105 protein-coding genes and 2 tRNA genes (2 of these 107 only partly in view) are annotated in these 112,690 nt (G+C 69.9%); 52 read left to right on the top strand and 55 right to left on the bottom strand.

Annotated features, from left to right (window positions below):
• From RGD00_RS03380 to RGD00_RS03340, 9 genes are all read left to right on the top strand, one after another.
• A protein-coding gene (locus tag RGD00_RS03380) for an amidohydrolase family protein (RefSeq protein WP_310455870.1) crosses the window boundary here: on the top strand, positions 1-446 show its 3' portion. It extends 424 nt beyond the left edge of the window; only the last 446 of its 870 coding nucleotides appear in the window; its start codon lies off the left edge, out of view; it ends in the stop codon at positions 444-446.
• Between the two features lie 18 nt (positions 447-464).
• Positions 465-905, top strand: a complete 441-nt coding sequence (locus RGD00_RS03375; protein ID WP_310455868.1) for a DMT family transporter — start codon at positions 465-467, stop codon at positions 903-905.
• Positions 906-1,318: 413 nt separating this feature from the next.
• Positions 1,319-1,870 (top strand): FMN reductase, encoded by a 552-nt coding sequence (gene msuE, locus RGD00_RS03370; protein ID WP_310455867.1) that lies wholly within the window; start codon positions 1,319-1,321, stop codon positions 1,868-1,870.
• 87 nt (positions 1,871-1,957) lie between these two features.
• A complete protein-coding gene (locus RGD00_RS03365; protein ID WP_310455866.1) occupies positions 1,958-3,157 on the top strand; it encodes an NtaA/DmoA family FMN-dependent monooxygenase in 1,200 nt (399 codons plus the stop codon).
• Between the two features lie 17 nt (positions 3,158-3,174).
• Positions 3,175-3,309, top strand: a complete 135-nt coding sequence (locus RGD00_RS03360; protein ID WP_310455864.1) for a hypothetical protein — start codon at positions 3,175-3,177, stop codon at positions 3,307-3,309.
• Between the two features lie 5 nt (positions 3,310-3,314).
• The gene (locus tag RGD00_RS03355) at positions 3,315-4,148 is read left to right on the top strand and encodes an ABC transporter permease (protein ID WP_310455863.1); all 834 of its coding nucleotides are present in this window, start codon (positions 3,315-3,317) and stop codon (positions 4,146-4,148) included.
• Between the two features lie 31 nt (positions 4,149-4,179).
• The gene (locus RGD00_RS03350) at positions 4,180-4,977 is read left to right on the top strand and encodes an ABC transporter substrate-binding protein (RefSeq protein WP_310455861.1); all 798 of its coding nucleotides are present in this window, start codon (positions 4,180-4,182) and stop codon (positions 4,975-4,977) included.
• Between the two features lie 14 nt (positions 4,978-4,991).
• Positions 4,992-5,738, top strand: coding sequence for an ABC transporter ATP-binding protein (locus tag RGD00_RS03345; RefSeq protein ID WP_310455859.1), 747 nt, complete (start codon positions 4,992-4,994; stop codon positions 5,736-5,738).
• A gap of 268 nt (positions 5,739-6,006) precedes the next feature.
• Positions 6,007-6,312 (top strand): DUF6455 family protein, encoded by a 306-nt coding sequence (locus RGD00_RS03340; RefSeq protein WP_310455857.1) that lies wholly within the window; start codon positions 6,007-6,009, stop codon positions 6,310-6,312.
• Positions 6,313-6,572: 260 nt separating this feature from the next.
• Here RGD00_RS03340 and RGD00_RS03335 read toward each other — a convergent pair whose 3' ends face one another.
• From RGD00_RS03335 to pcaD, 7 genes are all read right to left on the bottom strand, one after another.
• Positions 6,573-6,980 (bottom strand): GlcG/HbpS family heme-binding protein, encoded by a 408-nt coding sequence (locus tag RGD00_RS03335; protein WP_310455856.1) that lies wholly within the window; start codon positions 6,978-6,980, stop codon positions 6,573-6,575.
• A gap of 16 nt (positions 6,981-6,996) precedes the next feature.
• Entirely contained in the window at positions 6,997-8,499 is a 1,503-nt protein-coding gene (locus tag RGD00_RS03330) for a sugar ABC transporter ATP-binding protein (protein WP_310455855.1), read from the bottom strand.
• Between the two features lie 10 nt (positions 8,500-8,509).
• On the bottom strand, positions 8,510-9,541 hold the full coding sequence (locus tag RGD00_RS03325) for an ABC transporter permease (RefSeq protein WP_310455854.1): 1,032 nt from the start codon (positions 9,539-9,541) through the stop codon (positions 8,510-8,512).
• A gap of 58 nt (positions 9,542-9,599) precedes the next feature.
• Positions 9,600-10,358 (bottom strand): SDR family NAD(P)-dependent oxidoreductase, encoded by a 759-nt coding sequence (locus tag RGD00_RS03320; protein WP_310455851.1) that lies wholly within the window; start codon positions 10,356-10,358, stop codon positions 9,600-9,602.
• 10 nt (positions 10,359-10,368) lie between these two features.
• On the bottom strand, positions 10,369-10,557 hold the full coding sequence (locus tag RGD00_RS03315; RefSeq protein WP_310455850.1) for a tautomerase family protein: 189 nt from the start codon (positions 10,555-10,557) through the stop codon (positions 10,369-10,371).
• Between the two features lie 52 nt (positions 10,558-10,609).
• Positions 10,610-11,668 (bottom strand): sugar ABC transporter substrate-binding protein, encoded by a 1,059-nt coding sequence (locus tag RGD00_RS03310; protein WP_310455848.1) that lies wholly within the window; start codon positions 11,666-11,668, stop codon positions 10,610-10,612.
• Positions 11,669-11,766: 98 nt separating this feature from the next.
• Positions 11,767-12,567: a 3-oxoadipate enol-lactonase gene (gene pcaD, locus RGD00_RS03305; RefSeq protein ID WP_310455846.1), complete on the bottom strand. Its 801-nt coding sequence runs from the start codon at positions 12,565-12,567 to the stop codon at positions 11,767-11,769.
• Positions 12,568-12,707: 140 nt separating this feature from the next.
• On the opposite strand from pcaD, the gene RGD00_RS03300 reads away from it, so the two are divergent.
• From RGD00_RS03300 to RGD00_RS03275, 6 genes are all read left to right on the top strand, one after another.
• Positions 12,708-13,823 (top strand): NAD(P)/FAD-dependent oxidoreductase, encoded by a 1,116-nt coding sequence (locus tag RGD00_RS03300; protein ID WP_310455845.1) that lies wholly within the window; start codon positions 12,708-12,710, stop codon positions 13,821-13,823.
• A complete protein-coding gene (locus tag RGD00_RS03295; protein ID WP_310455843.1) occupies positions 13,820-14,506 on the top strand; it encodes a GntR family transcriptional regulator in 687 nt (228 codons plus the stop codon). The genes RGD00_RS03300 and RGD00_RS03295 overlap by 4 nt, the downstream gene beginning before the upstream one ends.
• Positions 14,503-15,207, top strand: a complete 705-nt coding sequence (locus RGD00_RS03290) for an MBL fold metallo-hydrolase (protein WP_310455842.1) — start codon at positions 14,503-14,505, stop codon at positions 15,205-15,207. The genes RGD00_RS03295 and RGD00_RS03290 overlap by 4 nt, the downstream gene beginning before the upstream one ends.
• A gap of 337 nt (positions 15,208-15,544) precedes the next feature.
• A complete protein-coding gene (locus tag RGD00_RS03285) occupies positions 15,545-16,135 on the top strand; it encodes an FMN-dependent NADH-azoreductase (protein WP_310455840.1) in 591 nt (196 codons plus the stop codon).
• 93 nt (positions 16,136-16,228) lie between these two features.
• Positions 16,229-17,185, top strand: coding sequence for a pirin family protein (locus tag RGD00_RS03280; protein WP_310455838.1), 957 nt, complete (start codon positions 16,229-16,231; stop codon positions 17,183-17,185).
• Between the two features lie 355 nt (positions 17,186-17,540).
• Complete coding sequence (locus tag RGD00_RS03275; protein ID WP_310455837.1) at positions 17,541-18,617, top strand: lysine-2,3-aminomutase-like protein; 1,077 nt, start codon at positions 17,541-17,543, stop codon at positions 18,615-18,617.
• On the opposite strand, the gene modC is transcribed toward RGD00_RS03275, so the two are convergent.
• The 6 genes from modC to RGD00_RS03245 form a co-directional block, all read right to left on the bottom strand.
• Positions 18,599-19,693: a molybdenum ABC transporter ATP-binding protein gene (modC, locus tag RGD00_RS03270; RefSeq protein WP_310455835.1), complete on the bottom strand. Its 1,095-nt coding sequence runs from the start codon at positions 19,691-19,693 to the stop codon at positions 18,599-18,601. The genes RGD00_RS03275 and modC overlap by 19 nt on opposite strands.
• Positions 19,690-20,388: a molybdate ABC transporter permease subunit gene (gene modB / locus RGD00_RS03265; protein ID WP_310455833.1), complete on the bottom strand. Its 699-nt coding sequence runs from the start codon at positions 20,386-20,388 to the stop codon at positions 19,690-19,692. Before modB ends, modC begins: the two co-directional genes overlap by 4 nt.
• A 167-nt stretch (positions 20,389-20,555) precedes the next feature.
• Positions 20,556-20,945, bottom strand: coding sequence for a winged helix-turn-helix domain-containing protein (locus tag RGD00_RS03260; RefSeq protein WP_310455831.1), 390 nt, complete (start codon positions 20,943-20,945; stop codon positions 20,556-20,558).
• 258 nt (positions 20,946-21,203) lie between these two features.
• Positions 21,204-23,063, bottom strand: coding sequence for an MORN repeat-containing protein (locus tag RGD00_RS03255; RefSeq protein WP_310455829.1), 1,860 nt, complete (start codon positions 23,061-23,063; stop codon positions 21,204-21,206).
• Between the two features lie 124 nt (positions 23,064-23,187).
• A complete protein-coding gene (amrB, locus tag RGD00_RS03250) occupies positions 23,188-24,915 on the bottom strand; it encodes an AmmeMemoRadiSam system protein B (protein WP_310455828.1) in 1,728 nt (575 codons plus the stop codon).
• Positions 24,916-25,397: 482 nt separating this feature from the next.
• Positions 25,398-28,316: a caspase family protein gene (locus RGD00_RS03245; protein WP_310455827.1), complete on the bottom strand. Its 2,919-nt coding sequence runs from the start codon at positions 28,314-28,316 to the stop codon at positions 25,398-25,400.
• A gap of 341 nt (positions 28,317-28,657) precedes the next feature.
• Between RGD00_RS03245 and RGD00_RS03240 the strand changes: the two genes are divergently transcribed.
• The 9 genes from RGD00_RS03240 to RGD00_RS03200 all read left to right on the top strand — a co-directional run bounded on the left by RGD00_RS03240 (position 28,658) and on the right by RGD00_RS03200 (position 38,811).
• The gene (locus RGD00_RS03240) at positions 28,658-29,962 is read left to right on the top strand and encodes a D-amino acid dehydrogenase (RefSeq protein WP_310455825.1); all 1,305 of its coding nucleotides are present in this window, start codon (positions 28,658-28,660) and stop codon (positions 29,960-29,962) included.
• Between the two features lie 256 nt (positions 29,963-30,218).
• Positions 30,219-31,127 (top strand): LysR family transcriptional regulator, encoded by a 909-nt coding sequence (locus RGD00_RS03235; RefSeq protein WP_310455823.1) that lies wholly within the window; start codon positions 30,219-30,221, stop codon positions 31,125-31,127.
• A 179-nt stretch (positions 31,128-31,306) separates the two neighbouring features.
• Positions 31,307-32,464, top strand: a complete 1,158-nt coding sequence (locus RGD00_RS03230; RefSeq protein ID WP_310455821.1) for an ABC transporter substrate-binding protein — start codon at positions 31,307-31,309, stop codon at positions 32,462-32,464.
• Positions 32,465-32,531: 67 nt separating this feature from the next.
• A complete protein-coding gene (locus RGD00_RS03225) occupies positions 32,532-33,527 on the top strand; it encodes an ABC transporter ATP-binding protein (RefSeq protein WP_310455820.1) in 996 nt (331 codons plus the stop codon).
• Positions 33,524-34,510: an ABC transporter permease gene (locus RGD00_RS03220; RefSeq protein WP_310455819.1), complete on the top strand. Its 987-nt coding sequence runs from the start codon at positions 33,524-33,526 to the stop codon at positions 34,508-34,510. Before RGD00_RS03225 ends, RGD00_RS03220 begins: the two co-directional genes overlap by 4 nt.
• The gene (locus RGD00_RS03215; RefSeq protein ID WP_310455817.1) at positions 34,500-35,306 is read left to right on the top strand and encodes an ABC transporter permease; all 807 of its coding nucleotides are present in this window, start codon (positions 34,500-34,502) and stop codon (positions 35,304-35,306) included. The genes RGD00_RS03220 and RGD00_RS03215 overlap by 11 nt, the downstream gene beginning before the upstream one ends.
• Positions 35,307-35,329: 23 nt before the next feature.
• Entirely contained in the window at positions 35,330-36,754 is a 1,425-nt protein-coding gene (locus RGD00_RS03210; protein WP_310455905.1) for a gamma-aminobutyraldehyde dehydrogenase, read from the top strand.
• 90 nt (positions 36,755-36,844) lie between these two features.
• Positions 36,845-37,780: an ACP S-malonyltransferase gene (gene fabD, locus RGD00_RS03205; RefSeq protein WP_310455815.1), complete on the top strand. Its 936-nt coding sequence runs from the start codon at positions 36,845-36,847 to the stop codon at positions 37,778-37,780.
• 110 nt (positions 37,781-37,890) lie between these two features.
• Complete coding sequence (locus tag RGD00_RS03200) at positions 37,891-38,811, top strand: calcium-binding protein (protein WP_310455813.1); 921 nt, start codon at positions 37,891-37,893, stop codon at positions 38,809-38,811.
• Positions 38,812-38,867: 56 nt separating this feature from the next.
• On the opposite strand, the gene tig is transcribed toward RGD00_RS03200, so the two are convergent.
• A complete protein-coding gene (tig, locus tag RGD00_RS03195; protein ID WP_310455812.1) occupies positions 38,868-40,202 on the bottom strand; it encodes a trigger factor in 1,335 nt (444 codons plus the stop codon).
• 25 nt (positions 40,203-40,227) lie between these two features.
• Positions 40,228-40,312 (bottom strand) — tRNA-Leu (locus tag RGD00_RS03190).
• Positions 40,313-40,557: 245 nt separating this feature from the next.
• On the opposite strand from RGD00_RS03190, the gene RGD00_RS03185 reads away from it, so the two are divergent.
• Entirely contained in the window at positions 40,558-40,974 is a 417-nt protein-coding gene (locus RGD00_RS03185; RefSeq protein WP_310455811.1) for a Hint domain-containing protein, read from the top strand.
• A 114-nt stretch (positions 40,975-41,088) separates the two neighbouring features.
• Complete coding sequence (locus RGD00_RS03180) at positions 41,089-42,018, top strand: class I fructose-bisphosphate aldolase (protein ID WP_310455810.1); 930 nt, start codon at positions 41,089-41,091, stop codon at positions 42,016-42,018.
• A gap of 30 nt (positions 42,019-42,048) precedes the next feature.
• Here the strand turns inward: RGD00_RS03180 and RGD00_RS03175 are convergent, their stop codons facing one another.
• The 4 genes from RGD00_RS03175 to recA all read right to left on the bottom strand — a co-directional run bounded on the left by RGD00_RS03175 (position 42,049) and on the right by recA (position 47,143).
• Complete coding sequence (locus tag RGD00_RS03175; protein WP_310455809.1) at positions 42,049-42,948, bottom strand: DMT family transporter; 900 nt, start codon at positions 42,946-42,948, stop codon at positions 42,049-42,051.
• Positions 42,949-43,024: 76 nt separating this feature from the next.
• Positions 43,025-43,318 carry a DUF1330 domain-containing protein gene (locus RGD00_RS03170; protein WP_310455808.1) on the bottom strand — a complete coding sequence of 98 codons (294 nt, stop codon included), beginning with the start codon at positions 43,316-43,318 and terminating at the stop codon, positions 43,025-43,027.
• Positions 43,319-43,322: 4 nt separating this feature from the next.
• A complete protein-coding gene (alaS, locus tag RGD00_RS03165; RefSeq protein WP_310455807.1) occupies positions 43,323-45,980 on the bottom strand; it encodes an alanine--tRNA ligase in 2,658 nt (885 codons plus the stop codon).
• Between the two features lie 92 nt (positions 45,981-46,072).
• Entirely contained in the window at positions 46,073-47,143 is a 1,071-nt protein-coding gene (gene recA, locus RGD00_RS03160; RefSeq protein WP_310455806.1) for a recombinase RecA, read from the bottom strand.
• Between the two features lie 204 nt (positions 47,144-47,347).
• On the opposite strand from recA, the gene RGD00_RS03155 reads away from it, so the two are divergent.
• Positions 47,348-47,938: a sulfotransferase family protein gene (locus RGD00_RS03155; RefSeq protein WP_310455805.1), complete on the top strand. Its 591-nt coding sequence runs from the start codon at positions 47,348-47,350 to the stop codon at positions 47,936-47,938.
• A 540-nt stretch (positions 47,939-48,478) separates the two neighbouring features.
• Here RGD00_RS03155 and RGD00_RS03150 read toward each other — a convergent pair.
• Positions 48,479-50,722 (bottom strand): ATP-binding response regulator, encoded by a 2,244-nt coding sequence (locus tag RGD00_RS03150; RefSeq protein ID WP_310455904.1) that lies wholly within the window; start codon positions 50,720-50,722, stop codon positions 48,479-48,481.
• 169 nt (positions 50,723-50,891) lie between these two features.
• Entirely contained in the window at positions 50,892-52,037 is a 1,146-nt protein-coding gene (locus RGD00_RS03145) for an RsmB/NOP family class I SAM-dependent RNA methyltransferase (RefSeq protein ID WP_310455804.1), read from the bottom strand.
• 113 nt (positions 52,038-52,150) lie between these two features.
• On the opposite strand from RGD00_RS03145, the gene RGD00_RS03140 reads away from it, so the two are divergent.
• Positions 52,151-53,179, top strand: coding sequence for an N-acetylneuraminate synthase family protein (locus RGD00_RS03140; RefSeq protein WP_310455803.1), 1,029 nt, complete (start codon positions 52,151-52,153; stop codon positions 53,177-53,179).
• Positions 53,176-54,087, top strand: a complete 912-nt coding sequence (locus RGD00_RS03135) for a glycosyltransferase (protein WP_310455802.1) — start codon at positions 53,176-53,178, stop codon at positions 54,085-54,087. The genes RGD00_RS03140 and RGD00_RS03135 overlap by 4 nt, the downstream gene beginning before the upstream one ends.
• A gap of 3 nt (positions 54,088-54,090) precedes the next feature.
• Here the strand turns inward: RGD00_RS03135 and RGD00_RS03130 are convergent, their stop codons facing one another.
• The gene (locus tag RGD00_RS03130) at positions 54,091-55,122 is read right to left on the bottom strand and encodes a polysaccharide pyruvyl transferase family protein (RefSeq protein ID WP_310455801.1); all 1,032 of its coding nucleotides are present in this window, start codon (positions 55,120-55,122) and stop codon (positions 54,091-54,093) included.
• Between the two features lie 123 nt (positions 55,123-55,245).
• Here RGD00_RS03130 and neuC point away from each other — a divergent pair, with 123 nt between their 5' ends.
• From neuC to RGD00_RS03115, 3 genes are all read left to right on the top strand, one after another.
• The gene (neuC, locus tag RGD00_RS03125; RefSeq protein ID WP_310455799.1) at positions 55,246-56,367 is read left to right on the top strand and encodes a UDP-N-acetylglucosamine 2-epimerase; all 1,122 of its coding nucleotides are present in this window, start codon (positions 55,246-55,248) and stop codon (positions 56,365-56,367) included.
• A 132-nt stretch (positions 56,368-56,499) separates the two neighbouring features.
• The gene (locus RGD00_RS03120) at positions 56,500-57,828 is read left to right on the top strand and encodes a 3-deoxy-D-manno-octulosonic acid transferase (protein WP_310455797.1); all 1,329 of its coding nucleotides are present in this window, start codon (positions 56,500-56,502) and stop codon (positions 57,826-57,828) included.
• Positions 57,825-58,499 carry an acylneuraminate cytidylyltransferase family protein gene (locus tag RGD00_RS03115; RefSeq protein WP_310455796.1) on the top strand — a complete coding sequence of 225 codons (675 nt, stop codon included), beginning with the start codon at positions 57,825-57,827 and terminating at the stop codon, positions 58,497-58,499. Before RGD00_RS03120 ends, RGD00_RS03115 begins: the two co-directional genes overlap by 4 nt.
• A 79-nt stretch (positions 58,500-58,578) precedes the next feature.
• On the opposite strand, the gene RGD00_RS03110 is transcribed toward RGD00_RS03115, so the two are convergent.
• Positions 58,579-59,418 (bottom strand): AAA family ATPase, encoded by an 840-nt coding sequence (locus RGD00_RS03110; protein ID WP_310455903.1) that lies wholly within the window; start codon positions 59,416-59,418, stop codon positions 58,579-58,581.
• 223 nt (positions 59,419-59,641) lie between these two features.
• On the opposite strand from RGD00_RS03110, the gene dksA reads away from it, so the two are divergent.
• The gene (dksA, locus tag RGD00_RS03105) at positions 59,642-60,064 is read left to right on the top strand and encodes an RNA polymerase-binding protein DksA (RefSeq protein WP_310455794.1); all 423 of its coding nucleotides are present in this window, start codon (positions 59,642-59,644) and stop codon (positions 60,062-60,064) included.
• Positions 60,065-60,147: 83 nt separating this feature from the next.
• The gene (locus RGD00_RS03100; RefSeq protein WP_425603352.1) at positions 60,148-61,353 is read left to right on the top strand and encodes an FAD-dependent monooxygenase; all 1,206 of its coding nucleotides are present in this window, start codon (positions 60,148-60,150) and stop codon (positions 61,351-61,353) included.
• Between the two features lie 24 nt (positions 61,354-61,377).
• Here the strand turns inward: RGD00_RS03100 and xth are convergent, their stop codons facing one another.
• The 3 genes from xth to RGD00_RS03085 all read right to left on the bottom strand — a co-directional run bounded on the left by xth (position 61,378) and on the right by RGD00_RS03085 (position 65,797).
• Positions 61,378-62,157 carry an exodeoxyribonuclease III gene (gene xth, locus RGD00_RS03095; protein ID WP_310455792.1) on the bottom strand — a complete coding sequence of 260 codons (780 nt, stop codon included), beginning with the start codon at positions 62,155-62,157 and terminating at the stop codon, positions 61,378-61,380.
• 282 nt (positions 62,158-62,439) lie between these two features.
• A complete protein-coding gene (locus RGD00_RS03090; protein ID WP_310455791.1) occupies positions 62,440-64,974 on the bottom strand; it encodes an ABC transporter permease in 2,535 nt (844 codons plus the stop codon).
• 112 nt (positions 64,975-65,086) lie between these two features.
• Complete coding sequence (locus RGD00_RS03085) at positions 65,087-65,797, bottom strand: ABC transporter ATP-binding protein (protein ID WP_310455790.1); 711 nt, start codon at positions 65,795-65,797, stop codon at positions 65,087-65,089.
• A gap of 40 nt (positions 65,798-65,837) precedes the next feature.
• On the opposite strand from RGD00_RS03085, the gene RGD00_RS03080 reads away from it, so the two are divergent.
• Complete coding sequence (locus tag RGD00_RS03080; protein WP_310455789.1) at positions 65,838-66,503, top strand: arylesterase; 666 nt, start codon at positions 65,838-65,840, stop codon at positions 66,501-66,503.
• A gap of 235 nt (positions 66,504-66,738) precedes the next feature.
• Here the strand turns inward: RGD00_RS03080 and hemC are convergent, their stop codons facing one another.
• Complete coding sequence (gene hemC, locus RGD00_RS03075) at positions 66,739-67,686, bottom strand: hydroxymethylbilane synthase (RefSeq protein WP_310455787.1); 948 nt, start codon at positions 67,684-67,686, stop codon at positions 66,739-66,741.
• A 127-nt stretch (positions 67,687-67,813) separates the two neighbouring features.
• Here hemC and hemE point away from each other — a divergent pair, with 127 nt between their 5' ends.
• Positions 67,814-68,848 (top strand): uroporphyrinogen decarboxylase, encoded by a 1,035-nt coding sequence (gene hemE, locus RGD00_RS03070; RefSeq protein WP_310455785.1) that lies wholly within the window; start codon positions 67,814-67,816, stop codon positions 68,846-68,848.
• A gap of 274 nt (positions 68,849-69,122) precedes the next feature.
• On the opposite strand, the gene RGD00_RS03065 is transcribed toward hemE, so the two are convergent.
• Entirely contained in the window at positions 69,123-69,869 is a 747-nt protein-coding gene (locus tag RGD00_RS03065) for a hypothetical protein (protein WP_310455783.1), read from the bottom strand.
• A gap of 109 nt (positions 69,870-69,978) precedes the next feature.
• Between RGD00_RS03065 and RGD00_RS03060 the strand changes: the two genes are divergently transcribed.
• Complete coding sequence (locus tag RGD00_RS03060) at positions 69,979-70,494, top strand: hypothetical protein (RefSeq protein WP_310455782.1); 516 nt, start codon at positions 69,979-69,981, stop codon at positions 70,492-70,494.
• A gap of 52 nt (positions 70,495-70,546) precedes the next feature.
• On the opposite strand, the gene hemF is transcribed toward RGD00_RS03060, so the two are convergent.
• A complete protein-coding gene (hemF, locus tag RGD00_RS03055) occupies positions 70,547-71,428 on the bottom strand; it encodes an oxygen-dependent coproporphyrinogen oxidase (protein WP_310455780.1) in 882 nt (293 codons plus the stop codon).
• Positions 71,429-71,775: 347 nt separating this feature from the next.
• Between hemF and RGD00_RS03050 the strand changes: the two genes are divergently transcribed.
• Positions 71,776-72,240: a hypothetical protein gene (locus tag RGD00_RS03050; RefSeq protein WP_310455779.1), complete on the top strand. Its 465-nt coding sequence runs from the start codon at positions 71,776-71,778 to the stop codon at positions 72,238-72,240.
• A 196-nt stretch (positions 72,241-72,436) separates the two neighbouring features.
• Here RGD00_RS03050 and RGD00_RS03045 read toward each other — a convergent pair whose 3' ends face one another.
• Together RGD00_RS03045 and RGD00_RS03040 are read right to left on the bottom strand one after the other, a co-directional pair.
• Positions 72,437-73,258 carry an SDR family NAD(P)-dependent oxidoreductase gene (locus RGD00_RS03045; RefSeq protein ID WP_310455778.1) on the bottom strand — a complete coding sequence of 274 codons (822 nt, stop codon included), beginning with the start codon at positions 73,256-73,258 and terminating at the stop codon, positions 72,437-72,439.
• Between the two features lie 16 nt (positions 73,259-73,274).
• Positions 73,275-74,285: a class I SAM-dependent methyltransferase gene (locus RGD00_RS03040; RefSeq protein WP_310455777.1), complete on the bottom strand. Its 1,011-nt coding sequence runs from the start codon at positions 74,283-74,285 to the stop codon at positions 73,275-73,277.
• 406 nt (positions 74,286-74,691) lie between these two features.
• On the opposite strand from RGD00_RS03040, the gene RGD00_RS03035 reads away from it, so the two are divergent.
• From RGD00_RS03035 to RGD00_RS03025, 3 genes are read left to right on the top strand one after another with little or no spacing between them, the layout of a single operon-like run.
• On the top strand, positions 74,692-76,101 hold the full coding sequence (locus tag RGD00_RS03035; protein WP_310455775.1) for a DUF2927 domain-containing protein: 1,410 nt from the start codon (positions 74,692-74,694) through the stop codon (positions 76,099-76,101).
• Positions 76,102-76,152: 51 nt separating this feature from the next.
• On the top strand, positions 76,153-76,314 hold the full coding sequence (locus RGD00_RS03030; RefSeq protein ID WP_310455774.1) for a hypothetical protein: 162 nt from the start codon (positions 76,153-76,155) through the stop codon (positions 76,312-76,314).
• A 12-nt stretch (positions 76,315-76,326) separates the two neighbouring features.
• Positions 76,327-77,511: a vWA domain-containing protein gene (locus RGD00_RS03025; RefSeq protein ID WP_310455773.1), complete on the top strand. Its 1,185-nt coding sequence runs from the start codon at positions 76,327-76,329 to the stop codon at positions 77,509-77,511.
• A 95-nt stretch (positions 77,512-77,606) separates the two neighbouring features.
• Here RGD00_RS03025 and RGD00_RS03020 read toward each other — a convergent pair whose 3' ends face one another.
• Positions 77,607-78,353 (bottom strand): lipopolysaccharide kinase InaA family protein, encoded by a 747-nt coding sequence (locus RGD00_RS03020; RefSeq protein WP_310455770.1) that lies wholly within the window; start codon positions 78,351-78,353, stop codon positions 77,607-77,609.
• 70 nt (positions 78,354-78,423) lie between these two features.
• Complete coding sequence (locus tag RGD00_RS03015) at positions 78,424-79,212, bottom strand: aspartate/glutamate racemase family protein (RefSeq protein ID WP_310455769.1); 789 nt, start codon at positions 79,210-79,212, stop codon at positions 78,424-78,426.
• Between the two features lie 155 nt (positions 79,213-79,367).
• Between RGD00_RS03015 and RGD00_RS03010 the strand changes: the two genes are divergently transcribed.
• On the top strand, positions 79,368-79,559 hold the full coding sequence (locus RGD00_RS03010) for a hypothetical protein (protein WP_310455767.1): 192 nt from the start codon (positions 79,368-79,370) through the stop codon (positions 79,557-79,559).
• A gap of 55 nt (positions 79,560-79,614) precedes the next feature.
• On the opposite strand, the gene RGD00_RS03005 is transcribed toward RGD00_RS03010, so the two are convergent.
• Both RGD00_RS03005 and RGD00_RS03000 read right to left on the bottom strand, forming a co-directional pair.
• Positions 79,615-79,902 (bottom strand): hypothetical protein, encoded by a 288-nt coding sequence (locus RGD00_RS03005; RefSeq protein WP_310455765.1) that lies wholly within the window; start codon positions 79,900-79,902, stop codon positions 79,615-79,617.
• A 199-nt stretch (positions 79,903-80,101) separates the two neighbouring features.
• A tRNA-Tyr gene (locus tag RGD00_RS03000) sits at positions 80,102-80,185 on the bottom strand.
• 118 nt (positions 80,186-80,303) lie between these two features.
• Here RGD00_RS03000 and rlmB point away from each other — a divergent pair.
• From rlmB to RGD00_RS02970, 6 genes are all read left to right on the top strand, one after another.
• On the top strand, positions 80,304-81,083 hold the full coding sequence (gene rlmB / locus RGD00_RS02995) for a 23S rRNA (guanosine(2251)-2'-O)-methyltransferase RlmB (protein ID WP_310455763.1): 780 nt from the start codon (positions 80,304-80,306) through the stop codon (positions 81,081-81,083).
• A 177-nt stretch (positions 81,084-81,260) separates the two neighbouring features.
• Positions 81,261-81,710 (top strand): CoA-binding protein, encoded by a 450-nt coding sequence (locus RGD00_RS02990; protein WP_310455762.1) that lies wholly within the window; start codon positions 81,261-81,263, stop codon positions 81,708-81,710.
• A gap of 136 nt (positions 81,711-81,846) precedes the next feature.
• Positions 81,847-82,500 (top strand): protein-L-isoaspartate O-methyltransferase family protein, encoded by a 654-nt coding sequence (locus RGD00_RS02985; protein WP_310455760.1) that lies wholly within the window; start codon positions 81,847-81,849, stop codon positions 82,498-82,500.
• Between the two features lie 47 nt (positions 82,501-82,547).
• A complete protein-coding gene (locus RGD00_RS02980; RefSeq protein ID WP_310455758.1) occupies positions 82,548-83,951 on the top strand; it encodes a TolC family outer membrane protein in 1,404 nt (467 codons plus the stop codon).
• A 95-nt stretch (positions 83,952-84,046) separates the two neighbouring features.
• Positions 84,047-84,751: a hypothetical protein gene (locus RGD00_RS02975; protein WP_310455757.1), complete on the top strand. Its 705-nt coding sequence runs from the start codon at positions 84,047-84,049 to the stop codon at positions 84,749-84,751.
• Positions 84,752-85,265: 514 nt separating this feature from the next.
• Entirely contained in the window at positions 85,266-86,363 is a 1,098-nt protein-coding gene (locus tag RGD00_RS02970; protein ID WP_310455756.1) for a DUF475 domain-containing protein, read from the top strand.
• Between the two features lie 54 nt (positions 86,364-86,417).
• Here RGD00_RS02970 and RGD00_RS02965 read toward each other — a convergent pair whose 3' ends face one another.
• The 7 genes from RGD00_RS02965 to RGD00_RS02935 all read right to left on the bottom strand — a co-directional run bounded on the left by RGD00_RS02965 (position 86,418) and on the right by RGD00_RS02935 (position 95,086).
• A complete protein-coding gene (locus RGD00_RS02965; protein ID WP_310455755.1) occupies positions 86,418-87,176 on the bottom strand; it encodes an SDR family NAD(P)-dependent oxidoreductase in 759 nt (252 codons plus the stop codon).
• 73 nt (positions 87,177-87,249) lie between these two features.
• Positions 87,250-88,638 carry an L-serine ammonia-lyase gene (locus tag RGD00_RS02960; RefSeq protein WP_310455754.1) on the bottom strand — a complete coding sequence of 463 codons (1,389 nt, stop codon included), beginning with the start codon at positions 88,636-88,638 and terminating at the stop codon, positions 87,250-87,252.
• A gap of 3 nt (positions 88,639-88,641) precedes the next feature.
• Positions 88,642-89,907, bottom strand: a complete 1,266-nt coding sequence (gene glyA / locus RGD00_RS02955) for a serine hydroxymethyltransferase (RefSeq protein ID WP_310455752.1) — start codon at positions 89,905-89,907, stop codon at positions 88,642-88,644.
• Between the two features lie 75 nt (positions 89,908-89,982).
• Complete coding sequence (locus RGD00_RS02950; protein WP_310455751.1) at positions 89,983-90,498, bottom strand: sarcosine oxidase subunit gamma; 516 nt, start codon at positions 90,496-90,498, stop codon at positions 89,983-89,985.
• 10 nt (positions 90,499-90,508) lie between these two features.
• Positions 90,509-93,520 (bottom strand): sarcosine oxidase subunit alpha, encoded by a 3,012-nt coding sequence (locus RGD00_RS02945; protein ID WP_310455750.1) that lies wholly within the window; start codon positions 93,518-93,520, stop codon positions 90,509-90,511.
• Complete coding sequence (locus RGD00_RS02940; RefSeq protein ID WP_310455749.1) at positions 93,517-93,825, bottom strand: sarcosine oxidase subunit delta; 309 nt, start codon at positions 93,823-93,825, stop codon at positions 93,517-93,519. The genes RGD00_RS02945 and RGD00_RS02940 overlap by 4 nt, the downstream gene beginning before the upstream one ends.
• A 7-nt stretch (positions 93,826-93,832) precedes the next feature.
• On the bottom strand, positions 93,833-95,086 hold the full coding sequence (locus tag RGD00_RS02935) for a sarcosine oxidase subunit beta family protein (protein WP_310455748.1): 1,254 nt from the start codon (positions 95,084-95,086) through the stop codon (positions 93,833-93,835).
• Positions 95,087-95,195: 109 nt separating this feature from the next.
• On the opposite strand from RGD00_RS02935, the gene RGD00_RS02930 reads away from it, so the two are divergent.
• Positions 95,196-96,164 (top strand): GlxA family transcriptional regulator, encoded by a 969-nt coding sequence (locus RGD00_RS02930; RefSeq protein ID WP_310455746.1) that lies wholly within the window; start codon positions 95,196-95,198, stop codon positions 96,162-96,164.
• Positions 96,165-96,446: 282 nt separating this feature from the next.
• On the opposite strand, the gene RGD00_RS02925 is transcribed toward RGD00_RS02930, so the two are convergent.
• The 4 genes from RGD00_RS02925 to RGD00_RS02910 form a co-directional block, all read right to left on the bottom strand.
• On the bottom strand, positions 96,447-96,824 hold the full coding sequence (locus RGD00_RS02925; RefSeq protein WP_310455744.1) for a VOC family protein: 378 nt from the start codon (positions 96,822-96,824) through the stop codon (positions 96,447-96,449).
• 100 nt (positions 96,825-96,924) lie between these two features.
• The gene (locus RGD00_RS02920; protein ID WP_310455743.1) at positions 96,925-98,712 is read right to left on the bottom strand and encodes a hydantoinase B/oxoprolinase family protein; all 1,788 of its coding nucleotides are present in this window, start codon (positions 98,710-98,712) and stop codon (positions 96,925-96,927) included.
• A 12-nt stretch (positions 98,713-98,724) separates the two neighbouring features.
• Entirely contained in the window at positions 98,725-100,797 is a 2,073-nt protein-coding gene (locus RGD00_RS02915; protein ID WP_310455741.1) for a hydantoinase/oxoprolinase family protein, read from the bottom strand.
• Positions 100,798-100,906: 109 nt separating this feature from the next.
• A complete protein-coding gene (locus RGD00_RS02910) occupies positions 100,907-101,629 on the bottom strand; it encodes an isochorismatase family protein (RefSeq protein ID WP_310455740.1) in 723 nt (240 codons plus the stop codon).
• 114 nt (positions 101,630-101,743) lie between these two features.
• Here RGD00_RS02910 and RGD00_RS02905 point away from each other — a divergent pair, with 114 nt between their 5' ends.
• The 3 genes from RGD00_RS02905 to RGD00_RS02895 all read left to right on the top strand — a co-directional run bounded on the left by RGD00_RS02905 (position 101,744) and on the right by RGD00_RS02895 (position 104,278).
• Entirely contained in the window at positions 101,744-102,640 is an 897-nt protein-coding gene (locus tag RGD00_RS02905) for a LysR family transcriptional regulator (protein WP_310455738.1), read from the top strand.
• A 70-nt stretch (positions 102,641-102,710) separates the two neighbouring features.
• Positions 102,711-103,709, top strand: coding sequence for a quinone oxidoreductase family protein (locus RGD00_RS02900; RefSeq protein WP_310455737.1), 999 nt, complete (start codon positions 102,711-102,713; stop codon positions 103,707-103,709).
• Positions 103,710-103,891: 182 nt separating this feature from the next.
• Positions 103,892-104,278, top strand: a complete 387-nt coding sequence (locus tag RGD00_RS02895) for a nuclear transport factor 2 family protein (protein ID WP_310455736.1) — start codon at positions 103,892-103,894, stop codon at positions 104,276-104,278.
• A 6-nt stretch (positions 104,279-104,284) separates the two neighbouring features.
• On the opposite strand, the gene RGD00_RS02890 is transcribed toward RGD00_RS02895, so the two are convergent.
• The 9 genes from RGD00_RS02890 to RGD00_RS02850 all read right to left on the bottom strand — a co-directional run.
• The gene (locus RGD00_RS02890) at positions 104,285-104,725 is read right to left on the bottom strand and encodes a GNAT family N-acetyltransferase (protein ID WP_310455734.1); all 441 of its coding nucleotides are present in this window, start codon (positions 104,723-104,725) and stop codon (positions 104,285-104,287) included.
• A complete protein-coding gene (locus RGD00_RS02885; RefSeq protein WP_310455732.1) occupies positions 104,722-105,720 on the bottom strand; it encodes a CobW family GTP-binding protein in 999 nt (332 codons plus the stop codon). Before RGD00_RS02885 ends, RGD00_RS02890 begins: the two co-directional genes overlap by 4 nt.
• Positions 105,713-106,024: a hypothetical protein gene (locus RGD00_RS02880; protein ID WP_310455731.1), complete on the bottom strand. Its 312-nt coding sequence runs from the start codon at positions 106,022-106,024 to the stop codon at positions 105,713-105,715. Before RGD00_RS02880 ends, RGD00_RS02885 begins: the two co-directional genes overlap by 8 nt.
• Positions 106,025-106,073: 49 nt before the next feature.
• The gene (locus tag RGD00_RS02875; protein ID WP_310455730.1) at positions 106,074-106,976 is read right to left on the bottom strand and encodes a polysaccharide deacetylase family protein; all 903 of its coding nucleotides are present in this window, start codon (positions 106,974-106,976) and stop codon (positions 106,074-106,076) included.
• A 19-nt stretch (positions 106,977-106,995) separates the two neighbouring features.
• Positions 106,996-108,174 carry an oxidoreductase gene (locus tag RGD00_RS02870; protein ID WP_310455729.1) on the bottom strand — a complete coding sequence of 393 codons (1,179 nt, stop codon included), beginning with the start codon at positions 108,172-108,174 and terminating at the stop codon, positions 106,996-106,998.
• Between the two features lie 3 nt (positions 108,175-108,177).
• Positions 108,178-109,539: an amidase gene (locus RGD00_RS02865; protein WP_310455728.1), complete on the bottom strand. Its 1,362-nt coding sequence runs from the start codon at positions 109,537-109,539 to the stop codon at positions 108,178-108,180.
• Between the two features lie 10 nt (positions 109,540-109,549).
• Positions 109,550-110,650: an ABC transporter ATP-binding protein gene (locus RGD00_RS02860; RefSeq protein ID WP_310455726.1), complete on the bottom strand. Its 1,101-nt coding sequence runs from the start codon at positions 110,648-110,650 to the stop codon at positions 109,550-109,552.
• A 67-nt stretch (positions 110,651-110,717) separates the two neighbouring features.
• Positions 110,718-111,941, bottom strand: a complete 1,224-nt coding sequence (locus RGD00_RS02855; protein WP_310455724.1) for an ABC transporter substrate-binding protein — start codon at positions 111,939-111,941, stop codon at positions 110,718-110,720.
• Positions 111,942-111,984: 43 nt separating this feature from the next.
• Positions 111,985-112,690 carry the 3' portion of an SDR family NAD(P)-dependent oxidoreductase gene (locus tag RGD00_RS02850; protein WP_310455722.1) on the bottom strand. It continues 50 nt past the right edge of the window, so only the last 706 of its 756 coding nucleotides appear in the window; its start codon lies beyond the right edge, outside the window; it ends in the stop codon at positions 111,985-111,987.

Raw genomic sequence — 112,690 nt, 5'->3', positions numbered from 1 at the left:
CGCGGGGCTGGCATGTGCAGTTCCTCGTCGATGTCTCCACCCTGCCCGACCTGCGCGCGGCGGTGGCGGGGCTGGATGTGGCGCTGGTCTTCGACCACATGGGCCATGTGCCGGCGGCGAAGGGGGTGGGCGATCCGGGCTTTCGGGCGCTGCTGGCGCTCATGGCCGAAGGCCGGGCCTGGGCCAAGGTCTCGGGCGCCTATCGCATGACCGCGCCGGGCGCGCGCCCGCCTTACGGGGATGTCGCCCCCTTCGCCGCCGCCGTTCTGGCGGCCAACCCCGAACGGGTGGTCTGGGCCAGCGACTGGCCGCATACCGCGCTGCATGTGCCGATGCCCGACGATGCCGATCTGGCCGCGATGGTGCTGGACTGGGTGCGCGGCCCCGCGCTGCGCCAGCGGCTTTTCGTCACCAACCCGCAGGCGCTCTACGGCTTCGACCCCTGACAGGACGGAAAGACAGACATGCAGACACAGATCCTCGTGGCGCTGGTGGCGGGCGCGGTGCTGCCCTTGCAGGCGATATTGAACGGCCATCTGTCGAAGGGCCTCGGCAGTGCCTTCCTCGGCTCCAACGTGTCGTTCCTGACCGCCACCATCGCGCTGGCGCTGTTGCAGGTGGTACTGCGCACGCCGATGCCCTCGGGCACGCAGATCGCCGGCATCGCGCCGGTCTGGTGGCTGGGGGGCGTGCTCGGCGCGGTCTATGTCACCGGGGCGATCACCAGCGTCGGCACGCTCGGCCCGGGCACGGCCATCTGCCTGATCGTGGCGGGCCAGATCTGCGCCGCACTCGCCATCGAGCATTTCGGCATCGCCGGCGCCACGGCGCAGCCGGTGTCGCTGCTGCGCCTCGGGGGTGCGGCGATGGTGCTGGCGGGCGCGGTGGTGGTGCTGCGCGGGTAGGATGTCACTCTCTGCCGCTTTGACTGGCGAAGGCGCGTGCCTTCGCCATGGCGATACAGATGCCGCTGCCCCGGCCGGGGGCCCAAAGCCCCCGGCCAGCGCCCGCCCCGCCCATGGCGGGCGCTTCTCGCCCGCCGGGGCAGGCGCTGGCCTTTCCATTTTTCCCGGCATCACGGTCCCTGGTGGCACCCGCGCGCGAACGGGCGGGGGAAACGCAATGCGTTTCCTGGTCCCGCCCGGCCCCGGCGATAGTGCAGATGTAGACCCCTCCCCCAAGGCGCTCCACCGGCTTGATCTCCGCCCTCGACCCCCGGCGACAAAAGCTTTCCCGCAACCCGGCGATCTTTGGAATGGCCCGGGGCGGCTTCCCCGACGATATTAGACGACAAGTTGAATCGTTATTGGAGACAGCCATGACCCTCCGCATCGCGGGCCTGTCCGGCAGCACGAGCCGCCCCTCCAGAACCCGGGCGCTGGTCGACATGGCCATCGGCCAAGCGGCGCAGAGGTTCGGCGCGGATGCCGCCAGCCATGACCTGTCGGACCTGCAACCCTCGCTCGGCCAGGCGGCGGTGCTGGACGATTTCGCACCCCTGCCGCGGGAAATCGTCGGCGCGATCCTGTCGGCGGATGCGCTGGTGATCGGCACGCCCGTCTACAAGGGCAGCTATACCGGGCTTTTCAAGCATCTCTTCGACCTGATCGACCCGGCGGCGCTGGCCGGCAAGCCGGTGCTGCTGGCCGCGACCGGCGGGGGCGAAAAACACGCGCTGGTGATCGAGCACCAGTTGCGCCCGCTGTTCGGTTTCTTCGAGGCCGCCAGCCTGCCCACCGGCATCTATGCCGGGGCGGCGGATTTCCACGACGGCCGGCCGGCGGCCCCCGCGCTGCTGGCGCGGCTCGACCGCGCGGTGGGCCAGTTCGCCCCCTGGCTCGGCCCCGCCCGGATGGCCGACGCCGCCTGACCGGCGGCACCCCTTCCCCCCGAAACCCGGCCGGACCGACCCGCAGCCCCGCGGGACCGGCATCCCATACCCGAAAGGCCCCCTGACATGACCCGCAAGATCCGCCTTGGCGCCTTCCTTCCCGGCGGCGGCCAGCATATCGACGCCTGGCGCCACCCCGACAGCCCCGCCGATGGCGCGACCAGCTTCGATTTCCACGTCAGGCTGGCGCAAGGGGCCGAACGGGGCCTGTTCGACGCCTATTTCCTGGCCGACGGCCTTGCCGTCGCCTTCGGCGGCGGGGTCGAGGGCGGCAACGCCAAGGTCGCGGGGTTCGAGCCGGTGACGCTGTTTTCCGCCCTCGCGCCCTTCACGAAACACCTCGGCGTCATCGCCACCGCCTCGACCACCTACGAGGAGCCCTACAACACCGCGCGCAAATTCGCCTCGCTCGACCTGATCTCGGGCGGGCGCGCGGGCTGGAACGTGGTGACGACCGCGACCGAAGCCGCCGCGCAGAACTTCAACCTCGACGCGCAGCACCCCCATGCCTGGCGCTATCGCCGCGCGGGGGAACATGTGGATGTGGTGAAAAAGCTGTGGGACAGTTTCGAGGACGACGCCTTCCTGCGCGACAAGGACACGGGCCGGTTTTTCGACCCCGACAAGGTGCATGACACCGGCCACCGCAGCGACCATTTCCGCGTCAAGGGGCCGCTCAACGTGCCGCGGTCGGCGCAGGGGCACCTGGTCATCGTGCAGGCGGGCCAGTCCGAGGACGGCCGCGGGCTGGGGGCGGCCACCGCCGAGGTGATCTTCACCGCCCACCAGCGCCTTGATACCGCGCAGGACTTCTACCGCGACATCAAGGCCCGCGCGCGCGGATTGGGGCGCGACCCGGCGCATATCCTGATGATGCCCGGCGTATCCCCCTTCGTCGGCCGGACCGAATCCGAGGCGCGCGAGAAATACGACCGCCTCACCGGCCTGATCCTGGAAGAGGATGGCATCGCCCTGATCAGGGGGCTGACGGGCGGCACGCTCGACCTGACCGGAGCCGACCTCGACGGCCCGCTGCCCCCCTTGGAGGAAACCGAGGGCATGAAGTCGCGCCAGGCGCTGATCCGCCAGATCGCCGACGACAACGCCTTCACCATCCGCCAGCTTTACCAAAGGATCGCCTCGGCCCGCGGCCATTTCACCGTGTCGGCAGCGCTGGACAGATCGCCGACACCCTGCAGGAGTGGTTCGAGAACGAGGGCGCCGACGGTTTCAACATCCTGCCGCCGCGGCTGCCGACGGGGCTGAGCGATTTCGTCGATCTGGTGATCCCCGAACTGCAACGCCGGGGCCTGTTCCGCACCGCCTACGAGGGGCGGACACTGCGCAAAAACCTCGGCCTGCCGTTCCCCGAAAACCACTGGACGGTGGCGCGCCGTTCGGCCCATGCGGCGGAGTAGGGGCGATGACCTATCAGAACCTCGGCACCACCATTCCCTCCTCCACCCCCTCCGGTGCGGCGCTGCTGCGCCGGGGGTCGGGGGCGGCGCGGGCGGGCCTTGCGCGGTACGGCCTGCTGCTGGCCTTTCTTGCCCTCTGGCAGGTCGGCGCCACGCGCGGCTGGATCAACCCCACGGTGTTTCCCCCGCTCGACCTGATCGGTCAGGCGTTGTGGAAGGGGATCGCCACCGGCGCGCTCTGGGGCGATATCGCCATAAGCCTGCAACCCGCGGGCATCGCCTTTGCCGCCGCGGTGGGGATAGGCATCCCGCTCGGCCTCTTCATGGGCCAGATCCGGGCGGTGGAACAGGCGCTGGACCCGATCCTGCAATTCTTCCGTCAGACCTCGGCGCTCGCGCTCTATCCGGTGTTCATCCTGCTTCTGGGTCTGGGCGAGGCATCCAAGGTGTTCGTCATCTTTTGGGCCACGCTCTTTCCCGTCCTTCTGGCCACCATCGGCGGCGTAAAGGAGGTGGACCGCAAGCTGATCGAGATGGCGCGGACCTATGGCGCGGGGCAGACGACCGTGTTCTGCCGGGTGATCCTGCCCGCCTCGGTGCCCGCGATCTTCGTCGGCCTGCAGCTGTCGGCCACCACGGCGCTGCTGTTGCTGATCGCGGCGGAAATGATCGGCGCGAACAAAGGCCTCGGCTTTCAGGTGATGAACGCGCAGTACAACTTCCAGATCCCGCAGATGTTCGCCGCGATCCTGCTGCTGGCGCTTCTGGGTCTGGCCGCGAATGCGGTGCTGGTCGGGCTGCAACGGCGGCTGTGCCGTTGGGCCGAGGCCGCACGCTGATCCCCCTTCTTCCCATACAAGGACCAAAGACATGACCCTTTCCTTCCGCGCCCTCGCGTTCGCCACCGCATTCGGCCTGTCCGCCGCCCCGGCGCTGGCCGATGTGACTATCCGCTACCTTGCCAACCAAGGCGGGCTTTCTCTGCATGAGCTTGCCGCCGAACCGGGCTATTTCGACGGCACCGCCGCGGTGCTGAACGCCATCGCCGCCGGCAACGATTTCGTCGCCGCCTACCCGACCAACGGGCTCAACGACGAGGCGCAGTCGATCTTCTACGTGCTGGAAGACAGCCCGATCCGCGACATCAGGGACATTGCGGGCAAGACCATCGCGGTCAACACGCTCGGCGCGCATCTCGACTATGTGGTGCGCGAGGCGCTGCATCAGGCCGGCCTGCCCGAAAACGCCGCCAATCTGGTCGTCGTGCCGGGGCCGCAGCTGGAACAGGTGCTGCGGTCGAAACAGGTGGACATTTCGGCCTTCGGCTATTGGCAGACCACCTTCGAGGGTGCTGCGCGCAAGGCCGGCGGGCTGCGCGCGGTCTTCGACGACACCGATGTTCTGGGCGAGATCGCGGGCGGCTTCATCGTGCTGCGCCGCGACTGGATCGCCGCCCATCCGGCCGAGGCGAAGATCTTCGTCGATGCCTCGATCAGGGCGCTCGACCATGCCCGCGAACATCCCGAGGAAACCCGCGCGATCTTTGCCCGTGTCTTGGGCGAACGCGGCGAGAACCCCGAGGTGGCGCAGTATTTCGCCGGCTACGGCGTGCGCGAAGGCGGGCGGCCGGGGACATCCTCTATGCCGCCGGCGATGCGCCGGCGGTGAACTGAGGCCGGCCGATGACCGCACAGGCCACCATCTGCCGCAGCGAGGTCACGATTCGTGACCTTTCCAAATCCTTCGCGCTGAACGGCCAGCGCCTGAGCGTGCCGCGCGACCTGCAACTCGACATCCGCGGCGGCGAAAGCCTTGCCATCGTCGGCCCCTCGGGCTGCGGCAAGACCACGCTGCTGCGCGTGCTGGCCGGGCTCGAGGCGCCCGACGCGGGCGCGGTGCTGATCGACGGCCATCCGGTGCAGGGTGTGGGCACCGAACGCGCGATCATCTTTCAGGAACCCCGCCTGCTGCCTTGGCTGACGGTTCTGGGCAATGTCGCCTTCGGGCTGGAACTGCGCGGCGCAAGCCGGGCCGAGGCCGCGGCCCGCGCGCGCCACTACCTCCGCCTTGTGGGATTGACCGCGTTCGAGCACGCCCATCCCCGCCAGCTGTCGGGCGGCATGGCGCAACGGGTGGGCATCGCTCGCGCGCTGACGGTGCAGCCGGAAATCCTGCTGCTGGACGAACCGCCCGGCGCGCTCGACGCGATGACCAAGCTGACCATGCAGGAGGAACTGGCCCGCATCTGGCGCGAGGAAGGGGTGACGATGATCCTTGTCACCCACGACCTCGAAGAGGCGATCTTTCTGGCCGACCGCGTGCTGGTGCTGCCAGGGGACAAGCGCGCGCGCCCCCGGCTGGTCGACATCGCCCTGCCCCGCCCGCGCGACCGCAGCGCGCCCGGCTTCGTCGCCATCGCCACCGGCTGATGGCGGAATTCGGACTGCACTGACCGGCCCGCCCCCGCCCGGCGGCTTCGCGGGCGGAGGGGATCGGGCCGGGGGGCCAGCTCCCCGGACCCCCCGGGATATTTGTGCCAGCCTGAAGATGCGGGCCGCGCTTTGCCCCGAACAAGGGGGGCGCCACCGGTTCGTGAACCAGCCGGCGCGCGGGCTGGCCCCGCCATCGGAACAGCCCGCGGTCCTGACCCGCCCCACCTGACTTAAATCAAGGCAGGCGGCAGGAAGATGGTTTCATATGCAACCATGGCGGGGCAATCCCGCGATGGAGGTGACGATGTACGAGAAGCTCGACAAACACAGCCTGCTGGTGAACCGGATGGCCGCTTCTGCGCAGGTGGACCTGGCCGAGGTGCTGCTGCGCGGCCGCCTTTCCCCCTATGCCCTGCGCGGCGCGATCCACAGCTGCACCCATTGCCAGCACGTCGCGCGCTGCGAGGCGCATCTGGCCGCCCTGCCCGGCGACGGGGCAGCGCGGGAGATCCCGGTCTATTGCCGCAACAAGGCGCTGTTCGACAACCTGCCCCGGACCGTCCCGGCCTGAGCCCGGCCCCGGCCTTGCGGCCGGTGGCGCGCCGCACGGGGATATTCGGGTCACGGTGAAAGGCGCAGGCGCGCGCCCGCACACGGGGCGCAGGAAACTTGTCTCCCACTTTCACAGGCAAACCGTATTCGCTCGGAAAGCGGCCCCTGCTCTCCACCACGAAACCACGCCCTCTTCACTTTCTGTCCCTAAATATCCCGCGGGGGTCCGGGGGCGCGAAGCCCCCGGCGCCGCCCTTTCCGCCGCCGCGGCCGCGGGGGTCAGCCCGCGATGGCCGCCGCTGCCACCTCGGCGATGGCCGCGTCGTCGTCGGTGGTGCCGCCCGCAACCCCCACCGCGCCGATCACCGCGCCGTCCTTCGTGATCGGCACGCCGCCGCCGAACACCACCAGCGGCTGGGTGCGGTGCGAATGTTCCATCCCGAAGAGCGGCCCGCCCGGCTGCACCAGCGGCATGATGTCGGCCGTCTTCATGTTCAGCGACCGCGCGGTATAGGCCTTGGCCTGCGAAATCTCGATCGAGGCCAGCAGCGCGTCTTCCATGCGCAGGAAACCCAGAAGGTTGCGCCCCGCGTCCACGATGGCGATCGACGAGGGCGATTTCAGCTCGCCCGCCTTCTTCAACGCGGCGGCAAGGCCCGCCTGTACCTGTGCTGCGGTGATGGTCATCCTGTTCCCTCCTGTTTCAGGCTGCGGTTTTCGTGCCCCGCCCGCCCATCGACAGGGCGAGCAGCTGGTCATGGTTGCATTCGGATTTCGGCGCCTCGTGCACCACCACGCCGTTGCGGATCACCATCACGCGTTCGGCCAGCGACAGGATCTCGCGCGTGGACGAGGTGATCACGATCACCGCCGCGCCGCTGTCGGCAAGGCGCAGGATGATGTCGTAGATTTCGCGGATCGCGCCCACATCGACACCCGAGGTCGGTTCGACGAAGACATAGACCCGCGCCTCGGCCTTGAGCCATTTGCCGATCACCGCCTTCTGCTGGTTGCCGCCGGAAAAGAAGCGCACCTGCCGGTGCGGCGTGCGGGGGTTGACGTTCAGCTGGTCCATCACCGCCGCGGCATAGGCCTGCGCCCGCGCCCCCCGGATGAGGCCGAGCCGCGACAGCCGCGCCAGCACCGGCAGGGCGATGTTTTCCGCCACCGACAGGTTGGGGAACAGCGCCTGGCGGCGGCGGTCCTCGGGGATCACGGCGATGCGGGCGCGGCGCGCGGCGGGCGGGCTGCCGAGCGTCACCTCCCGCCCGTCCACCCGCACCCGCCCGCCCGAGGGCAGGATGCCCCCCAGGGCCAGTTCCACCTGTTCCATGCCGCCGCCCACGGGGCCGGTGATGCCCAGAACCTCGCCCGCGCGCACGGTGGTGGTCAGGGGGGCGAGTTTGGCGGTGGTCAGCCCGTCGAGGTCCAGCACCACGGGCCGGCCGGTCGAATCGGCGGTGTTCGACACCTCCAGTTCCGCGCGCGAACGGTCCACCATCAGTTCCGTCACCCGTTCCTCGGTGATCTCGTCGCGGTCGAGCGTGGCCGACACCGCGCCCCCGCGCAGGATCGTGGCGCGGTCGCAGATGCGTTTGATCTCTTCCAGCCGGTGCGAGATGTAGATGATGGTGATCCCTTGCGCGCGGAAGTTCTGGATGATGCGGAACAACAGTTCCACCTCGGGCGCCGACAGCCGGGCGGTGGGTTCGTCGAGGATGATGACCTTGTACTTGCGGTGGAACAGCGTGCCGAGCGTCACCAGCTGCGCCTCTGCCGCGCTCAGGCTGCGGGCGGGGCGGGCGGCGTCGATGGCGATGCCGATCTCGTCGAGGATCGCCTGCGCCTGCGCCTGGATCCGCGCGGACGAGATCATCGCCCCGCCGGGTTCGTTGCCCAGAAGGATGTTTTCGCCCACGCTGAAGCCCGCGATCAGTTCGGTATCCTGATAGACCGCGCCGAGGCCGAGCCGATGCGCGTCCAGCGGGTTGTTGATCCGCACCGGCGCGCCTTCCAGCAGGATCTCGCCCCCCGTGGCGCCATAGACGCCGGTCAGGATCTTGATCAGCGTCGATTTGCCCGCGCCGTTTTCGCCCAGAAGCCCGTGCACCTCGCCCCGCCGGAAGCCGAGCGTGATGCCGCGCAGCACCGTGGTGCCGCTGAATTCCTTCGTCAGGTCGCGTACTTCCAGCAGCCAGTCCGACATCGCCGCCCCCTCAGATGAACTTGAGGTGGATTTCCTCGCGGTTGAGCATCGCATTCGCGCCCACGGCAAGGATCAGGATCAGGCCGGAAAACAGCTGGCGCGCGGCGAAGGGAAAGCCCACCATGTTCATGCCGGAATTCACCATGTAGATGAAGAACACCCCCAGAAGCGTGCCGAACACATGCGGCTTGCCCTTGCCGAGGACGGTGGCGCCCAGGAACACGGCCGCAAACGCCTCCAGCAGATAGCCCTCGCCCCCCACCGGCTGCGCCGAGGTGGAGATGGAGGTGAGGATCACCCCCCCGATCCCCGACATCAGCCCCGCCAGCACGAAGGCGAGGATCAGCCAGTGATAGACCTTCACCCCCGAATAATAGGCCGCCATCGGGTTGTCGCCCACGGCGGTGATGTAATGCCCCGCCCGGGTGCGGGTGGCGACGACATGCATGATCGCGACCACCACCAGCAGGATGATCACCGGAAAGGCGATCATGCCGATCTTGCCCTGCCCGATGAAGCGGAAGGCGCGTTCGCCGTAATCCACCGCGATCTGGTAGCCGCCGGTGATGAAGATGTTGATGCCGCCGAGGACGAACATCATCCCCAGTGTCACCACGATCCCCGACAGCCGCCCGTATGTCACCAGCACCCCGTTGACGAAACCGATGAACCCCGCGACGCAGAGCGCCCCCGCGATGGCGGCCCATGGCCCCACCACCGGGATCAGGAAGGCGGTGACGATCGAGGTGGTGGTGACGGTCAGCCCCACCGACAGGTCGAAACTGCCCCCCACCACCACGAAGGTCAGCCCGACCGAGACGAGGCAGCTGACGATCATAGAAAACAGCACGTTGTTGAGGTTCGACACCGTGAAGAACCAGGGCGAGGCGAAGGCGAAGCCGATGCCCGTGGCGATGATCACCACGATGGTGCCCCACCGGCGCAGAAAGCGCACCAGCGGCGACCCGCCCTGCCCCGTGCCCTTGACGGCAGGCCCCGCGGGCAGCGCCGCGGCCGGGGGTTGCGGTGTTGGTTGAGCCATGATCGTCCCCTGCTCGGTTGTTCCCCGGGCGGGCGCCGCCCGGGGTGCGCGCCCGTGGTCACGAATTGTAGACGCCGCCGTCGATGGTGATCGCCTGCGCCGTCATGTAGGCGCTTTCGTCCGAGGCGAGATAGACGAACATCGGCGCGATTTCCGCCGGGGTGGCCTGCCGGCCGAGCGGCACCACCGCCTTCACCGCCTGCGCCTGCGCCGCCGCCCCGCCCATGAAGTCGATGGCGGGCTGGTTGAAGGCGGTATCGACCCAGCCCGGGCAGATCGCGTTGACGCGGATGTTGTCGCCGGCCAGTTCCATCGCCAGCGCGGTGGTGAAGCCGATCACCGCGCCCTTGGACGCCGAATAGGCCGTCATCCCCGGCCCCCCGCGCTTGCCCGCAAGCGACGAGGTGTTGATGATCGACCCGCCCCTGCCCGCCTTGCGCATCAGCGGCACGGCATGTTTGGCGCCGAAGAAATGCGCCCGCGCGTTCACCGCGAAAAGGGCATCCCACTTCGCCGCGTCGAAATCCGTCACCGCGCCCGAATGTTGCAGCCCCGCGTTCTGCGCCAGCACGTCGAGCCCGCCGAGCCATTCGGCGCCGCGGTCCACCAGCGCCCTGACGCTCGCCTCGTCGGTCACGTCGACCTGGATGAAATGCACCGCGGCGCCGAATTCGCGCGCGGTGTCGGCCCCGGTGGCATCGCGGTCGCCGATGACGACGCGCGCGCCCTCGGCCACGAACTGGCGCACGGCCTCCTTGCCGATATTGCCCACCGCGCCGGTGATGATGATGCGTTTGCCTTCCAGCCGTCCGGCCATGCCGCGCCCCCTATCCTATGTCCGACAGAAGCCGCCCGCCGCGGCCCCAGTTGTCCTCGCCCACCTCGGTGATGATGACGTGAACGCGGTCGCGGGCGGACCCGCAGACCTCCACCAGCACCTCGGTCATGCGCAGGGCGATCTCGCGCTTCTGCTCGATCGTGCGCCCTGCCTTGATCTTCACCTCGACCATCGGCATCGCGGTTCCCCCTGATACGGGCCGGGCGCGGGTCGCGCCCGGCCCCGTGGCGTCAGCCGCCGTATTGCGCGAGGAAGGCGATGGCCTCTTCGTCCATCTTCTGCACCTCGGCCAGCGCCTCTGCCGCCTGGTCCTTGGTGATCTGCGTCACCGGCACCCGGCTGTGGAAGGGCGGCACCTCCTCGCCCTGGCCGAGCTTGATCGCGGTTTCCGCCACCATCTCGCCCATCGTGTGCCAGGGCACGTCGGTGGAAAACTCGATGGGCGAATCGGGTTGCGACATTTCCTCCAGCAGCTGGTTCGAGAAATAGTGGTTGAAGATGCGCACATCCGTCCGGTTCATCTGCCGCAGCGCCTGCGCCGCGCCGATGGTCAGCGGCCACCACCAGCTGATGATGCCGGTGATCGAGCCCGGCTGCGGGTTCGCCTGCAACAGCGACAGCACGTTTTCGCGGCCCTTGGAAATCTGGTCCTGCGTGGACACGGACCCCGACATGAATTCCAGCAGTTTCATCCGCGGCTCATAGCTGGCCATCAGCGCGAAGGTGTCGCCCTCCTGGTCGAAGGGGGTATAGAAGCCCCGGCTTTCCGCGGTCTGCACGAAGGTGCCCTGCCGCCCGGTGGCGTTCATCACATGATAGCCCATCACCGTGCCGGTGCCATAGGTATCCTCGGTGACGAAGGGCGAATCCTTCACCGGCACGGCGAAGCCCACGGTCTTGATGCCGCGGCGCTGCGCCTCTTCCACCAGATAGGCGGTTTCGGATTCGAGCGAGTAGATGCCGAGCACCAGCACGTCGATGTCGCGGTCCAGCAGCGTGCGGGCGCTGTCCTGCTCGCTTTGCTTGGAGGGCGTGCCGCGCACGGTGACGGGTTCGCCGCCCAGTTCCACGACCTTCTTCAGCAGCGTATAGCAGCCGCGCCGCCAGGGCTGGTTGAACGGCCCGTAGTTGAGCCCGAGCCCCACCCGCACCGCCTTGGCCTGCGCGATGGCGGGGGCGGCGAGCGTGCCGGCCAGCCCCGCCAGCGCCAGCGTGCTGCCGGTGCCGGCCAGGAACCCGCGCCGGCTGACGCCGCCGGTGGGATCTTGGTGGTTGATGTCGTCGGTCATGGCTATCCTCCTCCTGCGTGATGGGCCCTCTCGGGGTCCCTTGCCCGCCCGGTTGGCCCGGGCGGTTTTGTCTGGTCCCGCCCGGCTGCCCGGGTGGTCTATGTCCGTTCCGCGCCGCCGGGGCGGGTCAGGAAACCGGCGATCAGATCCGCCGCCGCATCGGGGCGTTCCAGCGTGAACAGATGCGCGGAATGTGCGATTTCGGCATAATCCGCGCCGGGAATGCGGGCCTGCAACGCGCGCATCGCCGCCGGGGGCGCCGACGGGTCGCCCGCCCCCGCGATCAGCAGCGTGGGGCAGCCGATCGCCTCTGGCACGCCCGTCAGGTCCATGTCGCGGATCGCCGCCGCCGCCCCGGCGTAACCGGCGGCGGATGTGCCCAGGATCATCGCGCGCACGCGGTCCACCAGCGCGGGTTCGGCGGCGCGGAAGGCGGGCGTGAACCAGCGGTCCAGCGTGCCCTCGACCAGCCCCGACAGCCCCTGCGCCCGCGCCTCTGCCACCCGCCCGGCCCAAAGGTCGCGGGGGCTGTCGGCGAAGGTCGCGCAGAGGACCAGCCGCCCCACCCGCGCGGGCGCCCGCGCCGCCATCAGCTGCGCCACCATCCCGCCGAGCGACAGGCCCACGACATGCGCCCGGTCGACCGCCAGCGCATCCATCACCGCCAGCGCATCCGCCATCAGCAGGTCGAGCGTATAATCCCCCCCGGTCGCCCCCGTGCCGCCATGGCCGCGGGCGTCGAACCGGATCACGTCATGGCCGCGCGCCAGCACCGGCGCCACGCCGTCCCACATCGTCAGATCGGATGCGAGGCTGTTCAGCAGCAGCACCGCAGGCGCCCCCGCCGGGCCCGACCGGGCCACCCTCACCGGGATGCCGTTCAGTTCCAGGCGTTCCACGCGCGATCCTCCCCCGCTGCCGATCGCCGTCCCTCGGGCAAATCCGACCACCCGCCGACATTATTGTCAACAATTTTGTTGCAAAAATTGCCAACATGCCAGCATATGAGCATCTGACCCTCATGCGCGGTGAGGAGCCGATGGACGTGCAGACAGTCGTGATCGGGGCCGGCGTCGTGGGGCTGGCCATTGCCCGGCGGCTGGCCCAGGCCGGGCGCGAGGTGCTGCTGCTCGACCAGGCCGACCGAATCGGGGCCGAAACCTCGTCGCGCAATTCCGAGGTCATCCATGCCGGGATCTACTACCCCGCCGGCAGCCTGAAGGCGCGGCTCTGCGTGGCCGGCAAGGCCGCGCTTTACGCCTATTGCGCCGAACGGGGCGTGGCGGCGCAGGCGACGGGCAAGCTGATCGTGGCGGTGAGCGAGGACCAGATCCCGGCGATGCGGGCGCTCATGGCGCGGGGCCGGGCGAACGGGGTGGGCGATCTCGTCTGGCTCGATGCCGGGGCGGCGCAGGCGCTGGAACCGGCGCTGCGCTGCCGCGCGGCGCTGCTGTCGCCGGGGTCGGGCATCGTGGACAGCCACGCGCTGATGCTGGCGCTGCTGGCGGATGCGGAAGCGGCCGGGGCGGTGCTGGCGCTGCATGCCCGCGTCACCGCCATCGCCCCCGCGCAGGGCGGCTACCGGCTGACGGCCGAGGATGCCGGCGGCACCCCCGCCCCCCTGACCTGCGCCGAGGTGGTGAACAGCGCCGGCCACGGCGCGCCCGCGCTGGCGGCGGCCACCCGCGGCCTGCCCCCCGCCCATGTGCCGCGCGCCTGGATGGCCAAGGGCCGGTATTTCAGCGTCTCGGGCGCCACGCCCTTCCGCCACCTGATCTACCCGATGCCGACCCGCGACGGGCTCGGCATCCACATCACGCTGGATCTGGCCGGGCGGATGCGGCTCGGCCCCGATCTGGTCCGGGTCGACCGGCTGGACTACGGGCTCGACCCCGCGCTGGCCGAACCCTTCCGCGCCGCCGTCGCCCCGTTCTGGCCCGGCGTCGAAGGGCGCGACCTCGGCCCCGCCTACAGCGGCATCCGCCCCAAGATCGGCGGCCCGCTGGACGCGCCCGCCGATTTCGCGGTAGAGGGTCCGGCCAGCCACGGAATGGCGGGGCTCGTGAACCTCTTCGGCATCGAATCCCCCGGCCTGACCTCCTGCCTCGCCCTGGCGGATCATGCCGCCGATCAGCTATTCGGAGTTGCATCGTGAAGCCGACCAGGAACAGCCAAGGCGTGACCGAGATCGTCGCGTTCGTCAAACAGAACATCATCTTCGGCCGCATGCGCCCGCGCGAGCGGCTGATCGAGGAAGACCTGACCAGCCAGTTCGGCGCCTCGCGCCATGTCGTGCGCGCGGCGATGGTGGAACTGGAACAGATGGGCCTGGTGACGCGGCGGCCGAACAAGGGCGCCACGGTGCGCGACTTTTCGGTGGCCGAGGTCGAACAGATCTACGACACCCGCGCGCTGTTGCAGACCGAGGCCGCCCGCCGCATCCCCATGCCCGCCGCCCCCGGCCTGATCGACGAACTGGAACGGGTCCATGCCGACTATTGCGCCGCGCATGACGCGGGCAACCTGCAACGGGTCTGCGCGCTCAACAACCAGTTCCACCGCACGATCTGGGATGCCTGCGGCAACGGCTCGCTGGTCGGGCTGATCGACCGGCTGTGGACGGAAACGCTCGGCATCCGCTGCTACGGGATCGGGGATCCGGCGCTTTTGCGGCTGGCGCGGGCCGAACATGGCGAGATGATCGCGCTTTTGCGCAAGGGCGACCGCGCGGCCTTCGTCGATCTGTCGATCCGGCACATGCAACCCTCGCTGGAGGCGTACAAGCGCGCCCATGGCGGCTGGAACGCCGCCAACCCGCCGGAAGGAAGCGCCGCATGACCCGGATTGCCCCCCGCATCCCCTATGAAATCGTGGTGCAGGGCAACAACCTGCGCCTGCGCGAGGATTTCCTGGGCATGTCGAACGTGACCCTGCTGCATCCGCCCTCGGGGCCGATGCTGGTGGACACCGGGGGCTATATCGCGCGGCTCGGCCTCTTGAAGGCGCTGAAGGCGCGGGGGCTTGCGCCCGCCGACATCCGCACCGTGTTCCTGACGCATCTGCATTTCGACCATTCCCACAACATCGACCTCTTCCCGCAGGCGCGGTTCATCGTCAGCCGGCGGGAATGGGACTATGCCGCGAACCCGCATCCCGACGACATCCTGATGCCCTGGGGCCTGCACGACCGGCTGCGCGCCAGCGACCTGACGCTGATCGAGGGCGAGGGCGAACTGGAACCCGGCCTGCACCACTTCCCCGCCCCCGGCCACACCCCGGGCTGCCACGCGCTGGCGCTGACCGCACCCGACGGCGCGCGGGTGGTGATCGCGGGCGATGCGATCAAATACGCGAAAGAGGCGATCCTCGCGCGTTGCGACATGGGTTTCGACACGGTGGAGGCCGGCAACGCCTCGATCCGCCGCATCCTTTCCATGGCCGACCGCATCGTGCCGGGCCATTTCCCCGAACTGGTCCGCCAGCCCGACGGCCAGTTTTCCTGGACCGAAGAGGCCGCCTTCGACCTGCGGGTGCGCTGAACCCCGGCGGCCTGCGCGGCGTCGAGGACAGCGCCGGGGGCCAGCCCCCGGACCCCCGGGATATTTAGGGACAGAAAATGAAGGGGGCAGTTTCCTCTTCAGACAACGCCCTTTGCGGCTTCATCTTGCCCCGAATACTCCGGGGGCGACGGATGGTGCGCCACGGGTTCGAAAACCAGCAGGCCGCGGGCAGCACCCCGCTCCACCCGCGCCGTCGCCGGGCAACCGCACGGGAACCCTGCACAATTTCGCACAACCCCCGTGCGGTCGCGGCGATTGAACCTGCCCGCGCACAGCGCCAGTTTCATTCCAACGCAACATTCCAAGGATCATTCCCATGACCACCATCCTGCGCGTCGAAGCCTCGATCAAGGGCGAGGCCGCCGTGTCGCGGCAGCTGACCGGGCGCATCGTCGAGCGCCTGCTGGCCGCCGATCCGGCCGCGGCCATCGTCACCCGCGACCTTTCCGCCGGCGTTCCCGTCATCGACGGCGCCTGGCTCGGCGCCGTCTTCACCCCGGCCGCGGCGCGCGATGCCGGCCAGGCCGCGACCGCCGCCACTGCCGATGCGCTGCTGGCCGAGGTGCGGGCCGCCGACGTGCTGGTGATCGCGCTGCCGGTCTACAATTTCGGCGTGCCGGCGCAGCTGAAGTCCTGGATCGACCAGCTGGCGCGCAAGGGCGAGACCTTCGTCTATACCGAGACCGGGCCCAAGGGCCTGCTGACCGGCAAGCGCGCCATCGTGGCCTATACCTCTGACGGCACGCCGCTCGGCTCCGATCTCGACTATGCCTCGGGCTGGCTGCGCCACATGCTCGGCTTCTTCGGCATCACCGATGTCGAATTCGTCGCCGCCGACGCCATCGTCTTCGACCGCGACGCGGCGCTGGCCCGCGCGGATGCCGCGATCGCGGCGCTGGCGGCCTGACCGCCCGGGCCCGGACCGGGGGTGCGCGGGGGCGGCTTTCGTGCCATCATCCCCCCGCCACCCCGCACTGGAGGACGCCCGAAGGAGGACGCCATGAGCTGGATGCCCGATCTCGAACCCCGCTGCCCCGAGGCGGGGGGGATCGACGCGCTTGAAACCCTCATCATCCCGCGCGCCCGCGACCTCGGCGGGTTCGAGGTGCGCCGCGCCCTGCCCGCGCCGAAACGCCAGATGGTCGGGCCCTTCATCTTCTTCGACCAGATGGGCCCGGCGGAATTCCTGCGCGCGGGCGGCATCGACGTGCGCCCGCATCCCCATATCGGGCTGGCGACGGTGACATATCTCTACCAGGGCGAGTTCCGCCACCGCGACAGCCTGGGCACCGACCAGATGATCCACCCCGGCGCGGTCAACTGGATGGTGGCGGGCAATGGCGTCACCCATTCCGAACGCACCGCCGAGGAAACGCGCCGCAGCCCCCATTCGCTGTTCGGCATCCAGACCTGGGTCGCGCTTCCCGCCGCCCATGAGGACCGCCCGGCCAGCTTCGAGCACCACGGCCGCGAGGCCCTGCCGCTGCTGGAGGGCGAGGGCAAGCGGGTGCGGCTGATCCTCGGCGACGCCTGGGGCGCGCGCGCGCCGGTCAGCACCTTTTCCGAAATGTTCTACGCCGATGCGGTGCTGGACCCGGGCGCGAAGATCCCGCTGCCCGACAATCACGAGGACCGCGGGCTCTATGTCACCGAAGGCGCGGTGGCGATCGCGGGCGAGAGCTTCGAGGCCGGGCGCATGATGGTGTTCCGCCCGGGCGATGCGATCACCGTGACGGCGGGGCCGCAGGGCGCGCGGCTGATGCTTCTGGGCGGCGCCACACTGGAAGGGCCGCGCTATATCTCGTGGAACTTCGTGGCCTCGTCGCGCGAAAAGCTGGAGGCGGCGAAACAGGCCTGGATCGCGGGCGATTTCGACCACGGCCGCTTCCGCCTGCCGCCGGGGGATGACGCGGAATTCGTGCCCTTCCCGGGAACGAGCGGCCCCCGGGGCCATTGAGGCGGATGCCGGGGCAAGCCCCGGCCTGCGGACAGCCCCCCGCCGGACGCCGCGCCTGATGACCTCTGTCGGCGGCGCTCCGCGCGGGAGTATTTCAGGCAAGATGAAGATCGCTTCCCCTCGATGGGCGCGCTCTCTTCACTTTCTGTCCCTTAAATATCCCCGCCGGAGGCCGCCGACCTCTCCGCCAAAGAACCACCGGAAGGCGGGCGTGACGGCGCGGCGGGCCCTTCGGGTAGTCCGACCCGGCCCCGCAGGTCGGGTCTGCCCCTTTCCGCCCTGCCGCCGGGGCCTGCACCCTTGCCAAAGCGGCGCGGGGCCCGCATATCCGCGGGGCCCGCCGAAAGGACCGCCCATGGCCCCGAAACCCGTCCCCGTCACCCCCCTGCCCGCCCGCGCGCTGGCGAGCGTGGAGGATCTGGCGGCGGCGGGGCTGGCGCCTGCCGAAGACAGGGCCGCGCTCGAACAGGTGGCCGCGGATTTCCGCATCCGCCTGACGGCGGAGATGCAGGGCGCCATCGCCGCCCCCGGCGACCCGGACGATCCGGTGGCGCGGCAGTTCGTGCCCTCGGCCGCCGAACTGACCATCCGGCCCGAGGAACTGGCCGACCCCATCGGCGACGGGGCCCATGCGCCCGTGCCCGGCCTGACCCACCGTTACCCCGACCGCGTGATCCTGCACGCCACCCATACCTGCGAGGTCTATTGCCGCTTCTGTTTCCGCCGCGAGGTGGTGGGCGAGGACGGCGCGCTGCCCGAGGCCGACATGGCCGCGGCACTCGACTACATCGCCCGCACCCCGGCGATATGGGAGGTGATCCTGACCGGGGGCGACCCGATGGTGCTGTCGCCGCGGCGGCTGCGCGCGGTGCTGGCCCGGCTCGCCGCGATCCCGCATGTCGAGGTGGTGCGCTTTCACACCCGCGTGCCGGTGGTGGCGCCGGCGAAGATCACCGACACGCTGGTCGAAGCATTGGACATCCGCCCGGCGGTGCATGTGGTGATCCACACCAACCATGCGCAGGAACTGACGCCCGCCGCCTGCGCCGCGCTCGCCCGGCTGGCCCGCGCGGGCGTGCCGCTGCTGTCGCAGACGGTCCTGCTCCGGGGCGTCAACGACAGTCCGCAGGCGCTGGAGGATCTGTTCCGCGCGCTGGTGCGCAACCGGGTGCGGCCCTATTATCTGCACCATTGCGATCTTGCCCGCGGCACCGGCCATTTCCGCACCACCATCGCCGAGGGCCAGCGGATCATGGCGGCGCTGCGCGGGCGGCTGTCGGGGATCTGCCTGCCGACCTATGTGCTCGACATCCCCGGGGGCCATGGCAAGGTGCCGGTCGGGCCGGGGTATCTGGAACCGGGCGACAGCCCCGGCAGCCATCGGGTGACGGACTGGCAGGGCAACCGCCACCGCTATGACGACCCGTCCTGAGCCACATCCCCCGGCGCGACCGACACCGCCTTGATCACCGCGAAAAGCGCCAGCCCCGGGCGCAAGCCAAGCGCCTCGGCCGAGCGGCGGGTGACGCGGGCGAGGATCGGGTCATCGCCCGCCATCAGCTGCACCAGCGCCCCCGGCCCCTCGCCCATCCGCAGCACCCGCACCGTCACCGGCAGCACATTGAGCGCCGAAATCCCCTCGGGCCGCGTCAGGGCCAGCATCACGTCCTGCGCCTGGATGCGGACGCGCAGGGTGGCGCCCACCCCCGCCTCCACCCGCGGCAGCCACAGCGGCCCGGCGGCGGTTTCCAGCCGCGTCAGCCCGTCGCCTTCCTGCGCCGCGACGCGGGCATGGACCAGCGCACCGGCGGCGCGCAGGCCAAAGACCGGGGCGACCGCCGGGTCCGCCAGCAGCGCCGCCGCCGGGCCCGCGGCGACCACCCGCCCGGCCTCCAGCGCCACCACCGTCGTCGCCAGCCGGGCGAGTTCGGCGGGCGAATGGGTGACATAGAGGATCGGCACCCCCGCCGCATCGCGCAGCCGTTCCAGATAGGGCAGGATTTCCGCCTTGCGCGCATCGTCGAGCGCGGCCAAAGGTTCGTCCATCAGCAGCACGCGCGGGTTCGACAGGATCGCCCGCCCCAATGCCACCCGCTGCCGCTCGCCCCCCGACAGCCCGCCGGGGCGGCGGGCCAGCAGGGGGCCGATACCCAGCATCTCGACGATGCGCCCGAAATCGGCGCCCGGCCCCCGGGGGGCGAACCAGCGGCCGTAAAGCAGGTTCTGCCGTACCGTCAGATGCGGGAAAAGCCGTGCGTCCTGAAACACATAGCCAAGGCGGCGGCGGTGCGGCGGCAGCCAGACGCCCGCCGCGCTGTCGGCCAGCACCACGCCCCCCGCCGCCACCCGCCCGGCATCGGGGCGCAACAGCCCCGCCACCGCGTTGATGACCGTGGTCTTGCCCGACCCCGACCGGCCGAACAGCGCCGTCAGCCCGCCGGGGGCGGCGAAATCCACCTCCAGCGCGAAACCGGGAAAGCGGTGGGACAGGCGGACCTCGAGGCTCATCGCTGCCCGATCCGGCCCGCGACGAACCGCCCCAGCCATTCCGACAGCGCCAGCGCCAGCACCGCCACCGCGACCGACACCGCCACCAGCCGCAGCGCCGCCGCATCCCCGCCCGGCACCTGAAGGAAACTGTAGATCGCCGAGGGCAGCGTCTGCGTCTGGCCGGGTATGTTGGACACGAAGGTGATCGTCGCGCCGAATTCCCCCATCGCCTTGGCGAAGGCGAGGATCGCCCCCGCGACCACCCCGGGCAGGATCAGGGGCAGCGTCACCGTCAGGAACACCCAGGCGCGGCCCGCGCCGAGCGTCGCCGCCGCCTGTTCCAGCCGCGGGTCCACCGCCTCGATCGACAGCCGGATCGCGCGCACCATCAGCGGGAACGCCATCACCCCCGCCGCCAGCGCCGCGCCCGTCCAGCGGAAGGCAAAGACCACGCCGAACCATTCGTCCAGCGCCTGCCCCACCCAGCCCCGCCGCCCGAAGGTCATCAGCAGGACATAGCCGGTGACGACCGGCGGCAGGATCAGCGGCAGATGCACGATCCCGTTGAGCACCGCCTTGCCCGGAAACCGCCACCGCGCCAGCGCATGGGCGACGAGGATGCCCAGAGGCAGGCTGCACAGCGTCGCCACCAGCGACACGCGCAGCGACAGTTCCACCGCGCGCCATTCGTCGGGGCCGAGCCAGTCCGTCATGCACCCTCCCCGTGGCGCAGGGGGCCGCAGGGTGGGCGGCGGGCGGCGGGCACAAACCGCATGCCGGGCGCGGCAGGAACGGGGGCGGGGGCGGGGGAAACGGCAGGCATCGCGGCTCCGGGCAACTCCCTCCCCGGATAGCCGCAGGCCCGCCGCGCAGGCAAGCGTTATCTTTCCGCTGACATATCGGCGGGCGCCCGCAGCATTCCCTGCAAGGCCGCGATATCCTCCGCCCCCGCAGCCGCGGCCGCGGCCTCCACCGCGCGATAGCGGCGCAGGACCTCCTGCCCCGCCGGGGTCAGCGCCGCGCCCCCGCCGCCCGCGCCGCCGCGCACGCTTTCCACCAGCGGTTCGGCGAAGGCGGCGTTCAACTCCTCCACCAGCGTCCAGGCGCGCTTGTAGCTCATCCCCATCTGCCGCCCGGCGGCAGAGATCGACCCCGAGGCCCCGATCCGTTCCAGCAGGTCTGCCTTGCCGGGGCCCAGCATGGCGCGGCCGAAGAGGATGCGCAGGCGCAGCCGGGGGGCGGGGGGGAAGGGGTCGGAACGGTCAGCCATGCCGCCATCCTCGCCCCCCGCCGCGCCGGGCGCAATCCCCAAGCGGGGGGAAGACGCCCGGCGGCAGGGCCATGTCGCGGACAGCGCCGGGGGCCAGCCCCCGGACCCCCGGAGTATTTCAGGAAAGGTGAAGCTGCATCCGCCTTGTTCAAGGGGAGAGCGCTGCCTGCCTCCATTTTCTGTCCATAAATATCCCGGGGGTCCGGGGGCTGGCCCCCGGCCCTGCCCTCACCACCCCCGCAGCCGCCGGGATGCCCCCTAGCACAGATCGTCGTAATCCGCCGACAGGTAGCAACTGGCCGGCGTCGTCGTGCTGGTGAACTCCGGCGTGCGGGGGTGGAGGAAGTAGAGTTCCACCATGGGCGAGCGGCGGATGCTGCCGTCGCCGAATTCGGCCTCGACATGCAGGCGGTGCATGGAGGATTGCCGCGACCACAGCTTCAGCCCCCGGCGCAGTTCGGCAAGGTTGGGGTTGCCGCGGTTGGGGATGTTGATGCGGTAGTCCCGGCCCTCGGCGGGCAGTTCCACCTCCAGGAACTGCGGCGCCTCGGTGGCATAGGCCCCGCCCGCCCCGCATTCGGCCAGGCCCCCCGGCACCTCGATCGTCGCCAGATTGACATGCAGGCCGAGCGGCACCAGATCCTGGTTGCGCACCCCCGCGGCATCCACCCATTCATAGCGCAACTCGCCGATCAGATCGGTGCTGATCACCCCCATGCCGCCCGCATGCCCGTTCAGCGCGCCGAGGTCGAGCCCCGCCAGCGCCTGCGCGGAGCAGGTTTCCATCAACTCCTGGCTCGGGCAGGTGAAGCGGCGGGTTTCCAGCGCCGCCACATCCGCCCCCGCCTGCACGAAGAGGTCGCGCAGCATCACATCCGCACCCTGGTCGAAGCTGCCCACCGGCAATTCGTACCAGTCCGTCCCCGGGCGCTCGGCGGCGGGGCGTTCCCAGTCGTAGCTGTCGGGGTTCGAGAACCGGAACCGCGCCACCGCGTTTTCCACCGCGCCCCAGCCGTGGTTGACGAAGTTGAAGCTCGGCCGGAAGCCCACGCAGCCGGCATGCGGCTGCGCCTCGAGCACCGGGCGCAGATGCGGCATGCTGAGATCCACAGCGAGGTCGAGGCTTTTCAGCCGCACGCGCGATCCGTCCTCGGTCGCCAGATCCAGCACCGCGAAGGCGCGCGTGGCGTCCCAGTCCATCTGCGACATGTCCGTCAGGACATACAGATCCTCCGGCCGCGCCTCGCCGTTCCAGATGCGCTGCAATTCCTCGTCCATGGGGAATATCATCACCCCGTTCTCGCCCACATGATGGGTGTAGCGGACGGATTGTTCCTCGGTCACGCGCTGGTCGATGACGACAGCCATCGCCACCTTGCCGGCCGCGCCCCCCGATTGCGCGGGCAGGAGGCCGCCGAGCGTGGCGTCGGCAAAGACCCGGGGGCGGGTGGAATGCACTTCCTCGCCCCGGTCCATCACCACATCGTAGCGCAGGCCCCCGGGCAGCGCGACCCGGCCCTCGCCGTGGCGCTGGCCCGCGGCGAAGCCGCCGGTGTAGACCCAACCCTCGCGCGACCGCCAGATCCCCTGCCCCTCGGCCCGCCCGGCGGCGAAGGGCCCTTCGTAGCGGTTGCCGCTGGCGTCCAGATGCATGCCCGCGCCCTCCAGCAGGCCCGCCACCCAGGTGCCCTCGTACCGGCTGCCGTCGCGGTAGCGCAGGACGCCGCGGCCCTCGAACCGCCCGGCGGCGAGCGTGCCTTCATAGCTGTGGTGCACCGCGCGGGGGTCGTAGCCCGCCACCCCCGGCGCGCGCCAGCTGACCTTGCCGGGGCCGTCGGCAAAGCCGTCGGGGGTGATGCCGGGCCAGTTGCCGGGCGCGGGTTCCCAGGTGAAATCCAGCGCCATGCCGGGATGGGGGTCGTAAAGGCGCACCATCCGGCGGCTGACGGCGCGGGTTTCGGGGTTGTAGATGACCTGCAACCGTTCGGAGGGCGCCTCTGCCCGTGCCAGAGCCTGTGCGGGTGCCTGCGCCTCTGCCCATGCCGCGCCGGTGGGGGCGAACCCCGCCACCGCCGCCGCCAGAACCGCCCCGCGCCAGCCTGCCGCCCTGCCCGCCATGACCCGCTCCCATTCCCGTGATCGTGTCAGGCTACGCCCGAACCCGCCCGCCGCACAACGGTTTCCAGCGCCCCGGCCGCCATTTTCCCCTGTGTCCGCAGGCCGGGGCCTTGCCCCGGCCCCCTCACCGCCCCCGCGCCGCCGCGAAAAGATGCGGCAGCGGCATCTGGCGCAGGAACACCGTTCCTTGCGCAAAGGCCCGCAGTTCCACCAGCGCGCCCGAGCTTTCGGGCGGCAACTGGTCGAAGAGGAAATTGCCGGTGGAATGAAAGACCAGCGTGTCGCCGCCCCCGATCGCCACCGGCGCGGCGCTGGCGGCATGGGGATGGGCGCCGACCACGGCGGCCACGCCGCGGCGGCGCATCTGGTCGGCCAGCCAGACCTCGCGCGGGCCCGGTTCGGTGACATATTCCCGCCCCCAGTGGACGAAGGCCACCACCGGCACCGCCGCATCCGGCCGCACCAGCCGGTCGAGCATTCCGGGCCCCAGCCGGTCGAAGGGCGGGTCGGCGGCGCCGTCCAGATCGCTCAGCGCCACCAGCGTGACGCCCGGCAGGTCCAGCGCCGCGCCCTGCGCCATATGCGCCATTCCCCCGGCCCGCAGCGCCGCCAGCGTTTCCGCCACGCCCGAGAGGCCGATGTCGTTCGTGTGGTTGTTCGCAAGGCCGAACGCCACGACATTCAGCCGCCGCGCCCAGTCCAGCACCATCTGCGCGGGGCTCGCCAGCACCAGATGCGGCAGGTTTCCCGGCAGATCGGGCAGCAGCACGCCTTCGAGGTTCAGCACCAAGGGCCGCCCCCGCGTCGCCGCCAGCGCCGCCTGCGCCACGCGGTCCGCCGCCAGTTCGTCCGCCAGCAGCCGCGGCAGGCTGCGCCCGAGGAACAGATCGCCCCCGAGCATGTAGACGGGGCTGTCGGGCTGGATCGGGTCGGCCACCGCGCCGGGGGGCAGGAAGGCGGCGGTGATGTAGCTGGTGGTTTCCGCCACGAAACGCGGCGTGAGTTCCTGCAAATTGCGGTTGGCGACGACGACGGGCGCCGCGCCGTGCAGCCGCTGTTGCAGCGCCAGCGTGACATACATCGCGCCGAGCGAATCCACATGGTCTGGCTGGCGCAGGCCCGCGATCGCATCGAGATCCCCCGCCGCCAGCAGGTTCAGCACCTGCTGGTCGCGCTGGCGGGCCTCGTGCAGCGGCAGGTAATGGGAAAAGTCGGTCGCCTGCACCATCAGCGTGCCCGGCCCGGCCAGTGGGGTCATGGCGGTCGCCAGATCCTCCCACTGCGGACGGGTGGAACTGATGGCGACGGCCACCGGCAGCACCGGCACGCCGGGGTGAAGCGCCGCGATGAAGGGCAGCACCGCGCGCAGCCCGTGGTCGCGGGCGAAAAGGCAGGAGTCCTCCATGAGCGGGCTCGCCGCGCGTAACGCCGCCGCCCCCGCCGGGTCGCCCGGCACCGGCCCCAGAACCGTGTCGAACCCCCGCCCCGTGGTGGCGAAGGGGCGGCGGAGCTTGAAGAAATGGTCGGGGAACAGCACCACGATCCGGTCGGGCCGCGTGGCTTCCGACAGGCGGATACCCCCGGCGATCAGCTCCGGGATCTCCAGATGATGCGGCACGATCAGCCCGGTGGGCGGGGCCGAGGGCGCGGGCTGGCCCTCGGTCGCCGCCAGCGCCCGGGTGAAACGCGCGGGGTCGGCGTAGAAGGGCGCGAAGGGGGTATCGCCGGGGGGGCATCCGTCCTGCGCATGTGCGGGGGCGCTGGCGAGGATGAGGGCGGTTGCGGTCGTGATGACCCGCAGGGCCGAGGGCCAGCCCCGCGCCGGCTGGTTCTCGAACCGGTGGCGCACCATCCGGCGCCCCCGGGGTATTTGGGAAAAGATGAAGCAAAGAAGGGTTTTGATGGAGAGGCTGCCCGCGGTTGCCGCGGGGGCAGCCCATATGGGGGACCTCTGGGCTTTTGCAGCCCGCAGCGCCGGGGGCCAGCCCCGCGCCGGCTGGTTCTCGAACCAGTGGCGCACCAGCCGGCGCCCCCGGAGTATTTTCGGCAAGATGAAGTCGGGGTGGCGTTCTTCACTGGTGAGGGACGCAGCGCAGGCGGGCGGGTACTGGCGGAGGCGCCCGTTTCGGCGGGCTCGGGGGGACGATCCTTCCCCTTTCGGCAAGATCGGGGGCGCGGTGGGGGCGGCCGGTTGCGGGGGTACGGTTTCGGCGGTGACGCGGGCGCGCGCCCTCCACCGGTTACATGCCCGCCGGACAACCCCGGCGATCATGTGCGCGGCGCGTTGTCCCCCCGGCCGCACCGCAGCCCCCATCCCTGTCCGGTCCCTGAAAATCACGGCCGCGCCAGCAGGAAGTTGGAGGTCTGCGAGATGTGGTAGAAGGGTTCCTGCTTTTGCGACGACAGCCGCACCACCTCGCGGTAGACGTAATCGGCGAGGTTCAGCAGCCGCACGCCCTCGCCCGAGGGGTCGGCCTTGCCGCGCAGCCCCTCGACCAGCGCCCAGGTGAAGATGCCGTGGCCCAGATCCGCGCGTTCGGCGGCGGTGTTGTTGGCCGCCGTGGCGGAAAACACCACCACCCGCGCATCGGCCGCGTCCTTTTCCAGCCGGGCGTTGAAGGCGTTGGCGGCGTGGCAGGTATCCAGCACCAGGATCCGCCGCCCCTGGGCGAAGCCGATTTCCTCCTGGATCACCGACCAGTCCACCAGCGAGGACCGCCGCCAGTTCTCGCCCCGCTTCTCGCCGTCGGCGGGGATCAGATAGTATTGTTCGTCGATGTTGATGCCGTGGCCGGCGGCGAAGATGACGGTGGTGTCATCGGGCCCCGGCAGCGCCAGGAAATCGGTCAGTTCGTCGGTGATGGTGCGGGCCTCGGGCTCCATCACCTCTGCGGGGTCCATGAGGGCGGCCAGGCGGTCGCGGCGCAGGGGCTGCTGATCCAGCGCGCCGCGGCTGACCATCACCCGCACCTCCATGCCCTGAAACAGCGGCGCCGTGCGTTCGCGCACCACGTCGAGGAATTCCAGCGCATCGGCCACCGGGTAATCGAGGTTGCAGGACCGGCCGTTGCAGCCCTCGGGCAGGTCCGGGTAGTCGTTGACCCCGATCACCGCGACATAGAGCTTGCCGGCCTTCGGTTCTACCGGCGCGTTGAACAGCGCCACCGCGCTGCGTTCGGTGACATAGCCGTAATCGTTCTGCCCGGTCACGAGGATGCGGTTTTCCCCCGGTTCCAGCGCGATATGATAGATCAGCCGCCCGCCCGCATCGGCCACCCGCAGGGGCGGCACGCGGCGGTCGTTGACCAGCACCGAATAGCCCCAGCTTTCGACCTCCTCAAGGCTCGCCCCCGTGACCTCGATGGCGGCGAAACCCTCGGGCGCGGCGATGTCGGGGGCGAGGCGCAGGTCGAATTCGGGCGCGGCGCGGGTCAGCAGGGTGTCGAGTTCCCGGTCGGTCCCGCGCAGGTCGCGCACCGCGCCCGCCGGATCGCCCGTCATCAGCGCGCGGCGGACGATTTCGGGGCTGTGCAGGTGCTGGCGCAACTGGCGGGCGCGGATGAAACGCGCCTCGCGCCCCTGCCCCTGGTTCACATGCCAGCCCACCAGCCGGTCGCCCTCGGGCGAGGACTGGTAATAGCCCTGCGGGGTCCAGACGATCCAGTCGGGGCCGGCGGTGAAAATGCTGGCGATCAGGGCGCGGGTGTCGAGGTTCCAGATCCGCAGGGTCTGGTCGGCGCTGCCGCTGATCAGGCGGTTCGCGCGCGGCAGGGCGGCAAGGGCGAGGATGTCGCCGGTATGGCCCCGGAACTCGCCCGCCATGCGCCCGTCGGCCAGCGCCTGCGCCAGCAGGATGCCGTTGCCGCCGCCGGTGATGACGGTGTCGCCGGTAAGCGTATAGGCGGTGTGGTAATAGCCGGTGGTGGCGTCGCGGCGCAGGGTCTGCATGCCCCCGGGCCCGGTTAGGCGCAGGTCGGCGCCCTCGAACCCGCCGTCGCGGGCCCCGGCGATGGTGACGGCAAGGCCGGGCATATCCAGCACCGCGCGCAGGAAATCGCCCTCGATGGCGCGGGGCGCGGACAGGCTGCGGTCGGGGCCCGGCAGGGGCAACATGCGGTCCAAGGGGCCAAGGGTCTGCGGGCAGATCACCCGGTCGGGGCAAGGGTCCACGGTGCCCCAGGCCACCGCGCTGCCGTCATCGGCAATGCCCACCGCGGCGATGGACTGGCCGAGGCCCTTCAACTGCCGCACCGCCGCGCCGGTTTCCGCCCGCCAGAGGTGGATTTCATGCCCCCGCCCGCCTGCGGTCGCCACGATCTCGCCCCCGGGCAGGGCGAGGGCCGCGCGCACCTCGGCGTCATGGCCGCGGTAGTCGGCGACGGGGGTAAAGGTGTCGAGCGACCATGTGGCCGACCGATGATCCTCGCCGCAGCGGTAGCCGCAGGAAACGGTCAACAGCCTGTCGCCCCCCGCGAAGGCCAGCGCATCGGGGCGGAAGGGCTGGACCGGCAGCGCGGCGACCAGATGGCCGTCCCGCGCATCGCGCAACTCCACCCGCCCGTCATCGCCCGCCACCGCCAGCCGCGTGCCGTCGGCGCCGACCGCAAGGCCGACCAGCGGCACGTCCCACAGGGGTTCGGCATCGGGGATCTCCATCGCCGCGCCGGTCTCCAGATCCCACAGCCGCAGCCCGTAATCCAGCGTCGCCGCCGCCAGCCGCGTGCCCCCGGCGGCATAGGCCAGCGCGCGGACGCGGTTGGCCTCGGTGTCCAGCGCGGCCAGCGGTTCGGGCGCATCCCCGAAGGGCGCGCGCCAGCGGTGGATCATGCCGCCCTGCCCCGAGGCCGCGAGTTCGTCGCGCGCGGGATCATAGGCCAGCGCCTCGACCATGAGGTCATGCCCTTCCAGCACCCGCAGGAGCCGCCCCGACCGCGTGTCGAACACCCGCACATCGCCGAAGGGGCCTTGCGCCGCGACATGACCGCCGAAATAGCCCGCCACCGCGGCGAACCGCCCGTCCGGCGACAGCGCCACGGCATGGATCAGCCCCTCGTTCCCCGTGCCGATCTGGCCGCGCAGGATGGCGGTGGACTCGCCCCGCTGCCAGTCCCAGACCCGGGCGGTCTTGTCGTCGGAAACAGAGACCAGCACCGCCCCGTCGGCCGAAACCGCCAGCCCCCGGATCGCCGCGCGATGCCCGCCGGTATCGAGGTCGAGCTGATAGTCGGGCACCGCCTGCGCGAAGGCCGCCATGGGCAGGGCCAAGGCCGCCAAGGCCCAACGCAGGACGCGCCCGGAACGGGCCGACCATGGGGATCGGTGTCGGGGAGGTTGCGGCATCGTGGATCCTCCGGCACCCCCAGCCTAGGCGCGGGCGGGGCGGATGGAAAGTCCCCCGGGGGGCCGAGTCGGCACATGCGGGATGTTTGCGCATATGAAACGCATATCGGATTTTTATTGCTCAACTTCGAAGAATGGAAATGGTTTCTTCGATTCCATTCCCGTTTCACCGCAGACTTCGGCACCTCCTTCGCCGCCGGAAAGGGTAACATGCATCCCGACCGGATCATAACCGGCATCTAGGGAGCATCGCCATGAAGGTCATCGTTCTGGGCGCCGGCGTGATCGGGGTCACTTCGGCCTGGTATCTGGCCCGCGCGGGCCATGAAGTCACCGTGCTGGACCGCCAGCCCGGCCCCGCGCTGGAAACGAGTTTCGCCAATGCGGGCGAGATCAGCCCGGGCTATTCCGCCCCCTGGGCCGCGCCGGGGATCCCGCTCAAGGCGCTGAAATGGATGTTCCAGACCCATGCGCCGCTGGTGCTGCAACCCAAGATCGACCGCCAGCGGGTGGAATGGATGTGGCAGATGCTGCGCAACTGCACCACGCCGGCCTATGTACTGAACAAGAGCCGCATGGTCCGGCTGGCCGAATACAGCCGCGACTGCCTGATGGCGCTGCGCGACGAGACCGGGATCGCCTATGACGAACGCATGCAGGGCACCCTGCAGGTGTTCCGCGACGAAAAACAGCTGGCGGCGGCGGAAAAGGACATCGCGGTGCTGAAGGCCGATGGCGTGCCGTTCGAATTGCTGGACCGCGCGGGCTGCCTGCGGGCGGAACCGGGGCTGGCGGCGGCGGGCGCGCCGATCGCGGGCGGGCTGCGCCTGCCGGGGGACGAGACGGGGGATTGCTTCCTGTTCACCACCGGGCTGGCCGATCGGGCCGCGGCGGCCGGCGTCACCTTCCGCTATGGGGTCGAGGTGCGGCGGCTGGCGGTCGAAGGCCGCGCCGTGACCGGGGTGGACACCGCCGAAGGGCGGCTGCGCGCCGATGCGGTGGTGGTCGCGCTCGGCAGCCATTCGCCCGCGCTGGTGGCACCCCTGGGCCTGCGGCTGCCGGTCTATCCGGTCAAGGGCTATTCGATCACCGTGCCGGTCGTCGCGGCGGACCGCGCGCCGGTCTCGACCGTGATGGACGAAACCTACAAGGTCGCGATCACGCGGCTCGGCGACCGGATCCGCGTCGGCGGGCTGGCGGAAATCGCCGGGTTCGACCTGACGCTGCACCCCCGCCGGCGCGCGACGCTGGAAAAATCGCTGACCGACCTCTTCCCCGGCGCGGGGGATACGGCGGCGGCGAACTTCTGGACCGGCCTCAGGCCGATGACGCCCGACGGCACCCCGGTGGTGGGCCCGACGCCGGTGGCGGGGCTTTACCTCAACACCGGGCACGGCACGCTCGGCTGGACGATGGCGGCGGGCTCGGGCCGGGTGCTGGCGGATCTGATGTCGGGCTGCGCGCCGGAAATCGAGGCCGCCGACCTCGGCATCGCCCGCTATGCCGCCCCCCGCCGTGCGCCGCGCCGCGCGGGCGGGCTGGCCCCGCAACCGGCCTGAGGAAGGACCGGGGCCGCTGCCTCGATGCCGTGCCCGCGCCGGGCGGTTGCGCCCTTGTCGAGGGCGGGAGCCTCCGGCGGGGATATTTGGGGACAGAAAATGAAGGGCGCAGGACGAAAGCACCACCCTGTTCATTTTCTGTCCATAAATATCCCGGGGTCCGGGGCAGCGCCCCGGTGCTGCCCTCTCCCCCTCTGACCGCCCCTGGGGGCCGCCCCGGCCTTGTCCGCCCTGCGCGGCGCGGCTAGGGTCCGGCATGGCCTTCTCGCTCCGCCAGCTTCAGTTCTTCGTCGCCGCGGCCGAGGCGGGCAGCGTTTCGGGCGCGGCGCGGGCGCTGTCGATCTCGCAATCCTCGGTGACGGAGGCGATCCGGGCGCTGGAGGACGATCTTGGCGTCACGCTTTTCGACCGGCAGGCGCGGGGGCTGGAGATCACCCACAAGGGCAGCCTTTTCCTGCGCCACGCCCGCCAGATCCTTGCCGATGTGTCCACCGCGCGCATGGCCTTCCGCACCCCGGACGAAGAGGCGGGCGGGCGGCTCGCGCTCGGCGTCACCTCGCTGGTGGCGGGTTATGTGCTGTCCGACATCCTGTCGCGGTTCCGCCGCGCCCATCCCAAGGTCGACCTCAGTGTGATCGAGGATGACGGCGGCTATCTGCAACATCTGCTGATCGGGGGCGAACTGGACGTGGCGGTGCTGCTGACATCCTCGATCCGCGACCGGATGGCGTTGCAGGTGGAAACGCTGGTCGTCTCGCCCTACCGGCTCTGGCTGCCGCTCGGCCATCCCTTGGCCGAGGCGGAGGCGATCACGCTCGATCAGCTGGCGGGCGAGCCCCTGATCCAGTTGATGGTTGACGAGATCGAGGAAAGCACCCGGCGGCTGATGGCGCAACTGTCGGTCCGCCCGCAGATCGCCTTCCGCACCCGGTCTGTCGAGGCGGTGCGCAGCCTCGTGGCCACCGGGGCGGGGGTGGCGATCCTGCCGAGCCTCGTCTACCGGCCCTGGTCGCTGGAAGGCGACCGGATCCAGACCCGCGACGTATCGGGCGACCTGCCCTCGGTGCAGGTGGGGCTGGCCTGGCGCAAGGGGGCGCCGCTGCCGGGGGCGGCGCGCAATTTCATCCGCGCGGCGCAGGGCGCGATCCCCGGGCGGACGGGATAGCGGCGGCGCGGGCGCCGGACCCATCGGAAAAACCGAACGCTTCTTTCTGTGTTTTGATATTGCGAAACTTTCCGCCCTGTCCTTAGCTTCGTGCCAACGGCCCTGACGGCCCCGGCCGCCGGGCGGACCGGCCTGCCCCGCCGCGGCGGCAACAGGCCCAAACACAGGGAGTCTCCGGCATGACCACACTGAAGCTGTTCGGCACCACGGCGCTGGCCGTGCTGACCGCCATGTCCCCGGCCTTCGCGCAACTCGCCGCGCTCGGCACGCCCGAGGGGCAGGTGAACATCGTCGCCTGGGCCGGCTATATCGAGCGCGGCGAGACGGTGAAGGAATTCGACTGGGTGACGAAGTTCGAGGAACAGTCGGGCTGCAAGGTCAATGTCAAGGTCGCCAACACCTCGGACGAGATGGTGGCGCTGATGAACGAGGGCGGCTTCGACCTCGTGACCGCCTCGGGCGATGCCTCGCTGCGGCTGATCGCGGGCAAGCGGGTGCAGCCGATCAACCTCGACCTCATCCCGTCGTGGACGGCCGTGGACGACCGGCTGAAACAGGCGCCCTGGTATGTGGTCGACGGCGTGCATTACGGCGTGCCCTACATGTGGGGGCCGAACGTGCTGATGTACAACACCGAGGTGTTCAAGGACGCGCCCCCCACCAGCTGGAACGTGGTGTTCGAGGAACAGACCCTGCCCGACGGCAAGTCCAACAAGGGCCGGGTGCAGGCCTATGACGGGCCGATCCATATCGCCGATGCCGCGCAATACCTGATGTTCCACAAGCCCGACCTGGGCATCAAGTCGCCCTATGAACTGAACGAGGACCAGTACAAGGCCGCGCTCGACCTGCTGCGCGGGCAGCGCCAACTGGTCAGCCGCTACTGGCACGACGCCTTCATCCAGATGGACGATTTCAAGAACGAGGGCATGGCGGCGTCCGGCACCTGGCCGTTCCAGCGCAACCTGCTGCAATCCGAAAACGTGCCCGTCGCCAGCGTCATCCCGCAGGAGGGCGCGACCGGATGGGCCGACACCTCGATGATGCATGTCGATTCGGAAAACCCCACCTGCGCCTATCTGTGGATGGAACATTCGCTGGCCTCGAACCTGCAATCCGACCTTGCCGTCTGGTTCGGCGCCAACCCGTCCGTGCCGGCCGCCTGCACCGACGGGCGCGGCATGCTGACGGCGGAAGGCTGCACCAAGAACGGCTTCGACGATTTCGACAAGATCCGGTTCTGGACCACGCCGGTGACGAAATGCGAAAGCCAGGGCGAATGCGTGCCCTACTATCGGTGGGTGTCGGATTATATCGGCGTGATCGGCGGGCGCTGAGCCCCCGATGCACCAAGGGGGTGCGCGGCGCGCGCCCCCGTTGCAGGCCCATCTTTGCAGGAATCCCATGCCCGCCGCCGTCGAATTCCAATCCGTCTCGCGCCATTTCGGCCCGGTCAAGGCCGTGGACGGCGTGGACCTGACCATCGCCGAGGGCGCGTTCTTCGCCATGCTCGGGCCATCGGGTTCCGGCAAGACCACCTGCCTGCGGCTGATTTCCGGGTTCGAGAAGCCCACCGCCGGCGCGATCCGCATCTTCGGGCAGGACGTGTCGGACGTGCCGCCGAACCGGCGCAACGTGAACACGGTGTTTCAGGACTATGCGCTGTTCCCGCATATGAACGTGCGCGACAACGTGGCCTATGGGCTGATGGTGCGGGGCGTGGGCCGCCGGGCGCGCTACGACAAGGCCGAAGAGATGCTGTCGCTGGTCAAGCTGCCCGGTTACGGCGAACGCAAGCCGGGGCAATTGTCGGGCGGGCAACGGCAGCGGGTGGCGCTGGCGCGCGCGCTGGTGAACGAGCCGCGCGTGCTGCTGCTGGACGAACCTCTCGGCGCGCTGGACCTCAAGCTGCGCGAGGCGATGCAGGACGAACTGAAGGCCCTGCAACAGCGGCTGCGCATCACCTTCGTCTTCGTCACCCATGACCAGCACGAGGCGCTGTCGATGGCCGACAGCCTCGCCGTGTTCAACGAGGGCCGCATCGCCCAGATCGGCACGCCCGAGGACATCTATGCCCGCCCCCGCACAAGGTTCGTGGCGGATTTCGTGGGGTCGTCCAACGTGTTGCCGCCCGAGGTCACGCGGGCGCTCGGCGGGCCGCGGCAATGGGCCTCGCTGCGGCCGGAGGCATTGCGGCTGGCCGATGGCGCGGGCACGGCGCGGCTTTCGGGCACCGTCACCGCGCTGCGCTATCTGGGTGCGGCGAACCGCGTCACCATCGCCGCCCATGGGGTGGACATCGCGGCGCTGATCCCGGCGGGCCAGCCGCTGCCCGAACCCGGCGGCACCGCCGCCTTCACCTTCGCCCCCGGCGCGCTGCATGTGATGGAGGGCGCATGACCGCCCCGCCCGCCGCCGCCCTGCCCGGCCCTGCCCCCTTGGTGGAAGCCACCGGCGCGGTCCTGCCGCAGCGGGGGCCGGGCGACCGGCTGACGGCACTGTTCTGGCGGCGGCCGGGGTTGCTGTTGCTGCTCTTGGTCACACCGCCGCTGCTGTGGCTGGGGCTGGTCTATCTGGGATCGCTCGCCGCGCTGCTGTTGCAGAGCTTCTACTACATCGACGATTTCTCGGGCCTCGTGGTGCCGGAATTCACCCTGCGCACCTATGCCGAACTGTTCCGGGCGCAGAACCTCGACATCATCCTGCGCACGCTGCTGATGTCGGCCTCGGTCACGCTCGGCTGCGCGGTGATCGCCTTTCCCATCGCCTATTACGCGGCGCGGTTCGCACGCGGGCGGTGGAAGGCGGTGTTCTATCTGGGCGTGATGCTGCCGCTCTGGTCGTCCTACCTCGTCAAGGTCTATGCGTGGAAGCTGATCCTGGCCAAGGAAGGGATCATCGGTTGGGCCGCCAATGCCACCGGCACCACGCCGATCCTCGATGCGGTGCTGGCCATCCCGGGTATCGGGGGCAATTCGCTGTCCACCTCGTACCTCGGGACATGGATGGTGTTCGTCTATGTCTGGCTGCCCTACATGATCCTGCCGATGCAGGCGGCGCTGGAACGGGTGCCGGTGTCGATGCTGGAGGCATCTGCCGACCTTGGCGCGAACCGCGCGCAGACCTTCCGCACGGTGATCCTGCCGCTGGCGCTGCCGGGGGTCATCGCCGGGTCGATCTTCACCTTTTCGCTGACGATGGGGGATTACATCATCCCCCAGATCGTCGGCACCTCGGCCCGGTTCATCGGGCAGGCGGTCTATCAGTTGCAGGGCACCGCCGGGAACATCCCGCTCGCCGCCGCCTTTGCAGTGGTGCCGATCCTGATCATGCTGGCCTATCTGTCGCTGGCCCGGCGCGCGGGGGCCTTCGATGCACTCTGACCGCGCATCCCTGGGGCTGAGGGTCGGGGCGGTTCTGGGGCTTCTGTTCCTGCATCTGCCGATCCTTCTGATCTTCCTCTACGCCTTCACGACCGAGGACCGGACCTATCAGTTCCCGCCCCCGGACCTGACGGTGAAATGGTTCGCCGTGGCCTGGAACCGGGCCGACATCTGGCCGCCGCTCTATCTGTCGCTGCGGGTCGCGGCGATCGCCACGGCGCTGGCGATGGTCCTGGGCACGCTGGTCGCCGCCGCCATGGCGCGCACGCGGTTCTTCGGGCGCGACCAGATCAGCCTGCTGATCATCCTGCCCATCGCCCTGCCCGGCGTCATCACCGGCATGTCGCTGCGGTCCGCCTTTGCGGTGATGGAGATCCCGTTTTCCACCTGGACCATCGTTCTGGGCCACGCGACCTTCTGCATCGTCATTGTCTACAACAACGCGGTGGCCCGTTTCCGCCGCCTGTCGGGCGGGATCATGGAGGCGTCGGCCGATCTTGGCGCGAACGCCTTCCAGACCTTCCGCCACGTGCTGCTGCCCAACCTCGGATCGGCGCTGCTGGCGGGCGGGATGCTGGCCTTCGCGCTGTCCTTCGACGAGGTGATCGTGACCACCTTCACCGCCGGCCAGCAAAGCACCCTGCCGATCTGGATGCTGAACGAACTTGTGCGCCCGCGGCAGCGCCCCGTCACCAATGTCGTCGCCATCGTGGTGTTCGCCACCACCTTCATACCGATCCTCATCGCCTATTACCTCACCCGCGGCGGGTCAGAGACCGCGGGCGGGGGCAAATGATCAACGGAGGCCCCATGACCACCATCGACACCCAGTTCCTGATCGGCGCCGGATTCGAGCCCGGCGAGGAAACGGCCGAACGGATCCTGAACCCCCGCACGGGCGGGGCGATCCTCGACGTGGCAGAGGCGTCGGCGGGCCAGATCGACCGCGCCGTCGAGGCCGCGCGCCGCGCCTTCGACGGCTGGTCGCGCACGACGCCCGCCGAACGCGCCGCCGCCCTGCTGCGCATCGCCGACCGGATCGAGGCGGAGGCCGGTGCCTTCGCCCGGCTGGAGGCGCTGAACTGCGGCAAGCCGATCAATGCGGCGCTGAACGACGAACTGCCCGCGGTCGTCGATTGCTACCGCTTTTTCGCCGGGGCGGTGCGCACCCAGCAGGGCCAGGTGGCGGGCGAATACCTGCCCGGCCACACCAGCATGATCCGCCGCGATCCGGTGGGGGTGGTGGCCTCGATCGCGCCCTGGAACTATCCGCTGATGATGATGGCGTGGAAGCTGGCCCCCGCCATCGCCGGGGGCAATACGGTGGTGTTCAAGCCATCCGAACAGACCCCGCTGACGGCGCTGAAACTGGCGCGGATCCTGGCGGACGAACTGCCCGAGGGGGTGGTGAACGTGATCACCGGGCGGGGCCAGACGGTGGGCAACCACCTGATCCACCACGCAGGCGTGGACATGATCAGCCTGACGGGCGACGTGGCCACCGGCAAGAAGATGCTGGATGCGGCGGCGCGGACGGTCAAGCGCACGCATCTGGAACTGGGCGGCAAGGCGCCGGTGATCGTCTTTGACGATGCCGATATTTCCGAGGTGGTGGAAGGGCTTCGCGCCTTTTCCTTCTACAACGCCGGGCAGGATTGCACCGCCGCCTGTCGCGTCTATGCCGGGCGCAAGGTGTATGAGCGGCTGGTGGCGGACCTGACCTCGGCCGCGTCCGCGATCACGCTGGCGGCAGAGGACGACACCACGAACGAGATCGGTCCCCTGATCAGCCAGCGCCAGCGCGACCGGGTGGCAAGCTTCGTCAACCGCGCGCGCGAACTGGGCCATGTCGAGATCACCACCGGGGGCGAGCCGCTGGACCAGGGCTTCTACTACCGCCCCACCGTGGTCGCCGGCGCCCGGCAGGAGGACGAGATCGTCCGGCGCGAGGTTTTCGGCCCCGTGGTGTCCGTCACCCCGTTTTCGGATGTGGACCAGGCGGTGGCCTGGGCGAACGACAGCGATTATGGGCTGGCGTCCTCGGTCTGGACCCGGGATGTGGGCCGGGCGATGGGCACGGCGGCGCGGCTGCGCTATGGCTGCACCTGGATCAACACCCATTTCATGCTGGTGAACGAGATGCCCCATGGCGGGCTGAAACAGTCGGGCTATGGCAAGGACATGTCCACCTACGCGCTGGAGGATTACACCGTGGTGCGCCATGTGATGGTCAAGCACGGCTGACGCCCCCCGCGGGCCGGGGCCCTGTGATCGCGCCGTTGCGCCCCGGGCGGGGCTTCGCTATTCCGGCGGGGTTCACAGGGAGGATCCGACATGACCCGCGCCTTCGTTTTCCCCGGCCAGGGGGCCCAGACCATCGGCATGGGCCGCGCGCTGGCCGAAGCCAGCCCCGCCGCCCGCGCCGTCTTCGACGAGGTGGACGCGGCGCTTGGGGAAAAGCTGTCGGCGCTGATCTGGGACGGCGATATCGCGGATCTGACGCTGACCGCCAATGCCCAACCCGCGCTGATGGCGACCTCCATCGCCGCGCTGCGCGCGCTGGAAGAGGCGGGGGTGCCGGTGACATCGGCGGCCTATGTCGCGGGCCATTCGCTCGGCGAATATTCGGCGCTTTGTGCGGCGGGCTCGATCAGCCTTGCCGATACCGCGCGCCTGCTGCGTATCCGCGGCCGCGCCATGCAGGAGGCCGTGCCGGTCGGCGTCGGCGCGATGGCGGCGCTTCTGGGGCTCGACTTCGCCGCCGCGGCCGAGGTCGCGGCAGAGGCGGCGCAGGGCGAGGTCTGCCAGGCCGCCAACGACAACGACCCGGCGCAGGTGGTGGTGTCGGGCCATCGCCGCGCGGTGGAACGCGCGGTGGAGATCGCCAAGGCGAAGGGCGCCAAGCGGGCGCTGATGCTGCCGGTCTCCGCCCCCTTCCACTGCGCGCTGATGCAGCCCGCCGCCGAGGCGATGGCACAGGCGCTGGCCGGCGTCGCCATCGCCGCCCCCGCGGTGCCGCTGGTCGCCAATGTCCGCGCCGAAGCCGTCACCGACCCGGCGGTGATTCGCGCCCTGCTGGTGGAACAGGTCACGGGGTCCGTCCGCTGGCGCGAATCCGTCGCCTGGATGGCGGCGCAGGGCGTCACCGAGTTCTGGGAAATCGGCGCCGGCAAGGCCCTGTCCGGCATGGTGAAACGCATCGCCAGGGACGCCGCCACCCGCGCCGTCGGCACGCCCGAGGACGTGGCCGCCGCCACTGCCGCGGGCTGAGCGAAAACCGTTTGTCGGCCGCCCGCGGCATGCTAGCTTTTTCCCATTGAAGGCGCCTGCCGCGGCCGCGGTGATAAGGCCGGAACGTGCAGGTCATTGGAGGAAATGGCATGCGCGGAACGGAAGCGATTGTGACGGGGAGCGACGAGTCCGAGGTTCTGTTCGGTACGGCCCAGGATGATGTGATCACCGCGCTCGGCGGTGACGATACCATCCACGGCCGCGCCGGCAATGATATGATCGACATCGGGACGGGGGCGAACTACGTCCATGCCGGGGCGGGCGACGATACGGTGATCCATACGCTCGGCGCGGCACAGACACTGATCGGCGGGGCGGGCACCGACACGCTGGTGGTACAGGCCAACGGCAACACACCGGTCTATCTGGTGTTGAACGCCGGCCGGGTGGATGACGGCCAGTTGTCGGACATCACCGGTTTCGAGATCTTCGACGTGCGCGGTGGCGACGGCGACGATTTCGTCAGCTTCGGCAAATATGACGATACCTTCACCGGCGGCAGCGGCAACGATACCGCCTATGGCGGCGGCGGGCGCGACAGGTTGCGCGGTGGCTTGGGTGACGATGTACTCTATGGCGGCACGGGGGGCGACAGGCTTTACGGCGAGCGCGGCAATGACCAATTGTTCGGCGGCAACGGCAACGACACGCTGGTCGGCGGCCGGGGCTACGACACGTTGACGGGTGGTGCGGGGGCGGATCTGTTCCTCTTCAACCAAGCTGACTACGGCGGCAGCGTGATCACCGATTTCCAGACCGGGGTGGACCGGATCGAATACTGGTCGGGCTGGCTCGGCATCGAATACAGCGGGCAGGTCGATCCCGCGATGTTCTCGGTCGGCGCGGCGGTCGGCGGGCATGCGCAGTTCGTGCTGATCTACTGGGCACAGTTCGACGAGACCTGGCTGCACTGGGACGACAACGGCGACGATCCCTCGGGCGGCACCTACGGGCTGATGCGGTTCACCGGCAATGTCGCGATGGCGGCGGAGGATCTGTTCCTCTACTGAAACGCGAAGGGCCGCCCCGAAGGGCGGCCCTTTCCGATCCCCCGGGGGGACCGGGATCAGAGTTCTTCCAGCGCCTCCAGCGCCTTTTGCAGGTCGTCCTTGCCGACCTCGCGTTCCGTCACCTTGGCACTGGCGACGATGTGGTCGACCACCTTGTCCTCGAACAGCGGCGCGCGCATCTGCTGTTGCACCTGCGGGTTCTTCTGCACGAATTCGAAGAACTGGCGTTCCTGCCCCGGGTACTGGCGCGCCTGCGCCAGGATCGCCTGGGTGAATTCGGCGTCCGTCACCTCGACCTCGGCCTTGCGGCCCATCTCGGCCAGCAAGAGGCCAAGGCGCACGCGGCGCTCGGCCAGTTTCTTGTGCTCGTCCGTGGTCTCGATGGCGCCGTGGTTGTGGTCGTGGACCTCGGGGTTTTCCTCGTGCCACAGCTGATGCGCGATCTGCCCGGCCTCGGCCTCGACCAGGCTCGGCGGCAGGTCGAACGACACCAGCGCATCCAGCTTGTCCAGCAGCGCGCGCTTCATCACCGCGCGGGCGGCGCCGGTATATTCGGCCTCGATCCGCTCGGCCACCTGGGCCTTCATCGCGTCGAGGCTTTCGGCGCCGAACTTCTTGGCCAGTTCGTCGTCGATCTCGGCCGCCTTGGGCGCCTTCACCGACTTGACGGTGCATTCGAACACCGCGTCCTTGCCGGCCAGATGCGCCGCGCCGTATTCAGCCGGGAAGGTCACGTCGACCTTCACCGCGTCACCGGCCTTGGCGCCCTTCAGCTGTTCCTCGAACCCCGGGATGAACGACCCCGAGCCCAGAACCAGCGGATAGTCCTCGGCCGAACCGCCCTCGAAATAGTCGCCGTCGACCGAACCCTTGAAGTCGATCACCACCTGATCGCCATCCTCGGCCGCCGCACCTTCGGCGCGGTCCTCGTAGTCCTTGGCGTTCGCGGCGAGGTTTTCCAGCGCCTCGGTCACAGCGGCCTCGTCGGCCTTGACCACCAGCCGTTCCAGCTCGATCCCGGACAGGTCGACCTCGGGCACCTCGGGCAGCGCCTCATAGGTCATTTCCACGACCAGATCGTCACCTTCCTTCCACTCTTCGCCGTTCTGCATCGTGACCTGCGGCTGCATCGCCGGCCGGTCGCCCGAGGCGTCGAAATGCGACTTCATCGCCGCGTCGATCGCTTCCTGCATCGCGTCGCCCAGAAGGCGGGTGCCGAACTGCTTGCGCAGGATCGGCATCGGCACCTTGCCCTTGCGAAAGCCCTTCATCTCGATCTCGGGCTGCGCCTCGACCAGCTTTTCCTGCACCTTGGCATCCAGCGCCGCCGCCGGCACCGTGATGGTGTAGGCGCGTTTGAGGCCTTCGTTCAGGGTCTCGGTGACCTGCATATCGTGTCGTCCTTCCATACCACTCTGGTGCGGGTGAAGGGACTTGAACCCCCACGCCTTGCGGCGCCAGAACCTAAATCTGGTGCGTCTACCAGTTCCGCCACACCCGCGCATCCCTCGGGGTGAGGCCGGGCCGCCCCCCAAAATCCGCGCCCTTCTAGCAAAGGCCAGACCCGGATGCGAGAGGAAAAAGCGGACCCGACCACCCCGCTTAGGGCTTTCTTCAGCTTTGCGGCGCAGTGTTTTCGTGTATTCTGGGCCCAATCCCCGGACAACACGGGGCGCAGGAGCAGTACAGATGAAAGAGTGTGATGGTTGGCCCCCTGGGGCCTGTGAACCGGCGTTGGCCGGCGGCATGGCCGCGGGCAGCCTTGTCCTGACGCTCGACGGCGCGCTGCCGGTCGAGCATCTCACCCCCGGCGACCGCATCGTGACCCGCCGGGGCCTGCGCAGCCTGCGCCATGTCGCGGCGCGGCGCGTCACGCCCGCGCTGCTGGTGCGGGTGCCGGCCGGGACGCTCGGCCATGACCGGCCCGAACGGCCGCTGTGGCTGGCCGCCGATCAGCCGGTGGTCGTGACCGACTGGCGCGCAAGGGCGATCTTCGGCGCGCCGGTGGTGGCGGTGCCGGTGGGGCGGCTGGCCGACGGGGTGTTGCTGCAACGCGAACGGGCGGCAGAGGCGCGGTTGTTCACGCTGCATTTCGACCGCCCCGAAACCGTCTATGCCGAGGGCGTGCAGCTTGCCTGCCCGGCGCAGCCCGCCTTCGCCTGACAGCCCCTGCCGAAATGCGACAAAACCCGCCGCGGGCCCGCGGCGGGCATTGCCAGCCGGCGCGGGCATGCCTAAACGGGGGGCGACCCATTTTCCACATTCAAGGGCCAGGACATGCGCGCGACCCGAACCGTTCAGAAGATCCTTGCGAATTACGAAGGCGAAACCCCCGGCGTGAAGGCCAACCTCTGCCGCATGCTGATGGAGGGCAAGCTTGGCGGCACCGGCAAGATGATCATCCTGCCGGTCGACCAGGGCTTCGAACACGGCCCCGCCCGCAGCTTTGCGCCCAACCCCGCCGGCTATGACCCGCATTATCACTACCAACTGGCCATCGACGCGGGGCTTTCGGCCTATGCCGCCCCCCTCGGCCCGCTGGAAGCGGGGGCCGACACCTTCGCCGGGCAGATCCCGACCATCCTCAAGGTGAACTCCGCCAACTCGCTGATGTCGGACGGCGCGGGCAAGAACCAGGCGGTGACGGCCAGCGTGGACGACGCGCTGCGCCTCGGTTGCGCCGCCATCGGCTTCACCATCTACCCCGGGTCGGACATGGCGCTCGACATGTTCGAAGAGATCGTGGAGATGCGGCGCGAGGCCGCGGCCTGCGGCATCGCCACGGTCATCTGGTCCTATCCCCGCGGCGAGGCGGTGACGAAGGACGGCGAAACGGCGGTGGACGTGGCCGCCTATGCCGCCCATATCGCCGCCCTTCTGGGCGCCCATATCATCAAGATCAAGCTGTCCACCGACCACCTGATGCAGCCCGAGGCCAAAAAGGTCTACGACCAGCAGCAGATCGACGTGTCCACCCTCGCCGCCCGCGTGAAACACTGCGTGCAGTCCAGCTTCAACGGCCGGCGGATCATCGTCTTCTCGGGCGGCGCGGCCAAGGGCGCGGATGCGGTCTATGACGACGCGCGCGCGATCCTTGCCGGGGGCGGCAACGGCTCCATCATCGGGCGCAACAGCTTCCAGCGGTCGCGCGAGGACGCGCTGGCGATGCTGCAAAAGCTCGTCGACATCTACAAGGGCAAGGCGTAACCGCCCCCGGCCCCGGCCTTCGGGCCGGGGCTAGCCCCGCGGGCGCAGCGCCAGATGCATGCCGACCAGCATCAGCGCCGTGGCCACCCAGAACAGCGCCGCGGGCTTTTCACCGAAAACCAGCATGCTCCAGATGATCCCGGCGGCGACGGCGATATAGTTGAAGACCGAAAACCGCGCCGGGCCCAACTGGTTGATCAGCCAGAAGAAAAGATAATAGAACACGCCCTGGATCAGGGTCGCCAGCACCAGCGGCAACAACCGCCCCCCGCCCAGATCCGGCGGCAGCAGGGCCGCGCCGCTGACCAGCGTCACCACCAGCGCCACCGCAGCCCCCCCCAGCAAGGTCCCCGCCGCCATCACCGCCGAGGGTGCCGCCGGCGGGCGCAGCCAGGCGGCGCAGTTGTTGGCCAGCGCGAACATCACCGGCGCCGACAGCGCGATCAGGAACCAGCCCATGGTCGCACCGCCCAGAACCCCGGTATCCGGCGTCGCGATCAGCGCGATGCCCGCAACGCCGAGCAGCATGCCCAGAAGCGTCATCCGGTCCGGCGCCACCCGCGCCGCCGCCGCCCCGATCAGCAGCGTCAGGATCGGCGACAGGCACAGAACCAGCGTCAGCACCGAGGCATCCAGATGTTCCGCCGCGCGCACCAGCACGATGGACGGCAGGCCGAGCACCAGCCCCCCGATGACGACATAGGCCAGCAGATGCGCCCGGCTGACCGCCATGCGCTGCCCCGTGGCCAGCACCACCGCCAGCACCGCCACCCCGGCTATCGCCGCCTGCAACAGCACGAAGGACATCGGCGGCCAGGCGGCCTCTGCCGCCAGGCGGTTGACCGGAAAGATCCCCCCGAAAATCGCCGCCGCCAGCAGCAGCATCGCCCCGTCGCGCAGCGCCGTGCCGCGCATCGCCTGATCCGTCATCGCTTCTTCCCCCCTTTTGCGCCATTTTTCGGCATTCCGGCCAGAATGCCGGATCGGCCCGGGGGGGCAAGCGAAATCAGGGGGCCGCTTCCTCGACCACCACCAGATCGCGGACCGAGGCGCCGCGCGCATGGTCCAGCGCCGCCTGGTATTCGGGCGAATGATAGCAGGCCACCGCCGCCTCTACCGAGGGAAACCGCGCCACCACGTTGCGCGCGCGGTCGCGGCCTTCCAGTTGCACATACCGCCCGCCGCGGGCCAGGAAGGCGCCGCCATGTTTGGCGATGGCGGGCCCGGCCAGCGCGGCATAGCGGCCGTAAGCCTCGGCATCCGTCACTTCGACATTGGCGATCCAGAGCGCGGCGGGCATGGGGTCATCCTCCGATCAGGGCCTCGGCCGCGGCGATCGCGGCCTCGGCATTGGACACATCGGCGCCGCCGGCCTGCGCCAGATCGGCGCGCCCGCCGCCGCCCTTGCCGCCAAGCGCCTCGGCCGCGGCCTTGACCAGCGGCACGGCGGAAATGCGCGCGGTCAGATCCGCCGTCACGCCCGCCGCCACCGCCGCCTTGCCGCCGGTATCGGCGATCAGCAGCACGACGCCGGAACCCAGACGTTCCTTCGCCGCATCGACCAGCGCCGGCAGATCCTTGCCCGACACACCGGCCAGCACCTGCGCGAGGAACTTCACCCCGTTGACCTCGCGCGCCGCGGGGCCGGTGGCGGTGCCGCCGCCCATCGCCAGTTCGCGGCGCAACTGCGCGACCTCGTTCTGCAACGCGCGGCGTTCGTCCACCAGCGCGCGCACGCGGTCCGCCAGATCCGCCGGCTGCGCCTTGAGCACCCCCGCGACCTCGGCCAGCCGGCCCGACAGTTCGGCCATATGCGCCAGCGCGCCTTCGCCCGTCAGCGCCTCGATCCGCCGCACACCGGCAGAGGACGCGCTGTCGCCCAGGACGACGCACAGCCCGATCTCGCCGGTGCGGGCCACATGCGTGCCGCCGCAAAGCTCCAGACTGTAGACCGCGCCATCCGTGCCCTTGCCCGAATTGGCCTGCCGCCCCATCGACACGACGCGCACCTCGTCGCCGTACTTTTCCCCGAACAGCGCCTGCGCACCGATGGCGCGGGCGTCGTCGGGGGTCATGATCCGGGTTTCGACCGGGCTGTTCTGGCGGATGAAGGCGTTCACCTCGGCCTCGACCTGCGCCAGTTCCTTCGCGCTCAACCCCTTGGAATGGCTGAAATCGAACCGCAGCCGGTCGGGCGCGTTGAGGCTGCCGCGCTGCGCCACGTGATCGCCGAGCGCGCGGCGCAGCGCCTCGTGCAGCAGATGGGTGGCCGAATGGTTGGCCCGGATCGCACTGCGGCGGGCATGATCGACCTCCAGCTTCGCGGGCTGGCCGCGCAGCACCGTGCCCTCCGCCACTTCGGCGACATGGATGAACACGCCCGCCGACTTGCGCGTATCGGTCACGCGCGCCAGCCCCGTATCGGTGCGGATGAAGCCCTGATCGCCCACCTGCCCGCCCGATTCGGCGTAGAAGGGGGTCTGGTTCACCACGATCTGCACCACCTCCCCGGCCTCTGCCGCGCCGGTTTCCCCCCCCGCCTGCACCAGCGCCAGGATCTGGCCCTCCGCCGCCTCGGTGTCATAGCCCAGGAATTCGGTCACGCCGTGCTGTTCGGCCAGGTCGAACCAGATCGCGGCGTCCTTCGTTTCGCCCGACCCGGCCCAGGAGGCGCGCGCCTTCGCCCGCTGTTCCTCCATCGCCGCATCGAACCCGGCCACATCCACCGCCCGGCCCTTTTCGCGCAGCGCATCCTGCGTCAGGTCCAGCGGGAAGCCATAGGTGTCGTAAAGCCGGAACGCCGCCTCGCCCGGCAGCGCACCGCCCTCGGGCAGGCGGGCGAGTTCATCGTCCAAGAGCCGCAACCCCCGGTCCAGCGTCTGCTTGAACCGCGTTTCCTCCAGCCGCAGGGTTTCCTCGATCAGCGCCTGCGCGCGCGGCAGTTCCGGGTAGGCCGCGCCCATCTGCCGCACCAGCGCGGGGACCAGCCGGTACATCACCGGATCCTGCGCGCCGAGCATATGCGCATGCCGCATCGCGCGCCGCATGATCCGCCGCAGCACATAGCCGCGCCCCTCGTTCGAGGGCATCACCCCGTCCGCGATCAGGAAACTGGTGGACCGCAGGTGATCCGCGATCACGCGGTGATGCACCTTGCCCGCGCCATCGGGGTCGGAATGGGTGGCATGCGCGCTCGCCTCGATCAGGGCGCGCATCAGGTCGGTGTCGTAGTTGTCGTGCTTGCCCTGCAACAGCGCGCCGATCCGTTCCAGCCCCATGCCGGTGTCGATCGACTGCATCTCCAGTTCGCGCATCGAGCCGTCCTCGAACTGCTCGAACTGCATGAAGACGTTGTTCCAGATCTCGATGAAACGGTCGCCGTCCTCGTTCGCGCTGCCCGGGGGGCCGCCCCAGATGTGATCGCCGTGGTCGAAGAAGATTTCCGTGCAGGGGCCGCAGGGGCCGGTGGGGCCCATCTGCCAGAAATTGTCCTTGGTGGCGATGCGGATGATGCGGTCCTCGGGCAGGCCCGCGACCTTCTTCCAGATCGTCGCGGCCTCGTCATCGGTGTGATAGACCGTGACCAGCAGCCTGTCCTTCGGGATGTCGAAATCGCGCGTCAGCAGGTCCCAGGCGAACGAAATCGCCTCGGCCTTGAAATAATCGCCGAAGCTGAAATTCCCCAGCATCTCGAAGAAGGTATGGTGCCGCGCCGTATAGCCCACATTGTCGAGGTCGTTGTGCTTGCCGCCCGCGCGCACGCATTTCTGCGCCGTGGTCGCGCGGGTGTAGTCGCGCGTTTCCACCCCGGTGAAGCAGTTCTTGAACTGCACCATGCCCGAGTTGGTGAACATCAGCGTCGGGTCGTTGCGCGGCACGAGCGGGCTCGACTCCACCACCCGGTGGCCGTTGCGGGCGAAGAAGTCGAGGAAGGTCGAACGGATATCGTTGAGCGAGGGCATGCGGAGGGGCCTCTTGGCGCTGGAATTGCCCCCGTTTAGCGGCGGATGCGGGGGCTGTCCACTGCGGCTTGCCCCCCGCCCCCGCGCGGGGCTCAGTCCTCGGTCAGTTCCTCGCTTTCGGCGGCGGTCATGTGGAAATCGAGCCCGTTGGCATTGCGGATCTTGCCCTCGATCTCTGCCGCGACACCGGGATTGGCCTTGAGGAAGGTCTTGGCGTTCTCGCGCCCCTGGCCGATGCGTTCGTCGCCGTAGGAATACCACGACCCCGATTTCTCGACCACGCCGGCCTTGACGCCCAGGTCCACCAGTTCGCCGGTCTTGGAAATGCCCTCGCCGTACATGATGTCGAATTCGACCTGCTTGAAGGGCGGCGCGACCTTGTTCTTGACCACCTTCACCCGCGTGCTGTTGCCCACCACCTCGTCGCGGTCCTTGATCGAGCCGATGCGGCGGATGTCGAGCCGGACGGAGGCGTAGAACTTGAGCGCGTTGCCGCCCGTCGTCGTTTCCGGGCTGCCGAACATCACCCCGATCTTCATGCGGATCTGGTTGATGAAGATCACCATGCAGTTGCTGCGCCCGATGCTGGCGGTCAGCTTGCGCATCGCCTGGCTCATCAGCCGGGCCTGGGCGCCGACCTGCGCGTCGCCCATGTCGCCCTCGATTTCCGATTTCGGCGTCAGCGCCGCGACCGAATCGACCACGATCAGGCTGACCGCGCCGGAACGCACCAGCGTGTCCACGATTTCCAGCGCCTGTTCGCCGGTGTCGGGCTGGCTGATCAGCAGCTCGTCGAGGTTGACGCCCAGTTTGCGCGCATATTGCGGGTCGAGCGCGTGTTCGGCGTCGACGAAGGCGCAGACGCCGCCCTTCTTCTGTTCCTCGGCCACGACATGCAGCGTCAGCGTGGTCTTGCCAGAGCTTTCCGGCCCGAAGATCTCGACGATCCGCCCCTTGGGCAGCCCCCCGATGCCGAGCGCGATGTCGAGCCCGAGCGAGCCGGTCGAGGTCGCCTCGATCTCCATCGCCGGGCTGTCGGCCCCGAGCTTCATGATGGAGCCCTTGCCGAACTGCCGTTCGATCTGCGCCAATGCGCTTTCGAGGGCCTTCTTCTTGTCCATGTCGCGCTTTCCGTTGAATTCGAGAAGGTTTGCCGCCGTCATCCGTCCGCTCCTTATTCCACAGGTGCCGCCCTGCGGCAATCGCCCCGTCGTTCCCGTTGTGTTCCGGGCAATATGCGATCAAACCGTGAACAGATCAATCGCATTCTCCACAAATCCAACTTTTACCCGCCGAGGTTAATGGATAGTTTACGCTGCAGTCCCGCCGGGCCCGTACCGGCGAAAATCCTACTCTGGAGGCTACGGATGCTCGTGTTCTGGGACCAGCGGCTGGTCTTTCTCGCAACCCCCAAGACCGGCTCGACCTCGATCGCGACCGCCCTCGAATCGCTCGCGGCGCTGTCGATCCAGCGGCCGCCCGTGCTCAAGCACACCAATGTGCAGCGGTTCCACCGTTTCGTGGGCCCCTATCTGCGCGCCGCCTCGGGGGCGGATTTCACCACCGTCGCGCTGATGCGCGAGCCGCTGGACTGGCTCGGCAGCTGGTATCGGTTCCGCAAGCGCGAGGATGTGGGCGATCCGAAGAACGCGACCACGGGGATGAGCTTCGACGCCTTCGCCCGCGCCTATTGCGCGCGGCCGCAGCCCGAATTCGCCAATGTCGGCGCGCAGTCGCGGTTCCTTGCGCCCGAGGGACGCCAGCCCGTGGACCGCATCTTCCGCTATGACCGCATCGACCAGTTCGTGCATTTCCTGGAAGAGCGGCTCGGCTGCGAGATCCTGTTGCCCCATGTCAACGTCTCGCCCCCCGCCGAACTGGGCCTCGCCCCCGAGACCGAGGCGATGCTGCGCAAGGCGATGGCGCGCGACCTGGAACTTTACGAGAGCCTCGCCTGAGGCGCGGCCCCCCAGGAGGGGCCCATTGCGGGATCCGGGGGCCGAGGAAACCCGCGTCCCGACGGGACCCGCCGCCGCGGTTCCCGTCCCGGTTCGGAAAGGGGAAACGGAACCGCAGGCCGAATGCGGCGCTACACCTGCTTCTTCCGTCTGTCTCCGCCTGCCCTGTCCCGCCGCCTTCCCACCGCGCCGCAGCCCCGGCGATTCGTCCGCCGACGGCATTTTCCCATGCCCCTGTCCCACCGTGCAGGATCCCCGGCGATGTGCCGACGGCAGTGCATCCTGCACTCCTTCCCGCCGCGCGGGGACGCCAGTGACCCGCCCGCCGACAACGCCTGTCCGCCCGTTCTCGCGGGGACAGGGATGGGCCCCGGGACCGGCGCGCAGGACAGCATCGGTGGCCTTTCGACATCACCGCCTGTCCCCCCTTCCGCGCGCGCCTTTCCCCGAAGGGACAGCTTCGGGACCGGGCTCGATCCACCTCCTCCCGGATATGCGCGAAAAGGGGCTGACCGAGAGGATCGCATCCGGGACCGGGGCTCAATGCAACTGGCCCTGCACCGTGGTCGTCAGGTCGTCGAGCGAGAAGGGCTTGGGCAGGAAGACGGAGTTCGGGATTTCCGCCTGCGCGTCGGCGAAGGTGTCCTCGGCATAGCCGGAGACGAAGACCACCCGCACCCCCGGCCGCCCCTCCAGCGCCTTGCGCACCCAGCTCGGCCCGTCCATCCCCGGCATGATCACGTCGGTGACGAACACATCCACCGACAGCGCCGGATCGGCGAGCGTTTCCAGCGCCTGTTCGGCGCTGTCGGCCTCCAGCACCGTATAGCCGCGCAGGCGCAGCGCGCGGCTGGCGAAGGCGCGCACCGGGGCCTCGTCCTCGACCAGCAGCACCACCCCCTGGCCCTGGCGCGGGGCCGCGCGGGCGGGTTGCGGCGCGGGGGCGGGCGTGTCCTCGGCGCGGTTGATGGGGAAGTAGAGCGTGAAGGTCGCACCCTGCCCCGGCCCGCTGTCGACGAAGACGAAGCCGCCGGTCTGCTTGACGATGCCATAGACGGTCGACAGGCCCAGCCCCGTGCCCTCGCCGGGGCGCTTGGTGGAAAAGAACGGCTCGAAGATCTTGGCCCGCAGGTCCGGCGGGATGCCTTCGCCCTCGTCCGCGACCTCGATCACGGCATAGTCGCCCGCCGGCACCTCTGCCCGGTCGCGCAGCATGGGCGCGGCCAGATGCGTCTCGCGCGTGGAAATGCGGATCGTGCCGCCCCGGGGCATCGCATCGCGCGCATTGACGACGAGGTTGATCAGCACCTGTTCCAGTTGCCGCCGGTCGGCGCGGATCGGGCCGACATCCTCGGCCGGGGCAAGGTCCAGCGTCACCTTTTCGCCGATCAGCCGGCCCAGAAGATGCGTGAGGTCCGACAGCGCCTCGGCGATGTCGATGCGTTCGGGCTTCAGCGTCTGCTTGCGGGAAAAGGCCAGCAGCTGGCCCACCAGGCTTGCGGCGCGGTTGGCGTTCTGGTGGATCTGCACGAGGTCGGGGTAATCCGGGTCGCCCCGGTCGTGGCGCAGCAGCAGCAGGTCGCAATGGCCGGAAATCGCGGTCAGCAGATTGTTGAAATCATGCGCCACGCCGCCGGCAAGCTGGCCCACCGCCTGCATCTTCTGGCTCTGGGTGAACTGCGCCTCCAGTACCTTGAGCGCGGTCGCATCGCTCGCCACCGCCATCAGCCCCGCGCCGGTGGCGGACTCCACCCGGTGCAGCGCGATCTGGACGAAGCGTTCCTCGGCCGGCTGGCGCAGGCGCAGCACCTCTGCCCGGCCGGGCATCCGCCCCTCGGCCACGTCGCCCAGCCAGTCGCGCAGCGACCGCCCCAGCCCCTCGACCAGATCGCCGAGCGCGGGCAGCGCCGCGGGGTCGAGCCCGAACAGGTCGCGCGCGCGCCGGTTCGCCGACAGGATCGCCCCCGTGGGCGCCAGCCGCAACAGCGCCACCGGCAGATCCTCGCCCCCCCAGTCGGCAGCGGGCAGCGGTTCCGCCGGGCAGCCGGGCACCGGCAGCAGGTAGATTTCGCGCCGTTCGCCCGCGCCCTCGATTTCCGCCACCAGCGCGCGCACCGGCCCGTCGATGCCGGACACCACCGTTTCCTGCCCGGATTGCAGCGGCAGATGCGCGAACACGCGGTCGAGCGTGCGCGGGCGCCCGCCGAGGATGCGGCGCAGCGCCTCGTTCATGAACAGGATCGCACCGGTGCGGCCGGCGACCAGCATCGGCAGGCTCAGCCCCTCTGCCCCGCGGTTGCCGCCGCTGCGGTTCAGCATCTCTTCCAGCCGCCAGAGGAACCCGGCCTCGCCCACCTTGTGGACCGACAGCCGGATATGGCCGCGGCGCGTCACCACATCCTCGCGCGCGGCACCCAGATTGGCGGCGCGGCTTTGCAGCCGGTAGAGCACCGCCGAGGGATGCGCGAACACATCGCCGAGCGCCGCCACCAGCGTCTGCCCGCCGCCGCCCGCGCCGAACCGCGCCACCGCGGCCCGGTTGCGGTAGAGCACCTGGCCATCGGCATCGGTGGTGAAACAGGGGGCCGCGTCTTCTGCCACCACGGCGCCGGCGCGGGCGGCAAAGACCCGCGCCCGGCGGGCCGCCAGCGCCCGCGCCGCACGCAGGATGACCACAAGGCACAGGAAACTGCCCGCCGCCGCCAGCAAGGCCAGCCGCGCCCGCCCATCCACCAGCACGAAGGCCGCCACCGCGCAGCCCGCCGCCACCGCCAGCAGCGGCATCACCGCACCGCCAAGACGCGCGGCGCGCCGGCCGATCGGCCCGAAAAGGGGTGCCAGCGACGTCACGTGACCTCCATCCGAGATTCGTTGCCCCTTCATTGGCGCGGAAAAGTGTTAACCGCGCCTTAAGGCAAACCCTGTCACAACCCCGGATTGCGTAAAACAGGAACTATTCCCGGCGAAGCAGCGCCAGATAAAATCCGTCGCCCCCGTCCAGCGGCGTCAGCCGCCGTTCCCCGGCCAGCCGCCAGCCGGGGGTGCGCGCAAGGAAGGCGGCCGCGCGGTCGGCATTTTCCGCCGCCAGCAGCGAACAGGTGGCATAGGCGATCCAGCCGCCCGACAGCGCCGCCGCGGCATCCAGAACCGCGTCTTGCGTGGCGGTCAGATCCGCCAGCCGGTCGGGGGTCAGCCGCCATTTCGCCTCCGGCGACCGCCGCCAGGCGCCGGACCCCGAACAGGGCGCATCGGCCAGCACCAGATCGAACGGGCCCCGCAGGCGGGCGGTTTCCGTCAGTTGCACCTTCACCCCGGCGCGGGCGGCGCGGGCGGGCAGGTCGGCCATCCGGCGGGGGTCGGCGTCATGCGCGGTCAGGCGGATCCGCGCCCGCGCCGCCATCGCCAGCGTCTTGCCGCCGCCGCCGGCGCAATAGTCCAGCACCGTCATGCCGTCGGAAAGCGGCAGCGCCGCGACCACCGCCTGGCTGGCGGCATCCTGTAGCTCCACCAGCCCCTCGCGATAGGCAGCGGATGACGATATTTTCCGTGCGCCTTCCGTGACTTCCAGTGCGGTGTTCGCAAGTTGGTTGAACTGTGTCCCGACCCCCTCGGCCGCCAGCGCCGCCTGCGCCCCGGCCACCGTCGCGCGCAGGGTGTTGACGCGCAGGAACACCGGGGCGCGCTGGCGCAAAAGACCCATGACGGCGGCGAAATCCTCGCCCAGGGACTCCCGCAGCGCAGGCGCCAGCCAGTCGGGACAGTCGAGCGCCTCCAGCCCCGACGGTTCCCGCCCGGCCTCCTCCGGCCCCGGCGGCGCAGGCGCATGGCCCTGCCCGGTGAACAGCGCCGCCACATCCGCGCCCTGATCGCGCAAGAGACCCAGAACCAGCCCGCGCCCCGTTTCCCCCCCGCCAAGCGCCGCCGCAGACCGCCGCCGGCGCAGCGCGTCGAAGACCAGATCGCGCACCGCCGCCCGGTCGCCCGACCCGGCATAGCGGCTGGCCCGCGCCCAGTTGGTCAGCGCCTGTTCGGCCGGCGCACCCGCCAATACCCGGTCCAGCACCGAAATCGCCGCCTGCGCCCTTGCCCCCGGTGTCATCGCCGCCCCCTTCGCCTTTCGCCCCTCCTACCAGCCCCGCGCCCCCGCGCAACCCGCCCCGTTGCGCGGGGGCGGCGAAAATGGCATCACCCCGGAAACCGCCGGAGGCCCCCATGCAGATCGCGCACCGCACCCTTTCGCCCGACCATCCGCCGCTGGTGATCGCGGAAATCGGCATCAATCACGGCGGCGATCTGTCGGTGGCGAAAGAGATGGTGCGCCTTGCCGCCGCGGCGGGTTGCGAATGCGTCAAGCACCAGACGCATTTCCTCGACGACGAGATGACGGACGAGGCGAAGGCGATCTTTCCGCCGAACGCCGATGTGTCGATCTGGGAGGTGATGGCCCGCTGCGCGCTGTCTGCGGATGACGAGGTGGCGCTGAAGGATTACGCCGAAAGCCTCGGGCTCATCTACATCTCCACCCCGTTTTCGCGCAAGGCGGCGGATTTCCTTTATGAAATCGGCGTGCCCGCGTTCAAGATCGGCTCGGGCGAGGCCGACAACCTGCCGCTGATCCGCCATATCGCGCGGTTCGGCAAGCCGGTGATCCTGTCCACCGGCATGCAGACCATCGAGTCGATCCGCGCCAGCGTCGCCATCCTCGACGCGGCGGGGGTGGATTATGCGTTGCTGGAATGCACGAACCTCTACCCCTCGCCGCCGGAAATCGTGTCGCTGCGGGGTGTTAGCGACCTCAAGGCCGCCTTCCCGCGCGCGGTGGTGGGGTTTTCGGATCATTCCATCGGGCCGGAAATGGCGCTGGCCTCGGTGGCACTCGGCGCCTGCATCCTCGAACGGCACTTCACCGACACGCGCTATCGCAAGGGGCCGGACATCGTCAATTCGATGGACCCGGCCGAACTGCGCCTGATGGTGGACCGCAGCCGCGAGATCTGGACCGCCGCGCGCAACCCCAAGCAGCGCACCGCGCCCGAGGAAGACGTCTACCGCTTTGCCCGCGGGTCCGTCGTCGCCGATGCCGACCTGCCGGCGGGCCATGTGATCACAGAATCCGACATCTGGGCCCGCCGCCCGGGGTCGGGGGAAATCCCCGCCTATGATTTCGACAAGGTGGTGGGCAGGCGGCTGACGCGGGCGGTGACGCGCAACACGCAGCTGAAATGGGGGGATCTGGGGTGAGCACGGATGCGGGGCTGACGATCGTCATCCCGACCAAGGACCGTCCCGATTTCCTGCGCGCCGCCGTCGCCTCGGCGCTGGCCGCCCTGCCGCCCGACGGCGAGGTGGTGGTGGTCGACGACCGCGGCCGGGTGCCCGCCGCCGATGCGCTGGCCGCGCTGGCCGACCCGCGGCTGCGCGTGGTGGTCAGCAACCGTACCCCCGGCCCCTCGGGCGCGCGCAATTGCGGCGTGGCGGCGGCATCGGGCGCCACGGTGCTGTTTCTGGACGACGACGATCTGATGCGGCCGGGCTATCCGGGCTGGGTCGCCACGTTCCGCGCGGCGCATCCCGCGGTCAGCTATGGATTTTCGGCCATCGAGCGGTTCGCGGGCCCGCCGCCGGATCCGGTTGCCCCCTATGCCGCCGCCGGATTCGCCCTGCTGGACGATGCCCCCTTCCGCCGCCGGCTGGCCGGGCTCGGCTGCGGGTTCTGGATCGACCGGGGCGCCTTCGTGCGGACCGGCGGCATCGCCGAGGACATCCGCGTCAACGAGGATACCGAATTCGCCGTCCGGTTGCTGTCGGCGGGAATGCGCGGGGTCCGGGCCACGGCGCCCGGGGTTCTGGTGCGCGACCATGCCGCCACCCCGGCATCCGGCAACGCCGGGCACCTGACCCATCGCAGCACGGCGGCCGAACGGGCGGGATATTTCGGCGCGATCCTGGACCGGCATGCCGACTGGCTGCAGGGCCAGCCGGCGATCCGGCACCATCTGCTGCAACGGCGGCTGAAGCTGCTGGCCCGTGCGGGCGACCGGGCGACGGCGGCGCAGGTGCTGGCCTCGCCCGCGGCGGCGGAATGGCGGATCCCGCTGCGGCTTTATTTCGCCGCCTGCCGGTTGGGCGACCGTCTGCGCGGGCGATGACGCTCAGCCCGCCGGCCCGCGCCTGGCGATGGCATCGAACATCGCCGCCGCCCCCGCCTGACTGCGGGCCAGGAAAGCCGCGATATTCGCCTCTTCCCCGGCGGAAAACGACCAGTCGGTGCCCAGGACCAGATCGGGCGTCAGCCTGTCCTGCGCGACCAGCCGCCGGGGGTCGAGCCCCGCATCCTCGAACAGCGCCTCGATCTTCCACGAGTTGGAGGTGACGGCGATGAACGGCGTCGCGGTCACGAGGTTCAGGCAGATCCCGTGGAACCGCCCCGTGACCGACAGCCGGGCCGCGCGCAGCATCCCGACATATTCGGCCTCGGAGGACAGATAGCGCATCAGCGGATGGCGGGCCAGCATCCGGCGCTGGCGGATCGCGACCGTCCAGCGGCGCAGCGCGCGGGACAGCCACGGCCGATAGGGGTTTTCCTCGCGCATCGAGACGGTCAGCGGGATCAGCCGCGCAGGCTCGCTCCGATCCAGTTCCGCCGCCAGACCGGCCAGCCGCGCGGTGGCCGAATTGCGCACCGAGTCGCCCACCATGATCCCGTGGCGCACCGCGGCCCCCGGCACCGCCCCCGCGCTGGTGGACAGATCGCCGAAATGCGCGACGGGCCGCCCCGCCTGACGCGACATTTCGGCCGCGCTGCGGCTGTCGCGGGCATAGAGATGGGCAAAGCGTTGCAGAAGCGGCGCCCAACCGTCGGGGTTTTCCTGATAGAGCGCATTGACCAGCGCCAGTTCCTTGCCCCGCGTCACCTCATGCGCCGCGACCTCCATCAGCCAGCCGGCCTTCTTGCGGCCATGGTGCAGCGTGCCCTCGCCGTTGATGACGATGGCGTCGCAACCGGCCAGAAGCCGCAGCGAGACGGGGTTGGTGCGCCAGTCCTCCTTGCCGTCGAGCCGGGCATGGATCACGCAGCCCCGCGCGGTCAGCCCCTCCTCGATCAGCCGCATCACGCGCGCACAGCCGAAATGGTGGCCCTGCATGTCGGTATGGTTCATCAGGACGATCTTCTTGCCGGACATGCGCTGTTCTTCCATCTGGGGCCGGGACCGGGGCCGGGGACGACCTTACCGCAGCCCCCCGCGCGGGGAAAGGCGGCGCGCAAGCCCGTTGCCCCGCGCGCCCAAATGCGGGATGAAGCGGGGATGACACGCCAGATCCTCTTCGTCACCGGCACCCGCGCCGATTTCGGCAAGCTGGAACCGCTTGCGCTCGCCGCCCGCGACGCGGGCTTCGCGGTCGGTTTCTTCGTCACCGGCATGCATATGATGGACCGCTACGGGCGCACCAAGATCGAGGTCCACCGCATGCCCGGCGTCGCGGTGGCCGAATTCCTCAACCAGCGCGAGGGCGACCCGCAGGACATGATCCTGGCCAAGACCGTGGTGGGCTTTTCCGACTATATCGCCGAACACCGCCCCGATCTGGTGGTGGTGCATGGCGACCGGGTGGAGGCGCTGGCCTGCGCGCTGGTCTGCGCCACCAATTACATCCGCTGCGCGCATGTCGAGGGGGGCGAGGTGTCGGGCACCATCGACGAGGTGTACCGGCACTGCAACACCAAGCTCGCGCATGTGCATTTCGTCAGTTCCGACGCCGCCCGCGCCCGCGTCATGGCGCTCGGCGAGGCGCCGGAAAGCATCCATGCCATCGGCTCGCCCGAACTCGACAAGCACGGCGCGCCCTCGGGCGTGACGCTGGCCGAGGTGCGGGCGCGCTATGCGATCCCGTTCGACGACTACGGCATCGCCACGCTGCATCCCGTGACCTCCGAGGCCGCGCAGATGGGCGCGCAGGCCGCCGCCTTCTTCGGCGCGCTGGAGGCGTCGGGGAAGAACGTCGTCGTCATCCTGCCCAACAACGACCCCGGTTCCGAGGCGATCTTCCGCGTGATCGACGCCCTGCCCGCGGATCGGTTCCGCCGCATCCCCTCGATGCGGTTCGCGCATTTTTCCGAACTGATGAAGAACGCGGCCTGCATCCTCGGCAATTCCTCGGCCGGGGTGCGCGAGGCGCCGTTCCTCGGCATCCCCTCGCTCGACGTGGGCACCCGGCAGACGAACCGCGCGGCCTCGCCCTCGGTGCATCATTGCGCGGCGGATGACGGGGCGGCGATCGCGGCGTTCCTGGCATGCGAATGGGGCCGCCGCTACCCCTCGCACGCCGCCTTCGGCGAAGGGCGGGCGGCGGACCGCTTCGTCACCGCGGTGCAGGACCCGGCCTTCTGGGCCGCGCCCCTGCAAAAGACCTTCCGCGACGTCGGCTGACCCCGCCCCCTCCACTTTCTGTCCTTCAAGTATCCCCACGCGGCGCGCTCCCGACAGACGCCCCCGCGCGGGGCGCTGCGGGCTTTCCCCCCGCCGCCCCCCGCGCTATGCCAAGGGCGAAAGGAGCCCCGGATGCCCCCCACCCGCCTTCCCCTGCGCCTGCGTCTGGCGCTGACGGCCTACCGGCTCGGCTGGTGGCTGGCGCTGCCGCTGGTGCGGGCCTATTTCCGCCGCCGCGCGCGCCGCGATCCGCGCTATGGCCAGCATATGGACGAACGCCTCGGGGGCGGGCCGGTGCTGGAGGGCGCGGTCTGGGTCCATGCGGTGTCCCTGGGCGAGATGCGGTCCGCCGTGCCGCTGGTGCGCGCGCTGCTGGACCGGGGCGCGCGGGTGGTGACGACCCACCTGACCCCCGCCGGCCGCGCCGCGTCCGAGGCTGCCTTCGGACCGGAGATCGCCGAAGGCCGGCTGCTCGCGCGCTACCTGCCGCTGGAACAGGGCCGCTACTGGCGCCGCCTCTATGCCCGCGCGCGGCCCCGGCTGTGGCTGGTGCTGGAGATCGAGATCTGGCCGGTGATGATCGCAGAGGCCGCAAAGGCGGGCGTGCCGCTCTATCTGGTGAACAGCCAGATCCCGGCGAAAAGCTGGCCGCGCGCGCAGCGGCTGGCGCGCTGGATCGGCCATCCGCTGCGGGGCGTCAGCGGCGTTCTGGCGAAATCGGCCCGCCATGCCGAACGGTTCCGCGCGCTCGGCGCGCCGGGGGTGTCGGTGGGGGGGGAACTGCGGTTCGACCAGCCGATCCCGCCCGCGCAACCGGCCGCCGCCGCGGCGCTGGCGCCCCTGCTGGCGGGCCGCCCGGTGGTGACGCTGGCGAGCGTGGTGGCGGGCGAGGAAGACCTTTACCTCGACGCCCTTTCCCGCCTGCGGGAACGGGTGCCGGGGCTGCTGGCCGTCTGGGTGCCGCGCGCGCCGGAACTGTTCGACGCCACGGCCGGCCGGCTGACCGCCGCGGGCCTGCGCGTCGCGCGGCGCAGCGCGGCGCTGGATGCCGCCCTGCACGCCCCCGACCCCGCCGCCCTGGCCGGGGCCGACATCCTTCTGGGCGATTCGATGGGCGAGATGTATTTCTACCTCGCCCTCGCGCAGGCGGTGGTGGTCGGCGGCGGCTTCGTCCCCAAGGGGGCGCACAACATCATCGAACCCCTCGCCCTGCGCCGCCCCGTGCTGACCGGCCCCCATGTCTGGACCATCGAGTACCCGGGGCAGGAAGCACAGGCCGAAGGCGTGCTGACCATCTGCCCCGATGCCGCAGCACTGGCCGACCGGCTGGCCGTGCTGCTGACCGACCCCGCGGCGCAGGCACAGGCCGCCGACCGGGCCGAGGCGTTCTTCGCCGCCCATGCCGGCGCCGCCGCCCGCACGCTGGCCCGCATCGCCCCCCTGCTGGAGGACCGCAGATGACCGACCTGCCGCTGATCGCCCTCGTCCCGGTGCGTGCAGGGTCCAAGGGCCTGCCGGGCAAGAATCTGCGCCCGCTTGGCGGCATACCGCTGTGGCGGCGCGCGGTGGATCAGGGGCTGGCCGCCGGCGCGCGGGTGGTGGTCTCGACCGACATCCCCGAAATCCTCGCCGCCGATCCCGGGCCCGGGGTGACGCTCCTGCCCCGCCCCGCGGATCTTGCGGCCGACACGACGCCGATGGACCCGGTGATCGCCCATGCGCTGGCGCAGATCCCCGGCCCCGCGCGCGTCGTGCTGCTGCAAGCCACCTCGCCGCTGCGCAGCCTGGATGACATCCGCGCCGGGATCGCGCTGCATGCAACGGGCCGGTTCGATCTGGTCATGTCGGTCAGCCCCGCCGATGCCGGGGTGCTGAAATGGGGCCGGATCGAGGACGGCGCCTTCCGCCCGCTCCAGGACCCCGCCTTCTGCTTCATGAACCGGCAGGCCCTGCCGCCGGTCCACCGCCCCAACGGCGCGGTCTATGTCTTTGCCGCCGACTGGTTCCGCCTGCGCGGGCGCCTCGCCACCGACAGCATCGGCGCCGTCGAAATGCCCCCCGAACGCGCCCAGGACATCGACACCGAAGCCGACTTCGCCCGCGCCGAAGCCGCCCTCAAGAACCGCGCCTGAGACTTCATCTTGCCGAAAATACTCCGGGGGTGCGGGGGCTGGCCCCCGCCGCCGCCCTCACCCCCGGCGCAAACCGCACCTACCGCCGCGCCCGCGCCATGAAGGCCAGCCGCTCGAACAGATGCACGTCCTGTTCGTTCTTCAGCAGCGCCCCGTGCAGCTTGGGCAGCAGCTGCGCCGGATCGCGTTTCAGATCCTCGGGCCCCAGATCCTCGGCCAGCAGCAGTTTCAGCCAATCCAGCACCTCGGAGGTCGAGGGCTTCTTCTTCAGCCCCGGCGTCTCGCGCAATTCGAAGAACTGGGTCAGCGCCTCGGTCAGCAGCGCCTCCTTGATGCCCGGGAAATGGACCTGCACGATGGCCTTCATCACCTCCATGTCCGGGAAACGGATATAGTGGAAGAAGCAGCGCCGCAGAAAGGCGTCGGGCAGTTCCTTTTCGTTGTTCGAGGTGATGATGACCACCGGGCGGTGCCGGGCACGGATGGTCTCGCCGGTCTCGTAGACGAAGAACTCCATCCGGTCCAGTTCCTGCAACAGGTCGTTGGGAAACTCGATATCGGCCTTGTCGATCTCGTCGATCAGCAGCACCACGCGGCCCTCGGCCTCGAACGCCTGCCACAGCTTGCCCTTGCGGATGTAGTTGGCCACGTCCTGCACCCGCGCATCGCCCAGCTGGCTGTCGCGCAGCCGGCTGACGGCATCGTATTCGTAAAGCCCCTGCTGCGCCCGGGTGGTGGATTTCACATGCCATTCGATGATCGGCAGCCCGAGGCTCGCCGCCACCTGACGCGCGAGTTCGGTCTTGCCCGTCCCCGGCTCGCCCTTGACCAGCAGCGGGCGTTCCAGCGTCACCGCGGCATTGACGGCGACGGTCAGGTCGCCGGTGGCGACATAGGTCTCGGTGCTCTGGAACCGCATGGTCATCGGGGCCTCCGGGGTCGGCTTTGGGTCCAGCCTTCGGGGTTAAGGCCAGCGCGGGCCATTTGCAAGCGCCCGCACCGCCCTGCTGCGACAGCAAAAGCACCCCGGCGGACGCAATGTGTAGTGACATTGGCGGGGGCATCGGCTAAGTGCAGCCGCAATGGTGCCGGAGGACCGCGGAAACATCATGCAGCGATCCGGCGTTCAAGAGGTAGCAAGGATGAAAGCAGAAATCTTTCTGCCAGACGATTACCGTCCCGCCGAGGACGAGCCCTTCATGAACGATCGCCAGCTCGAATACTTTCGCCGGAAACTTCTGGTCTGGAAGCAGGAATTGCTGGAACAATCCGCCGAGACGATCGAGGGCCTGTCCGACAGCGCCCGCAACGTTCCCGACCTGGCCGACCGCGCCAGCGAGGAAACCGACCGCGCGCTGGAACTGCGCACCCGCGACCGCCAGCGCAAGCTGATCGCCAAGATCGACGCCGCGCTGCGGCGGATCGACAGCGGCGAATACGGCTATTGCGAGATGACGGGCGAACCGATCAGCCTCAAGCGGCTGGACGCGCGGCCCATCGCCACGATGACGCTCGAGGCGCAGGAACGCCACGAGCGGCGCGAGCGCGTGCACCGCGACGATTGATCCTGCCCCCCGGGGCCGGCAGGGCTGGAAGGATGCGGCGCGCCGGGGCTATGCTCCGGCGTGCGGCGTTTCAGGAGGCGGCGATGCGGCTCGACGGGCAGAAGATCACGGTTCTGGGCGCGGGGATCGCGGGGCTCGCCGTGGCGCGCGCGCTGGCGCTGAAGGGCGCGCGGGTCGAGGTGCTGGAACAGGCCGGCGCTATTCAGGAGGTCGGCGCGGGCCTTCAGATCAGCCCCAACGGCGCGCGGGTGCTGCGCGCGCTCGGCCTGGGCGAGGCATTCGCCGATGCCGGCCTGCGCGCCGCGGCGGTGGAACTGCGCGACGGCCGCGATGGCGGGCTGGTGGCGCGGCTCGATCTGGGCCGGTTGCGGCCCGGGCAGGAATACCGTTTCCTCCACCGTGCCGACCTGATCGACCTGCTGGCGGCAGGCGCGCGCGCGGCGGGGGTGACGATCACCACCGGCCGGCGGATAGCGATGGTGGACCTCGGCCCCGATGGCCCGGTGCTGCACGATGCCGCCGGTCAGGGGCTGCGTCCCGGGCTGGTGATCGGCGCCGACGGGTTGCATTCGGTGCTGCGCCACGCGCTGAACGGCCCGCACGATGGCGCGGCCAAGCCCTTCTTCACCCGGCAGGCCGCCTGGCGCGCGGTGATCCCGGCCGAACCCGATGCGCCCGCGGCGGCAGAGGTCCATATGGGCGCGGGCCGCCATGTCGTCAGCTATCCCCTGCGCGGCGGCGCGCTGCGCAACATCGTCGCCATCGAGGAACGCGACCGCTGGACGGAAGAGGGATGGGCGCTGAAGGACGACCCGATCGCGCTGCGGCTGGCGTTTTCGGGCTTCGGGCCAAGGGTGCGCGGCTGGCTCGATCAGGTCGAGGACTGCTGGCTCTGGGGCCTGCACCGCCACCATGTCGCCCGGCACTGGGTCTGGACGGGTGCGCAGGGCGCGGCGGCGATCCTGGGCGATGCCGCACATCCCACCCTGCCCTTCCTCGCGCAGGGGGCGAACATGGCGCTGGAGGATGCCTGGGTGCTGGCCCAGAAACTCGCCGGGGCCGAGGATGCCGCGGGCCTCGCCCCGGCGCTGGCCGCCTATCAGGCCGCCCGCGTCCCCCGCTGCGCCCGCATCGTCGAGGCGGCGAATGCCAATGCCCGCGCCTATCACCTGGGCGGCCTGCCGCGCGAGGTCGCGCATCTGGGCCTGCGGCTGGCCGGCAGCCTCGCCCCCGGCGCGATGCTGCGCCGGTTCGATTGGATCTACGATCACGACGTGACCGCGGGCTGAGGCGCGGCGCGAACCCGGCGGGGGTCAGGCGTCCAGTTCGACCCAGACCGGCACATGGTCCGAGGGTTTTTCCTGCCCGCGCAACGCCCGTTCGATCCCCGTATCGGCCAGCAGGTCGGCGGCCTGCGGCGACAGCAGCAGGTGGTCGATGCGGATGCCGTTGTTCCGTTCCCACGCCCCCGCCTGATAGTCCCAGAAACTGTAGTGGCCGGGGCCCGGCACCCGGGCGCGGAAGGCATCGGTATAGCCCAGATGCAGGATGCGGCGGAAGGCGGCGCGGCTTTCGGGACGGTAGAGCGCATCCGTCACCCAGGCCTCGGGGCGGGCGGCGTCCTCTGCCTGCGGGATGACGTTGTAGTCGCCCGCCATCACCACCGGATCCTCGGTCGCCAGCAGGGCCGCCGCGCGCATGCGCATGCGTTCCATCCAGGACAGCTTGTAGTCGAACTTGGGCCCCGGCGCGGGATTGCCGTTGGGCAGGTAGAGCCCCGCGACCCGCACCGGGCGCGTGCCCGTCACCGTCGCCTCGATCCAGCGCGCATGTTCGTCGCCCTCGCCCCCCGGCAGGCCGCGCAGGACATCGGTCAGCGGCAGGCGCGACAGGATGGCGACGCCGTTGAACCCCTTCTGGCCGTGGGTCTCGACCCGGTAGCCCAGATCCTCGATCGCCCCGCGCGGAAAGGCCTCGTCGACCGACTTGATCTCCTGCAACAGCGCGACATCGGGCCGCGAGGCCGAAAGCCAGCCCAGAAGCGTGTCGATCCGCGCCTTGACGCCGTTGATGTTGAAGGTCGCTATCCGCATGCCCGCCCCCCTGCGCTGCCCCCTTCTATCCGCCCCGCGCCCCCGGGCCAAGCCCATGTGGCGGCACCAGGGCGCCTTGCCCGGCGGTGGCGCGGGCGGAGATGCCGGTGGCCTCCGGCGGGGATATTTATGGACAGAAAGTGAACAGGGCGGTTCTCAAACTCCGACCCTGTTCACTTTCTGTCCTTGAATATCCTTGGATGCCGGATGGTTCGCCGCTGGTTCGGGAACCAGCCGGCACGGGCAGCGCCCCGGCGCCGCCCCCCTACCCGAAGCGGCGCCTCAATCCCGCGCGCGCAGCACCTGCGCCGGGCGCGCCGCCAGCGGGCGCAGCGCGAAGGCCAGCCCCGCCAGCAGCACCGCGCCCACGCCCCCCGCGACGATGGCCAGCGCGGGAAGGGGGGCGAAGGCGAAGGGCGCCTCCATCACGAAGGTCATCACCGCCCAGGCCCCCGCCGCGCCGGCAAGGATCGCCACCGCCCCCGCCGCCGCCCCCATCAGCGCGGCCCTGAGCGCGAAGGACGCCAATATCCGCCCCCGCGTGGCGCCGAGCGTGCGCAGCACCGCCGCCTCGTAAAGCCGCGCGCGTTCGCCCGCCGCGGCGGCCGCGATCAGCACCACCATCCCGGTCAGCAGCGTCACCCCCGCCGCCAGCGCGGTGGCCGAGGCGATGGCGGAAAGCGCCTCGGCCGCGCGTTCCACCGCCTCGCGCACCCGGATCGCCGTGATGTTGGGAAAGGCGCCCGCGGTCTCGCGCAGGATCGGGGCCTCGCGTTCGGGGGCGGCATAGACGGTGGCGATATGGGTATGCGGCGCGCCGGCCAGCGCGTCGGGCGACATGATCATGACGAAGCCGATCCCCGCCGTCTCGAACCGCACCTCGCGCAGGCTGGTGATCTCGGCCTCGATGTCGCGGCCGAGGATGTTGACGGTGATCCGGTCGCCGAGGGTCAGCCCCAGTTCGGCGGCCTCGTCCGCGGCAAAGCTCACCTCGGGCGGGCCCTCGTGGCCGGCGGGCCACCAGCGCCCGGCGGTGATCGTGGTGTTGGGCGGCGGTGTGACGGCATAGCTGACGCCCCGGTCGCCGCGCAGCACCCAGTGGTCGCCCGCGACCTCTGCCGCCGGGCGGCCGTTGATCCGCGTCAGGATCCCGCGCAGCATCGGCGCGCTGTCGATGCGGCTGACGCCCGGGTCGGATTCCAGCCGTTCGCGGAAGGCCCCGATCTGGTCGTTCTGGATATCGACGAAGAAATAGGCCGGTGCGCGGTCCGGCAGGTCCTGCGCGATGGCGCGGCGCAGGTTGGTGTCGATCTGCCCCACCGCCGCCAGCACCGACAGCCCGAGGCCGAGCGACAGGATCACCGCCCCCGTTTCCGCCCCCGGCGCGCCGATGGCGGCCAGCGCCAGCCGCAGCCCCGGCCGCCCCCGTACCGCCCGCGCCCGCGCCAGCCGCCGCGCGAGCCAGCGCACCGCCCGCGCCGCCGCCCACAGCACCACCAGCGCCGCCATGATCCCCGCCGCCGACCAGAGCGCGAGCGCCGCCGCACCCGACAGCAGCGCCGCCGCCGCGACCAGCGCCACCGCCAGCGCGGCGATGGCCGCGACCCAGGCCGCACCCGGCCAGCCCCCCGCCCCGCCCGCCGAGGCCCGGTAAAGCGCCGCCGCCTTGATCCGCGTCACCCGCGCCAGCGGCCAGAGCGTGAAGAGCGCCGCCGTCATCAGCCCGTAGAACGCGGCCTCGGCCAGCGGCGCGGGCCAGGGGGCGAACACCGCCGGCACCGGCAAAGCCGCGGCCAGCAGCGGCGCCGCCGCCATCGGCAGGCCCGCGCCGATCACCAGCCCCAGAACCACACCCGCCAGGGCGATCGCGCCCACCTGCATCAGCGCCGCCGCCACCAGCGTGCCGGTATCGGCCCCCAGCACCCGCAGCGTCGCCATCCCCTCGACCCGCCGGTCGAGCCAGGCGCGCACCGCCGCCGCCACGCCCACGCCGCCGACGATCAGCCCCGCCAGCCCGACGATGACCAGAAACGCCCCGATCCGGTCCACGAACCGCTCCACCCCCGGGGCGGCGCGGGTGCGGTCCTGCCAGCGCATGCCGGTGTCGCGGAAGGCCGCCACCGCCTCTGCCCGCAGGGGGGCGAGCGCGGTCCCCGGCGGCAGGCGCAGGCGGTATTGCGTCTGGAACAGCGTGCCGGGCTGCAACAGGCCCGAATCCGCCAGCGCCGGGGTGGCGACGATGGTGCGGGGCCCAAGGCCGATCCCGCCGAGCGCCGCGTCGGGTTCGCGGACCAGCAGGGCCATCAGCACGAACTCCTGTAGCCCGAGACGGAAGCGCCCGCCCGCGGCCAGCCCCAGACGGTCGGCCAGCACCGGGTCCATCACCGCGCCGGGCAGGCCATCCACGCCCGCCAGCGCCGCGGCGATACCCATCGGCGGGTCCAGCACCGGCGCGCCCAGAAGCGGCCAGAGCCCGTCCACCGCCTTGACCTGGGTCAGCGCGCGGTCGGCCCCCTCGCCCGCGCCCACCACGGCGAGGGACCGGAAATCCACCACCTCCGACACCGCCCCGGCCACGCGGTCCATGAAGGCGCGTTCCTCGGGTGCGGCGAAGCGGTAGGTGAATTCCATCTGCGCATCGCCGCCCAGAAGCACCGCCCCCTGCCGGTCGAGCCCCGCCGCGATCGAGGCGCGCACCACCCCCACCGCCGCGATGGCCGCCACGCCGAGCGCGAGGCAGACCAGCAGCACCCGCAACCCCGCGAACCCGCCGCGCAATTCGCGCCGGGCGATCCGTGCCGCCAGCCTCAGCCCCATGCCGGTTGCCCCCGCCCCCGACGCAGGCCCGGCGCCCGCTGCGCGGGCTTCAGCCCGCGCCCCCGCCGCCGCGCGGCGGATCTTCCGGCAGGAAGATCCGCGCCCCGCCCGCTCATGCCGCGGCCTCCGCCGCCGTCGGCGCCAGCCGGCCGTCGGCCAGCCGCACCACCCGGTCGCAGCGCGCGGCAAGGTCCGGCGCATGCGTCACCAGCACCAGCGTCGCCCCGTGCCGGTCGCGCAGGCCGAACAGCAGTTCCATGATCGCCGCCCCCGTCGCGCCGTCGAGGTTGCCCGTCGGCTCGTCCGCCAGCAGGATCGCCGGCCGCGCCACCACCGCGCGGGCCAGCGCCACGCGCTGCTGTTCGCCCCCCGACAGCTGCGCCGGGTAATGGTCCATCCGCGCGCCGAGCCCCACGGCGCGCAATTCCGCCTCCGCCCGGGCGAAGGCATCCTCCGCCCCGGCGATTTCCAGCGGGATCGCGACATTTTCCAGCGCCGTCATCGTCGGAATCAGGTGGAAGGACTGGAACACCACCCCCATATTCCCCCTGCGGAACCGCGCCAGCCGGTCCTCGTCCATCGCGGTGAGGTCCTGGCCGAGCGCCCGCACGGTGCCCGACGTGGCCCGTTCCAGCCCGCCCATGAGCATCAGGAGCGACGATTTGCCCGACCCCGAAGGCCCGACCAGCCCCACGCTTTCCCCCCGCGCCACCGTCAGGCCGATCCCGTGCAGGATCGCCACCGGCCCGGCATTGCCGTCCAGCACCAGCCTTGCGTCGTTCAGTTCGATGGCGGGGCCGGTGCTGCGGTCTGTCTCGGGCATGCGGGGGCTCCTCGGTCGGTTCTGCACTGCCGCATATGGGATGCCACAGGCATTCGGCAAGCTTCTTGCCATGCTTTTGCTGATCCTTGCCCCCCTTGCCACCCCCGCCGCGGCGGAAGGCGAACATGTCATCATCGCCTTCGGCGACAGCCTGACGCAGGGCTATGGCCTCGCCCCCGAACAGGGGCTGGTGCCGCGGCTGGAAGGCTGGCTGCGCGCGCAGGGGGCGGCGGTGCGGCTGGTGAACGCGGGCGTGTCGGGCGACACCACCGCAGGCGGCGCGGCCCGCATCGGCTGGACGCTGGCCGAACCGGCGGACGGGATCATCGTCGCGCTCGGCGGCAACGACATGCTGCGCGGCCTGCCCCCGGCCGAGGCGCGCGCCAATCTGGACGCGATCCTGACCGCGGCGGGCGGAAAGGGCCTGCCGGTGCTGCTGGTCGGCATGGCGGCGCCGGGCAACTACGGCCCCGCCTACAAGGCGGAGTTCGAGGCGATCTATCCCGATCTCGCCACCCGCCACGGCGCGCTGCTGGCCGAAAACCTCATGGCCCCGCTGATGGGCGCGCTGGAAGACCCCGCCGCCCGCGCCCGGCTGATACAGCCCGACGGCATCCACCCCTCCGCCGCCGGTGTTGATCTGGTGGTCGAGGCGCTCGGGCCCAGGGTGCTCGACCTGCTGGCGCGGATCGAGGCGGGGGGCTGAGCGCCGGACCTTCCTCCCACGGCTTGTGCCCCGTGTGTGCTGTCGGCAGCCTCCGGCGGGAGTATTTGGGGCAAGATGAAATGGCTGCTCCTCCCCGGCGACCGCCCCGCCCGGCGGTTCTGCCGGTGGCGCGGCGCGCCACCAACGGAAGCACCGGCACCATCGCCCGGCGGGACGCATCATGATCCATACGTCCACAGGCCGGGGCTTGCCCCGGCTTCGGCCCCGGTCGGCGCTACGGGTGCGCGTCGAAGAACCCGCGCGGGGCCTGGGCCAGCAGCCGCCGGGCCAGATCATCGCCCAAAGCCGCGCCGTCGGCCGCGGGGCCGCGGGCCTCGCCGGCGATGGCCTCCGACCCGTCGGGGCGCAGGATCTCGCCGCGCAGCCAGATCTCGTCCCCTTCCAGCAGGGCCAGCCCCGCGATCGGGGTCTGGCAACTGCCGTCGAGCGTTGCCAGATAGGCCCGTTCCGCCGCCAGCCGCAGCCCCGTGGGCCCGTCATGGATCGCCGCCAGCAGCGCCGCCGCGCGCGCGTCGCCCGCGCGCCGTTCCACCCCGATGGCGCCCTGCGCCACGGCGGGCAGCATGTCTTCCACCGCGATCGCCGACCGCGCGACATCGGCGCGGCCCAACCGGTTCAGCCCCGCCATCGCCAGGAACGTCGCCACCGCCACGCCATCGGCCAGCTTCTGCAACCGCGTCTGCACGTTGCCGCGGAATTCGACCAGTTTCAGGTCGGGCCGCCGATACGCCAGCTGCGCCCGCCGGCGCAGGGACGACGAGCCCACCACCGCGCCCTGCGGCAGATCCGCCAGCCGTTCGACATGGGGCGAGACGAAGGCATCGCGCACATCCTCGCGCGGCAGGTAGCAGTCGAGCGCCAGCCCGGCGGGCTGCGCCACCGGCATGTCCTTCATCGAATGCACCGCGATGTCGATGGAGCCGTCGAGCAGCGCGTCCTCGATTTCCTTGGTGAACAGGCCCTTGCCGCCGATGTCCTTCAGCGGCCGGTCGAGCACGCGGTCGCCCGTGGTCTTGATGACCACGATCTCGAACGCCTCGGCGGGCAGGCCATGCGCCGCCATCAGCCGGTCGCGCGTCTCATGCGCCTGTGCAAGCGCGAGCGGCGAGCCGCGGGTGCCGATGCGCAGGGGGGAAAGCGGGGTGGGCAGGGCTTGGGTCATGGCCCTGCCTTAGCGCCGGGGCGCGGCGCTGGCAACTCCCCCGCTTGGCCCGCCTGTCCCGTCCCGATGCTATTGACAACCCGGGCGCGGCGGGCAAGGCAGGGGCGCCGCAACCCGGGGGGAAGCCATGACAGACAAGACGATCCTGCGCGCGCTGAGGGGCGAGGTGCTGCCCACCCCGCCGGTGTGGATGATGCGGCAGGCCGGGCGCTACCTGCCCGAATACCGCGCCACGCGGGCGCAGGCGGGGGATTTCCTGTCGCTGTGCTACAATCCCGATCTGGCGGCGGAGGTGACGTTGCAGCCGATCCGCCGCTTCGGCTTCGACGCGGCGATCCTGTTCGCCGACATCCTCTTGATCGCGCAGGCGCTCGGCGCGGATCTGTGGTTCGCGGAAGGCGAGGGGCCGCGGCTTTCGACCGTGACCGATGCCGCGGGGGTGGCGGCGCTGAAACCGGCAGGGGCGATCCACGACCGGCTGTCCCCGGTCTACGAAACCGTCGCGATCCTTGCGCGCGAACTGCCGCGCGAGACCACGCTGATCGGCTTTGCCGGGTCGCCCTGGACGGTGGCGAGCTATATGGTCGCCGGGCGAGGCACGCCCGATCAGGGGCCGGCGCATGGCTTCAAGGCCGCCGACCGCGCCGCCTTTGCCGCGCTGATCGACCTGCTGGCCGAGGCGACGGTGGAATATCTGTCGCGTCAGGTGCAGGCGGGGGCAGAGGTGGTGAAGCTGTTCGACAGTTGGGCCGGCAGCCTCAAGGGGCAGGATTTCGACGATTTCTGCGTGGCGCCCAACCGGCGCATCATCGCCGCCCTCAAGGCCCGCCACCCCGGCCTGCCGGTGATCGCCTTCCCGCGCGAGGCGGGCGAGCGCTACATCGGCTTCGCCCGCGCGACGGGGGCGGATTGCGTGGCGCTGGACAATTCGGTCAGCCCGGACTGGGCGGCGGAAAAGGTGCAGGTGGATGGCTGCGTGCAGGGCAATCTGGACCCGCGGCATATGGTCACGGGCGGCGCGGCGCTGGTGCACGAAACCCGCCGCGTGGTCGAGGCGTTCCGGGGCGGGCCGCATATCTTCAACCTCGGCCATGGAATCACCCCCGATGCCGACCCCGAGAACGTGCGCCTGATGATCGAGACGGTGCGCAGCGCCGGTTAGGATAGATCGACAATCACCCCTGCCGCTTGGCTGGCGAAGGCGCGTGCCTTCGCCACCGCGATGTCTGTGGAGTTGCCCCGGCCGGGGGCCCCAAGCCCCCGGCCAGCGCCCGCCCCGCCCATGGCGGGCGCTACTCGCCCGCCGGGGCAGGCGCTGGCCTACCCGGGTTGCCCGGCATCTCCGTCTCCAACGGCACTGCCGCGCGAACGGGCGGGGGAAACGCAATGCGTTTCCTGATCCCGCCCGGCCAGACCATCGCGCGAATATCGGCCCCCTACGCCGACAGCCGCCGCCGCAGCCCCCGCAGCACATCGGCCATGTCGCGCAGCACCGGCAGCCGGTCATAAAGTGGCAGCCGCGCGATGTCGGCGCGCGAGGGGCGCTGATGGCCGAGCGGGGGGGCGATGGCCAGCGTCCGCAGGTCGGGGTTCGCCGCGCGGAACATGGCGATCGCCGCATCCACCGGCATCGGCGTGCCCTGCCCCGGCCCTTGCAGCATCGCGCGCAGATGGTCGCGCAGCCGCACCGCCGCCGCCGCCCGGAACAGCACGAAATGCAGCTGCCCCACCGGGCGGTCGGGGGCCAGTTCCAGCACCTCGGGCCGCCCCGCCAGCGCCCGGCCCGCGACGGTGCCGTCATGGCCGGCATAGACGATATCCCACGGAACCGCCCCGAGAAGCGACGCCAAGGGCCCGATGCGGGCGGCGAAGCGGGGATGGAAATCCAGATCGTCCTCGCAGACGCAGAAGGCGCGCGCCCCCGCCGTCAGCGCCGCCTCGCACACGCCCAGATGGCTCAGAAACGCGCCATGCGCGCCGACGGACCCGAAGCCCCCGGGCTCGTCCGGCCGCTGCGCGGGATAGAGCACCACGCGCGGATCCTCGAACGACAGGCCGATGCGGCGCAGCTCGCCCGCGAAGTCGCGGCGGCGGTCGGCCCGGACGGGCAGGTTGATGACATAGAGCCGGTCCACCAGCCCCATCAGCATCTCCCCCGGGGTCTGCGATCCGGTCACGCCCATGCCCGCTCCAGCTATTCCGGGGGATGCTAGCCTGCCCTTGCCCCCGGGGCAACCCGGCGCGGCCGCATCCCGGCTGGCGCGGGGACGGCAGATGTGGCAGGCTGCGCCGATGGAAGACGCGGACCTGCGGCATCTTCTGGAAGGCGGCGACCGGCGGTCCATCGGGCAGGCGGATGCCGTCGCGCGCCGGATCGCGGGCTCGGCGCGGGGCATCGCGGCGGCGGTGCGGCTGATGCAGGATGCGGATCCCGTCGTCGCCACCCGCGCGGCCGACGCGCTGGAAAAGGCGACGCGCGCCGATCACGGCAGCCTTGCCCCGCACAAGCACACCCTACTGGGCAGCGTTGCCGCGATTTCCCAGCAAGAGGTGCGCTGGCATCTGTTGCAGATGCTGCCGCGGCTGCGGCTCGATCCGGCGGAACGGGCGGCGGCCTTCGCCCTTGCCGAGGCGAGCCTCGACCATCGCAGCCGGATCGTCGCGGCCTATGCGCTGTCGGCGCTCTTCGCGCTGTCGGCGGACGACCCGGCGTTGCGGGCCGTGGCGGTGGCCCATGCGCAGGCGCGACGCAGCGCGCCTTCGGCCGCGATCCGCACCCGGGTGCGGCAGTTGCTGGAAGGGCACTGAGCCAGGGCCCGCTGCGCCGCGCCGCCCTTGCCGCGCCCGGACGGAAGGCCCCTCAGGGCCATTTCGCCACCGGCGGCAGGCTCATCAGCACGGCATTGGCGTCATGGCCGGTTTCCAGCCCGAATTTCGTGCCCCGGTCGTAGACGAGGTTGTATTCGGCATAAAGCCCGCGGTGGACCAGCTGTACCTCGCGGTCGGCCGTTGACCAGGGCGTGGTGCGGCGGCGGTCGGCCAGCGGCAGGAAGGCGGGCAGGAAGGCCGCGCCCACGGACCGGGTGAAGGCGAAATCGGCGTCCCAATCGCCGGTGTTGTGGTCGTCGTAGAAGATCCCCCCCACGCCCCGCGCCCGGCCCCGGTGCGGAACGAAGAAATATTCGTCCGCCCAGGCCTTGAAGCGGGGGTAATAGGCCGCGTCGTGGGCATCGCAGGCCGCCTGCATCTGCGCGTGGAAATGCGCGGTGTCCTCGGGGTATTCGATACAGGGGTTGAGATCGGCGCCGCCGCCGAACCACCAGGCATGCGGGGTCCAGAACATCCGGGTGTTCATGTGCACCGCCGGCGCATGCGGGTTCTGCATATGCGCGACGAGGCTGATGCCGCTGGCCCAGAAGCGGGGATCGTCCGCCATCCCCGGCACCCCGCGCGCCGCCATCGCCTTTTGCGCGCGCGCGCCCAATGTGCCGAAGACGGTCGAGACATTGACCCCCACCTTCTCGAACACCCGCCCGCCGCGCATCACGCTCATCAGCCCGCCGCCGGCATCGCCCCCGTCGGGGGCGGCGCGGCGGGTGGGCGTGACCTCGAACCGCCCCGGTGCCGTGTCGCCGGGCTGCGCATCCTCCAGATCTTCGAAGGCCGCCACGATCCGGTCGCGCAAGTCGCGGAACCACCGGGCGGCACGGGCCTTGCGGTCGTCGAAGGGGTCGGTGGTCATGGGCGGTTCCTCCTGTGGCTGGCGGGGTGATAGCAGGCGGGGGGCGGCGCGGCCAGAGGCCGGCGTGAAGGGGCATCTGCATGACGGTGCGCCGGTGATATCGGGCGGGCCGGGGGCCAGCCCCGCGCAGGCTGGTTCTCGAACCAGTGGCGCACCAGCCGGCGCCCCCGGGATATTTAAGGACAGAAAGTGAAGGGGGGCGGGTTTCTAGCCTCCGGCGGTGTGCACGGGGCAAGGCCGCGGTCGTTCCGGCATCTTCCCGCGCGCCGCGCAAGATGTGATCGCCCTGCCCCTTTTCCCCGCCGCGTCAAAGGCGTACCCTGCATCCACACGGTTGGGAGTTTCCGATGACCCGCAGTTTCCTGCCCCCCGCTGCCGCCCGTGCCAGGTATCCGCTGTTGCTGGCCGCCCTTGCGGCGCTGGCCGCCTGCGGCACCCCGCAGGAACAATGCATCAATGCCGCCACGCGCGACCTGCGCGTGCTCGACCAGTTGATCGCCGAGACCGAGGGCAATATCGCCCGCGGCTATGGCTATCGCGAGACCGTGCATACCGAGATGCGCTATGTGCCCTGCAACCGCCCCGTGCTGCGCCAGGCCCCGCCGCGCGAGCCGGGGGCCAAGCCGGTGTTCTACTACGACAGCGCCCCCGGCTTCTGCTGGGAGGACGTGCCGGTATCCGAACGCCGCCCGGTGGCGGTCGATCTTGCCGCCGAACGCGCCAAGCTGGCCGAGATGCGCAAGAAACGCGCGGAACTGAACGCCATGGCCTCTGCCGCGGTGGCGCAATGCCGGGCGACCTATCCCGAATAGGGGCGCGGGGGTATTCGCGCTATGGTCCGGCCCGGGCGGGATGAGGAAACGCACCGCGTTTCCCCCGCCCGTGGCGCGGTGGTGCCGTGAGAGACGGAGATGTCAGGAAACCCGGCCAGGCCGGGGCAGCGGCGAGGGCGGGATGTGGCGAAGGCACGCGCCTGCGCCAGCCAAATGGCAGGACCGGGAGCACACCCTAATGCGCCGGCGCCACCGCCGGGTCGAGCAGCGTGCGCCCGCCGTCCACCGTCAGGATCTGCCCGGTGACGAACCCCGCCGCGTCCGAGGCGAGGAACTGCGCCGCCTCGGCCAGTTCCACCGCCGCGGCGATGCGGCCGAGGGGGGTGCGGCGGAGGATCTCTGCCCGGAAATCGCCGTGCTCCTTCAGCCCGCGCTGCAACGAGGCGCTCATCACGCTGCCGAAGGCGACCGCGTTCACCCGGATCCGTTTCGGCGCCAGCGCCAGCGCCAGCGCGCGGGTCATCTGGTCCACCGCCGCGCAGGCGACCGAATAGCCCATCAGTTCCGGCTGCGTGCGCTGCGCCGCAATGGACGAGATGTTGACGATCGCCCCCGCCTGTTCCGCCCCGCCCGCCGCATCGCCATCGGGCCGCGCCGCCTGCGCGATCATCCGCCGCGCGACATGCTGCGACAGGCGCAGCGCGGTCAGCAGGTTCTGCTGCAACATCTCTTCCACCGCGTCGTCCTCGGGTTCCAGCGGGTCGGACAGCGCGACATGGCGGCTGGCGTTCACCAGGATGTCCACCCGGTCGAAGGCGTCGATGGTCGCGGACACCAGATTGGCGATGGTCAGCCGCTGGCGCAGGTCGCCGGCGAAATAGCGCACCGGCCCCTCGCCGCGCGCGGCCTCGCCCAGTTCGCGCGCCAGCGCCTCTTCGTCCACATCGGCGAACATCACATTCGCGCCCCGGTCGACGAAATGGCGCGCGATGGCGAGGCCGATGCCATGCGCGGCGCCGGTGACGATGGCGGTCTTGCCGGTGATGGAAAAGGTCATGGCAGCCTCTGGAACATCAGCCGCGCGGGCGGATCGGGCGGTGGGCGCGGATCAGGCGGAAGACGGCATCGCCGCCGATCTCTTCATGGTCGCGGAAGGTCTCGGCCAAAACGGGGGCGTAGGGCAGATGGCGGTTGGCGACCAGCCAGAGCGTGCCCGCGGGCGACAGCATCCCCGCCGCCGCGCGCAAAAAGGCGATGCCGAGGCCCGGGTCGGGCGCGCGCCCCTCGTGGAAGGGCGGGTTCGTCACCACCGCATCCAGCGGCCGGTCGGGGCGAAAGCGCGTGGCATCGGCCCAGTGGAACCGCGCCCGGGGATCGGGGATGTTGATGCGCGCGCAGGCAAGGGCGTCGGCCTCCGCCTCGACCAGATCGAGGGTCTGGACCCCTTCGCGCGCAAGGATCGCGGCAGAGAGATACCCCCACCCGGCCCCCAGATCGGCCAGCCGCGCGGGCAGCCGCCCCGGCAGGGCCGCGGCCAGCAGGGCGGATCCGCGGTCCGGGCCTTCGGCGGAAAAGGCCCCCGGCAGGGTGGTGAAGCCTTCGGGCGTGACATGGGGACGGGCGGTCCAGCCCGACAGGTCCGCCGTACCGGCGGCAAAGGCGGCAAGGCGGCCATGCGCCTTGGCGACGGGGGCCGACAGATCCGCCCCCTGCCCGCGCAGGTCGCGCAGCAGGCTGTCGATCCCGTCGGTTTTCTGCCCGTCCACCACCACCGGCCCGCCGGGCGCGATCGCCGCCGCGGCGGCGGCGACCAGCGCGCGGGCATGGGCGCGGGCGCGCGGCAGGCTGACCACAGCGGCGCCATAGGGCCCGTGCAGATCGGCGCGCGCGGGGTATCCGGCGGCGGCGAAGGCATCGTGGTCGGGGCGGAAACCCGTCACCACCTCGATCCGCGCGCGCCCCACCGCGCGGTCCAGCGGGCCGAGGTCATCGCCCGCCCGCGGCCGGATCACCGCCACGCGGCCCGTATCGGGCAGTGCGATGGCCCCGGAGTCGAGCGCCAGTTGGAACCGGATACCGTTCATCGCCGTGCCATGGGTGGAAAGCCTGCGTATCTGCCTGTACCGCCCCCGGTGCCGGTAGGCCGGGCGGGTGGATTGGCGCGCACCATCGCACGGCGCACCCGCAGAATCCACCCCCGCCCGCCGTGTCACGAGCCGGCAAGGGGCGACACCCGATCCCGCCAATCCGACGGGCGAAGGCGGTGCCTTCGCCACGGGCTTCGTTGTCCCGGCCCAAGAACTTTCGGACGAAAATTCTTGTCCTCCGCACCGGAGCCGGAACTGGCGAGACCTCCATTGCCTCCCCCTCCCGCCCGGCCTGAACGCGGTGGATGTCGGCCCGGCCCACAGGCGCGGATTGTTTCCCCCGCCGCGGGTTCCGAATCCCCTGCCGGGGGGTTAACATCGCCGTGATCGAACCGGAGCCGCCATGACCGCCCTGCCCGCCCCCGCCGCGACCCGCCCTGCCGCCCGCCGCTGGCTGCTGCCGGCGGTCTGCGCGCTGCTGCTTTCGGCCTGCGCCGCGCCGCCGGTGACGGAGGTGCCGCAGCGCCGCCAGATGGCGATGCCCGCGCTGCCGGCGATGAAGAACTTCGCCCCCCGGCCCGGCACGCCGCCGGTGCGGGCGAATGCCGATATCGCGCGCGATATCCTCGACCTCTTCTTCCGCATGGAAAGCGGGCGCGAGGTGCCGCGCTTCACCCGCTACGAGGCGCCGATCCGCGTGGGCCTTGCGGGCCAGGTCCCCCCGGGGGCGGAGGCCGAGCTGTCGCGCCTGCTGCTGCGCCTGCGGTCCGAGGCGCATATCGACATCGCACGGGCCGACAGCGCCGCCGCCGCCAACCTGCATGTCGAATTCCTGCCCCGCGCGCGCATGCAGGCGGTGGTGCCGCATGCCGCCTGTTTCGTCGTGCCCCGCGTCGGCGGCTGGGACGAATTCCGCCGCCGCCGCCACGGCCCCGAGGTGGACTGGACGACGCTGGAATCGCGCGAACGGATCACCGTCTTCGTCCCCGCCGATGTCGCCCCGCAAGAGGTGCGCGACTGCCTGCACGAGGAACTGGCGCAGGCGCTCGGGCCGCTGAACGACCTTTACCGGCTGTCGGATTCGGTGTTCAACGACGACAATTTCCACACCGTCCTGACCGGCTTCGACATGCTGGTGCTGCGCGCGGCCTACGACCCGGCCCTGCGCACCGGCATGACCCGGGCCGAGGCCGCCGCCGCCCTGCCCGCGATCCTGCGCCGGCTGAACCCGCGCGGCGAACGCCTGCCCGCGCGCGGCGCCGACGACAGCCCGCGCGCCTGGATCGACGCCATCGAAACCGCGCTCGGCCCGCGCACGCCGGCGCCGGCGCGGCGGGTGGCGGCGCACCGGGCGCTGGCCATCGCCGAGGCGCGGGGATGGGCCGACAACCGCCGCGCCTTCAGCCATTTCGCGGTGGCGCGGCTCAGCCTCGCGTCCGAGATCGAGATGGCGGTGCTGAACTTCGCCGAGGCGGCGCGGATCTATGCCGCCCTGCCCGACGGCGCGCTGCATGTCGCGCATGTGGACATGCAGATGGCGGCCTTCGCGCTCGGCTCCGGGCAGGCGGAAGAGGCGCTGGTGCTGACGGGCCGCGCCATTCCCGCGGTGCAGGCGGCGGAAAACGCGGCGCTGCTGGCGACGCTCCTGATGATCCGCGCCGAGGCGCTGGAGATGCTGGGCCACGAACAAGAGGCGCGGGCGGTGCGGCTCGACAGTCTGGGATGGGCGCGCTATGGCTTCGGCGCCGACGATACGGTGCGCAACCGCCTGTCCGAGATCGCCGCCCTGACGCCCCCGCGGGCCGGGGGCTAGGCGGCCGAGGGCCGCGCGGCCCTTGGCGCGGAACGACAGGAAGGACCGGGAATGTTCATAGTGGCGGGCTTTGTGATCGGGGCGCTCTGGGGCGGATGGCTCGCGCGGTCGCGCAAGGGCACAACGCTCGACATCGTGCAATATGCGGGCGTGTACGCGATCATATTCGCCCTCGTGGGCCTGCTCGCCACCGTGGTGATGAACCGGATATAGGCGGAGGGACCGATGTTCCTGCCCTTCTTCGAGACCCTGCGCAAGACCGGCGTCCCGGTCAGCCTGCGCGAATACCTCGCCTTTCTGGAAGGGATGCAGGCGGGGCTCGCGACCTATGACATCGAGGGGTTCTATTACCTCGCCCGCACCGCGATGGTGAAGGACGAACGCCACCTCGACCGTTTCGACCAGGCCTTCGCCACCGCCTTCAGGGGGCTGGAGGCGATCACCCCCCAACAGGTGCTGGACGCCATCGACCTGCCCGAGGAATGGCTGCGCAAGCTGGCCGAAAAGGTGCTGACGCCCGAGGAACGCGCGCAGATCGAGGCGCTCGGCGGGTTCGACAAGCTGATGGAAACCCTGCGCCAGCGGCTGGAGGACCAGAAGGGCCGCCATCAGGGCGGCAACAAATGGATCGGCACCGCCGGCACCTCGCCCTTCGGCGCCTATGGCTCGAACCCCGAAGGGGTGCGCATCGGCCAGAAGGAGGGCCGCGAGGGCCGCGCCGTCAAGGTCTGGGACAAGCGCGAGTTCCGCAACCTCGACGATACGGTCGAACTGGGCACCCGCAACATCAAGGTGGCGCTGAAACGGCTGCGCAAATGGGCCCGCGACGGCGCGGTGGAGGAACTGGACCTCGACGGCACCATCCGCGCCACGGCCGAGCACGGCTATCTGGACGTGCAGACCCGGCCGGAACGGCGCAACGCGGTAAGGGTGCTGTTGTTCCTCGACGTGGGCGGCAGCATGGACCCGCATGTGAAGGTGGTGGAAGAACTGTTTTCCGCCGCCCGGGCCGAGTTCAAGCATCTGGAATATTTCTATTTCCACAACTGCCTCTACGAGGGCGTCTGGCGCGACAACCGCCGCCGGTGGGACGAACAGACCCCGACATGGGAGGTGCTGCGCACCTACGGGCACGACTGGAAATGCATCTTCGTGGGCGATGCCTCGATGAGCCCCTACGAGGTGCTGCAACCCGGCGGCGCGAACGAACACTGGAACGCGGAACCCGGCAAGCTGTGGCTGGAACGCGCCTGTCAGCAATGGCCCGGCCATCTGTGGATCAACCCGGTGCCGGAACGGTTCTGGGACCATTCGCATTCCATCCGCCTGATCCGGCAGGTGTTCGCGGACCGTATGGTGCCGATGACGCTGGACGGAATCGCCCGGGGAATCCGGGAGTTGGGGCGGTAGGCGTTGCGCCGGGTGGGTGGCGTGGCGCCGGGGGCCAGCCCCGCGCAGGCTGGTTCTCGAACCAGTGGCGCACCATCCTGCGCCCCGGGATATTTTCAGACAGAAAGTGAAGGGGGGCGGTCCAGCGCCGCCAGCCTTGCCAATGTCGGCGATACGGCGTTGAGTTCGCGGCTTTCGGGGCGCAGCGGGCGCAGCAGGCGGGCGAGCGTGCCGAGGGGCGCGAGGCGGCGGGAAAGGCGCGCGGCGGCGGCCAGCGCGCCGGGCGGGGCCTCTGCCGCATAGGCGGCGAGCGTGGCGTTCAGCCAGCGGGGGTCGTCGGGCCAGCGGGCATGCGCGCTCTGCACGAGGCAGAGCAGGTCCACCCCCTGCCAGAACCCGCCGCGGCGGCGGGGCGAGAAGCGTTCGAGGTCGATGAAGCGCGCGGTGTGGCCGTCCCAGCAGATGTCGCGCACCGCCGGGCGGCCATGCGCCAGCCCCGCCCGGTGCAGCCGCGCCAGCGCCCGGCCGGCGGCGGCGAAGGCCGTGGCGGCATCGTCCCGCCCCGGTTCCGCCGCCAGTTGCGCCAGCGTCGGCCCCGCATCGGCCAGCACGATATGGTCGGGCCCTTCCAGCACGATTTCCGCCACCGGCAGCCCGCGCGCGGCCAGCAGGTGGAGCCCGGCGCGCTCGGCCTCGAACGCGCGGGCGGGATCGCCCTTCTGCAGGCGCAGGCGCAGGCGCAGATGTTCCACCCGTTTCAGCCAGAACCGCCGCCCGTCCGCCAGCGTCAGCGCCATCACCCGCCGCGGCGGCTGGCCGAGCGCGCCGGAAACCGTTTCGGCAAGATCATGGGACAGTGACACCGGCACCCCCGTCGCGTGGCTGGACGGGGGGAATGTAAGCCGGATGTGACGGTTTTGTAAGGGCCCTGGTTCAGAGCGTGTCGAACAGCACCTTCAGCGCCTCGGGGCTCGGCCGGACATAGGCGCGCTTGCGGCTCGGCCCGATCTTCAGCCGCCGGCGCAGCGTGATCGCGGTTTCGGCGCAGATCACCGGCACGCCCACGCCGTCGATGATCGGCACCTCGTCCACCTCGGTGATGCCGTTGACGCCGACGATGGTGGCCACCACCCCCTCGGTCGGGATGATCGCATCGGCGCCCTCGGCGATGGCGATGCGGGCGGCGGCGACGAACTGGTCGATATATTCCTGCGGCGCGTCGAACTGCTGGTCCAGCGTGCGTTCCAGCATCACCTCGTTCACGGTATAGATGCCGCTGACCCGTTCGCCGAAACGGTGGCGCGTGACCGAGGCGCGGTTGAACGGCACCGTCTGCTGGCTGAGCCCGATCATTGCCACCTTCGGCGCGACGGAAAAGGCGGTGAGCAGCGTCGATTCCGCCGCCGAGACCACCGGGATCTCCACCAGCGAGCGCAGTTCGCGCAGCGCCGGTTCGGCATAGGTGCCGACGACGAAGGCGTCATAGCCCCCGGCCTCGGCCTTGCGGGCATTGCGCAGGAACAGCCGCTTGATCGTCTGGTGGTAGGACACCGGCGACAGCAGCACATCCGCCTGCGGCAGGCCCCGGCCGATGTCGGGGTCCATGCCGTGCACGGTGACGCTGGTGCCCGGCGAGGCGACATGGTTGGCATAGGCGTGCAGGTGACGGGCGAAGGTCTGATGATGCGCGAAATCGACGCTGACCTGATACCAGATTTTCATGACGGCTCCCCGGATGCGGCTGGATGCCCGATCCTCGCCCATGGTGGCGCACGCGCATGCCCCCTTGGCGGGGGAACGGGGCGGGGAGAGGCCAGCACCATCAGAACCCCGCCAAGCCGTTAGTCGGAAAGGAGGATCGGGTCGAAAGGCTGCGGATGGACGCCGCGATTGCCCATGCGCCCGACGCCGCGATGCGGGTGAAGGTGGCGCAGGACGTGGCCGCGCTGGACGAAAAGCTTGCCAGCGTCGCCGCCGAAGTGCCCCGCGTGTTCTATGACCCGATTGTTGAAGCCGGGATGCAGACCCGCGTTGACGTGGAAAGCTCGCTGCGCACCGCCGAAGCCTGACCAGTTCCACAGGGCCGTGGAAACCGCCTGCCGCCCCTTCGGGGGCGGCTTTTTTCTAGCTGATGATCTGGCAGGCCAGTCGAACGATGATCGGCACAAGCTGCAACGCCGTGCCGCCTGCGATGAACAGAAGGCCGCGCCGCGCACCACGGGAAGACGCAAGAAGGTTCTGCACCATCGGCAGCGTCAAGTTTCTTTCACGATCATCGGAAGCCCATCGTGGCAGACCAATGTTGATTGCGTCATCTTCCTTCAATATCACCGCCCGCGCCGTGATCCATGCCCCGGCCAAGGTCAGCGCCAAGCCTAAGCCCGTGAGAATGTCCGAAACGGTGTCACCCATATTGCCCCCGATGATGTGCGGTTACGATCATGCGCCGGGGCTGGCATCGCGGCAAGCCGACCTTTCGCGGGCAGGAAACACCCCTGCACGGCAACCCGGATGGGGCTTCGGCATTTGTCATAGGTATTTGTTAGGCAGGGGTGGCGAAACCCACTCATTTCGCCAAGTCATTGGCATTACACAGCAATTCTTGGTGAAGTGGTGGGCGACCCTGGAATCGAACCAGGCATGGGTCTCCCCGGCGGAGTTACAGTCCGCTGCCGCACCTTGCAGCACGTCGCCCGACGCGAGGGGGGAGATAGCGGAGGCCCCGGGGGGCGTCAAGCGGAATTCTGGCCGCCACCCTGCCCTTGCGCCCGCCCCCCGCCCCGTCCATTCTGGCGCCGCCAACGGAGGATACGATGAAGAAACCCGCCTGGGTGATCGACAAGGAACGCGCCAAGCGCACGGCGGCGGCAGAGACGGTGTGGCTCTTCGGGCTGCATGCGGTGCGCGATGCGCTGCTGAACCCCGCGCGGGTCCGGCTGCGGCTGATCGTGACGCGCAATGCCGCCGACAAGCTGGCCGATGCCATCGCCGCCGCCGGGATCGCGCCCGAGATCGCCGATGCGCGCAGGTTCACCGCCCCGATCGACCCCGAGTCGGTCCACCAGGGCGCGGCGCTGGAGGTGAAGCCGCTGGACTGGGGATCGCTGGAGGATGTGGCGGCGGCGGGCGCGGGCAAGCCGCTGGTGGTGCTGCTCGACCGCGTGACCGACCCGCACAATGTGGGCGCGGTGCTGCGGTCGGCCGAGGTGTTCGGCGCCCGCGCGGTGATCGCGCCGCGCCACCATTCGGCGCCGGAAACCGGGGCGCTGGCCAAGACGGCCTCGGGCGCGCTGGAACGCCAGCCCTATCTGCGCGTCACCAACCTGTCCGAGGCGATGGAGGCCTTGCGCGCCATGGGCTATGTGCTGATCGGCCTCGACGGCGCGGCCGACCTGACGCTGGCCGAGGCCGTGTCCCGCGCCGACCGCCGCCCCATCGGCCTTGTCCTGGGGGCGGAAGGCCCCGGCCTGCGCGAAAAGACGCGCGAGACCTGCGACATGCTGGCCCGGATCCCGTTCGCGGGGGGGTTCGGTTCGCTCAACGTATCGAACGCGGCGGCGGTGGCGCTTTATGCGGCAGGTGAGGCGCAGTGAGATCACGTTCGCGTCAACGGCATTTCAATCCGCCACTGCGGTATCCATGTCACAGACAGAGACGCGGACCCGGAACCTTCGCGTTTCACTTCACTGTCCCTCGTTCCGTGACTGGCGCCCGGCCTCTGGTCCGGGCGCCTTTTTCTTGAACGCCCCCGTTTCACGAAAGGCGCCGCCATGACCGACCCTTCCGACGATCTTCTCCGCCGCGTGCTGACGCAGACGCGCACCATCGCCGTCGTGGGCTTTTCGGCCGATCCAAGCCGGCCGAGCCACTATGTCGCGGCCTTCCTCAAGGGCCGCGGCTATCGCGTGATCCCGGTCAATCCGGGGCTGGCGGGGCAGGTTTTCCTTGGCGAAACCGTGCGCGCCGCGCTGGCCGACATCCCGGCGGAGGACCGGGTGGACATGGTCGACATCTTCCGCCGGTCCGAACAGGTGCCCCCGGTGGTCGACGACGCGCTGGCGCATCTGCCGCATCTGCGCACCGTCTGGATGCAGGTCGGGGTGATGAACGCCGAGGCCGCCGCCAAGGCGGAAGCGCGGGGCCTGACCGTGATCCAGAACCGCTGCCCCAAGGCGGAATATCCCCGCCTCTTCGGCGACCGCCCGCGCCCTGCGGCCTGACGGCCGCTTCCGTCGGTGCGGGCGCGCACAGAGGGCGGCCCCGCGTCACCGCGTCGCCCGTTTGCGCGGCTTGTTGCCCATCGCGTATTTCTGTGGCAAGACATATGCGAATTCAACGATCTCACGAGCCTCGCCCATGCCGGATTTCGCCGCCCGCCGCGTCACGATGGTGGATACCCAGGTCCGCCCGTCCGATGTCACCAAATATCCGGTGATCGCGGCCATGCTGGCCGTCCGGCGCGAGGTCTTCGTGCCCCCCGCCCTGCGCGAGGCCGCCTATATCGGCGAGAACCTCCCGCTCGCCCCGCGCCGTGTGGTGCTGGAACCGCGCACGCTGGCCAAGATGCTGGATGCGCTGGATATTCAGGCCGGGGAACTGGTGCTGGATCTGGGCGCGGGGCTCGGCTACGCCGCCGCCGTGATGGCCCGGATGGCCGAGGCCGTGGTCGCCGTGGAAGAGGACGCCGCCCTTGCCGCCGAGGCGCAGGCCGCCCTGTCGGCCGAAGGCGTGGACAATGCCGCCGTCATCGCCGCACCGCTGGCGGACGGCGCACCCAAGCACGGGCCCTATGACGCGATCCTGGTCGAGGGCGCGGTCGAGGTTCTGCCCGAGGCCGTCACCGCACAGCTGAAGGAAGGCGGGCGCATCGCCTGCCTGTTCATGGAAGGCGCGCTTGGCGTCTGCCGCACCGGGCTCAAGCGCGACGGGCATATCGCCTGGCGCTTTGCCTTCAACGCCGCTGCCCCGGTGCTGCCGGGGTTCGAAGAAAAACGGGAATTCGCGCTCTGACATAAAAACAGGCAGTCGGGCGCGGAACAGAGGAACAGGAGCAGGGCATGACAAAGGGTTTCAGATCGGCGCTGTTGGCCGCCGTGTTCGGTGCTGCGGCAACGCTGGCCGCGCCCCCCGCGGTCCATGCGGAAACCCTGACCGATGCCCTGATCGCCGCCTACCGCAGCAGCAACCTGCTGGACCAGAACCGCGCCGTGCTGCGCGCCGCCGACGAGGATGTGGCGGTCGCGGTATCCGCGCTGCGCCCGGTGGTGGCCTATTCCATGGGCATGACCAAAAGCAGCGCCGAACGGCTGACCACCACCATCCTCGGGCCGCGCGTCACCACCGCCTCGTCGCTGGAAAAGCAGATCAGCCTGTCGGCGGAAATCACGCTGTTCGACTTCGGCGCGCGGCGGCTGGCCATCGACGCGGCGAAGGAACTGGTGCTGGCCACGCGCCAGTCGCTGGTGGGGGTGGAACATCAGGTGCTGTTCGGCGCCGTGCAGGCCTATACCGCGGTACTGCTGGCCGAGGATACGCTGGCGCTGCGGCAGTCGAACGTGCGGGTGATCCAGCAGGAACTGAACGCCGCGCAGGACCGGTTCGAACTGGGCGAGGTGACGCGCACCGATGTCGCCATCGCCGAGGCGCGCCTGGCCGCCGCCCGCGCCAATCTGGCGCTGGCCGACGGCGACCTGCGCATCGCGCGCGAGACCTACAACCTTGCCGTCGGCAACTTCCCCGGCCGGCTGCGCCCGCCGCCGCGCGCGCCCCAGACCGCGCGCACGCTGGAGGAAGCCAAGGCCATCGCGCAGCGCAACCACTATGCCATCAAGCAGTTGCAGCACGAGGTCCGCGCGTCGGAAATCAACGTGCTGCGGGTCGAGGCGTCGCAGATGCCGAACGTCACCGCCTCGGCGCGGGCCGGGCGCGCGACCGGCGGGCTCGACAGCGCCTCGGTCGGGGTGCAGCTGTCGCAGCCGCTCTACCAGGGCGGGCGCGGATCGGCGCTGTTCCGGCAGGCCATCGCCCGGCGCGATGCGACCCGCGCGGCGCTGCACCAGACCGCCGCCTCGGTCGAAGAGGCGGTGGGCCAGGCCTGGGCGCGCATTTCGGTCGCGCGTGCGGCGATTTCGGCGGGCGACCAGCAGATCCGCGCCGCCCGCGCCGCCTATGAGGGCATCCGGGAAGAAGCGACGCTCGGCGCGCGCACCACGCTCGACGTGCTGAACGCCGAACAGGAACTGCTGGACGCGCAGGCCGCGCGGCTGTCGGCGGTGACGACGGAATACAACGCCACCTATGGCCTGCTGGCGGCGATGGGCCTTTTGACGGTGGAACATCTGGGGCTCGGCATCCCGACCTATGACGCGACGGCCTATTACAACGCGGTCAAGGACGCGCCCGCGACCTCGACCCGCGGCAAGCGGCTGGAGCGCGTGTTGAAGTCGATCGGGGCGGAATAGGCGGCAATTGCCGCCAATTGCCACTATCTGTTGTGTCCGGGGGGCAGAGAGGCTACTCTTTGTACCCAACCTGCCCAAAGCAACCGGGGTCCGCCATGTCCGAGCGCATGACCAATGTCGAGATCGAGGACGTGCTGTCATCCATCCGGCGGCTGGTCGCGGACGAACCGCGCCCGCCCCGCCCCGCCGCCCCCGCGGGGCCGCCGCGGCTGGTGCTGACCCCCGCCTTCCGCGTCCAGCCTACCGCCCCGGAACCGGCGCCCCCTACGGCGGCAGAACCCGCCGCCGTGCCCGACACGCTCGAGGCCCGCATCGCCGAACTGGAAGCGATGCTGGCCGCCCGCGCGATCGAGTTCGAACCCGACGAGGGCGACCGCTTCCCCGCCGCGCTGTCGCGCCCGGTGGCGATGCCCGCCGCAGAGCCGGAACCCGAACCGGAAATCCAGGCCATGCCCCCGGCCGAACCGGAACCGCGCCCCGCGGATCTGGACGAACCGCCCGAGGCCACGGCAGACTGGGACGACGCGCCCCCCTTCACCGCCCCGCCCTTCGCCGCGCAACCGCAGCCCGCCCCCGAAACCGGCTTTGCCGGCACCTTCGACGCCGATCCCGCCGGCACCTTCGCGGGCATGGCCGAAGAGATCGACGAGCTGATCGACGAGGAAATGCTGCGCGATCTGGTGCGCGACATCCTACGCGAGGAACTGCAGGGCGCGCTCGGCGAACGCATCACCCGCAACGTGCGCAAACTGGTGCGCGCCGAAATCGCCCGGGCGCTGGCCGCACGCGATTTCAGCTAGCAGCCGGACCCGATCAGCGGGCGCCGGGGGCGATGGCGGGCCCCTGCCCGGCGGTGGTGCCGACGGAAAGCCCAGGAGCCTCCGGCGGGGATATTTGGGTCACGGTGAAAGGCATGCGCCGGGTCTCTATGATGCGCCTGCGCTTCACCTTTTCCCAAATACCCCCGCCGGAGGCCGCCGACAGCAGCCACGGGGCGCGAACCGCCGAGGGGAACAACGATGCAGGCCGGGGCTTTCCCCGCATGGGCATTCCCGCGTGCGCCGGGATGCCGGTCTTTTTCCGCGCCGGCCCCGCGCCGGGGTTGCGGATGCGGTCCGAGACACGATATTTGGGGGGCCTGCCTGAGTCAGGCGCACGGCGACCGGGCCCCTCTGGCAAGAACCTGCGGCGTTCTTGCGATGTCGGCGTCGCAGAGCGAAACTGCCGCACGGACTCGTTTCAGATGCTCCAACACCGGATCTGCGTTTGCGCAGCCCCTTCATGCCCCGTTTCCATCCGTCAGGGCGTGTCGGCATGACCGCCCCGACCGCAACCCGCTCCACGCTCGGCTATTTCACCTGGGCTTTCATCTTCACCGCCATCGGGCTCGGGCTCGGGCTCTGGCTCGGCTTTTCGACCGAACATACCTTCGGCGGGGCGATGAAGGTCTTTTTCATCGTCTGCGTGCTGGCGGTGCTGGAAATCTCGCTGTCCTTCGACAACGCGATCGTCAACGCGAACAAGCTCAAGGACATGACGCCGAAATGGCAGCACCGCTTCCTGACCTGGGGCATCATCATCGCCGTCTTCGGCATGCGGATCGTGTTCCCGCTGCTGATCGTCGTCATCGCCGCCCAGGTGGGCCCCTGGACCGCGCTGGTGATGGCCGCGAGCCAGCCCGAGGAATACGCCCGCATCATGCATGATGCGCATCTGCCCATCGCGGCCTTCGGCGGCACCTTCCTGATGATGGTCGGGCTGACCTTCTTCTTCGACCATGAAAAGGACGTCCACTGGGTCCGCTGGCTGGAAAACAAGGCCACGCAATATGCCTCGATCAAGGGGATCGAGATCGGTTTCGTGCTGCTGGTGATGCTGCTGTTCTCGCGCGTGGTGGAAACGCAGGTGGGCGCGGCGCAGGCGACCACCTTCATCCATGCCGCGATCTATGGCCTGCTGACCTTCCTTCTGGTCGAGATCCTGGGCGGGATCCTCGACAGGGAACAGGAAATGATGACCGGCGCCGCCAAGGGGGGCCTCGGCGCGTTCCTGTATCTTGAAGTGCTCGACGCCTCGTTCAGCTTCGACGGCGTGATCGGCGCCTTCGCGCTGAGCCAGAACCTGTTCATCATCGCCATCGGCCTCGGCATCGGGGCGATGTATGTGCGTTCGATGACGATCATGCTGGTCGAAAAGGGGACGCTGGCGCAGTACCGCTATCTGGAACACGGGGCGTTCTATGCCATCCTGATCCTGTCGGTGATCATGTATGTGCAGACGCTGGTGCATATCCCCGAGGTCATCACCGGCCTTGGCGGGGCGGCGCTGATCGGTATCTCGCTGTGGTCCTCGATCCGCTGGAACCGCCGCAACGGCGGTTTCGAGGAAGGCGCAGAGGCCGCGGCGGAATAGGCCCCGGCCCATGTGAAAGGAACGGCCCGGCGGCGACGCCGGGCCGTTCGCGTTTCAGGAATAAAGCGCCATCTGCCCGCCATCCACCGGGATCGCCACCCCGTTGACGAAGGACGCCGCGGGCGAGGCGAGGAAGGCGATCACCTCTGCCTGTTCCGCCGGATCGGCCGACCGGCCGAGCGGGATGCGGCGGATGCGGGCCTGATAGGCCTCGGGGTCGCGGGCGCGGATGGTGTTGCCGGGGGTATCGGTCACGCCGGGGCAGACGCAGTTGACGCGGATGCCATGCGGCCCCCATTCCACCGCCATCGCCTTGGTCATGCCCACCACGCCATGCTTGGCGCTGACATATTCGAACAGGTTGCGCGTGCCGTTCAGGCCCGCCAGCGAGCCGAGGTTCACGATCGCCCCGGCGCGGTTGTGGATCATGCTGCGCACCGCCACCGCCTGCCCCCAGAGGAAGGCGCCGTCCAGCACCACGTCATGCACCTTGCGCCAGCTTTCCAGCGTGGCGGTTTCACCGCTGGAAAACAGGCCGAAGCCCGCGTTGTTCACCAGCACGTCGATGCGACCGAAGCGGTTCAGGATCTCGTCCACCGCCGCGTTCACCTGCGCGGGGTCGGCCACGCTGCCGGGGATGGCCAGCGCCCGGCCGCCCTCTGCCGTGATCGTGGCGGCGGCGGCATGGGCGGTGTCGGGGTTCACGTCGTTCACCACCACCGCCGCGCCCTCGCGCGCGAAGATGCGGGCGGCCTCCAGCCCGATCCCCTGCCCGGCGCCAGTGATGACGCAGATCCTGTCCTTGAAGCGCATGGTCTCCTCCCGCTTGTGTCGCGGGCAGTCTGGCACCCTGCGCGCCGCCCCGCCCGCCCCCCTGCGGGGGACATCAACACTCGGGCAGGTTCACCGCGATGCCGCCGGTCGAGGTTTCCTTGTATTTCACCCCCATGTCGCGGCCGGTCTGGCGCATCACCTCGATGCAGTTGTCCAGGGGAAGGAAATGCCGCCCGTCGCCGCGCAACGCGAGGCTCGCCGCCGACACCGCCTTGACCGCGCCGAGGCCGTTCCGTTCGATACACGGCACCTGCACCAGCCCCGCCGCCGGGTCGCAGGTCATGCCGAGGTGATGTTCCAGCGCGATCTCTGCGGCGTTTTCCACCTGTTCATTGGTCCCGCCAAGCGCCGCGCAGAGCCCCGCCGCCGCCATCGCCGCGGCCGATCCGACCTCGCCCTGGCACCCCACCTCTGCCCCGGAAATCGAGGCGTTGTGCTTGATGATCCCGCCGATGGCCGCCGCGACCAGCAGGAAATCGCGCCGGCCCGCATCGTTCGCCCCCACGCAATGGTCGCGGTAATAGCGCAGGACCGCGGGCACCACGCCTGCCGCGCCATTGGTCGGCGCGGTGACCACCCGGCCGCCGGCGGCGTTTTCCTCGTTCACTGCCATGGCATAGACCGACAGCCAGTCGTTCACCACATGCGGCTGCGCAAGGTTGCGCCCCGCTTCGGCCAGCAGTTGCGCGTGGATCGCGCGGGCGCGGCGGCGGACGTTCAGGCCGCCGGGCAGGATGCCATCCTGCCGCAGGCCGCGGTCGACGCAGGCATCCATCGCCTGCCACAGCGCGTCGAGCCGCGCATCCAGCCCCGGCCCGCCCACCGCCGTTTCATTCGCGCGCTTCATCGCCGCGATGCTCTGCCCCGATGCCCGCCCCATCGCCAGCATTTCCGCCGCAGTGCGGAAGGGATGGGGGCAGGCGGCGGGCGGGGCATCCCCACCTGCCGCCGCCAGTTCCTCGGGTGTCGCGACGAACCCGCCGCCGATGGAATAATAGGTCTGCGTCAGATACGGGTTGCCCGCCGCGTCGAAGGCCCGCAGCACCAGCCCGTTCGCATGCCCCGGCAGCGGCGGGCCATAGTCGAACACCAGATCCCGCGCCGGATCGAAGGCCAGTTCCGGCAGCCCCGGCGGGGTGATGCGGCCCGTGCGGCGCACCTCTGCCTCCATCGCCTCGGCCCGGTCGGGGTCCAACGTCGCGGGCAAAAACCCCATCAGCCCGAGGATCACCGCCCGGTCGGTCGCATGGCCCTTACCGGTGAAGGCCAGCGATCCGTGCAGATGGCAGGCCAGCCGCGCCAGTTCGCCCGCGCCGGGGATGCGTTCGGCCCCGCCGCGCAGCCCGGCCAGAAACCGCCCCGCCGCCACCATCGGCCCCATCGTATGCGAGGACGAGGGGCCGATGCCGATCTTGAAGATGTCGAAGGCCGAAAGGAACATCGCCTAATCCGCATAGACCGGATGGGCGGCGCAAAGCGCGCGCACCTCGGCCAGCACCGCCGCCTCTGCCGCAGGATCGCCCGCCGCGCCCCGTTCGGCAACCCCGCGCAGCACGCGCAGGATCAGCCGGCCCACGCGGGTGAATTCGGCGGTGCCGAAACCCCGCGTGGTGCCCGCCGGGGTGCCAAGGCGGATGCCGCTGGTGACGAAGGGCTTTTCGGGGTCGAAGGGGATCGCGTTCTTGTTGCAGGTCAGCCCCGCGCGGTCCAGCGCGGTTTCCGCATCCTTGCCGGTAATGCCGAAGGGGCGCAGGTCCACCAGCACCATGTGGCAGTCCGTCCCGCCCGACACGATGCCAAGGCCCCCCGCCGCCAGCACCAGCGCCAGCGCCTGCGCGTTTTCCACCACCTGCGCGGCATGGGCACAGAATTCGGGCCGCAACGCCTCGCCCAGGGCCACGGCCTTGGCGGCGATCACATGCATCAAGGGCCCGCCCTGATTGCCGGGGAACACCGCCGAATTGATCTTTTTCGCCAAGCCCTCGTCATCGGTCAGGATCATGCCGCCGCGCGGGCCGCGCAGGGTCTTGTGCGTGGTGGTGGTCACGACATGGGCATGCGGGATGGGGTCGGGGTAAAGCCCCGCCGCCACCAGCCCGGCATAATGCGCCATGTCGACCATCAGATACGCCCCCACCTCGTCCGCGATCGCCCGGAAGGCGGCGAAATCCATCGCGCGCGGATAGGCAGAGGCGCCCGCGACGATCAGCCTCGGCCGCGCCGCCAGCGCCTGCGCGCGCACCGCCGCCATGTCGATGCGCTGGTCCGACATGCGCACGCCATAGGACACGACCTCGAACCATTTTCCCGACATGGTGACGGGCGAGCCATGCGTCAGATGCCCGCCATGCGCCAGATCCAGCCCCATGATCCGGTCGCCCGGCGACAGCAGCGCCAGAAACACCGCCTGATTGGCCTGCGCGCCCGAATGCGGCTGGACATTGGCGAAGGCCGCACCGAAAAGCCGTTTCGCCCGGTCTATCGCCAGCGTCTCGACCGTATCGACGTGCTCGCACCCGCCATAGTAGCGCCGGCCCGGATAACCTTCGGCATATTTGTTCGTCAGCACCGAGCCCTGCGCCGCCAGCACGTCGCGGCTGACGATGTTTTCCGAGGCGATCAGTTCTATCCGTGTCTGCTGGCGGTCGAGTTCCGCGGCGATGGCGCGGGCGATTTCGGGGTCGGCGACGGGATGGGCAAGGTCTTTCATCTGTCTCTCCCATGACAAAGGGGGGCCGTGCCGGGGCGGGCCCCGGTCTATGGGTGGCAGGTGGCGGCGGGGGCGTCAGAGCCCGGCGTGGAACTCGCGCAGTCCGGTGGCCAGCAGATGCGCCACATGCGGGGCGAAGCTGCGCCAGACCGACAGGGTGAACCGCTCCGCGCCCTCGCGCAGCAGCACCACCTGCACGCCGTCGAACACGGTGCGGCAGCCCTGCCCCGGGTGCAGGCCGGAAAGGTCGCGGGCGATGCCGAGGGTCAGCAGGTCCGCCGCGCGGGGGCCTTCCAGCAGATAGGTGCGGTCGCGGGCGGAGATGTCGACCAGCGCATGGGGGATCCCCCCGGGCAGCGCCGGCGCATCGCCGGGCGGGCCGTCGATCTGCCATTCGTCGGGGCCGAGCATCAGCGCCCGGCGCCCCGCCGTCACCACCGCCCCGATGCGCACCGGCAGGTCGAGCCCGAGCGCGGTGGATGCCGCCGCCCGGTGATCGGCCTTCAGCCGCAGGGAAAACCGTGCCGCGGGGGGGCATTCGGTGACGGTCGCACCGGCGCCGCGGGGAAAGCTGTGGAAATGCGCGCTCATCATCATCCTCTCAGGCTTTCAGCCGCTGGCCTTCGGGGTCGTAGAAGGTGACGCCGGTCACGCGCGCGGCCAGCATGCGGCCCGGCAGCGGGATATGCAGCACCTCGCCCATCCGCCCGTGCCCGCCCTCGACCAGCGCCAGCACGATCGACCGGCCAAGCGTTTGCGACCAGTAGGCCGAGGTCACATGGCCGATCATCCGCATCGGCACCGGCTGGCGCGGGTCGTCCACGATCTGCGCGCCCTCGTCGGGCACGGCCTGCGGATCCTCGGTCAGCAGGCCCACCAGTTGCTTGCGGTTCGGGGCCAGCATGTCGGGGCGGGCGAGCGAGCGTTTTCCGACGAAATCCGCCTTGGCCTTGCCCACCGCCCAGGTCAGCCCGGCATCCGCGGGCGTCACCGTGCCGTCGGTATCCTGCCCGACGATGATGAAGCCCTTTTCGGCGCGCAGGACATGCATGGTTTCCGTGCCATAGGCCACGATCCCGTGCGCCTGCCCGGCGGCCCACAACGCCTGCCACAGTTCCGGCGCGCGGTCGGCGGGCACGTTGACCTCGAACCCCAGTTCGCCGGTGAAGGACACGCGGAACAGCCGCGCCGGGATCCCCGCCACGGTGCATTCGGCCACCGCCATATGGGGAAAGGCGGCGTCCGACAGATCCAACTCCTCCACGAAGGGTTCCAGCAACCGCCGCGCATTCGGCCCCTGCACCGCGATCACCCCCCAGTGTTCGGTGGTCGAGGTCAGCCAGACATCGAGGTCGGGCCATTCGGTCTGAAGGTAATCCTCCATCATCGCCAGCACCCGTGCCGCCCCCCCGGTGGTGGTGGTGACGTGGAAACGGTCCGCCGCCAGCCGGCCGATCACGCCGTCGTCGCGGATGAACCCGTCCTCGCCCAGCAACAGGCCATAGCGGCAGCGGCCGGGGGAAAGTTTCGCCCAAGGGTTGGTGTACATCCGTTCCATGAAGGTGACGGCATCGGGGCCGACAACCTCGATCTTGCCAAGGGTCGAGGCGTCGAAGATCCCCACCCCCTGCCGCGCCATCCGGCATTCGCGGGCGACGGCGGCCTGCATATCCTCGCCCGCCTGCGGGAAATAACGCGCGCGGCGCCAGAGTGCGACGGGCTCGAACACCGCGCCCTGCGCCTCGGCCCAAGGATCCATCGGGGCCTTGCGCGTGACCTCGAAACCTTCGCCCTTGCGATAGCCGGCCAGCGCGCCGAAGGTGGTGGGCGTATAGGGCGGGCGGAAGGTGGTCAGGCCCACCTGCGGCGCGGGCCGGGCCAGCGCGTCGGCGGCGATCATCAACCCGTTGATGTTGGAAAGCTTCCCCTGATCTGTCGCCATGCCGGTGGTGGTATACCGTTTGATATGCTCGATGGACCGCATGCCCTCGCGCACCGCCAGCCTGATGTCCTTGGCGGTCACGTCGTTCTGGTAATCCACGAACGCCTTGGCGCGCGCGGGGTCGCGGTCGGTGGGCAGGGCCTGCACCACGATGCCGCTGCCGGGGCGGTCGCGGGCGACCGTCACCGTCGCGGGTTCGGCGGCGCGCCCGAGCGCCGCGACCGCCGCCGCCCCCGCCCGCGCGCCATCCGCCAGCGCGGCGGCATAGCCCCACAGGCCCCGGCCGGCGCCGGCGATCCGGCAGGCCTCGCGCTGCCGGTCGGGCAGGAAGGCGCCTGCGGCGTCATCCCAGGCCAGCGTGCCTTGCGTGTGCGAGAAAAGGTGCAGCGAGGGCGTCCAGCCCCCGCACATCAGCAGGCAGTCGCAGGCGATGCGCCGCCCCGCCCCCACCTGCCCGCCGCGCAGCGGGTTGACGCGGGCCGAGGCCACGCGCAGCCGCCCCGTGGTGCCGGTGACGGTATGGCCCGCCAGAACCTCGATCCCCATCGCGCGGGCGCGGGCGGCCAGATCCGCGGGCGGGCTGTCGCGCAGATCGACGATGGCGGCGATCCTCACCCCCGCTTCGGCCAGATCGAAGGCCGTGTGCCAGGCGCTGTCATGCGCCGTCGCCACCAGCGCGCGGGCGCCCACCCTGACCCCGAAACGGTGCAGGAAGGTCGCCGCCGCCCCCGCCAGCATCACGCCGGGCCGGTCGTTTCCGTCGAATACCAGCGGCTTTTCGATGGCCCCCTGCGCCAGCACCACCTGCCCCGCCCGCACCCGCCACAGCCGTTCGCGCGGCGCACCCTCGGGCGGGGTTTCCAGATGGTCGGTGACGCGCTGGCAGAGACCCAGCATGTTCTGGTGGTAATACCCTATCGCGGTGGTGCGCGGCATCAGCCGCACATCGGGCAGGCCGCGCAGTTCGGACAGCGTGGCCCTCAGCCAGTCCCAGGCCCCCGCCCCGTCGAGGCCCACGCCCGGGTCCGACAGCAGCGCGCCGCCCATTTCCGCCTGTTCATCGGCCAGCACCACCGACAGCCCCGCCCGCGCCGCCACCAGCGCCGCCATCAGCCCCGCGGGCCCCGCCCCCACGACCAGCACGTCGCAATGCAGATAGCGGCTGGCGTAATGGTCGGGGTCCGGCAGCGCGGGCGCGCGGCCAAGGCCCGCGGCGTGGCGGATGACGGGTTCATAGACGCGATCCCAGAAGGCGCGCGGCCACATGAAGGTCTTGTAATAGAACCCGGCCGAAAACAGCCCGCCCATCCGGTCGTTCACCGCGCCGATGTCGAAGGCCAGCCCCGGCCAGCGGTTCTGGCTTTCCGCCGCCAGCCCGGGGTGGATTTCCTGCATCGTCGCCCGGGTGTTCGGCTCTGTCCGGCCAAGGTTGGGGCCCGCGCCGCGGCTGGTGCCGATCAGGGCGTTCGGCTCCTCCGACCCGGCAGAGACCACGCCGCGCGGGCGGTGGTACTTGAAGCTGCGCCCCATCAGGTGGATGCCATGCGCCAGCAGGGCCGAGGCGACGGTATCGCCCTGCCGCCCCTCGATCATCCGCCCGTCGAAGGTGAAGCGGACGGGGCGGGCGTGGTCCACCCGGCCCTTGCCGGGGATGCGGAACCGGGCGTTCATGCGGCGGGGCCTTTCAGGTCGGTTTCAGGGCAGGCAGGGCGGGGCTGGCCCGCGGGATAGGTGGTGACGAAGCGGTCCGTCACCGTGTCGCGCAGCGCGTTGAAGAACCGCCCGCAGCCGTGGACATGCCGCCAGCGTTCGGCATGCAGGCCGCGCGGGTTCGAGCGGATGAAGAGGAAATCGCGCCATTCACCGTCCGACAGCGCCGAAGGGTCCGCGGGGCGGGCGATATGCGCCTCGCCGCCATAGGTGAATTCGGCCTCCGGCAGGGCGGCGTCGCAATAGGGGCAGTGGATCAGCAGCATGGGGGCCTCAATGCGCAACGGCGGCGGCGGCGGCTTCGTCGATCAGCCGGCCGGTGGTGAAACGTTCCAGCGTGAAGGGCGCATTGATCGGGTGGGGTTCGTCCTTCGCCACCGTCCAGGCCAGCAGATGCCCCGCGCCCGGCGTGGCCTTGAACCCGCCCGTGCCCCACCCGCAGTTGACGTAAAGCCCCTTGACCGGAAGCTTGCCCAGAATGGGCGAACGGTCGGGGGTGACGTCCACGATGCCGCCCCATTTGCGCAGCATCCGCATGCGGGTGAAGATCGGGAAGATCTCGCAGATCGCGGCCACGGTATGTTCGATCAGCGGCAGGCCGCCGCGTTGGGAATAGCTGACATACTGGTCGGTGCCCGATCCGATCACCAATTCGCCCTTGTCGGACTGGCTGATATAGGCATGCACCGTGTTCGACATCACGACGCAGGGAAACACCGGCTTGATGGGTTCGGACACCAGCGCCTGCAGGGGGAAGCTTTCCAGCGGCATGCGCAGCCCCGCGCTGTCCAGCACGACCGAGGTGTTGCCCGCCGCCGAAACCGCGACCTTTTTCGCGCGGATGAATCCCTTGGCCGTTTCCACCCCCGTCACCGCGCCGTCCGCACCGCGGCGGATCGCGGTCACGGCGCAGTTCTGGATGATGTCCACCCCCCGCGCCGCCGCCGCGCGGGCATAGCCCCAGGCCACCGCATCGTGCCGCGCCGTCCCCGCCCGCTGTTGCAGCGCCGCCCCCATCACCGGATAGCGCGCGTTCGGGTTCAGGCTCAGCGGCGGGCAATATGCCTTGGCCTCTGCCGGGGTCAGCCAGCGGTTGTCGACGCCGTTCAGGCGGTTGGAATGGATGTGGCGCTGAAAGCTTTGCACGTCATGGACGTTGTGGGCCAGCATCATCACCCCGCGTCTGGAGTACATGACGTTGTAGTTCAGGTCCTGGCTGAGGTTTTCCCACAGGTCCACCGCATGATCGTAAAGCCGCGCGCTTTCGTCATAAAGATAGTTGGACCGGATGATGGTCGTGTTCCGCCCGGTATTGCCGCCGCCGAGCCAGCCCTTGTCGATCACTGCGACATTGGTGATCCCGTGTTCCTTCGCCAGGTAATAGGCGCAGGCGAGCCCGTGGCCCCCCGCCCCCACGATCACCACGTCGTATTCCGCCTTGGGCTGGCTTTCCGGCCATTGCGGCGTCCAGCCGCTGTTGCCGGCAAGTGCCTGGCGCAGGATCGAAAGGGCAGAGAATCGGGTCATGGCGGGCCTGTCGTCCGGGTTTGGGACAGCATGCCCGAAGGGGCGGATTTTTCCTGTACGTTTGCGGCAGGCTGGTGGTATCTTTGCGCCATTCCTGACGGAGTTTCCCATGCCCCCTGCCCCCCGGCTGCGCATCGGCTTCATCCTCGCGCGGCACTTCACGCTGTCGGCCTTCGCCAATTTCGTCGATGTACTGCGGCTGGCGGCGGACGAGGGCGACCGCTCGCGCCCGATCCTGTGCCAGTGGCGGGTGCTGTCGCCGGATATGGAGCCGATCCGGTCCAGTTGCGGCGTGCTGGTCCAGCCCGGGGAACGGTCGGGCGATCCGTCGCGGTTCGACTATATCGTCGTCGTCGGCGGGCTGATCGACGAGGTAGAACCGCTCCACCCCGGCCATACCGCGTTTTTGCGGCAGGCGGCGGCGGCGGGGGTGCCGCTGGTGGGGGTGTGCACGGGGACGTTCATCCTGCACCGGGCGGGGCTGATGCAGGGCTACCGCGCCTGCGTCAGCTGGTTCCACCACGACGATTTCCTGAACGAGTTCGAGGGGTTGAAGCCCGTGTCGGACCGCATCTTCGTGGTGGACCGAGACCGGATTTCCTGTTCCGGCGGGGCGTCCTCGGCGCATCTGGCGGCGTTTCTGGTGGACCGGCATATCGGGGCGGCGGCGGCGCGCAAAAGCCTTGCCATCATGATCATCGACGAGGCGATGACCGAGGACCGCCCGCAACCCGGCCTGCCGCTGGACCTGACGACCGCCGACCCGCTGGTGCGCCGGGCATTGCTGGCGATGCAGCAGGCGATGGAGGCCCCGCCCGCCGTCGAGGCGCTGGCAGAGGCGCTCGGCGTCAGCCGGCGCAAGCTGGAACGGCATTTCCGCGCCGCACTGGGCCTCTCGCCGCAGGCGGCGGGGCGGCGGGTGCGGCTGGCGCAGGTGCGCCATCTGCTGGCGCGCACGGACCGGAGCCTCGCGCAGATCGCCGCCGAAACCGGCTTCTGCGACGCCTCGCACCTGATCCGCCAGTTCCGCGCCGCCGAAGGCATGGCGCCCGAGGCCTGGCGCAGCCGCCACGGATAGGGCAGTCGGCCGCGCTGCTCTGGCTGGCGAAGGCGCGTGCCTTCGCCATCGCGATGCCGGTTCCGCTGCCCCGGCCGGGGGCCCAAAGCCCCCGGCCAGCGCCCGCCCCGCCCATGGCGGGCGCTTCTCGCCCGCCGGGGCAGGCGCCGGCCTTTCCATTATTCCCGGCATCACCGCCCCTGACGGCACCGCCACGCGACGGGCGGGGGAAACGCGATGCGTTTCCTGATCCCGCCCCGCCAGAAGCTGGTGTGAATGCCGATCCGCCGCGGGCCGAACCAGTTATTGCTGCCCGATCCACCAGGTGGTGCCGCAGCCGTCAGAAACGCCGCCGCGCAGGTCGCCGTCTTCCTTGCGCGACATCTCCTGCACCACGGTGCCGCCCGCCGCCACGGCGCGGTCGAAGGTGGCCTGCGCATCGGGAACGTAAAGGTGCAGATGGGTTTCCGCCTGCGCGTACCCCCCGGTCGCGCCGCCGATCATCAGCACGCCGTCGTCGATCCGTACCTCGGCATGCATCAGCGACCCGTCGGGCCGGTCGAACCGGCGCAGCAGCGTGGCCCCGAACGCCTGTTCCATGAAGGCGATGGCCGCCTCTGCCCTGCCGCTGATCAGATAGGGGCTGAGCGAGGGGTATCCTGCGGGTTTCCAGTCGGGCATCGGGGGCTCCTGTCCGGGTTTCCCTCAAGGTGACAGGCCCGGACCGTGGGGAGCAAGAAAATTTTTCGACGAAAATTTTCGCCCCCCCCCCCCGCCGCCGTCAGCGGTGCTTCTGCATCGCCAGCCGCAGGCGCCCGGTCGCCGCCATGTCGACCGTCTCCGCCTCCGGATCCACGATCACGCCATAGACCTCGCGCGCATGGTCGGCGGAATAGTAGCCGTCCAGCACATCCTCCAGCACCTTCGTCGGCGCGCGATCCAGGGGATCGCCATAGCCGCCGCCGTTGGGGCTGTAGTAGGTCATCACGTCATCGGCCTCCACCGCGAGGCCCGAGAACTTGGAATGCATCTCGCGTTCCTCGCCGGGGCGGTTCGGGTTGGTGATGGTGCAGCGGCCCACCGTGCCGTCGGTGCCGCCGAAGATGCCCCAGGGCGCCTCGGTATGGCGTTCGGATTCGTGGGTGATGAAGGCCGGCGTCAGCACGCGCTGCGCCTTGACCACGCCGATGCCGCCGCGGAATGCCCCCGCGCCGGGGGGGGCATCGTCGCGCAACTCGTAGCGGTCGCAGATCATGGGGATATGCATCGCCAGATCTTCCAGCGGGTTGTTGCGCGTGTTGGCCATCAGGTTGTCGATGCTGTCCGGCCCGTCGCTGCGGGGCCGGCCGCCATAGGCGCCCTCGTTCACCTCCAGAAACACCCAGTAGTCACCGGATGGCCGCACCCCCGAATAGGCCGCGAAGCTGATCGAGGCCGACGACCCCGCGATCACCTGATCGGGCATCACCGGGGCCAGCGCGCGGATGATGAGGTCGATCATCCGGTTGCACTGGGTGAACCGCGCCTCGGCGCTGGCCGGCGCCCTGGGGTTGAAGATGGAGCCGAGCGGCGCCGTCACCTTGATCGGGCGGAACGACCCCTCGTTCGAGGGCACGCGCGTGTCCGAGGTCGCGGCGTCCAGCAGGATCTTGCGGAACCCGGCATAGGCGGCGACCTTGGTCGACCCCTCGAAGGGTACGTTGTAGGCAGTGGGGGTCTGGTCGGCGGAACCGGTCAGATCCACCTCCACCTCGTCGCCGCGCACCCGCAGCGTCACCTTGACCTTCAGCCGCCTGTCGCGGTTGCGGCCGTCGTCGTCCAGCCAGCCCTCGGCGGTATAATCGCCATCCGGGATCGCCGCGATGCGCTGGCGCGTCATCCGTTCGGCATAGTCCATCAACTGGTTGGCGGCGGCGAACACCCTGTCCTCGCCGTATTTTTCCAGCAGTTCCACGAACCGCTTGGCACCCAGCCGGGCCGAGGCCACCTGCGCCTCGATATCCATCACCAGCTGCTGCGCGGCGCGGCTGTTGCGGCGGATGTAGTTCCACATCGCGTTGTTAGGTTCGCCCTTGCGGTAAAGCTTGGTCCCCGCGAACAGCATGCCTTCGGCGAACACGTCCGGCACGTCGATGATCAGCCCCGGGGTGGCCGCGCCGATATCGACGTGATGCGCGGTGTTGCCCGCGAAGCCCACCAGCCGGCCCTGAAAGAACACCGGCGCGACGATGGCCAGATCGGGCGTGTGCGAAGACCCGAAATAGGGGTGGTTATGCACCACCACGTCGCCTTCGTACCATTCGCCATCCTCCAGCGTCTCCGCGATCCCGCGCAGATAGCCGGGGATCGAGCCGATATGCATCGGCGTGCTTTCGCTTTCGCACAGCGTGTTGAAGGCGGTGTCGAACAGCCCCGCCCCCAGATCCTGGCTTTCGCGGATGATCGAGGAAAAGGACATGCGGTAAAGCACATGGCCCATTTCCTCGGCGATGGTCTCGAACGCGCCGCGGATCACCTGAAGGGTGATGGGGTCGACGGCGGCGGCCTGCGGTTTCTGCATCTGGTTCATCCTCCGTCCCCCTTACAGCGCGCGGATGCGGGTGTTGCCGTAATCCAGCGTTTCCGCCACATAGCCGGGCGGGATCAGCGTGGTGGCGTTGTGCTGGTGCAGGATCGCGGGGCCTTCCACCCGGTCGCCGGCCAGCAGTTTCGTGCGGTCATAGCGCGGCGTATCGCGCGTGGTGCCGTCGTCGAAGGTGGTGGGGCGGGTGAACATCAGCGCGCGGTCCACGCCGCTGCCGTCGGCGGGGGCGATGCGCGGGATCTCGATCCGCCGCACGCTGGCCGAACCGATGGCGCGCAGGGTGATCAGTTCCACCTCTGCCTGCGGGTAGCTGTAGCCGTAATCCTGCTTGTGCCGGTCGTGGAAACTGGTGGCGATGGTGGCGATGTTGTCGGGCGTCACCGCGCCTTCGGGCATGGCGGCGCGCAGTTCGAACCCCTGCCCGTGATAACGGCATTCGGCCACCACCGCGATGCGCTGCTGGTCGCGCGGGATGCCGTCATTGTCCAGTTCGTCCTGCACGCGGTCGCGCAGGCTGGCCACGGCGGCGTTGATGCGCGCGATCCGGTCGGGGCCGGCCTTGCCCAGTTCGACGATCACCGCTTCGGTATGTTCGTATTGCAGATCGGTTTTCAGCAGGCCCACCGCGGCGGTGATCCCCGGCGCCACCGGCACGATCACATCCTTGCAGGCCATCGCCTCTGCCAGCGCCACGCCGTGCAGGGGCCCCGCGCCGCCGAAAGGCATGATCGAGAAATCACGCGGGTCGATGCCGCGCGCGACGGAATTCGACCGGATCGCCAGCGCCATGTTGTTGTTGATGATCCTGATGATGCCGAGCGCGGCCTCGGTGACGGTCATCCCGAGGGGACGGGCGATCTTTTCCTCGATCGCCTTGTAGGACAGATCGGCATCCAGCCGCAGATCGCCCCCCAAAGCCATGTCGGGGTCGAGCCGGCCGAGCACGATCTGCGCATCCGTCACCGTGGGCTCCACCCCGCCGCGGCCATAGCAGGCGGGCCCCGGTTCCGACCCGGCCGACCGCGGGCCGACATGGAAGGCCCCGGCCGCGTCGATATGGGCGACGGACCCGCCGCCCGCGCCGATGGTCACGAGGTCGATCATCGGCGTCAGCACCGGATGGCCCGACACATAGGTGTCGCGCGGGTTCATGATCTTCACCGTGCCACCGGGGATGGTGGAAATGTCGGCAGAGGTGCCGCCGATATCCACGGTGATGATGTTGGGCACGCCCGCCATCTGCCCTTCTGACGCGCCGCCGATCACGCCGCCGGCGGGGCCGGACATCAGGATGCGGATCGGGCGGCGGGCGCAGGCATCCACCGTGGACACGCCGCCGTTCGACTGCATGATCCGCAGTTTCGACGCCACGCCCGCGCCGCGCAGGCGGCTTTCCAGATCGCGCAGGTAGAAGGCCGTTTTCGGCCCGACATAGCAGTTCATCGCCGCGGTGGAAAAGCGTTCGTATTCCCGCATCACATTGGCGACTTCCGACGACAGCGTGACATAGGCGTCGGGCAGTTCCTCCAGCACGATCTCGCGCGCGCGGCGTTCATGGGCGTCGTTCAGGAAGGCGAACATGAAGCCGATGACGATGGAACTGACGCCCCTTTTGCGGAACAGCGCACAGGCCGCGCGCACGGCATCCTCGTCCAGCGGCACCGACACGTCGCCCGATGGCGGCAGGATGCGTTCGCGGATGGCGATGCGGTTGCGGCGTTTGACCAGCGGCTGGCTCTGCCACGGCACGTCGAAATGCAGGCTGAAATTGTAGGGCCGCTTGTGCCGCCCGATATGCAGGATGTCGCGGAACCCCTCGGTCGTCAGCATGCCGCATTCGGCGCCGTTGTGTTCGATGGTGATGTTGGTGGCGGTGGTCGTGCCGTGCACGATCATCTCCACCTCGGCGGTGTCGATCCCGGCCATGCGGCAGATGCCCTGCACGCCCTCGACCACGCCGATGGACTGGTTCTTCAGGGTGGTGGGGACCTTGTGGTAGAATACGCCCTTGCGGCATTCCAGCACCAGATCCGTATTCGTCCCACCCACGTCGACGCCAATTCTGGCCATTTTTTCCAAGCCTCCTGTTGGTTGCTGCCCCCGCCCGAAAGCGCGGCGCCGCACCCCGGTTGCCGGGGGCGGCGCCATCGTCCGGTCTATCTGGCGGGGGCCGGGCGGATCATTCGGCCGCCACTTTCCGCGCGGCGAGCCCGTCGATATAGGCCACGCATTCGTCCACCGTGTGGACGTCGCCGAACTTGGCGTCGATGTCGAACAGGTTCCAGGCCACCGCGCCCGGCACGCGGTCGCCGATGCATTCCTTGACCGCGATGGTGCGGAAGCCGTCGGCCAGCCCGTCGCAGATCGTCTGGCGCACGCAGGCGCAGGCGGTGACGCCGGTCACAAGGATCGTATCGACGTTGTTGGCGCGCAGGATCCCCGCCAGTTCCGTACCGTGGAAGGACGAGGCGCGCTTTTTCAGCAGCGTGTATTCGCCCGGCACCGGCGCGATGCGGCTGTCGATCGCCCAGAGATCCCTGTCCTTGAGATCCACCACCTCGACCGGGATCTTGTTGTGCCAAAGACCCATGTCGGTGAAATCGGCGTTGCGGTCGGTGATCTCGTAGGCGGTGGTCACATGGACGACCGGCAGGTTCGCGGCCCGGAATGCCTTGAGCAGCTTTTGCATGCCGGGGATGATTTCGGTGTCCATCTTCTCCTGATCGCAGGTGAAGGGGTTGCCGGGGCGGGTCCAGGCGTTCGCCAGATCGACGCTGACCAGCGCCGGCCGCTTGCCGAAGCCCACGCGGCGCTGGAAGCCGCGTTCCTTGTAAAGCTTGCTGGCGGTGTCGAAGGCCTGTTGCAGCAGCCGGTCGAGTTCCTTGGTGTCGACGTCGTTCATCATTCGTCTCCTGTCGGGATGGGATGGGGGGATATTCCGTTGCGGCGGCGGGTTGCGGAATTGACGGATTCGGGTTTATTGATGCGTGGATTGCATCATGCGGCGGAGCGCGGAATGGCCGGCAGGACGGGGCTGGAGATGCTCGATTCCTTCCTCGTCGTGGCCGAGGAGCTGAATTTTCGCCGCAGCGCGGAACGGTTGGGCCTCGACCAGTCGGCGCTCAGCCGCCGCATCCAGAAGCTCGAGGCGCTGTTGGGCTTCCGTCTGCTGGAACGCACCACGCGCGAGGTGGCGCTGACGCAGGCGGGGCGGGTATTCTATCAGGAAAACGCCCATCTGCTGACGCGCTACGACGCCTCTGTCGCCGCCGCGCGGCGGGTGGCGGAGGGGAAAAGCGGCCTCGTGCGGATCGGCTACATGGCCTTTGCGGCGACCGAATTGATGCCGATGGCGGTGGCGCGGTTCCGCCAGAGCCATCCGCATATCGAAACCGAACTGCGCTACATCCGCACGCAGGGCCAGAAGATCGCGCTGGCCAATGACGAGATCGACGCGGGCTATATGATCGGCCCGTTCGAACACAGCGAATACCATGCCGTCACGCTGACGGACGAACCGCTTTACGCCGTCACCCCGCGGGCCCATCCGCTGTTGCACCGCACCGCGATCACCCCCGCCGACATCGCCGGGCAGGACCTGATTCTGGGCGACCTGCGCGAATGGGGCGAATACCGCTGGCGGCTCAATGACATGTTCAGCGCCGAAGGCGTGGCGTTGAAGGTGCGGGTCGAGGCGTCGAACACATTGGCCCTGATCGGGTTGGTGGCGGCGGGGTTGGGGATCACCATCTACCCCGAAAGCCTGATCGGCGCGCTTGGCCGCAATGTCGAGGCGCGCCCCATTCACCACCCCGCCTTCCGCAGCCGCACCGTGCTGGTCTGGAAACGCACCAACCGCAGCCCGCAGGTCCGCGCCTTCGTCGATACCGCGCGCAGCCTGCCGCCGCGCTGACCCCATCGCGGGGGACTGCGGGGCGCGCCGGGGCGGGGCAGGATGGGGCGGAAATGCAAGAGGTAAGCCGATGAAAGCAATGGCCATCCACGCCAATGGCGGTCCCGAGGTCCTGCAATGGGTCGACATCGACCTGCCCGCCCCCGGGCCGGGCGAGGTGCGCGTGCGCCATACCGCGATCGGGCTGAACTTTTCCGACATCAACGTGCGCAACGGCGGCTTCTACATCACCGAGGGCACGAAATTCCCGATCATCCTCGGCAACGAGGCCGCGGGCGTGGTCGAGGCGGTGGGCGCGGGCGTCACCGGCTTCACGCCGGGCGACCGGGTGGCCTATGTCGGCACCGGCGGGCTTTTCTTCGAAAACACCGGAGGTTATGCGGAAGAACGCAACCTCAGGGCCGAACATCTGATCCACCTGCCCGACGACATCGACGACCGGCAGGCGGCGGCGATCCTGCTCAAGGGGCTGACGGCATCGGTGGTGATCCACCGCTGCTTCACCCCCGGACCGGGCGACACGGTGCTGATCCATGCCGCGGCCAGCGGCGTGGGCAGCCTGCTGGCGCAATGGGCGAACCATCTGGGCGCGCAGGTGATCGGCACCGTGGGCAGCCGGGAAAAGGCCGATTTCGCCCGCGCCCACGGCTGCCACCACACGATCCTGTACCGCGAGGAGGATTTCGTCGCCGCCACCCGCCGGCTGGTGCCCGAAGGCGTTTCGGCGGTCTATGACGGGGTGGGGCAGGACACGTTCCTCAAGTCCTTCGACGTGGCGCGGCCCTTCGCGGCGCTGGTGAACTACGGCAACGCCTCGGGCCCGGTGCCGCCGTTCAACCTGATGCTGCTGGCGCAGAAGGGCAGCCTCGCGCTTTACCGCCCCGGGTTCGGGTTCCATGGCAACACGCCGGAAAGCCGCGCGAAATACTGCGGCGAGTTGTTCGACCTGCTGCGCGGGGGGCATATCAAGCTGGAAATCAGCGCGACCTTCCCGCTGAAGGACGCGGCCGCGGCGCATCGCGCGGTCGAGGCGCGGCAGACCACGGGTTCTGTGCTGCTGATCCCGTGACGGGGCCATTCCGGCGGGTGGCGGGCCCGGCGGAGGGGGCGGCGCCGGGGGCTTCGCGCCCCCGGACCCCCGCGGGATATTTAAGGACAGAAAGTGAGGGCGGGCGCGCCCTTTCGCCGCTGGCTTGCGGCGGGGAAGTGTTGCATCCTGCGGGCCGGACGGGATCTGGCGGGGGATGTGCGATGCAGGCGGAACTGATGGCGCAGCGGCGGCTGGTGCTGCTGGGCCGGTTCATGGCGGCGTGGAACGCGCGCGATGTGGAGGCGCTGATGGACTGCATGGCGGCGGATTGCGCCTTCCATGCCGCCGCGGGGCCCGATGTCGAGGGCGCCCGCCATGAGGGCCGCGAGGCCGTGCGCGCCGCCTATGCCGCGATCTTCGACGCCTTTCCGCAAGCCGCCTGGACCGAGGGCGTGCACCGGGCGATGGGCGATGCGGGCCTGTCCAGCTGGCGATTCATCGGCACCGACCGCACCGGCAAGCGCGTGGATGTGCGCGGCTGCGATCTTTTCGCCTTCGACGGCGAAAAGATCGCGCTCAAGGATTCCTACCGCAAGGCGCGGGGTTGAGGCCGTTCAGCGCACATAGCGGATGAAGGGCGTCACCTTGGCGATGCGGTCGTAAAGCTGCCGCCCCGTGGTGTTGAAATCCTGTGTCAGCCACCAGACGGCGGGCGCACCGGCCTCGTCGGCGGCCTTGTAGACGGCCTCGATCAGCTTGCGGCCGAGCCCGGTGCCGCGCGCCGCCGGATCGACATAGAGATCCTGGAGGTAGCAGACATTCTCGATCTTCCAGCAGTGGCGGTGGAAGAGGTAATGGGTGATGCCCATCGGCTTGCCGTCCACCTCTGCGATGAACCCGCTGAAATCCTGCGGATCGTCGCCGATGAGCCGGGCGAAGGTGCTGGCATAGACCTCTTCGGGGACCGAGGTCTGGTAATATTCCAGATAGCCGGTCCAGAGCCGGCGCCATTCGGCCTCGTCCTCAGGGCGCAAGGGGCGGATGGTGGTGGTCATGACGTTCTCCCTGTGAAATGGCGCAGCGAGCGGCCCAGATCCTCGGGCCGGTAGCCGCGGCCGATGAAGACGATGGTGTCATCCTCGCGCATGTCCCCCTGTTCGGGCGGGACTTCGGGCAGGATTTCGGGCGATTGCACCACGCGCCGCACGGTCTGGATCAACAGCCGCCCGGCGGGCGTGCGCACCACCCCCTTGACGCGCACCAGATCGTCGCCGCGCGCATAGAGAAGCGCCGAAAGCCAGAGCGTGAAGGCCGACCAGTCGATGCCGGGGTCGATATGCAGCCGCGTGGGCGTGATCGGGCCGCGCGCATCCTCTGCCACCGGCGGCAGGGGGGCGGGGGCGGTGCCGGGCGGCAAGGGCGGCAGCGCCAGCCCCTCGCCCCGGACCGAGGCCGCGACCACCGCGCCGGGGTTCAGCACCTTCAGCGTCGCGCGCAGGGTGTCGAGCGTCACCGGATCGACCGCATCGACCTTGGTCAGCACCAGCCGGTCCGCCGCCTCGATCTGGCGGCGGCCGAGCGGTTCGCCCGCCAGTTGCGCCAGCGCATGGATCGCGTCCACCGTGACCACGGTTTCGTCCACCACGATATGGTTGATCAGCACCGGGTCGGTCTGGATCGCCGCGACGATCGCACCGGGATCGGCCAGCCCGCTGGTTTCCAGCACGATCCGGTCCAGCCGGTCGTCCGCCGCCGACAGCCTGCTGCGCGCATCGCACAGATCCCGCAGCGCCGCGATCAGCGCCGGGCGGCCCACACAGCAGCAGCACCCCCCGGCCAGCAATGTGATCCCCTCGGCGCGGCCCAAGAGCGCGTCGTCCACCGGGGTCTCGGCCGCCTCGTTCACCACCACATGCACGCGGCCGAAGGCGCCCACATGCAGCTGATGGCGCAGCCATGTGGTCTTGCCCGATCCGAGATAGCCCCCCAGAACGGTCAGCCGCATCCGCGTGTCGGATTGCGGCGCGGCGCCGGGCGTGCGGTCAGTCATGGGTGGACGGCGCGGCATCGCCCAGGAAACGCGGGTCGAGCGGGTCCACCGGATGCCCCAGAAGCCGGTCGCATTCGGCCCAGACGTGATCGAGATGGTCCACGATCACCCGCGCGCCCGACAGCGTGCCGATCTGGATCCCCGGCACCACGCCATCGTCATGCGCCATCAGCCCATAGGGTTTGAGCACCCGGTTCAGCAGCGCCGCCCGGTGGAACCGCGCGCGCAGCCGGTCGCCCGGCGTAGCGGCGCCGGCCTCTGTCCAGTGGCCGGGGGCGGCGGGGTTGCCGCAGGCGTTGCACATCTTTCCGTCCTCGGAAGTGGGGCCGGCGCATCGCCGGCCCCGCTTTGGTTCAGATCACTTCGGGGCGTTTGCCGCCGTCGAAAGGATAACGCTTGCGGAAGTCCGCGGCCAGATCCTCGAAGGTCATCCATTCGATGCCCGAATGCTTGTTGATATGCTCGATCAGCCGTTCCAGCATCAACAGCACCTGCGGGCGGCCCGCCACGTCGGGGTGGATGGTGAAGGCGAAGACGGCATAGTCCATCTCGCGGTAGACCCAGTCGAACTGGTCGCGCCACAGTTCCTCGATGTCGCGCGGGTTCACGAAGCCGTGGCTGTTGGGCGACTTCTTCATGAACATCATCGGCGGCAGGTCGTCGACATACCAGTTCGCGGCGATGTCCACGAGGTCGATTTCCTTGCCGTGCTTGAGCGGATGCATCCAGTCCTTGGCCGACTTGGAATAGTCGATGGTGTTCCATTCGTCGCCGACGCGGGCGTAGAAGGGCTGGAAGTCGCGGTAGCCCTGGCTGTGGTCGTACTTGAACCCGTGCTTGAGCAGCAGCGCGGCGGTCGAGTTCGACATTTCCCACCAGGGCGCCACATAGCCGCGCGGCGCCTGGCCGGTCAGGCCCTTGATCAGTTCGATCGACTTGACCAGCACGTCCTCTTCCTGCGTGGCGGTCATGGCGATGGGGTTTTCGTGCAGGTAGCCGTGCGCGCCGACCTCGTGACCGTCCTTGACGATCATCTCCATTTCCTTGGGGAAGGTTTCCAGCGAATGGCCGGGGATGAAGAAGGTGGTCTTGAGGTCGTATTTCTTGAACAGGCGCAGCAGGCGCGGCACGCCCACCTCGGTGGCGAAGATGCCCCGCTGGATGTCGGACGGGCTGTCGCCGCCGCCATAGGACCCGATCCAGCCGGCGACCGAGTCGATATCGGTGCCGAAGGCGCAGATGATTTTCTTGCTCATTGTCACTCCTCCGTGGAGATTACGGCGCCGGCCATTTCGGGTCGGTCAGCGCCAGGGGATAGGCCAGTCCGTAGTCGAGCGGCGGACGGATCACGTATTTGCGGTCGAACGGCATCCAGTCGTAGGGCATCCCGGAGCGCACGATATAGGCCCAGTCGGGATGGGCGAAGATCGCCCGGCCGATGGCGACCGCATCGGCGGCGCCGCTGGTCAGCGCCGTTTCTGCCGTCGCGCCGTCGAAGATGCCGCCGTTGGCGATCATCGGCAGGCCCGATGTGCGGCGCAGCGCGGCGGGCATGGGTTCGGCGCTGTCGGTCTGGCGGTTCGCGGCATAGTCGAAGCTGGCCCAGTGCAGCGCGTCATAGGCCGATCCCTTCAGCGCCGCCCCGATCGCCTCGGCATAGGCCACCCCCGGCCAGGCGCCGGTGAAATCGTCCACCCCGTCCTGCGACAGGCGCAGCACGATCAGCTTGCCGGGTCCGATGGCGGCGCGGATCTTGTCGCCCACCAGTTTCGCGAAACGGATGTTGTTTTCGGGCGAGCCGCCGAAATCGTCGGTGCGCAGGTTGGTTTTGGGGTTGATGAATTGCCACAGCAGATAGCCGTTGGCGCCATGCACCTCTACCCCGTCCGCGCCTGCGGCCACCGCCCGGGCGGCGCCGGCGGCGAAACCGTCGGCGATGGCATGGATGTCGTCGACGCGCAGCGCGCGGGCGGGGCCGAAAGTGACCTTGGGCCAGGGGCCGTCGATGGCGCGGATGTTTTTTTCGTAATCCGTATCGGTATAAAGCACCCATCCCCCGCTGTGCGTGGCAGAGGCCGACACCGGCGGTTCGCCGTTAAGGCAGCGCGGGTCGCAGACGCGCCCGCCGTGCATCAGCTGCACGATGATCTTGCAGTCATGGGCATGGACCGCATCCACCACCTTCTTCCAGCCCGCGACATGGGCGTCGGTCGCGATGCCGGGCTGCGACAGATAGGCTTTCGACTGCCACCCGTCCTGTTCATAGGTGCCCTCGGTGATGATCATCCCCAGACCGCCGCGCGCGCGGCGGGCGTAATAGGCGGCCATCTCGTCGGTGGGGGTGCCGTCGGGTTCGGCCATCTGGCGGGTCAGCGGGGCCATGACGATGCGGTTCTTCAGCGTGACGGGGCCCAGAACCAGCGGCGAGAACAGGGTCGGACAGGCATCGGTCATGGGCTACCCCCGGATGATGGTTTCAAGGCCGAGCCCGGCGGACAGCAGCGCCCGGTCGCGCCCGTGCGGGGCAGAGATCAGAAAGCCCGTCGGCATGCCCGCCGCATCCGTGCCGTTCGGGATCGACAGCCCGCACCAGTCAAGGAAATTGCCGAGCGCGGTGTTGCGCAGCGTACGGGTGTTGTGGCGGAAGAACACCTCCTGATCGGCCTCCAGCGGGCCGATGGGCATGGCGGTGGTCGGCGTCGTGGGGCAGATCAGGAAGGCGTCGCCGATGGCTGCGTTCACCTCTGCGATCAGGCGGCGGCGGTTTTCGGTCAGCGCGATCAGGTCGATGGCCTTGACCTCTGCCCCCATCATGATCCGCTTGACCACGCGCGGGTCGATCTGCGCCTTTTCCGGCCCCGCCATGCGGTCGCGGTGCACCGCCATCGCCTCGATCGACGCGAGGATGCCGTGGCGCGCGATGACCTCGCCCACCTCGGTCAGTTGCGGCAGGGCGATCCGGGTGACGCGCGCGCCGGCGGCGGTCAGCCGGTCGACCGTGGCGGCGAAATTGGCCGCCACCGCGGGGTCCAGATCGTCGAACATCACCCGGTCGGGCACGACGAAGCGCAAGGCCGCAGGATCGGCCGCCACCGCCGCGGGTGCGGGCAGGCCGCGCAGCACCGCATCGGCCAGCACGCAATCCTCGACGCTGCGCGCCAAGGGGCCGAGCGTGTCGAGCGTGGGCGACAGCGGGAACACGCCCTCCATCGGGAAATGGCCGGTCGAGGTCTTGTAGCCCACCACACCGTTGAAGGCCGAAGGAATGCGGATCGACCCGCCGGTGTCGGTGCCGATGGAAATCGGCACGATCCCCTGCGCCACCACCACCCCCGACCCCGAAGACGACCCGCCCGGCGAACGGTGCACGCCCGCGTCGTTCGGGTTGCGGGGGGTGCCGAAATGCGGGTTGATGCCGATGCCGGAAAAGGCGAATTCGGTCATGTTCACGCAGCCGACCGTGACCATCCCCGCCCGCATCGCGGCATGGACCAGCGCCGCATCCCGCGCCGCCGGCGCCCTGCCCCGCATCACCGCCGAGGCGGCGGTGGTGGTGCGGCCCTTCAGGTCGAAGAGATCCTTCCACGCGATCGGCACGCCGTCCAGCAGGCTGGCCGGGTTGCCCGCGCGCAGCCGCTCGCGCGCCGCGCGGGCCTCTGCCTCTGCCCGCGGGCGGGTGGTTTCGGTGAAGATCGCATCATCGCCGACCGCGGCGACCCGGGCGAAGCATTCCTCGACCAGATCGAGCGGGTCGCGCCGCCCCGCGCGCAGGTCACTGGCAAGCGAGGCCGCGGTCGCCGCAGGATAGGACGCAGACATGGCACATCCCTCAGTTGGCGATCACGGTGGCGCGTTCGGGCTGCCAGGCGACGAAGCCCGGCGTGCCCGCATGCAGGCGGCCGCCGTATTTGTCGGCATGGCCTTCGAGGTTGACCAGTTCGTCGTTCGGCAGGCGCACGGCGATCTGGAGGATATGGCCGATCAGTTGCAGCCGCTCGATCCGGCAGGGGATCAGGTTGGTGCCATAGGCGGCGCGTTCGGCCTCGGTCGCGGTGCCGGGCAGGATGTCCACCGCCTCTGCCGGCAGCACCAGCGACACCGCCGCCCCCGCCGCCGGTTGCCCCGGCGGGCGCATCCCCGCCAGCGCGCCGAAAGCGGTGTCGAGCGTCGCGACCTCGCCCTCGACCGCGCGCAGCGTGCCGGGGATCAGCGTGTTGGCGCCGATGAAGCGGGCGACGAACAGGCTCTGCGGCCGGGTATAAAGCTCGCGCGGCGGGCTGATCTGTTCCACCCGGCCGGCGTTCATCACCACGATCCGGTCCGACAGCGCCAGCGCCTCGGACTGCGCATGGGTCACGAAGACGAAGGTGATGCCAAGATCGCGCTGCAACAGCTTGAGTTCGTTCTGGATCGACTTCCGCAGGTTCGCGTCGAGCGCGCCCAGAGGTTCGTCCAGCAGCAGGATATCGGGTTCGACCACCAGCGAACGCGCCAGCGCGATCCGCTGCCGCTGGCCGCCCGACAGCCGCGTGGGGCGCACATGGGCGACATCGCTCAGGCCGAGCTTGTCGAGGATGCGGTCCACCTTGGCGTCGGCCTCGGCGGCGGGCATCTGCTTGACCTCCAGCCCGAAGCGCACGTTCTGGCGCACCGACATATGCGGGAACAGCGCGTAGTTCTGGAAGATCATCGAGGTCGGCCGCTTTTCCGGCAGCAGGTCGTTCACCCGGTTGCCGCGGATCAGCAGGTCGCCCGAGGTGATGGATTCGAACCCCGCGATCATCCGCAGCGTGGTCGTCTTGCCACAGCCGGACGGGCCGAGAAAGGCAATGAATTCCCCCTTTTCCACGTCAAGGTTGAAGTCGATCACGGCGGGCGTGCCGTTGTCATACACCTTGCCGACATGGGAGAGTTGCAGGTCGTAGGCCACGGGGGTGAATCCTCGGTTTCGTGTCTTTGGTCCGGCCGGAGCGCGATGCCCCGGCCGGTGGTTCGCATCAGGCAGAGAGGAACTCGTCCCACTTCTGGATGAGCAGGTCGTACTCATCCGGCCACTGGTGCCAGTACGCGACGTTCGCCGCGCGGGTGGCGAGCGAGCCGCCGTCGCGCAGATCGCCTTCCTTGATGCCGCGCTCTTCCGCGCCGACCCACGGCGCGCCTTCGTACCAGAAGGCGTATTTCTCGGGCGACATGAACTCCTTCACCTTGTCGTTCGGGGCATAGTAGCCCTGTTCCGACACGGCGACGGCCGGCGGGCCCGACAGCCAGTAATCGGCATAGGCGGTCACCGCATCGAAGTTCGGCGAGGATTTCAGCGCCGACACCCCGATGGCCCAGCCACGATAGCCGGTCTTCATCGTCGCATAGGCGCAGGGCACGCCCTGGGCCTTGACCGCCATCACCGCCGGCTGCCAGGCGTCAGAGATGATCATCTCGCCCGAGGCCATCAGGTTCACGGCCTCGCCGAAATCGCCCCAAAGCGCGCGGAACTGGCCTTCCTTCTTCTTCGAGATCAGGAACTTCACGGCCTCTTCGATCGCCGCGGCGTCGGGGTTGCCGGGGTTCTTCACCTCAAGCTCGCCCAGTTCGTTCAGCGCCATGATGGCCTGACCGAAGGCCAGCAGCGGGTCGACGTTGATGCCGGTCTTGCCGCGATACTTGGAATCGAACAGCGAGGTCCACATCGAGGCCTCTTCCGGGTCCACGAGGTCGGGCCGGAAGCCGATGGAGTCGAAGTTGTAGACCGTCGGCACCATGTTCAGCGCGGTCTGGCTTTCGTCCGTCCAGATCTGGCCGACGATCTGTTCCGACGGCGCCCATTTGTCGGACGGCTTGGTGAAGCTTTCGCCGATGTTGGTCCAGTTGGACAGCCGGTCGGCCGGGATCGGCGCGACAAGGCCGGTCTGCACGATCGACGGCAGCCGTTCCGCGATGGTTTCCCAGCAGTCATAGGCGGTGGAGCCCGACAGCAGTTCGGTCTGGGTGTTGGGGAAGATGTCGGCCTTGCCCGACACCGCCCGCACGCCCGAGGCGGCCTTGAAGTCGTTCAGGATGCGTTCCTGCACCGTCACCGACAGGCCGACGGTGCGCAGTTCCTGGCTGGCCAGATCGGCCGCGAAGGCCTGCTGCGCGCCCAGAAGCGGCATCCCGCCCGCCGCCAGCGCGACGGAACCGGCGGTGCCTTGCATGAAGCGGCGCCGCGAGAGGGGTGTATGTCTCATAGTAACCTCCGTTTGACATTCGTGTTCTTGTTGATCCGCCGGTTCAGTACCGGCCGACGAGCAGACCGCCGTCCACCACCACGACCTGTCCCGTCATGTAGCGGGCGGCGTCCGAGGCAAGGAACAGCGCGACATCGGCGATGTCCTCGGGTTGGCCGATGCGTCCGAGGGGGATGATCTCCCCCACGGTTTCGGCGGCTTCGGGGCCAAGGGAATGTTCCTTGGACAGAAGCTGCGCCGTCCGGATGTAGCCCGGCGCGATGCCGTTCACCCGGATCCCGTTGCGCGCGAGTTCGACGGCGAGGCCCCGCACGAGGCCCACGACGCCGGATTTCGCGGCGGAATAGTGCACATGTTCGTCCCAGCCATAGGCGACGCCCATGATGGACGACAGCGCGACGACAGACCCCTTGCCGCGGGCCTTCATCGCCGGGGCCGCCGCGCGCACGACGCGGAAGATGCCCTTGAGGTCGATGTCGAAGGTCAGGTCCCACTTTTCGTCGGTCAGGTCGGGCAGCGGCACGCGGTGGGCGATACCGGCATTGGCGACGATGACGTCGATGGCGCCGAACTGCGCCTCGACCGCGGCAACCACGGCATCGGACTGTTCGGTGGACCGCACGTCGAGCCGGCGGAACTCGGCGCTGCCCCCGGCGGCGGCGATTTCCGCGGCCACGGCCTGGCCTTCCTTGTCCAGCACGTCGGTGACGACGACATGATAGCCGGCCCTCGCGAAGGCGTGGGCGGTC

The organism is Ruixingdingia sedimenti, from assembly GCF_031432425.1.
In the GTDB taxonomy this organism is placed as follows: Bacteria; Pseudomonadota; Alphaproteobacteria; order Rhodobacterales; family Rhodobacteraceae; genus Ruixingdingia; species Ruixingdingia sedimenti.
The sequence above is the reverse complement of the archived record's forward strand: the minus strand, read 5'-3'. Positions and strand labels throughout refer to the sequence as shown.

Coding starts and splice junctions, on each gene's coding strand:
- RGD00_RS03375 (WP_310455868.1), top strand. CDS start 465: ATGCAGACACAGATCCTCGTGGCGCTGGTGGCGGGCGCGGTGCTGCCC.
- msuE (WP_310455867.1), top strand. CDS start 1,319: ATGACCCTCCGCATCGCGGGCCTGTCCGGCAGCACGAGCCGCCCCTCC.
- RGD00_RS03365 (WP_310455866.1), top strand. CDS start 1,958: ATGACCCGCAAGATCCGCCTTGGCGCCTTCCTTCCCGGCGGCGGCCAG.
- RGD00_RS03355 (WP_310455863.1), top strand. CDS start 3,315: ATGACCTATCAGAACCTCGGCACCACCATTCCCTCCTCCACCCCCTCC.
- RGD00_RS03350 (WP_310455861.1), top strand. CDS start 4,180: ATGACCCTTTCCTTCCGCGCCCTCGCGTTCGCCACCGCATTCGGCCTG.
- RGD00_RS03345 (WP_310455859.1), top strand. CDS start 4,992: ATGACCGCACAGGCCACCATCTGCCGCAGCGAGGTCACGATTCGTGAC.
- RGD00_RS03340 (WP_310455857.1), top strand. CDS start 6,007: ATGCAACCATGGCGGGGCAATCCCGCGATGGAGGTGACGATGTACGAG.
- RGD00_RS03335 (WP_310455856.1), bottom strand. CDS start 6,980: ATGACCATCACCGCAGCACAGGTACAGGCGGGCCTTGCCGCCGCGTTG.
- RGD00_RS03330 (WP_310455855.1), bottom strand. CDS start 8,499: ATGTCGGACTGGCTGCTGGAAGTACGCGACCTGACGAAGGAATTCAGC.
- RGD00_RS03325 (WP_310455854.1), bottom strand. CDS start 9,541: ATGGCTCAACCAACACCGCAACCCCCGGCCGCGGCGCTGCCCGCGGGG.
- RGD00_RS03320 (WP_310455851.1), bottom strand. CDS start 10,358: ATGGCCGGACGGCTGGAAGGCAAACGCATCATCATCACCGGCGCGGTG.
- RGD00_RS03315 (WP_310455850.1), bottom strand. CDS start 10,557: ATGCCGATGGTCGAGGTGAAGATCAAGGCAGGGCGCACGATCGAGCAG.
- RGD00_RS03310 (WP_310455848.1), bottom strand. CDS start 11,668: ATGACCGACGACATCAACCACCAAGATCCCACCGGCGGCGTCAGCCGG.
- RGD00_RS03300 (WP_310455845.1), top strand. CDS start 12,708: ATGGACGTGCAGACAGTCGTGATCGGGGCCGGCGTCGTGGGGCTGGCC.
- RGD00_RS03290 (WP_310455842.1), top strand. CDS start 14,503: ATGACCCGGATTGCCCCCCGCATCCCCTATGAAATCGTGGTGCAGGGC.
- RGD00_RS03285 (WP_310455840.1), top strand. CDS start 15,545: ATGACCACCATCCTGCGCGTCGAAGCCTCGATCAAGGGCGAGGCCGCC.
- RGD00_RS03280 (WP_310455838.1), top strand. CDS start 16,229: ATGAGCTGGATGCCCGATCTCGAACCCCGCTGCCCCGAGGCGGGGGGG.
- RGD00_RS03275 (WP_310455837.1), top strand. CDS start 17,541: ATGGCCCCGAAACCCGTCCCCGTCACCCCCCTGCCCGCCCGCGCGCTG.
- modC (WP_310455835.1), bottom strand. CDS start 19,693: ATGAGCCTCGAGGTCCGCCTGTCCCACCGCTTTCCCGGTTTCGCGCTG.
- modB (WP_310455833.1), bottom strand. CDS start 20,388: ATGACGGACTGGCTCGGCCCCGACGAATGGCGCGCGGTGGAACTGTCG.
- RGD00_RS03260 (WP_310455831.1), bottom strand. CDS start 20,945: ATGGCTGACCGTTCCGACCCCTTCCCCCCCGCCCCCCGGCTGCGCCTG.
- RGD00_RS03255 (WP_310455829.1), bottom strand. CDS start 23,063: ATGGCGGGCAGGGCGGCAGGCTGGCGCGGGGCGGTTCTGGCGGCGGCG.
- amrB (WP_310455828.1), bottom strand. CDS start 24,915: ATGGTGCGCCACCGGTTCGAGAACCAGCCGGCGCGGGGCTGGCCCTCG.
- RGD00_RS03245 (WP_310455827.1), bottom strand. CDS start 28,316: ATGGCGGCCTTCGCGCAGGCGGTGCCCGACTATCAGCTCGACCTCGAT.
- RGD00_RS03240 (WP_310455825.1), top strand. CDS start 28,658: ATGAAGGTCATCGTTCTGGGCGCCGGCGTGATCGGGGTCACTTCGGCC.
- RGD00_RS03235 (WP_310455823.1), top strand. CDS start 30,219: ATGGCCTTCTCGCTCCGCCAGCTTCAGTTCTTCGTCGCCGCGGCCGAG.
- RGD00_RS03230 (WP_310455821.1), top strand. CDS start 31,307: ATGACCACACTGAAGCTGTTCGGCACCACGGCGCTGGCCGTGCTGACC.
- RGD00_RS03225 (WP_310455820.1), top strand. CDS start 32,532: ATGCCCGCCGCCGTCGAATTCCAATCCGTCTCGCGCCATTTCGGCCCG.
- RGD00_RS03220 (WP_310455819.1), top strand. CDS start 33,524: ATGACCGCCCCGCCCGCCGCCGCCCTGCCCGGCCCTGCCCCCTTGGTG.
- RGD00_RS03215 (WP_310455817.1), top strand. CDS start 34,500: ATGCACTCTGACCGCGCATCCCTGGGGCTGAGGGTCGGGGCGGTTCTG.
- fabD (WP_310455815.1), top strand. CDS start 36,845: ATGACCCGCGCCTTCGTTTTCCCCGGCCAGGGGGCCCAGACCATCGGC.
- RGD00_RS03200 (WP_310455813.1), top strand. CDS start 37,891: ATGCGCGGAACGGAAGCGATTGTGACGGGGAGCGACGAGTCCGAGGTT.
- tig (WP_310455812.1), bottom strand. CDS start 40,202: ATGCAGGTCACCGAGACCCTGAACGAAGGCCTCAAACGCGCCTACACC.
- RGD00_RS03185 (WP_310455811.1), top strand. CDS start 40,558: ATGGCCGCGGGCAGCCTTGTCCTGACGCTCGACGGCGCGCTGCCGGTC.
- RGD00_RS03180 (WP_310455810.1), top strand. CDS start 41,089: ATGCGCGCGACCCGAACCGTTCAGAAGATCCTTGCGAATTACGAAGGC.
- RGD00_RS03175 (WP_310455809.1), bottom strand. CDS start 42,948: ATGACGGATCAGGCGATGCGCGGCACGGCGCTGCGCGACGGGGCGATG.
- RGD00_RS03170 (WP_310455808.1), bottom strand. CDS start 43,318: ATGCCCGCCGCGCTCTGGATCGCCAATGTCGAAGTGACGGATGCCGAG.
- alaS (WP_310455807.1), bottom strand. CDS start 45,980: ATGCCCTCGCTCAACGATATCCGTTCGACCTTCCTCGACTTCTTCGCC.
- recA (WP_310455806.1), bottom strand. CDS start 47,143: ATGACGGCGGCAAACCTTCTCGAATTCAACGGAAAGCGCGACATGGAC.
- RGD00_RS03155 (WP_310455805.1), top strand. CDS start 47,348: ATGCTCGTGTTCTGGGACCAGCGGCTGGTCTTTCTCGCAACCCCCAAG.
- RGD00_RS03150 (WP_310455904.1), bottom strand. CDS start 50,722: ATGCCGCTGCTGGCGGTGGCGGCGGGCTGCGCGGTGGCGGCCTTCGTG.
- RGD00_RS03145 (WP_310455804.1), bottom strand. CDS start 52,037: ATGACACCGGGGGCAAGGGCGCAGGCGGCGATTTCGGTGCTGGACCGG.
- RGD00_RS03140 (WP_310455803.1), top strand. CDS start 52,151: ATGCAGATCGCGCACCGCACCCTTTCGCCCGACCATCCGCCGCTGGTG.
- RGD00_RS03130 (WP_310455801.1), bottom strand. CDS start 55,122: ATGTCCGGCAAGAAGATCGTCCTGATGAACCATACCGACATGCAGGGC.
- neuC (WP_310455799.1), top strand. CDS start 55,246: ATGACACGCCAGATCCTCTTCGTCACCGGCACCCGCGCCGATTTCGGC.
- RGD00_RS03120 (WP_310455797.1), top strand. CDS start 56,500: ATGCCCCCCACCCGCCTTCCCCTGCGCCTGCGTCTGGCGCTGACGGCC.
- RGD00_RS03115 (WP_310455796.1), top strand. CDS start 57,825: ATGACCGACCTGCCGCTGATCGCCCTCGTCCCGGTGCGTGCAGGGTCC.
- RGD00_RS03110 (WP_310455903.1), bottom strand. CDS start 59,418: ATGCGGTTCCAGAGCACCGAGACCTATGTCGCCACCGGCGACCTGACC.
- dksA (WP_310455794.1), top strand. CDS start 59,642: ATGAAAGCAGAAATCTTTCTGCCAGACGATTACCGTCCCGCCGAGGAC.
- RGD00_RS03100 (WP_425603352.1), top strand. CDS start 60,148: ATGCGGCTCGACGGGCAGAAGATCACGGTTCTGGGCGCGGGGATCGCG.
- xth (WP_310455792.1), bottom strand. CDS start 62,157: ATGCGGATAGCGACCTTCAACATCAACGGCGTCAAGGCGCGGATCGAC.
- RGD00_RS03090 (WP_310455791.1), bottom strand. CDS start 64,974: ATGGGGCTGAGGCTGGCGGCACGGATCGCCCGGCGCGAATTGCGCGGC.
- RGD00_RS03085 (WP_310455790.1), bottom strand. CDS start 65,797: ATGCCCGAGACAGACCGCAGCACCGGCCCCGCCATCGAACTGAACGAC.
- RGD00_RS03080 (WP_310455789.1), top strand. CDS start 65,838: ATGCCACAGGCATTCGGCAAGCTTCTTGCCATGCTTTTGCTGATCCTT.
- hemC (WP_310455787.1), bottom strand. CDS start 67,686: ATGACCCAAGCCCTGCCCACCCCGCTTTCCCCCCTGCGCATCGGCACC.
- hemE (WP_310455785.1), top strand. CDS start 67,814: ATGACAGACAAGACGATCCTGCGCGCGCTGAGGGGCGAGGTGCTGCCC.
- RGD00_RS03065 (WP_310455783.1), bottom strand. CDS start 69,869: ATGGGCGTGACCGGATCGCAGACCCCGGGGGAGATGCTGATGGGGCTG.
- RGD00_RS03060 (WP_310455782.1), top strand. CDS start 69,979: ATGGAAGACGCGGACCTGCGGCATCTTCTGGAAGGCGGCGACCGGCGG.
- hemF (WP_310455780.1), bottom strand. CDS start 71,428: ATGACCACCGACCCCTTCGACGACCGCAAGGCCCGTGCCGCCCGGTGG.
- RGD00_RS03050 (WP_310455779.1), top strand. CDS start 71,776: ATGACCCGCAGTTTCCTGCCCCCCGCTGCCGCCCGTGCCAGGTATCCG.
- RGD00_RS03045 (WP_310455778.1), bottom strand. CDS start 73,258: ATGACCTTTTCCATCACCGGCAAGACCGCCATCGTCACCGGCGCCGCG.
- RGD00_RS03040 (WP_310455777.1), bottom strand. CDS start 74,285: ATGAACGGTATCCGGTTCCAACTGGCGCTCGACTCCGGGGCCATCGCA.
- RGD00_RS03035 (WP_310455775.1), top strand. CDS start 74,692: ATGACCGCCCTGCCCGCCCCCGCCGCGACCCGCCCTGCCGCCCGCCGC.
- RGD00_RS03030 (WP_310455774.1), top strand. CDS start 76,153: ATGTTCATAGTGGCGGGCTTTGTGATCGGGGCGCTCTGGGGCGGATGG.
- RGD00_RS03025 (WP_310455773.1), top strand. CDS start 76,327: ATGTTCCTGCCCTTCTTCGAGACCCTGCGCAAGACCGGCGTCCCGGTC.
- RGD00_RS03015 (WP_310455769.1), bottom strand. CDS start 79,212: ATGAAAATCTGGTATCAGGTCAGCGTCGATTTCGCGCATCATCAGACC.
- RGD00_RS03010 (WP_310455767.1), top strand. CDS start 79,368: ATGGACGCCGCGATTGCCCATGCGCCCGACGCCGCGATGCGGGTGAAG.
- RGD00_RS03005 (WP_310455765.1), bottom strand. CDS start 79,902: ATGGGTGACACCGTTTCGGACATTCTCACGGGCTTAGGCTTGGCGCTG.
- rlmB (WP_310455763.1), top strand. CDS start 80,304: ATGAAGAAACCCGCCTGGGTGATCGACAAGGAACGCGCCAAGCGCACG.
- RGD00_RS02990 (WP_310455762.1), top strand. CDS start 81,261: ATGACCGACCCTTCCGACGATCTTCTCCGCCGCGTGCTGACGCAGACG.
- RGD00_RS02985 (WP_310455760.1), top strand. CDS start 81,847: ATGCCGGATTTCGCCGCCCGCCGCGTCACGATGGTGGATACCCAGGTC.
- RGD00_RS02980 (WP_310455758.1), top strand. CDS start 82,548: ATGACAAAGGGTTTCAGATCGGCGCTGTTGGCCGCCGTGTTCGGTGCT.
- RGD00_RS02975 (WP_310455757.1), top strand. CDS start 84,047: ATGTCCGAGCGCATGACCAATGTCGAGATCGAGGACGTGCTGTCATCC.
- RGD00_RS02970 (WP_310455756.1), top strand. CDS start 85,266: ATGACCGCCCCGACCGCAACCCGCTCCACGCTCGGCTATTTCACCTGG.
- RGD00_RS02965 (WP_310455755.1), bottom strand. CDS start 87,176: ATGCGCTTCAAGGACAGGATCTGCGTCATCACTGGCGCCGGGCAGGGG.
- RGD00_RS02960 (WP_310455754.1), bottom strand. CDS start 88,638: ATGTTCCTTTCGGCCTTCGACATCTTCAAGATCGGCATCGGCCCCTCG.
- glyA (WP_310455752.1), bottom strand. CDS start 89,907: ATGAAAGACCTTGCCCATCCCGTCGCCGACCCCGAAATCGCCCGCGCC.
- RGD00_RS02950 (WP_310455751.1), bottom strand. CDS start 90,498: ATGAGCGCGCATTTCCACAGCTTTCCCCGCGGCGCCGGTGCGACCGTC.
- RGD00_RS02945 (WP_310455750.1), bottom strand. CDS start 93,520: ATGAACGCCCGGTTCCGCATCCCCGGCAAGGGCCGGGTGGACCACGCC.
- RGD00_RS02940 (WP_310455749.1), bottom strand. CDS start 93,825: ATGCTGCTGATCCACTGCCCCTATTGCGACGCCGCCCTGCCGGAGGCC.
- RGD00_RS02935 (WP_310455748.1), bottom strand. CDS start 95,086: ATGACCCGATTCTCTGCCCTTTCGATCCTGCGCCAGGCACTTGCCGGC.
- RGD00_RS02930 (WP_310455746.1), top strand. CDS start 95,196: ATGCCCCCTGCCCCCCGGCTGCGCATCGGCTTCATCCTCGCGCGGCAC.
- RGD00_RS02925 (WP_310455744.1), bottom strand. CDS start 96,824: ATGCCCGACTGGAAACCCGCAGGATACCCCTCGCTCAGCCCCTATCTG.
- RGD00_RS02920 (WP_310455743.1), bottom strand. CDS start 98,712: ATGAACCAGATGCAGAAACCGCAGGCCGCCGCCGTCGACCCCATCACC.
- RGD00_RS02915 (WP_310455741.1), bottom strand. CDS start 100,797: ATGGCCAGAATTGGCGTCGACGTGGGTGGGACGAATACGGATCTGGTG.
- RGD00_RS02910 (WP_310455740.1), bottom strand. CDS start 101,629: ATGAACGACGTCGACACCAAGGAACTCGACCGGCTGCTGCAACAGGCC.
- RGD00_RS02905 (WP_310455738.1), top strand. CDS start 101,744: ATGGCCGGCAGGACGGGGCTGGAGATGCTCGATTCCTTCCTCGTCGTG.
- RGD00_RS02900 (WP_310455737.1), top strand. CDS start 102,711: ATGAAAGCAATGGCCATCCACGCCAATGGCGGTCCCGAGGTCCTGCAA.
- RGD00_RS02895 (WP_310455736.1), top strand. CDS start 103,892: ATGCAGGCGGAACTGATGGCGCAGCGGCGGCTGGTGCTGCTGGGCCGG.
- RGD00_RS02890 (WP_310455734.1), bottom strand. CDS start 104,725: ATGACCACCACCATCCGCCCCTTGCGCCCTGAGGACGAGGCCGAATGG.
- RGD00_RS02885 (WP_310455732.1), bottom strand. CDS start 105,720: ATGACTGACCGCACGCCCGGCGCCGCGCCGCAATCCGACACGCGGATG.
- RGD00_RS02880 (WP_310455731.1), bottom strand. CDS start 106,024: ATGTGCAACGCCTGCGGCAACCCCGCCGCCCCCGGCCACTGGACAGAG.
- RGD00_RS02875 (WP_310455730.1), bottom strand. CDS start 106,976: ATGAGCAAGAAAATCATCTGCGCCTTCGGCACCGATATCGACTCGGTC.
- RGD00_RS02870 (WP_310455729.1), bottom strand. CDS start 108,174: ATGACCGATGCCTGTCCGACCCTGTTCTCGCCGCTGGTTCTGGGCCCC.
- RGD00_RS02865 (WP_310455728.1), bottom strand. CDS start 109,539: ATGTCTGCGTCCTATCCTGCGGCGACCGCGGCCTCGCTTGCCAGTGAC.
- RGD00_RS02855 (WP_310455724.1), bottom strand. CDS start 111,941: ATGAGACATACACCCCTCTCGCGGCGCCGCTTCATGCAAGGCACCGCC.